This is a genomic window from Limnohabitans sp. Rim47 (assembly GCF_001517545.1).
Classification (GTDB): Bacteria; Pseudomonadota; Gammaproteobacteria; order Burkholderiales; family Burkholderiaceae_C; genus Limnohabitans_A.
Window position 1 is genome coordinate 1 of sequence record NZ_FBYA01000005.1, and the last position, 115,343, is coordinate 115,343.

Below are 115,343 nucleotides of genomic sequence, written 5' to 3' on the forward strand. Positions count from 1 at the left end.
AGGTTCGAATCCCCGCTGATGCTCAAAGCGGTGAGGCCGGTGAACGCACCATCAACATCCGCTGCACCAGTGATGGTCAACGCATTGCCGCCACCGGCCAGCGTGCTTTGCGTGTTCACTGTTGAGGCGGTCAAGGTACGGTCGCCGCCACTCAAAGTCACCGCACCAGCGTAAGTCTGCATACCCGTGGTCGTGACATTCGCGCCAATGTTCGCAGTTCCCGACACGCTCAGGTTGGTGATGCCTGTGAAAGCACCGTCAATGTCGGCCGCACCCGTGATGGTCAACGCATTGCCGCCACCGGCCAGCGAGCTTTGCGTGTTGATGATGGATCCGCTCAATGTGCGGTCGCCACCGCTCAAGGTCACGGCACCGGTGTAGTTTTGCGAGCCACTGGTCGTGACGTTCGCGCCAATGTTGGCAGTGCCCGACACGCTCAAGTTCGTAATACCGCTCAAGGCGCCATCGATGTCGGCCGCACCGGTGATGGTCAACGCATTACCGCCACCGGCCAACGTGCTTTGCGTGTTCACTGTCGAGGCGGTCAAGGTACGGTCGCCACCGCTTAGAGTCACGGCACCTGCGTAAGTCTGCATGCCCGTGGTCGTGACGTTCGCACCGATGTTGGCAGTGCCCGACACACTCAAGTTTGTAATACCGCTGAATGCGCCATCGATGTCGGCCGCACCTGTGATCGTCAGCGCGTTGCTGCCACCGGCCAACGTGCTTTGTGTGTTCACTGTCGAGGCGGTCAAGGTACGGTCGCCGCCGCTGAGCGTCACGGCGCCGGCGTAAGTCTGCGTGCCCGTGGTCGTGACATTTGCAGCAATGTTGGCAGTGCCCGACACGCTCAAGTTTGTAATACCGCTGAATGCGCCATCGATGTCGGCCGCACCTGTGATCGTCAGCGCGTTGCTGCCACCGGCCAAGGTGCTTTGTGTGTTCACTGTCGAGGCGGTCAAAGTCCGGTCGCCACCGCTGAGCGTCACGGCGCCGGCATAAGTCTGCGTACCCGTGGTCGTGACATTCGCGCCAATGTTCGCAGTTCCCGACACACTCAGGTTGGTGATGCCNGCCAAGGTGCTTTGTGTGTTCACTGTCGAGGCGGTCAAAGTCCGGTCGCCACCGCTGAGCGTCACGGCGCCGGCATAAGTCTGCGTACCCGTGGTCGTGACATTCGCGCCAATGTTCGCAGTTCCCGACACACTCAGGTTGGTGATGCCAGTGAATGCGCCGTCGATATCGGCTGCACCCGTGATGGTCAACGCATTGCCGCCACCGGCCAGCGTGCTTTGCGTGTTGATGGTCGAACCGATCAAGGTGGTGTCAGCACCCAGCGTGATGGCATCGCCATAAGTTTGTGTGCTGGTAGTGTCAACACCCCCGCCGTTGATCAGCAGCGTTCCACCTGAATTGGTCGTCAAGCCAGCAGCTTTCACAGCTTGTGCCAACGTCGTGACGCCACTGCTGTTAAGCGTTATCGTGCCCAANATGGCATCGCCATAAGTTTGTGTGCTGGTAGTGTCAACACCCCCGCCGTTGATCAGCAGCGTTCCACCTGAATTGGTCGTCAAGCCAGCAGCTTTCACAGCTTGTGCCAACGTCGTGACGCCACTGCTGTTAAGCGTTATCGTGCCCAAGCGTGTGGTCTGACCCACCGCACCAGTCAATGTGATGGCGCCCGTGCCTGCATTAAGGCTCAATGCCTTGGCGCCATCGACCGCACCCGTCACCACAATGTCGCCCGCTCCAGCGCCGGTATTGACGCTCAGGTTGTCAGCCAAAGTCAGGCTGCCGCCCAAAGTCACGTTGCTGTTRTTGGTGCCCAAGRTTGAAGCCGAGGACACCGTCACTGCACCAGCGTAAGTCTGCGTGCCCGTGGTCGTGACRTTYGCAGCAATGTTGGCAGTGCCCGACACGCTCAAGTTTGTAATACCGCTGAATGCGCCATCGATGTCGGCCGCACCTGTGATCGTCAACGCGTTGCCGCCACCGGCCAGCGTGCTTTGCGTGTTGATGGTCGAACCGATCAAGGTGGTGTCAGCACCCAGCGTTATGGCATCGCCATAAGTTTGTGTGCTGGTAGTGTCAACMCCCCCGCCGTTGATCAGCAGCGTTCCACCTGAATTGGTCGTCAAGCCAGCAGCTTTCACAGCTTGTGCCAACGTCGTGACGCCACTGCTGTTAAGCGTTATCGTGCCCAACGGCGCCGGCATAGGTCTGAGTACCCGTGCTTGTGATGTGCCCGCCAAGATCAGCGGCACCACTCACGCTCAAACTCGCCAAACGGCTCACATCGCCATCCACGTCTGCAGCCCCCGTGATGATCAGCGCGTTACCGCCACCGTCAACTGTACTTTGGGTGTTAACAGTGGATCCCGTCAGCGTGCGTGCACCTCCGCTCAGGGTCACGGCACCCACATAAATCTGCGTACCGCTGGTGGTGACATTGGCACCCAGATTTGATCCGCCTGACACGCTCAGATCAGTGATGCCACTGAATGTACCGTCGATGTCAGCATCGCCTGTGATCGTCAAGGCGTTGTTGCCACCGGCAAGGGTGCTTCGAGTATTCACGCTCGAGCCAGTCAGCGTGCGTGCACCGCCGCTGAGTGTCACCGCGCCTGAGTAGATTTGTGTGCTGCTGGTCGTTACATCTGCACCAAGATTGGAGTCACCCGAAATGCTCAGGCTTCTCAAGCCGGTATAGGCACCATCCACATCCGCATCACCCGAGATGATCAGGGCATTGCCGCCGCCCACCAAGGTGCTCTGGGTGTTGATAGTGGATCCACTCAGCGTGCGGTCACCGCCGCTCAGGGTCACAGCACCTGCATAAGTTTGTGTGCCAGTGGTGGTCACGTTGGCGCCCAACGTGGCAATGCCAGTCACAGATAACGCAGACAAGGCAGTGCTGCCACCCACCGCACCACCCAAGATGACACGGCCCGTGTTGTTCAGCGTCAAGGCGTGTCCACCGTTGACAGTCGACAAGGTCAAATCACCAACGGTCTTGATGGTGGTATCGGCACTCAAGACAACGGCACCCGACAAAATCACCGAATTACTGGCAGTGTTGGCCAATGCCCCCGAGCTGCTAACCCCAGTGCCCGCCAGCGTCCAGGTGTTGGCCGCGTTAAAGCCAGCCACATCGACTGCGCTGCCGCTTGCGACAGCCACAGCCGTCGTTCCAAGACCCCGCACATGACCCAACTGAGCCAGACCTGCAGAAATGGTGCTGCCACCCGAAAATGTGTTGTCGGCTGACAGCACCAAAGTGCCCGCACCTAATTTGGTAATGCCGTAAGCATTGCCGCCGTCAGCAATTACACCTGTGATGGTCAAGGTGTCTCCGCTGCCGACCTCAATGAAACTATGAGCCGCCAAATTAACCGAGCCGCTCCAGCTGCTGGTCGCGTCCTTGAACGTGCCGCCAGCCAGACTCAGCGCTTCCCCGACTACATTGACGCCCACCAAGTCCAAAGCAGCGCCATTCGACACGGTGGTGCCCGCTGCCGCCGAACCCAGGCCCGAGGCGTGGCTAATGGCCAAGGTGCCGCTGCTGATCAAGGTAGCACCCTCATAGGTGTTGGCACCCGACAATGTCAAAATTCCTGAACCCACCTTAGTCAAACCACCGGCCTGAGATATCACACCACTGAAGGTGGTGTTGGCATTGCCGCCACCCATCGTCAAAGTGGCGCTGCCCAACTTGATCTGACCGCTTCCTGAAATCGATGCCACGGTTTCAGCAAAACCTGACAACGACCAAACTGCTCCGGCCTCCACCGTGAGTGCCGAGCTGTCGTGCAGCACCGAGGCCGCGCCACTTGCGAGCGTGCCCCCGCTGACGCGAGTGGCGCCTGTAAATGTGTTCGGACCAGACAGGGTCAGGGTACCGGCACCCGCTTTGGTCAAGCTGCCTGTACCAGAAATCACGCCACTGAAAGTCGAATCTGCATCGCTTCCACCCGCGATCAATGTGGCAGCGCCCAATGCAATACTGCCTCCACCCGCAATGGAGCCAACTGTTTCTGAAAAACCATTCAAATCCAACGTTGCGTTGCCGACCACAGTCACTGCTGTGCTGTCGTGCAAAGTACCGGAGGCGCCGCTCTTCAACGTACCCGAACCAACCGTGGTGGTCCCGGTGTAGCTGTTGACACCAGACAAGGTCAAGGTGCCTGCACCGGCTTTGACCAAGGCCGCGCCGGCCCCGTTGACCACACCGCCAAAACTACTGGTGCCAGATTGCGTGACGGTCAGGGTGCGACCATCGGCCAGTGTCACACCGCCTGTGCCCGTCAGGCCCGTGGTGGTGATGCTGATGTCACCTGTGCTGGCATTGGTGGTGGTCAAGTTATCGCTGAGGGTGACCACAGCACCCAACAAAGAGACCGCCCCCGCAACAGAAGTGGCATTGGCCAAAGTGATGTTGGCCGTGTTGCTGGCTTTGCCAATCGTCAAACCCCCTAAAGTCGATCCAAAGCTCCAACCGCTGGTAGAAAAAGCGCTGGAAAAACTATCCCCCACCGACTGAATGGTCAACCCGCCTGCGGTCTTCATGACCAAGCCGGACCCCGGCGTCATGGCATTGGCGTTCAGGGTAAGGGCCCCGGTTGTATTGCCAGAGGTGCCGTTCCAACCCAAATTGACACCTGCATTGAACTTGATGCCAGTTTCATTGACTGCAGCGATACCCGTCAAACTGATGGCACCCGAAGTGGAATAAATCGAGGCGGTGTTGCCACCGTCCATCAAGATGCCTGAGCGTTCACGTGCGAGCCCGGTTCCAGCACTACCGATCAATGTGATGGCCCCTGAATCGGTGTAAATTTGCGGACCGTTGAACAGATTGACACCCACACCGTGTGAGTCACTGCGGTTGTTTTTACCGCCAATACCGTCAATCAACACCGTGCCAGCGCCTCCCGTCTTGATGACGGTGTTGGTCACCACATCGATACCAATCGCATAGTCAGCTGTTGCAGGACTCACCCAATCTGCACCTTGCCAACCTTTTCCGCGAATGGCCACATTGCCGTTGGCACTCGAACCCGATGCATCTAGAGTGGTTTGGTCAATCCACACACCACGGTAACGCTGCCCAACAGCACCGTCTGCAGACCCCTCGGCATAACCCGACCCATCCAATCCACCACCCAATGTGATGTTGCCGCCATGGGTGCGCACGGTGGCGCCCGTCATCAAAATGCCGCCGCCTGCAGAACCATCGCTGTTGGCGCTCAACGTCATATTGCCACCCTGCGTTGAAAGATCGACACCCGCAGAAGCCACGATGTCTTTGCTGGCAATTAGCCTGAGCTGATCGCTGGTGGTGACAGTCACGTCATTGACGAGTTCGATTTTTCCGCCCAAGACGGTGATAGGTCCCGCCACAGTGATGGCGTTGGCCAATGTGATGTTGGCGCTGTTGCCCACCTTGCCCAGAGTCAAGCCTGTCAAAGTGTTGCCAAAGTTCCAGCCTGCGGTGCTGAATGCGTTGGTGAAATTATTGGCACTCGACTCAATGCGCAGAGCACCCGAACCTGCAAAGGTTTTGCTGATGGGATTAGGTGCATCGTTTTGCAAGACCAATGTGCCAGCATTGATGGTGGTTGTGCCGCTGTAAGTGTTATTGGCGGTCAAGGTCAAGGTGTTAACGCCCAGCTTGGTCAATGCGCCTGTGCCACCGATCGCGTTGGCCACTGTGATGTTGTCAGACCGGTCAAAGGTCAGTAAGGCGTTGTTGATCACAGCACCGGTGCCTAACTTGCCGGCCACTCCGCCTAGGCCCACCTGTAAGGTGCCCGTGCTGATGGTGGTGTTGCCGCTGTAGGTGTTCTCGGCCGCCAAGATCAACTTGCCTGTACCTGTCTGCTGAAGACTTCCTATGCCCGACAACACGCCCGTCAAGGTGATGTCATCGCTGCGGTTGAAGGACAGCGTGCCGCTGTTGCTCAAAGCACCGGTCCCCATCGAGCCTGTAGTGCCACCCGCACCAATTTGCAAAGTGCCAGCGGCAATCGTGGTCGTACCGCTGTAAGTGTTGTTTGCAGATAAAGACAGGATATTGCTGCCGTATTTGACAACCGACCCCGTGCCACTGATCAATCCACTGTAGGTGAGGTTCGCGTTTTGGTTAAATGCCAGCTGCGCTTGGTTGACAATATCGCCCACCATGCGCCCTCCCATATTCAACTCAAGGTAACCCGAAGAAATCGTGGTGCCACCGGAATAGCTGCTTTCGCCCGTCAAATACAAAGCACCTGCACCCGCTTTGTTCAAGCTAGCGCCAATGCCTGTGATGGCACCCGCATATGTGCTGTTGCCCGATTGAGTCAAAGTGAAGGCACGGCCGTTGGCCAACTGGATGCCGCCAGTCCCCGTCAAACCGGTGGTGTCAACAGTGACGTTGCCGGTGCTGGCATGGGTAGACACCAAGTTGCTGTTCAACGCCAAGTCACCCCCCGTGATTGACACCGGGCCATTGGCAGTCACAGAAGCACCGAGGGTGATGTTTCCGGAGCCAGCATTCCAAGTCAATGAGGTCGGTGCGGCTGATGCGCCAATCACACCCGATTGCATGATGGTCTTGTTGTCCGTTAGAACAGCCAGCGCGAAAGCACCATTCACCGCACCGCTGAGCGTCAAGTCACCCGTGTTGCCCTTGATCACAGCATCCGCACCCAAGGTGATCGCTCCGGATAAGGTAGCGGCCGTACTGGTGCTGTTGTACAAAGCGCCTGAAGTGCTGATACCTGTGCCTGAGAGGCTCAGCGTGTTGGCGAGGCTGTACCCACCCAAATCCAACGCGGCGCCACTGGCGACTGTGACCTGGCCCCGACCCACCGCACTCGAAGTGATGGCCCCTGCTGTGCCTGTGGTGCTGGCGTTCACCCATAGCAAACCAGACGACACCGTGGTGCCACCGCTGTAGGTGTTGGCGCCATTCAATTTCAAAGAGCCCGTGCCTTGCTTGGTAATCGAGCCAGTGCCCGACACAACACCAGAAATTTGGCTGGCCGCAGAGTTGTTCAGGGTCAGGCCATTCGCAGCCAAATTCACAGCAGCCAGATTAATGACGGTGCCGTTCAAGGTGGCATTGCTCGTCAAAGTGGCATCACCGGCATAGGTTTGCGCCGCCGTGGTGGTGATGTTGCCGCCAATTTGCGATGTTTTGGTCACCGCAACAGATTGCGCCGAAGCAATTTCTGCTGTGGTTTTGAAGGCGCTGTTGGTCGTAATGTTGCCCACTGCTGCACTCCCACCTGTCACCCCATTCAGCTGCAATTTGCCAATGGTGGAAGTGGTGCTGTTTACACCGACCGTGAAGCCATTCCAATTTTCATTGCTCAGGCTGGTCCAGCTTAAGTTAGTGGTGGAGTTCACAAATCGAATCGTCCCGTGCGGCTCACCACTGGTGCCGAGCAACTTGTATTGCTGGGTGGCGCTGTCATAAGACTTGGAAAGTGTCCCGGTGCCATAAAAGCCGCTGCCAGCGCCATTGAATCCGGCGTAGCTGGCGATGGTGAAGTCCTGGTTAAAACCATACCCGTTGCCATTCAAGCTCACCACACTGAATGCCACGTTTTCAACCGATTCACTGAATGTCAGCGATTGCGTGCCCGCATATTGCAACCGGATGATGTCGGTGCTTGCTGGGCCGTTAGCCACCAAGGCACTCGTGTAAGGCGACGGGCTTCCCGTCCAATAATTGGTGCCGCCAGATGTTTGCACCCCTGCCCAGCCTTGTGGGTTGCTGTACACCACTGTGATGACCGTGCCGTCAATGGTCACCGTACCCGTCACTGTTTTTGCCGCGTCATTGACACTGGTCCAGTCCACCCAATAATAGGTTGAACTTGAGATATTGGCGCTCAGATTTTTGGGCGATGCTGCACTCACCGAGTCCAGCGTCGAATTGAAGGTGATGCTGCCGTTCGAGGTCGTTACCAAGTTGGTGTCTTCAGCCAAGGTCACGGCACCGTTGTAAATTTGGTGTCCGGTGGTGGTGATAGTGTTGGCCAGCACAGAAGCGCCTGTCACCGTGAGGCTAGAAGAGCCTGCGCCATTGATGATGGCAGCCGTTCCCGCCATGCTCAACGAGCCCAAGGTCAACGCGTTACTTTGAATGTCAAGCGTCGTGCCCGTGGCCAAGCTCAAACCACCTGCACCGCCATTCAGTGAGGCGCCTGCGCCCAAACGCAGTGTGCCCCCGGTGACCGAGGTCAGTCCATCATAGGTTTGCGCGGCGCCCAACACCAGCGCGCCGGAGCCCGCTTTGGTCAAGGCATAAGAGGACGCGCCATCGGTGATCACACCCAAATAAGTCAAGGTCTTGCCGCTGGCCACAGCGAGGGCGCTGTCTGCCGCCAAGGTGATGCCACGCAGGTTACTCAAGGTGAACGTTTCACTGGCCATCAAACTGCCGCCGTTGAGCACCAATTTTCCGGTCGTCAAGGCAACGGGGCTCAATCCCAAATTGCCATCACTCGAAATTTGCAAGCCACCACCAGACACCGTGGTCACACCGCCATAGGAGTTGGCACCCGACAGTGTGAGCGTACCTGCACCTTGCTTAGTCAGGCTGCCGGCGCCACTGATCAGCCCAGCCAGCGTCACATCATTTGAGCGGTTCACGACCAAACTGCCGTTGTTCACAATGGCACCCAACACAGTGCCCGCGCTAGCACCTGTGCCCAAATAAAGCGTGCCGCCCGAAATGGTGGTGCTGCCTGTAAAGGTGTTGTTGCCGGTCAGGTACAAATCGGCAGAGCCGGTCTTGGTCAGACTGCCGGTACTGGTGGCCATGACACCGCCCACGGTGAGGTTGCCGTCGGTTTGAAGCGTCAGGCCAAAAGCCCCAGCAAAAGCGTTACCCGTAGAGGGCGTGATGGACAAAGAGTCAGCATCCACTTGCATCTCGGTGACAGCACCCAAGGTGATCCCGCCCGTCAGCGTATTGGCCCCCGACAAACTGCGCACCGCCCCGTTGCCGGAGACCCCAGTGCCCGAAAGCGTCAGGGCATCGGCCAGCGTGATGCCACCCGAAAGTTCCAGTGCGCCGCCGCTGACCGTGGTACCACCGGCAGCTGTACCCAAGCCCCCAGAGTTTGTCACCCGTAACACGCCCCCACTGATGGTGGTGGCCCCCGTGAAGGTGTTGTTGCCCGACAAAATCTGGGTGCCATTGCCCGACTTACTCAGCAACACACCGCCCGAAATAGCGCCTGAATAGTTGTAGCTGCCTGAAGCAGGGTTGAGCGTGATGGCGCCTGCACCCGTGGTGGTGATATTTTCAGAACCAAGCAACCCAGCAGCCGTGAGCGTGACGGAACCTGCTGTGATGCCGCTGATGCTGCCGTAAGAGCCAATCGTCAACGGCCCGGTGTTGGTATAGGTGAGCGAGCCCGTGCCCAAGCTGGCCGTGATGGCTTGAATGGATGACCCTGTGCCCGTGAGCGAATAGCTCTGGTTGGTGCCCAACAAGGCCAAGCCATAGGCCGTCATATTGCCGGTGATGCTGGGCGCTTTGGAGTGGATTTGGATGTAGCCCGTCGATGTGTTGGCCGTGATACTGCCCAGCCAATTGATGCCTTTTGCGGGACCAAACGCCGGGTTATCGGCATCGGCTAGTGCATAAATCGGGTTGATCTGGCCGTTGGTGGTGTTGGTGGCTGCATTGACAAACACCCCGCTGCCTGTAGAGGCAGAAGTGATTTTTGCACCCTGGAAAATCACCGAGCCATTGGCCGCTGACACCGCCGGAGCAGAGGAGTAAATACCGTAGTCTGTCGACGTGGCGCTAGGGGTGTAGCCCGACAAAGTGACATTGCCCCCCGTGGATGTGATGCCGCCTGAGCTGAAATACAAACCATCCGATGTTTTGGCGTAACCAATCAATTGGATGTCAGCAGCCGCCGTGATGTTGCCTTGCCAACCATCTTGACGGATACCGTTCAGGCCACCCGCACCTGTAATGTAAATAGACCCCGCACTGGCCACAATCGGCAGTCGAATGTAAGTGGCACCAAAGCTGCTGTTGTTGATCAACCCATCCATCGTGATGTTGCCGGTGTCAGACCGCACGCCCTGGGTGGTTGAACCTCCATCGGCCACCGTTAAATAGAGGCCAATGCCCTGCATCGACACCCCCTTCAGGGTGATGTCGCCTTTGGCGCGCAAAGTGTCTGTAGAGCTGTAAAGCGTAATGCCACCAGAAATACCGGCGGTGCTGGCGTTGTTGTCGATCCAGCGGTTGGCATAACCTGTCATCGACAAATCACCATTGAAACTTCGAATGATCTGGTTAGAGCCCCACATCAAAATGCCGTGCCCGTTGCCGGCCGAGCCATTCATTCCGGCAGACGCGCCATTGGCATAAATTGTGACGTCGTCATACGCCAAGATGGCGGTGCCGGTCGCGTCCATGCGCAAACCCGCACCATCAGCGTTAGAGCCGGTGGTGGCCGCATTGATGGTAATGGAACCCCCTGCGGTGGGTGCTGTGGTGCTGTTGCCCGCCACAATACCGCCGCCATTAACGTAAAGGCCATAACCACCGTTGGCGGTGATCGAAATGTTGCCGGCAGTTGACTGAATGAAGCGACTGTCGCTCTGGAAATAAGCCCAATTACTCGTGGTGTTGCTGCGGGCATTGATGTTGATGTCGCCATTGGCTTTGAACAAGCCGGCTCCGTAGATGTACGCCCCCTCCAGTCCACCGGTAGATGTGAGGCTGATGCTGCCGTTGGCCACCAAGGAGCCCGCCACCATTTGTGTTCCGTAGCCTGACCCACCCGTGGTGTTGAGCGTGATGTTGCCGCCCGCGGTGGGGTCGGTCAGGTGGTTGCCCGCCACGATAGAGGTGGCGCTGGTGGACACATAAAGACCACCCCACGAACCTCGGGCGTTGATGGTGATGTTGCCTCCGGTGGATTGAATGGACCGACCCGTGTCCACCACCAAGCCCCAAGTGCCCAAGCTGCTGCCAGTGGCATAACCGGCTTGAATGCTGATGTCGCTGTTCGACTTGATAGAGCCTGAGGCGCCCTCCATTCGGAAGGTATGCAGTGTGCTGGTATTGAGGGCTGTGATGTCAATCGCACCATGGGCCACCAAAAACGAGGTGTCCAACTGCAAACCATGCGCACTGGTGCCGGTCGCGTTGATGGTGATAGTGCCACCTGAGGTGGGATTGGCCTCGCTGTTGGCCGCGATCAACTTACCGTATATGTAAGCCCCACCTTGGCCACTGGCGGTGATAGCAATGTTGCCGGCAGTGGACTGAAAAATCTTGTTGGTTTCAACAAACATGCCCCAGTTGTTGCCACTGGTGCTGGTGCTGTTGAGGGTGATGTTGCCTACGGCCAAATTGGTGCCCGTGCCACCAAAATACGAGCCTCGGTTGCCCGTACTCGAGGCATTCACCGTGATCGAACCGAAAGCTGTCAATGAGCTCGATTGCTGTTGCAGGCCGTAATTGGATGAACCTGTTCCATTGATGGTGATGTTGCCCCCCGAGATGGGCGTGCTGGCATTGTTGGCGGCAATCAGTTGGGTCAACGTCAAATAGACGCCACCCGTGCCCGCGCCAGTGACCGAAATATTCCCTGCTGTGCTCTGAATGGTGCCACTGGACTCTAGGGCGACGCCCCAGTTGCGTGCGGCATTTTGACCGTTGAGGGTGATGTCCCCGCCCGCACTGATGGAGGCGGTATTGGTGGTGAACACACCGTAGTGGGCCGTGCCCCCCACACCAGAAATAGTCACCTTGCCCGTCGTACTCACCGCGGTGCTGCCATGCAGACGAACCCCGTCGTATGAACTCGTTGAGTTGCTGTTGCCCGTCAACGTGATGTCACCCGAGCCTGAGCTGAGCGCGGTGTTGTAGATTCGAATGCCATTCCACTCACCCGTCGCAACGCCCGTTAAGGTGATTGCTCCGTTGCCGGTGGTGGTGATGCCACCCGCAGCATCCAAAAGAATACCGTCACCATAGGTGCTGGACGTAGGGTTGCCCAGACCGCGCAAGGTGATGTTGCCACCACCCGCTTGAATGTACTGAGTGGCGCCTGCGAGGTGAATACCAATATTGGAAATACCTTTACTGGCGTAGCCTCCCGTGCATGAAAAAGTGCCTGCGCAACCCACGGTGGCATCGGCAGTGCCGCCGGCCAGCACCACATTGCCGCCCCAGGTTGACATAAAAGCGCCAAACCGAATACCCCCGGCATTGCTGTTGTCGGTGTCGGAATAGGCAGACACATTGAGCGATTTTCCCGAGGCTCCCGAAACACTGTTGGTGAACACAATATCTTTGGAGGCCATCAGGGTCAGACTGCTGCCATCAAGGTTATTGGTGATGGCGCCTGCAATAGTGATGTCTTTGTCTGCCGCCACGGTTTGCAGCGTCGAGGCCCCGCTCAAGCTGCTGGCCGCAACCGACAGAGCCTGATTGGTTTTGAGCGTCAGCGCACTGTTGCTGATGACGATGTTTTGAATGCTGTTGCCGGTGTTGGTGGCCGTGAACCCTGACGCATTGGCAAAGGTGACGGTGTTGGTGCTTGCGCTCACCACTCCGCTGAGCGTCATAGCTCCAGTGCCGCCCAATGTTGAGTTGGCGACCACCGTCACTGTGCCGCTGGCAGTGGCTGCGTTGCTGCTGTCGCCGTTAATCAAGGCACCAGCACTGGAAGTACCAGCACCTAAAAGGTAGAAATTATTGGCGATAGTTTTGCCGTTCAAATCAGCAGTGGAACCCAGACCACTGACTTGATAAATCGGGGCAGTGCCAAAAGCAGCGTTATTGCCAGCAATGACTTTGCCTGCTTGGAGATAAACATTGCCGCTAAAACTATTGGTACCCGACAAAGTTAAATCTGCCGCTGCATTGTTAATGACTACGCCAGACCCACTCAAAACGCCGGCATATGTTTGAGCACTTGAATTTGCAAAAATCAAGTTGCCGTTATTGGTCACTGCGCTGTTGCCTAAGCCGCCAGCCACTTGCATTGTTGGATTCACATAACGCACGCACACCATAGAGGCTGTACCGCATAAGCCAGCAGTTGTAGCGGTGGTAACAGGCGTTAAAGTGGTATTGCCTGTATGCGTTAAATTGCCTGTGAAGGTGACTTTTGCAGATCGGTCTAGTGCTCTGAGACCATATCCTCCAACGCCTGAATTAACTGCATACACCATGTCTCCATTGAAGGCCTGGGCGTTGACTGCTTTTAGCAGTGCAGTTGAGGTATCTTGGAAAAACTCAAAACCACTGCTATCGACTTTAGCCTGCACGTTGGCGCCACTTTGTTGAAGCAGAACCATGACCCGCTTGGTGTATGTGGCGTCTTGGAAAAGAATATAAAAACTGCCCGTATTTGTCGCCGCATTGAAAGTTTTGTTGTTGACGCCAGACTCCACACCAGCCGTTCCTGATGATGTTGATGTGCCATGCAACGCACCACCTGAAATACGATTCAACAGCTCTGCCACAGTCGTGTTGGTCGCAATTGTTTCGTAGGCACTGTTCGATAAACTTGAACTGGATGTGGAATCGTAGAAACGATTGAATCTGGCCACCACTTCAAGTGTGCCTGTGCCAGAAATGTTATTGGCAACAGTCGTGTCAGCAGAAAGATCGAACTTGAGTGTGGCATTGTTTGTTACGTTGCCAGAACCTAAAGATCCTGTGCTAGAACCATTGCCCGCCTGAAGCGTACCGGCTGAAATTACCGTACCGCCGGAGTAGGTATTGGCACCCGTCAGCGAAAGGGCACCAAGACCTAGTTTTGTGAATGTAGATGCCGCGCCTGAAATGACACCGCTATAGGTAGAGCCTCCACTTTGGTTAACTGAAAATTCTCGGCTACTGGCAAGCACCACATTACCTGCGCCTGCTAAGCCAGCAGCTTGAATGGAGACATTGCCGCTGGCGGTATCTGTTGTTGTTATTGAGCCCGTTAACGTGACAGTGCTGGTACTTGTGAGGCTGACAGCCCCACTGGAAGAAATGTTTGACGCGTTCACCGTCAAAGCGGTTGAACTTAAGACGCTTAGCGCGCTGATGTTGCTTGCTTGAATATTGCTGATTTGATTGTTTGAATTGGTCAGGGTTACCGATGGGTTTGTTGTACAGGCGCTGCACTTGCCCAAAATCAGCGTGCCGGCACTGATACTGCCACCTTCGGTGGACGCCTGAGTAATACTCGTTCCGGCCAATAACTCAAGCTTGCCGTTAGGCAAATTAACCACTTTATTTCCGGTTGATGCCTCAAAATTAATGGTGGTCCCAGCTTCAAGTGTTAGCTTATTGCTCGTCGTTGAATTTATGTAGTAATCACTAATTCCTGAATTCTGCCAACCGTATACCGCAATAAGGCCTGAGGCAAGCACCCTGACATTTCCCGAATTCAGCGCACTGACTATCGTTCTGGTTTTTAATGTAGCGACCCCAGGATAAGAGACGCCATCCACCGTTGGGCCATACGTTTTAGTGGTTTCACTGCCTGGATCAATAGCGTTCGCCGATGGGTTGGCTGCTTGGGCGGTAAAGGTGGTGGTGCCAGTTGTCGTGTAGTTAAAACCTGTCCAGTCAGGGGTAACAATCCACAAATGCTCGGGGTCTAATAACCATTCGCCATCAAGCCCATGGTTTGATTTGGTGGACACAAAAATAGCGTCACCCATTTGCAGCCATCTACCGGACGTTTCCACTTGGCCGCCATTGCCGCCATTCACACCGCCCTTGGCCAAGATACTGCCTTCCACGGTGGTCACCGATTTGGCATTGTGAATATCACTCCACAACACCACCGTGCCACCTTGGCCGTTTTCTGTGGCGCTGGCATCAATTACCACGGCTTGGCCCATGGTCACGGTGGTGGCTTGGGGCAAGTCGCCCGTGCCTTGCCAGCCGCCGCCCACATACACCTCGCCTCCACCGCTGGCACCCGTGCTGTCGATGCGTGTGCTGTCCTGTAGAAGCAGCGTGGTACCGGTGATGGATACCAGACCACCACGTCCACGGCGGCTGCTGGTGCTGATCAGGGTATTGCCGTTGATCAACACAGTGGGTACACCAGGCAGTGGCGACGACGGGTCTATCGGCATCGCGGCTGAGCCAGGTGTGGCACGCATTTGCACTTGGCCTCCGCGGATCTCGCCATCGACCACAAGAGTACTGCTCGTGACCGTCACATCGCGGCCTTCTACAACGATGGCACCACCCACGCCCGCGTTGCTGGTGGCAGAAACCGTGGCACTGTCGATCTTGACCGCATGGCTGGACTCGAGACGCACCTCGCCACCGCGGTCGATACCGTCTGCACGCACTTGCGACAACGGTGCCAGCACAATGCTTGCAGGTGCCGTTTGGGGTGCGGCGCTGCTGGTTTGAATCAGCACTTTGCCGCCAGGCCCTTGGGATCCAGAAACGTCAATGACGCCCGCGTTTTCAATGCGTTGCGCCTGAATGTGCACCTCACCACCTTGAATGACCCCTTTGGCATTGAGCACGCTGGTGCTGGTCAATTGCACCTTGCCGCTTTGCAGCAAGATGCGCCCGCCCTGACGGGTCAGGCTGTTGGCATTCAGCTGCCCACTGTTGATGATTTGGCCAGTCAAAGCATCCATGGCCGTGGCGCTGAGGATGATCAATCCATCGGGGGCATGGACTGCCGTTTTGTTTTCGACCAATGTCGCGATCAGACTGGGGCTGACCGTGATACTGGCCAATTTGCTGGAAGGGTCAAAGTTAAGGCTCACAACTTCTGCACCCGCCATGACGACGGTGCCTTGCTGCGCCAAGATCAAGCCTTCGTTGCGCACCTGCGGTGCCAACAAGGCCACATAACCACTGAGTGCGACTCGAATAGCTCCCTCGTTGACCACAGCACCTGTGGCTTCGTTGCGAGAGAAGTCGGCTTTGCCCGCCATGAAATTGGCGTCACTTTGACTCATGGTGGTAGCGGTCACGGCCCCCACATCCAACACAGCGCTCTTGCCAAAGTACACACCGGCGGGGTTGATCAATGTGACCTGGCCGGGCGCGTTGATCTTGCCAAAAATCTGACTGGGGTTAGCGTCGCGCACACGGTTCAAGGTGGCAGCTTGTGCGTTGGGCTGGTTGAAGTTGACTGTGCCGGCCGACCCCACATTGAAGGTGCCCCAATTGATCACGGCCCGTTGTGAACTTTGGTCAATGTTGAGCACCGGCGCAGTGGCTGTACCCGCTCTGCCCATTTGTGCAATGCCCGCAGCCACCTGCCCTTGTGCGGGCAATTCGGTCGGGGCTGGCGGTCCGGCCGCGGCCGACCCCAATTGCGCGGCCATCCCCAACACAACAGCCAGCTTGGCCATTTTTTTAACAAGAGAACTCCGTTTTCCGCACGAACGGGCAGTCTCCGCCACCACCGTCCAGGTGGCGGTGACTTCGTTGAAGACGATGCGGTAAACCTTGTTCACAGTCTTTTTTTATTCAGAAAGGAATGCTGGCTGTCAGCCAGACACGGCTGAGGCGAAGGGTGCCATCGTTGTCTTTGCCCTCTGAAGTGGGCCGTGGATTGGGTGACACGCGACGTGAAACGGTGACCTTGGCCTCCGCACCCGAAACAAAACGGTAAGTGACCGACACACCGCGACCGTGCAGCATGAGTTCATTGCTCTGGTCATTGAGCAGCGTGGTGCCATCTGCACGGAATGGGACCTTGAACTGGGTCACACGACCATAGTCATAAAACAACGTGGATTGCCACTGTGCATTCCAGTCACGCCGCAGTTCCAGCGTGGCAGTGACGCCAGCGCTGCCTCCAGCCTCGCTGCCGGGGAACGCACGAACCCCCGATGCGCCACCCAAATACAACTTTTCTGAAGAGTCCAGGTTTTTGCTGGCCCATTGCTTGGATGCGGCCATGAAGACGGAGTGCTTGCCATCAATGAACTGCAGGCGGGAAACGGTTAAGCGGACTTTTTCAAAATCGCCTTGCGTCCGCGCCTCTGTTGCATCCATGGAAGCTGCGCCAGAGGGCCCCAAATTGACCGAGCCACGCGCATGCACCATGGCCACTACGTTGTTGCCACCGCCCCACAGTCCATCCATGTGACTGAAGTTCATGGCCATCGTGTGGTTATGCACTTGGGTGCGCCGCACTACGCCTAAGGCGCCAGGCACCTCCAAGTCAGATTTATCCACCGCATTGCGGTACTCCAAACCCAAGTCCAAACTCAAAGTGGTGTTGCTGGTTCTTAGCCAGGGGGCGAGCAGATGCAGGCCATACACATCGCTGAAACCTTCAGGTCGCAGGCGCGCGCCATCCGGCTTGTACTTATCCAGGATGCGGTAATTCATGCGACTGACTTCGGCGCTGAAGGAAAGGCCACGCCATTCTTCAATGCCCACGGGGGTGCTAACCGCAGCACGCACATAGATGCTGCCCATATTTTTGCTTGCGGAAAACGAGAATTGCTCCCCCGTGCCAAAGGGGGAATTGACTTGCATCTGCGTATTCAAACGCACGATGCCCGTGGATCGGCTGCCCATGTTGTCGGTACTGACTTGTCCGGCCAGCAACGTTGTGCTCTCGACCTTCACAAGCAAATCTGAAGTGCCGGGCAGAATACCTGCCTGCAAGCTGCCCGTTACGGACACACCGGGCAAATCACCAGTCACCAGCAGCGCCCAGTCCATGTCGTTGAACTGGATGAGGTGTCCAAGCTGCATGTGGTTTTGAATCAACGACTGGACGCGACGGCGAACCACGTCGCCCAATTGCGCTTGGGCCTCTTGCATCTGCACAATCACTCGGCCTAACTTGCCCTCGATCACTGTGATGGTCACATGCCCCTCAGAGACATCTTGGTCTGGCAACACCGCTTGCGCCAACCAACCTTGATCGCGGTACAGCGAAGAGATCTGGGCCACGGCTTGCTGCAGCTGCGCAAGGCTGATGTCTTTGCCCAACCAAGGTGCCAAAAGGGCTTCGATCTGCGACGTGTTCACCAAGGTGTTGCCTGAAACAACAATGGCTTTGAACAGGAAGGTATCTTCTCCTGGTGCGGCCACTGAAGGCAACTCTGGTTGCTCAGCGGTCGGCCCCAATTTAGGCAAAGTGGGCGTAACTCCCGACTTCAAAGTTGGGTCTGTTTGCAGTTGCTGCATCAGCTGACCTGCACGATCGGGCGGGTACTGTAATACTTGCGCGACTCCCGCTTGAGCAGCCCCCAGCAGAATCAAAACCGCAAAATACTTTCGGCAAAAATAGAGGCACAATATTCGCATATTGCGAATATTATGAAATTGTCAATTCAATACCCAAAAAAATCCAAAGATTTTAATTTCAATAACTTTATTGATATTGGCGGCGTTGAATTGTTATAAATGTCAACTTCTGCAATCCAGCAGCTTGCGCCCATGCCATGACTTGGGCAACCCGGCCATAAGGGACCGCCTCGTCAGCTTGCACTTGCAATTGGTAGTGAGGCGTCTTGCCATCGACCACCATGAAGGCCTTGAGTTCGGCCTCCGAAATATGGGCTCCTTTGTAGATCATGGATCCATCCTTTGAAATCACAAGAACCTCATTTTTGGCCTGATCGCGCTGCACCACGGGATCCGTCTGGGGCAATGAAATTTTCATAGCCTGCGGTGTGATCATGGGAGCTGTCACGATGAAAATAATCAACAGCACCAGCATCACGTCCACCAAAGGCGTGACATTGATCTCGGCAATAGCGCCATCTGTATCGCCAGAACTGCGCATGCTCATTTCTGAACCCCTATGGCAGATGACAAATGTTTCATGGCCAACCTGGCAAACGCATCGGCAAAAGACGCCATCTGAGTGACTCGCAGCTTTTGTTTACGCAGTAAAAAATTGTAGAAAAGCACGGCAGGCACGGCCACAGCAATGCCCACAGCTGTGGCAATCAAGGCCTCACCAACCGGGCCGGCCACCACATCTATGCTCGCTTGACCGCTCTCACCAATGTGCTTTAGTGCATTCATGATGCCCCAGACCGTACCGAAGAGGCCCACAAAAGGCGAGATAGAACCAATCGTTGCCAGCTCCGAAAGGCCTCGTTCTTGTGTTCGCAGTTGCTCCTGCATCGAGTGGTCCAAGGCACGCTCAAGGGCAAGTTGAGGATCAACCAACACACTGGGGCCACTGTCCTGCAAGTCCTGAACAGCGTTGACTCCAACCTCGGCAATGCGGGCCAAGGCGCACTGAGACGTTTTGATCAGCCCTGGCAACTCAGACCATGCGCTTACTTTGAAGAAGCTTTGCTCAAAAGTTTTCATCTCGCGCACGTCATGTTTGTCCTGACGCACTTTGACCCACGCCACTGTCCAAGTCACCACCGACAACAGGACCAAAATGCCCAATACGGCATTGACAATGAGTGCATCCAACATATTCGTTCCTCTTGATTGCCTAAGATTATCGGGCGGCTCTCAACTTGAAAGTGATGGGCACCCTCACCACAGTTTTGGTCATCACGCCATCCTTGCGCGCAGACCTGAAACGCCAGCCTTTAATGGTATCCAAAGCCGATTGGTCCAGCCATTCGTTGCCACTGCTTTGCGCAAGACGAACAGCAGACACCGAACCATCCGGATTGACGTCAACCGCGACTTCGACCGTCCCCTCGGCACCGACGCGAAAAGCGGCTTTGGGATAAGGAGGCTTGGGGTTTTCTTTGTAGGCCGCTTGCACGTCAGGCTCTGCGGTTCTGACTGTTTCTTGCAGAACCTGCGCCTGTCCTTTGGGAACAGCCATCGTTGAACTGCCCGGCAATGCCGATGCATTGGGCTCTGCCGATGACGCAATCGGCGCAGACTTTTCAATGGGTTGACTCACCAAGGCCGCATCCGGCGATGTATTGGGCAAAGCAGGGATAGAGGGTTTTGCAACCACCAGGCTTTTGGTTGGGGATTTTTGTACAGGCGTTCGACTTGCCGCCCCGCCTTGCCCGGCCTGTGCTGTGACGGCTTCTTCAAGACCACGCTGAAGTTCGGGAGCGGCCGCTCCTATTTCGATCGTGATGGAATTGAGTTTGCGCGGCAATTGAAAATTGGGTGACGCCAGCAACAGCCAGGCCAACGCCAAATGAACAGCCAACACCATTCCCAAAATTCTCAAATGCTGAGAAACAGGATATGACTGCGGACGCTCAATAGACAACTGCATTGCGAATATAGGTAAACTCAAACGGTTTATACATGAGTTCAACTTGAGGAGAATGCAGCCATGGCAGAGGAAGCAAAAAACACCGAATCGTCTGAGCAAGTCATCAAAGGACGCAGCGTATTTTTGGTGGAAACAACGCCAGCTGGCATCGCAGTTCAAACTGCATTGTTGACGGAAGACGGCAAACTGTTGAACGCTCCAGCTATTTTTCCGGATGTCGAATACGCTTTCACGCAAGTTGACGAACTCAAAAGACTGATATCGACCCACTTTTCTCAAGCGGCGCGCTTAGGCGCTCAAGTTGCAGCACAGCAAGCGCAAGCTAATGGGGCCACAACAGAGACGGAAACAGAAAATAGACCACAAGAAACTGTGGCACCGCCTGCTGTCCAGGCCAACGAAAAAGTGTTCAATTCAGACACTGCCCAAAGCATAAGCAGCAAAGCCCTTGAAAACGTCAAAAGGCTTGTTGACTCTGGCTTGAAGCAAGTTTCCAGAATCACTCGGCACTTGAACTCGGCAATGCACAGGCCCGAGAACTCAACGCATACTGAAACAACACCCGATGTCTCGACCAACAGCGGTCACCGCAAAATGCGGAGCAACGGCAAGAAGGCAAAGTCACACAACGGAACAAGTGCCTATTAGTTGAGTGGGTTGAACCAGCCCCTAGGCATCACACGACTTTGATGCGACAACTCAAGGCATACCCAAATCCCCGAATGGTGCGAATAGCTTCCGCAGGCGCACCGCAAGCATCCATCTTTCTCCGCAGAGTACTGATACGCATCTCCAAATTGGCAGGCGACAGACCCTTGTCCTTGGCATCGACCAATTGCATGGCCTGCCAGCGTTCGAGCTTTTGCCCGACAGCACGGCTCAAGGACATCAACAACAAGCATTCGGGATATGTGAGCGAAACGGTGCCAAGAGGGCCTCGAAAGTTCAACGCTTGCACATCCAAAACCAGTTCAGATTCTTCGTTCGGCTTTGCAGATTTGATGCGTCTGGCCAGGCTTTGTATGCATGCAAGCAATTCAGATTGCTCTACGGGCTTGATCAAATAATTATCGGCACCACAGGTGTATCCCAGCAGCCGGTCCTCTAACTGACCTCTCGCGGTCATGAGCACGACACCAACCGTTGGATGACTTTTTCTAATCCTCTCAGCCAGACTAAACCCACTTTCACCGGGCAAATTCACATCAACCAAATACAAATCTGGCACATCACGTGTCGGTGTGTCATCCACGTCTTCTGCACATGACACGGCTGTTACCTGATGTCCGTGCTGAACCAGAAGCTCATGCGTAGCTTCACGCAAATTGTCATTGTCTTCGACAATCAGGATGTGCAATGAAGGTGAATTTGTCATGAATTCAATTTGGAAAAACCAGCGCCGAAAGACCAAAATAAGCCAAAGCCATCACCCTCAATCTTTGGGTAAAGTCAATACAAAGCAAACGTGTTGCGATGTGGGTTTGTAGGCAATATGGCCTCTCAGTGACAGGACAAGACTACGGACCAAAAAAAGACCCAGGCCAGTACCCGCCTGACCCTGCGCACCTGGGCTTCGATAGTACTTTTCAAACACCCTCGCTTCCTGCGGCCAGCCTGCACGGCCAGGAAGATTGCAAATACTCAATTGAACAACATCACCCAAATCTTGCTGTTCAATGTAAATGGGCGTCTCTTTAGCCGAATATTTACAAGCGTTTTCCACCAAATTACTCAACACAATCGACAGCAACTGTCGATCCGTACTCAGTCGAAGCGCCAGGTTGGGTGGTAGGCCAATGCGCTCTGGTGTCGGGGCACCAGAAACCACATCACAAAGTATCTCAATCAAGTCAACGTTCTCCATCTGGACCTGAAGTTTGTGATCGTGTACTTTGTTGATTTGTACACAACGGTCAATGACATTGTTCATTTCACGTATCGATTTTTTGATGGCGTTTGCGTTCTTTCCCTGCTCATCCAAACGCATATAAATCGTGGCCAACGGTGTCTTGAGCTCGTGTGTCAGCATGGCTAAGAGTTTTTCCTGCTCATCTCGCAGCCTCCGATCCTGCTCTGCCTGTAACTGCGTCCGAGCCAAAAGGCTTTGATTCTCAAACTGTGCTTTGCGCATCAGGTGGGTTCGATACTGAAGCAAAAGTACCACCATCAATGCACTGGCCAACCCATGGGCCTGCACCAAGTAAAGGCCGATTTCGCCACCTCGCGCCAACCCCAGTCCCGGCAAGGCTGCCAACCCCAAAATCACGACAATAAGCGAGTAAAAGCCAACCACCAAAAATCGGGGAAGCTTGATATCTGAGACACCCTGGCCTCTTGGCTCAACACCCCACCCTTTGGCTGTCCATGCTGCGCCAAGCATCACAAAGGGTCCCAGCAACACCGAACCCATGTTGATTTTCAGAGCCAACATGGAATGCCCAGTCCAAAAAATCAGCAAGTTGATGGGCAGTAGAAAAAGCAGACCCCTCAAGACCCAAACAGCCCAACGCCTGAGTTGATAGTCTTGTAAAAATGCATAGTGAAAATAAATGGCTGCACTTGTGGCCAGCATGCTGAACAACGATGCCAAATGGTCAAGCCACCCCGCCGGCCAACTCATAGGCCACCACATTCGCATATAGCCCAAAGAACACAATGCGTAAACCAATGCTGCCGTTTGTTTGACCCCAAAGAGACCTACCATTCTGTCTTTGGTAAAAGCCCAATAGCTGAGTCCCCAAACGGCGAATATAAAGACTGCACCTATATAAAGTGCAAACAGCAAATGTTGCTGGGGCATCTGCTGAAGGAGACTTTTTTCTGAGACAACTTCGGCGTAGATCTGCCGGGTACTGCTGGAAATAACCCGAAAAAATATATCACGCGGCAAAGGACCGTCCGCCAATGGAAGCATGAAATCCAAGCCGCGCATGGCCTGCAACCCAGGATGAAAAATGTCGCCCGTTTGGCCAGTAATGCCCTCAGAAACGGCGGGGTCAAATACCTGGATGCTGTCCAAATAAACAGGGCGCAAACGCAAAAAGAGTTTTGCAGTTTGCTGCTCTTCCGCTGGTGCAGCTATTTTCAGTTTGACCCAAATAACCGAGTGACCAAAGCCTTTGCTCAGTACCCCTTCATAGGGCCGAAAACCAGAGTTTCTGACCTGCTCCAAAGTTTGCTGTCCACCCTCGTCTTCCAGCCACGACCGTTGCGATATAAAGTCTTCAGCGGATGCGCTAAAGGCCACCAACGCCATAAGGCCTGCCACCAAATTTCTACGAATGTTGTCTATCCGCATCAGGGTCTCGCTTGAAATGTGGCCGTGGAAATAAACAGCTATTTTTTCCATTTTGCCAGCATGATCGGCCTCGCTCCATGACGGTCTTGAGCGCAGCTTTAATGCCGCCAATTGGCTCGACGAGAGTCTCTTTTAGCCGAGCTCTAAGCTTTGTAAAAAAGGGCTGTTTCGACACAATGGTCTGTGATGTGCCACTGTCGGCATGCAGGGCAATGTTTTCGCCTAACGCCCAAATAAAAAAAGGGGGCAGACAAAGTCTGCCCCCTTCAGTATGGTGGTGATAGGTGGATTTGAACCACCGACATCAGCATTATGAATGCTGCGCTCTAACCAACTGAGCTATATCACCGGGTAAAAGCTGTTTCAAAAGGCATAGCCTGAAACTGAACGACTTGCGTCGTCAAGTCAAAAATTATACACAAAATTTCCCGCTCCTGAGCGAGCTTGGCGCAACTTTTGCCATCGGCTAGCGCCCCAAGCTGGGCTCAAGCCATGACAAACCCTGGCACATGATTTGCTGTGAATACAGCGAGGCCTTCCGGCCTCGCCCTCAAGTCTTACTGCATGCTGGACAAAAATGGCACCAGCAAACCTGCGCCTGCGTGACGCGATCCACGCCAGCATCCGCTAACCACGGTCGCAAGGCCGGCCAAACCGGATAAAGTGCGCGCATGAACTTGACAGGCGGATGGCATTGGCATTGGCGCGCATGGCGATCGCAAGACCGATGGGCAGCCGCATCTGCACAAATTTCAGAATGGCTGATGGTCCAGACCCTGCCGCGCCAGCAGTTGGTGTTGATCGGTGCCAGTGCGGGCTGGATGCTGCCGACGGCCTGGTTGGCGCAATTTAACGAAATCCACGCCTGGGACATTGACCCTTTAGCGGCACCTTTGTTTCGATGGCGTCATGAACGCGATTTGAAGCGCCAAGGCACTGCATTGCACCTGCACACGGGCGATGGTCTTGCACGCTTGCCAGAGGCAGTGAAAACCATGCCCGACGCCTTTTTTTGGTTTGACAACGTGTTGGGGCAACTGCGCTTCACAGGCGACTCCCTTGATGCCGTTGGCCACCGTTTACAAGCTCTGCAAAACACTTTGAAACCAGTGGCTTGGGGCAGCGTGCACGACCGCATGTCAGGCCGCACAGCACCGGGTTCCGCCTTGCCCCTGGCACACAGGTGTGCAGCCGGATTGGCCATGGAGAGCCCGGAAGGACAAGACTGGCTGCAGAAAATCGGCGCGATCAGCCCTTGGCTGGACCACCTGACCGAACACGTGCTGCCCGAGGGCACGCCCGTGCAATACACCGCATGGCCCTTCAAACCCGGCTATGCGCACTGGCTTGAAATGGGCTGGACTTCAGCCGCAAAACCTTGACTGCGTCACAAACGCTGAACGCTCAGGATTTGTGGGCCAATGCTTCAAGTGAAAAACCGGCAATTTTTTTGTAATCGTCCGAGATTTGGCGCAACTCAGCCTGGCTGATCACGTCATCGATGTGTCGGAAAGGCCGGCCTTGTGTGAGCTCATCGACCTTGATGTTGATGAAGTCGGGCGGTGTGCTGCGGTTGGTCAGTACCACCTTGGACGTCAAGGGCAAGCGCACGGCCTCGTAACGGTACAAGGCATGCGCCAAGTCATCGCCGGACGGGGTAGCGGCCAACTCATCGGCCAAGGTACGGGCATCGACCAGGGCCTGGGCCGAACCATTGGAGCCCCGGGGATACATCGGATGGGCGGCATCGCCCAGCAAGGTCACACGCCCAAAGGTCCATTGCGGAATCGGATCTTTGTCCACCATGGGGTACTCGAGAATCGACTCGGCATTGGCGATCAACTCCGGCACATTCAGCCAGTCAAAAGTCCAGTCCTTGAACAAAGGCAACACGTCTTCCACACGGCCTTGCCGGTTCCAGTCGTTTTGCGTCAGGCCCTCCATGCGGATCTCGGCCATCCAGTTGACCAGTTGCTGACCTTGTCCATCGACCTGGTCGACGATCGGGTAGATGACCATCTTGCCCGTCTCGATCGAGCCAATGCGCATGTAGGTCTTGCCCGTCAGGATCGGGGCAAAACGCGTCACGCCACGCCAGGTATGGATGCCCGTGAACACCATTTTTTCATCCGGGTAAAAAATCCGGCGCACCGCCGAATTAACGCCATCGGCTGCGACCAGCACGCGACTGCGAACCGGCGGCAGCGCTTGCCCTTGGGGGTCATTGAAGGCAATCGTCACGTCCTCTTCGCTGTGTGTCACCCCGGCAAAACGATGCCCGGTGTGGATGCGATCAGCCCCCAATCGCTGCACCGCCGCGTCGAACAAGATCTTGTGTAACTTGCCTCGATGAATGCCGATTTCGGGAACCGTATAGCCCGCATGACGCCCGCGCAACTCGCTGTAGATGAATTGGCCGTGGCGGTTGAAAAATGCACTGTCGTAGTTTTCAATGCCAGCCGCTTCAATGGCGGCTTGTAGCCCGAGCGCAGCCAATTCGCGCATGGCGTGCGGCAACAGTGTGATGCCCACCCCCAGCTCGCGCACCTCGGCCACAGCCTCAAAGACCTCGCAAGCCACACCTCTTTGGTGCAAATGCAAAGCCAAGGCCAGCCCGCCTACGCCGCCACCCACAATGGCAATATCGGCTGTTCGCATGTTCATGCTGTCCTTTCTGTTGGTTCAATCAGTCGGCTGAAATTTGTTTGGTGCGAATCACCGCGCCCCAGCGAGGGTAGTCTTTGGCCACAATGGCCGACAGCTCTGCCGGGCTGGACGGCACAGCGTCCATGCCTGCCTTGCCCAAAATATCCTTCACATCGGTTTGACGCAAGATGGCCGCCATCTCGGTGTTCAAACGCGTGACCACGGCAGCCGGTGTCTTGGCAGGCACAAAGAACGCGTACCAGAGGTCCACATCCACGCGCTTGACGCCCACTTCGTCGAACGTCGGCACATCGGGGGCTACGGGGTGCCGCTTCGGGCTGCCCACTGCCAAGGCATTCAGCCGTCCGTTTTTCACAAAACCTTGCGCGATGTGCACAGGCAAAAAGCCCACATTGAGCTCACCGCCCAACAAGTCCTGGGTGTATCCAGCCGAACCGCGGTACGGCACATGCAGCATGAAGGTGTTTGACTCCAGCTTGAACAGCTCCATGGCCATGTGGTGCGGGGTGCCCACACCCGGCGAACCAAAGCTGATGGCTCCTGGCCGAGACTGCGCCTGCTTGACCAGCTCGGGCAATGACTTGATGCCGGTCTTGGGGTTGGCCACCAGCATCAAGGAGCCATACGCGGCCATCGACACGGGGGCGAAATCCTTGACCGGGTCAAAGGCCACACCTTTGTACATCTGTGACGCCATCAGCATGGTGTTGGCCCCCATCAAGACGGTGTAACCATCGGGCGCAGATTTGGCCACCGCCTCAGCACCGATATTGCCGCTGGCACCCGGCTGGTTTTGCACCACTACAGACTGCCCCAGACGCTCACTCAGGCGCGGCGCCACCACACGGGCGATGGTGTCCATGCCAGTGCCCGGCGTGAAGGGCACAATGATTTTGAGGGTCTGGGTGGGGTAAGTGCCTTGTGCCAAAACACCCGGGCTGGCAAAAGCGAACACAGCCGCAGTGAGTGCCAGCAGTTGTCGGCGATCCATGGTTTTCATTTTTGTCTCCTAGGGGGGTCTAACAGCGATGCTTCAAACGTTCATTTGGCGGGTGCAATTTTGAACAGCCGCTCTGCGTTGTCCTGAAAGAAGGCTTTGCGTACCTGGGGTGCCATGTCCAGGTTTTCCAGCATAGCCACTTCTTCGGGCACATATTGATAGGGGTAGTCCATGGCGTAAAGCACGCGGTCGGGGCCCATGAAGTCTTGTGTGAATTTGAGTGCAGCGCCCCACGCCACGCCACTGTTGGTGATGTGAAAGTTCTCGCGCAGGTAGTCACTGGGTTTGCGCTGCAGTGGCTGCACGCTGGGGTAGCGCTGTGAGCGCACGGTCGCCGCGTGCATGTAATCCAGGCGATACGCCCAAAACGGCAAGGCCTCGCCCATGTGACCCAAAATGACTTGCAACTTGGGGAAGCGGTCAAAAACACCCGAGGTGATCAGACGCAACGCGTGCAAACCCGTCTCGACACCAAAACCATAAATGGCACCATCGAGTCCGGCCTCAATGAAGTGCTGGATCATGCTGGCGGGCATCGCGTTGGGGTGCAAATAGATGGGCGTGTCCATCGCCTCGGCCGCCTCAAAGATGGGCCAGAACTTGGTGTCCGACAGGTACTCTCCCTGCGTGTGGGAATTGATCACCACCGAATGCATGCCCAACTGGTTCACGCCTCGCTGGATTTCTTTGGCTGCAGCGGCCGGGTCTTGCGGCGCGACGGCAATCATGCCCACCAGGCGATCAGGATGGCGTCGCGTGGCTGCGGCCAAAACGTCGTTGGCTTCTGGCGCAAAAGCCACCGCCGTGTCCTTGTCCATGATCTGGACCCCCGGCGAGGTCAGGCCGATCACCTGCACATCGACACCTGCCGCATCCATGTGGGCCAGACGCAGTTCATCCAGATCGACCAAGCAACGCATGATGTGCTGGGCCCTTTCACTGGGGCTGCTCATGTAAAAACCCATCAGGTGCTTGAAACCCATATCCACATCGTCTTTGGCGAGGATGCGCCTGTAGATGTCCAGCATCTCGGGTGGCGAAAACGCCTCTTCGGTGGCAATGCGCCGGTAGGGGCGTTGGGGCAAGGTGTGAGGGATGCTCATGGTTCGGTCTCCTTCGCTCAATTGAGCGGTTGTGGGTCAATGGTGTATGCGGGCCGCAAGGCCAGATCCCAGTTCTGGCCCACCAGATCGTGGCCAAAAGAATGGTGGCTTTCTTCGGCCACCAGCACAAAACCAGCGGACTGGTAGATGTGGCGGGCGGCGACCAGAAGGTCATTGGTCCAAAGGGTCAGTGTCTGGTACCCCTTGGCACGGGCAAAGGCGATGCATTCATTCGTCAGGGCATGGCCCAGCCCCAAGCCGCGTGCCCGGGGTTCGACATACAGCAGACGCAACTTGGCCACTTCGTCAGAGGCCTTAACCAGAAACGCAGAGCCCACGATCTGGCCCTCGATTTCAGCGATCCAGGCGTTCTCGCAGGCGACGTCAAAATTCTTTACAAACTGCGCGGCAATTTCAGCAACCAAGGCCTCGAACGTGCCATCCCATCCGTATTCCTGTGCGTACAAAATGCCTTGGCGATGCGTGACCCAGCCGATGTCACCCACTTGCAGGCTGCGCAGTGTCCATGTGGGTGTCATGCGTGCAGGCCTCCTTCATAGCCTTGTCCCAGCGCCAGCAGTTGCGGTGTTTCTATGACCGCGTTCAGACCGTCAAAATCGAGCATCTGGTCTTGCCATGGGCGTGTGGTCTGGTGCGTGTGCAAGCTGGCGTAATAGCCTTGCAGGGTGTGCAGGACCGCCCGCGCTGTGCCGCCCGGAAAGATCACGATCTTGAACCCGCGCCCGCCCAACTCGGCCGCGCTTTGCACCGGCGTCTTACCGCCTTCGACCATGTTGGCCAGCAGGGGCACGCGCTTGGCGAACTGGGCGCAAGCCCGGCTCATCTGCTCGTCCGAACGCAAGGCCTCAATGAACAGCGCATCCACACCGCATTCCAAATAACGCTCGGCCCGCTCCAACGCGGCGTCCAGCCCCTCGACCGCCACCGCATCGGTGCGCGCCAGGATCAAGGTATTTTTGTCCTGCCGGGCGTCGAGTGCGGCGCGCAGTTTGCCCTGCATCTCCGCCACCGGCACCACGCCTTTGCCATCCAGGTGGCCACAGCGTTTGGGGAAAGTCTGGTCTTCGATCTGGATCATGGCGGCCCCGGCTCGCTCGAAGTCGCGCACCGTGCGTTGCGTGTTGAGCGCGTTGCCAAAGCCGGTGTCAGCGTCCACGATGACAGGAATGCTCACCCGGTCGGTGATGTGGGCCAGGGTCTGCGCCACCTCGGTGGCCGTGGTCAGACCGATGTCTGAGCGGCCCAAGCGCGTGTAGGCAATCGATGCGCCCGACAAGTACACCGCCTCAAAACCGGCCTGCTGCGCCACCAGTGCGGTGAGTGCGTCATACACACCAGGGGCCAGCAAGGCTTCGGTTTGTTGCAGGCGCTGGCCTAAGGTTTGGCTCGCGCGATGGGGCTGGCTCATGGTGCCGAATCCTTTAAAAGTTGTTCTACCGTGTGTGCCGCGATGTGCCCGCCCGCGATGGCGCTGAGCAGGCCGTTGCCCGACAAATAGCCCCACACCGCTTGGCCCGACACTCCTCTTGCTGCACCGCCTGCAGCCAGCAAATTGGGCAAGGGCGTGCCGTCCTCGCGCAGCACGCGGGCTTGCGCATCAATGTCCAGCCCGCCTTGGGTGTGGAACAAAGCGCCTGTCACCTTGATGGCATGGAACGGGGCTTGGAGTGCGCGGTTGAAATGCCGCCCCGTGACCGGATCGGTGCCAGACTGCACCGCATTCAAAGTGGCTTGCAAGGCTTCATGCGGGCAGCCAATGAGCCGTGCCAGTGCCGCCGCATCAGCGGCGTGTAGCACCGCGCCCGCGCCTTGCGCAGCCACAAAATCAGGGAACTCTTGAGCAAAAGCCAAGAGCGTATCGTCAAACACATTCCAGGCCACGCCACCCGGCTGCGCCAGCACATGCACCGCTGCTTCCGAATAGCCTTGGGTTTCGTCGTGAAAGCGTTCGCCTTTGGCGTTGATCTGCACGCCACCTTCCATCATCAGCGCCCACGAAATCAAAGCACCTTGCGGCACCGCCCATGAGCCGTGGCCCTGGTACGCACCCAGATCGGCCAGACGCGCGCCGAGTTGTTGACCCCAAACGATGGCACTGCCATCGTTGCCCACATGGCCGGCATAAGTGGCCTCGGCCATCTCGGGCAGCAGGTTTTTGACCATGGTCGTGGCCCCACCAAATCCGTTGCAGGCCAGCAGCACCGCATCGCAGCGGATGCGCTCAGTTTGCCCGTCTGGGCGCACAAAACCCACACCGTGAAGGCGCTGCGCGTCGTCGGCCCACAGCTCGGTCACCTGCGCCTGCGTGAGCACCAGCACGCCTGCTGCGTCAGCTGCGGCTTGCAGGCGGCTCATCAAGCCAGCCCCGGTTTTTTCGGGCACAGCGTGCATGCGGTGGGCACTGTGGCCGGGGTACAAAAAGTTGTCCAACACCTGCCAGGGCAGACCGTGGTGGACAGCCAAGGCGTCCAAGGCCGGACCGATGCTTTGGGCATAGGCCTGCACCAGATGCGGCGCGGCCTGGCCGTGGGCTTTGGCTTGGATGTCGTCAGCAAACAACGCCACGCTGTCGGTGATGCCCTGCGCCTGTTGCGCCAGCGTGCCCGGCGCGGGCACAAAGCCCGACGACAAAGCCGTGGAGCCTGCCGCAAACGCATCGCGCTCCAACACCACGCACGCCACACCCAGCCGGTGCAAGGCCAGCGCCGCCGTCAGGCCGCAAGCGCCTGCGCCCACGATCACCATCGGTGTGTGATCGTCGGTCTGCAACTCGTTAGCAGAACAAACTTGAGGCCAAGGTGCGCTCATGGCTTCAGCCCAGTTGTTTCAAAAAGGTGGCGCTGTCTATGACCTCGGCCACCGAGGCCATGTCGGCCAGCGCAGCCTGATGCGCGGCTTCGCTGAAGGCCGCGCAGCCGTCCGACAAGACAATGACGTGGTAGTCGCGCACATGGGCATCGCGCACCGTGCTGGCCACACCGCCGTTGGTCACGATGCCGCAGACCACCAGCGTGTCGATGCCCGATTTCTTGAGCACCCAGTCGAGCTGCGTGTTGAAAAAGGCCGAGTACGCCACCTTGAACACCGACACATCGACCACCGGCGCAAGCAAGTCCACATTGGCCTGGCCCCGGCTGCCGGGCGCGAAATCGCCCTTGCGCAAAAACGGGCGGCGCTCTTTGAGGTGCGCCGAAATCATGGGCTCACCATGCGCATCGGGCCAAAGCGTGAACAGGCTGGCGGTGACCAAGCCGCCGCGGGCTTTGATGGCGCGCGCCACCGGGGCCATTCGCTCGGGCAACTTCACGGCTTCGGCACTCAAGGTGTTGCCCCGGGCATAAGCCCCATCGGGGGCCAAAAAATCGTTTTGCAGGTCGACGATAACCATGCCCATGTTCTTGCCCAATTTTGCGTTCTTCAAGTTCATGCAGTGCGCTCCACCAAGAGGTTGCCCAGCTTGTCGACCCGGCCTTCAAAGCCAGGTTCGAGCCACACCGTGGTGTCGGGCTGCTCCAGAATGGCAGGGCCTTGCACCACGGTGCCCACGGGCAAGCTCAGGCGCTCGTAGCGCTGCGCCGTCCACCATTGGCCTTGGTGATAGACCTGCTGCGCGCCCACCGGGGCCGTGCGGCCCTCACCTTGGGGGGCCAGCACCGCCAGATCAAACTTGGGACGCCGTCCGATGCGGGCATAACGCAGGTTCATCACGCGGATCACCGGGCCTTGCAGCACGCGGCCAAAGGCGTGCTGATAAGCCGCTTCAAACGCGGCCAGCAAACCCGCTGCATTCAATTGCTCACGCTTCAAAGGCACTTGCAGCGTGTGCGTCTGGCCCATGTAGAGCATGTCAAAGCTGATGACTTCGTCCACGCGCACAAAGTGAACACCGGCAGAATCCAGGCGCAGCTGGCAGGCTTGCGCCAGGCTGTCGATGCGTTGCAACAAGCCGGACCAAGCCACATCGACCAAAGCCACGTTCAGGGTTTGCACCGCGTCATGGCGCATGTCGGCCATCACGCAACCCAGCGCCGAAGTAACACCCGGGTAACGTGGCACGATGCCAGTGGTCACACCCACCTCACGCATCATGGCGCACACATGCAGACCGCCACCGCCGCCAAACGGCATGTAGGCAAACTGGCGCGGATCGTGTCCGCGCTCGATCGACACCACGCGGATTGCACCGGCCATGTGGGCATTGGCCACCGTCAAAATCGCCTCGGCCGCGGCCAGCGCCGTCAGGCCCAAAGGCTCGGCCACATGCTGGGCAATCGCTTGTTCAGACAAACCCGAATCCAACTTTTGCAACAAGCCGCCACCCAAAGGCCGGTCGGCCGCGATGCGGCCCAGCAGCACATTGGCATCGGTCACGGTCGGGCGGGTGTTGCCGCGCCCATAGCAGGCCGGGCCGGGAATGCTGCCCGCCGACTCAGGGCCGACCTGCAACATGCCACCCGCATCGACCGAAGCAATCGAGCCGCCACCGGCACCGATGGTCTCGATCTGGATCATGGGCGAACGCACAACCAAGCCAAATTCGATGGACGTTTGCGCGGCCAGTGCAGCCTCGCCGCCCGCCACCAGCGACACGTCGAACGAGGTGCCGCCAATGTCGCCGGTGATGACATTCTCAAAACCCGACGCCCGGGCGATTTCGGCGCAGGCCATCACGCCCGCCGCCGGGCCCGACAGCGCTGTGCGCACCGGCACATCGCACGCGGTCTGGCGCGACATCACGCCGCCATTGCTTTGCACAATCAGCAACTCACCGCCAAAGCCCTGGGCCCGCAGATCACCGTCCAGCCGCTGCAAATAGCTGCCCACCACGGGCTGCAAGGCGGCGTTGAGTGTGGCCGTGGAGCAGCGCTCGAACTCGCGAATTTCGGGCAGCACTTCACTGGCCGCCGTCACGTAACTGTTGGGCCAGATCTCGCGCACGGCGGCCACGGCCGCTTGTTCGTTGCTGGGGTTGGCGTAGGCGTGCACAAAGAACACGCACACCGCCTCGCACCCTTCGGCCAGCAGGGCGCGGGCCTGTTCGCGCACTTGGGTTAAGTCGACCGCCGTGTGCAACTGCCCATCGGCCAACACACGCTCGTCCACCTCCAGACGCCAGGCGCGGGTCACCACCGGGGTATAGCTGCCGCGCAGGCCCCAAGTTTGCGGACGGTCGCGCCGACGCATCTCCAACACATCGCGAAAACCACGTGTGGTGATGATGCCAGTGCGGGCGATCTTGCGCTCCAGCAAGGCATTGGTGCCCACCGTGGTGCCGTGCACGATGGTGGCGATGTCTTTGGCTCCATCAGCCCCGGTGTTGCCGGTCACTTTGGCAATCCCGTTCATGAAGCCCCGGGCTTCTTCGCCCCGGGTCGATGGCACCTTGACGATGCGGGCCTGGCCTGTTTTCTCATCCAGCACAAACAGGTCGGTGAAGGTGCCGCCCACGTCCACGCCGACCACCCAGTGGGGCAGGCTCACTGATTGCTCGCTCATGCTTGTTCCTTGTGTTCCTGGAGATAGCCCAGTGCCGCATCGTTCTCACGGTCCTGCACAGAGCGGTCTGCCGGCTTTCCCCAGCCTCCACCGCCCGGCGTTTGCAGGCGCACACGGTCGCCCTTCTTCAATTGGATGCCGAGCATCTTGGACACCATGGATGGCGTCTTCCATTCGCCGTTCTGGCAGTACTCAAACACATTGGGCAGTGCAGGCTGGCCGCCGTGGATGCCCTTGGGGGCCGACTTGCCGCGCTCGCCAAAAATGAAGGCCTCAGCGCTGTCTTCGAGCAACTCGATCTCGTAAATCGCCCCCAGACCGCCCCGGTGCTGGCCATCACCACCCGAGCCGGGGCGCAAGGCCCATTGGGTGAAGCGCACCGGGTAGGCCGCTTCCAGAATCTCCATGGGTGGAATCGTGGCGGTCGAAATCGGGGCGTTGCCGTGCGACAAGCCATCGCCATCGGAATGACCACCATGGCCGCCACCAAAAAAGCTGAACATCACCCAGCGCTGACCCTTGCGCTTGTCGTCGGTGCGGTGGCCCGCGATCGACAAGGCGTTAATGGTGCCGTAGGCATGGGCCACGGCCCGCTGCGGGTCGGCCAGCGCAGTGGCACTGAAGATCACGTCGATCATGCGCAAGATGGTTTCGGTGTAGCCGCCCACGGGGCGTGGGCGCGAGGCGCTGATGACCAAACCATCGGGAATCACAAAATCCACCGCATCGAGCACGCCCGCGTTGGCGGGCACATCGGGAAATACATGCTTCAAAGCCACATAGCATGCGGCTACCGCCGTGGCCCGCGAGATGTTCACGGGCCCTGCGCACTGCGCTGAGGTGCGCGAAAAGTCCAGCGTCAGCCGGTCGCCGGCCACCGTCATGTCCAGCGCAATCGTCAGCAGTTCGTCTTTTACGCCGTCGTTGTCCAACACGTCTTCAAAGCTGTAGCAGCCATCGGGCAGGCTGCCGATGTGTGAGCGCATGAGGCGCACAGCGCGGCTGCGCAGCTCTATCAGGGCCTGAGCCACTTTGGCGTCGCTGTATTCGTCGAGCAAACCGTCCAGCCGCCGTGCGCCCAACTCGAGTGCAGCCAACTGGCCATTCAGGTCGCCCCACAGGCTGTCGGGCAGACGCGTATTGGCCCGCAAGATGGCCAAGACATCCTCGTCCAGTACACCGGCCCGCAAAATGCGCACCGGAGGAATTTGCACCGCTTCTTGCCAGCATTCGGTCGCGGCCGGGTTGTAGTTGCCGGGCACCGCGCCGCCCACGTCGTGCCAGTGCGCGGCAGATGCCAAAAAGCAATACAGCTGCCCGTTGCGAAAGCAGGGTTTCACCAGTTTGAAGTCGTTGGCGTGGGTGCCGCCCTCGTACGGATCATTGAACAGCCACACATCGCCAGGCTGCATGCCGCCACGCTCTGCGGCCACGCGCATGGCCGCTCGCACAGCAAAGGCCATCGCCCCCACAAACACCGGCAAGCCCGACTTGCCCTGAATCAGGGTATCGCCCGTTTGCGCATCGTAAAGGCCGTGGCAGGCATCGTGTGCCTCGGCAATGATGGGGTTGAAGGCGCTGCGGTACAACGTCGCGTCCATCTCGTCGGCGATTTGCTCCAAGCGACCGCGCAATACGGCCAAAGTGACCGGGTCCATGGCGGCCGGGGTTTGTGAAACTGAAGCCATCGGGTTCATCCTTGCTTTCTTTTTTTGAGCAGGGGCAACAAGCCACCCGCGTCGACCATGTCCATCAAAAATCCGGGAATCGGCGCACAGGCGAGACATTGACCGTTGGGTCGCACCACACAGGGCGTGTCGCCTTCAAACTGCAACGCCACTCGCTCTCCCTCTTCGATTTTTAAGGCCTCCGGGCAGGTCAGCAGCATCAAACCGAGGTTGAAGGCGTTGCGAAAATACAGACCGCTGTAAGACGGTGCAATCACCGCTGCCAGGCCCAGATACCGCAGCACACCAGCCGCCTGTTCACGCGATGAGCCGATGCCAAAGTTGGCACCGGCCACGATCACATCACCCTCGTGCACGCCAGAGGCAAAGTCGCTGCGCACCGCTTCCAAACAATGCCAGCCGATCACTTCGAGGCCATGCTTCATGTAGGCGCCGGGGGCCAAGGCATCGGTGTCCACGTCGGCACCCAAGCGCCACACACGGGCGTTTTGAAAGGTTCGTTTGTTCATGCCAGAAAATCCCGTGCATCGCTGATGCGCCCGCGCAAAGCCGAGGCCGCCACCGTGTAAGGCGAGGCCAGGTACACGTTCACGCTGGCCGGGCCCATGCGGCCCTTGAAGTTGCGGGCAGTGGTCGAAATCACCGTGGCCCCTTCGGGGAAAGTCGCGCCATAGCCCGCGCATGCGCCGCAGCTGTTGGGCAGCACCGTAGCTCCCGCATCTTGCAAAATTTGCATCACCCCTTCTTGCGTGGCCTGCGCTTGTTCACGGGCACTGGCAGGGGCCACCATGAGTTGCACCCCCGCAGCAACCCGTTGACCCTTGAGCACCGAAGCGGCAGCCCTCAAGTCTTCGAGCTTGGCCCCGGTGCAGGCACCGATGTAGGCAATGTGGGGGGACACATCGGCAAAGTCGCCCACATCCCGCGTGTTGGCCGGGCTGTGCGGCGCGGCCACCTGGGGGTTGAGGGCGCTGGCATCAAAGTTTTGCTGCTCACACTCGGCGTTCTCGTCGGTAAACCACTGCTCGGCACCGGCCAATTTTTCAGGGGCAACACCGATGCTGCGCAGATGGCTCAAGGTGGTCTCGTCGGCCGCGATCAGGCCCGCTTGCGCGCCCATCTCGGCGCTCATATTGGACAAGGTCATGCGCTCGGCCATGGACAAGGCTTGCACGGCTGTGCCGGCAAACTCAACGGCTTGGTATTGACCCCCATTCATGCCAAAGCGGCCGATCATGTGCAACATCATGTCCTTGGCCGACACGCCGGCCTGCAAGCGACCAGACCAGTGCATGCGCAAGGTGCGCGGCACCTGAACCCAAATCTGGCCCGTAACGCACACGCCCAGCATTTCAGTCGCGCCAATGCCGAACATGTAGCAACCAAAGGCACCGCCCGTGGGTGAATGCGAGTCGCCGCCCACGCAAAACATGCCTGGCTTCAAATGCCCCCGCTCGGGCAGCACCACATGGCAAATGCCCTCACTGTCAATGACGTGCGGCAACTTCCATTGTTTGGCTGTGTCACGCGCAATCTGCACGATTTGCTGCGCGTCGGCGTCTTGTGCCGGCACATAGTGGTCCAGCACCAGAACCACCTTTTGGGTGTCCCAAATCTGCGCACCCAGCTCGTCGAGCATGGGTTTCAAGCGGCGCGGCCCAGACGAATCGTGGAACATGGCCAGGTCGACATTGCAGGTGACCACCTCCCCCACAGCCACATGGCTGCGCCCTGCGGCGCGTGCAATGAGTTTTTGTGCCAGCGTTTGCGGTTGGGACATATTCGTGCTCATTCGGGCTTCGCTCCGGCGTACTGCACCACGGCCCGCCAGCGCACGATCTCGCTGTCTACAAAGCGGGCGAACTCTTCGGGGCTGTTGCCCACGGGCGTTGCGCCTTCATGCTCGATGCGGCGCTTGACCTCTGGCGACATCACCGCAGCACGGGCCGCATCGGCCATGCGCTTGGTCAAATCCGCACTCATGCGGCCGGGACCAAAGAGACCAAACCAGGCGCTGGATTCGTAGCCAGCCAAGCTTTCGCCGATCGAGGGCACATCCGGAAAAGCCGCCAGTCGCTTGGCGCTGGTCACGCCCAAGGCCTTGAGCTTGCCCGCCTTGATGTGCGATTGCACGTTGCCGATGGCTGCAAACATCAACTCCACCTGACCGGCTAGCACGTCTTGCACAGCAGGGGCCGTGCCCCGGTAAGGGATGTTGACGATGTACGCGCCCGATTTCATCTTGAACGCATCACCCGCCATGTGCAGCGAGGAGCCCAAAGCGCCAATGGCAAAGTTCAGCTGTCCGGGCTTGGATTTGGCCAAGGCGATCAATTCCTTGACGTTGTTGGCAGGCACCTTGGGGTGGGCCACCAGCATCGAGGGCGAGGTGGACACCATGGTCAGCGGGGTGAAGTCTTTCACCGGGTCAAACGGCAAGCTGGGGTAGAGCGAAGCGTTGATGGCGTGGCTGGTGAAGCTCATGAGCAGCGTGTTGCCATCGGGCGCAGCCTTGGCCACCGCATCGGCGGCCAGATTACCGCCTGCACCGGGCTTGTTTTCCACCACCACGGTGCGGCCCAGTTGCGTGCCCAACACTTGAGCCAACGTACGGGCCATGGTGTCGGTGGTGCCGCCTGCGGGGGCTCCCACCAGAATTTTGATCGGCGGCTGTGTCTGGGCTTGGACCAGACCGACCACACCCGAACAGGCCAGCGCAGCGCTCCAAACCAGGGCTCTTCGCATGGGCATTTTTGTGTGTGTCATGGAAATTCTCCGTTGCAATTATTCAATCCAGCCCATGCGGGATGGGACAGGCGTGCATTCAGGTCTTGGGCATCACAGGCCGATCACATGCCCAGATAAGCTTGACGCAATGTGTCACTGGCCAACAAGTCGGCCGGCGTGCCGGTGAAACGGATTTGGCCGTTTTCCATCACATAAGCGCGGTCTGCAATGTCCAGTGACTGACCCACGTTTTGCTCCACCAACAAGATCGCCAAACCGCTGCTGCGCAGCTGAGAAATCAAGGCAAAAAGCTCCTCCACCAGCAAGGGCGACAAACCCAGCGAAGGTTCGTCCAGGATCAACAAGCGCGGTTCGGCCATCAGGCCGCGGCCAATGGCCAGCATCTGCTGCTCACCGCCACTCAAGGTGCCCGCCAGCTGGGCCACGCGTTCTTTCAGGCGCGGAAAGGTCTCATACACTTTGTCCAGGTTTTGCGCCCGGCGCTCACGACCCCGTGTAAAGGCCCCCAGCTCCAGGTTTTCGTGCACGCTCAAATTGGGAAAAACCTTGCGGCCTTCGGGTACCTGAATCAGGCCATGTGTGACCACCTTCTGGTAGTGCATGGCCGTGATGTCTTGGCCGTCAAACTGCACCTGCCCTGCGCGTGTCGCCACCAGTCCGCTGAGCGTGAGGTTGAGCGTGGTCTTGCCTGCGCCGTTGCTGCCCAACAATGCCACCAACTCGCCGGGCATGACCTTCAGGTCCACACCGCGCAAGACCTCGACCACGCCATAACCCGACTTGAGGCCTTGCACATTCAAGAGCGCGTTCATGCCTGAACCTTCTGGGCAGCCGCCGTTGCGCGGGCCGCATTTTTCTGCAAACGCTCGGCCGTGCCGTGACCCAGATAGGCCTCAACCACGGCTTTGTTATTGGTCACTTCGGCGGGGCTGCCTTGGGCAATGAGTTGGCCTTGAGCGAGCACCCAGACTTCTTGCGCCAAAGTCATCACGGCCTGCATGACGTGCTCGATCATCAACACCGTCACACCGCTTTGGGCAATGCCCTGCACCACCGGAATCATCTCGGCAATCTCTTGTGGGTTCAACCCGGCCAGCACCTCGTCCAGCAGCAACAGGCGCGGGCGCGTGGCCAAGGCACGGGCCAACTCGAGGCGCTTGCGCCCGGCCACCGTCAGGTCGCTGGCCAATTTATCAAGTTGAGGCGACAGGCCCACCTGCTGCGCCACCGACTCGGCAAACGCCAGCGCTTGAGCGCGGCGCGGCAAATGCAGGTGCGCCCCCACGGCAATGTTTTCGCGCACGGTTTGCGCTGCAAACGGCTGCACGATCTGAAAAGTGCGCGTCAGGCCCATGCGGGCGTTCAGGTGCGGCGCTTGGCCTGTGATGTCCTGCCCCGCAAACACCACCCGGCCTGTGTCTGGCGTCAGGAAGCCGGACATGAGTGCAAACAAAGTTGTCTTGCCTGCGCCATTGGGGCCGATCAAGGCGCTCAAACGGCCTTCGGTCACAGACAGGCTCACGTTTTGCACCGCCTTCAAGCCGCCAAAGGACTTGCCCACGCCCTCGATTTGCAGCAGCGTATTCATGATTTTCCTCCGTCAGAACGCTTGCTGCCACGCAGCCACTGCAGCGGCATGACGGTACCCAAACCGGCGATGCCACGAGGCAAGAACATCACAATGACGATCAGCACAACACCATAAATGACCATGTTGATGCCGGGCAACTGCCCAAACAGATTGCGCGTGAGGTCAGCCAAAATGTGCAGGCTGATGGCCCCCAGCAACGGCCCCCACAATGTGCCCAAGCCGCCCACAATGGCGCCTACCAGTGCCTCGACCGAAGTGTGCGAGCCAAAGGCAATGCCCGGATCGATGTATTGAAACACCTGCACATAAAACGCGCCGCCTGCGCCCATCAGACCACCCGATAAAACCGTCGCGATCAATTTGACACTGAAGGGGTTGACGCCAATGGCGCGGGCCGCGTCTTCGTTGTCGCGCACCGCTTGCAAATAAGCGCCAAAGCGCGAGTGACGCAGCCAAGCGGTGATGCACAGCGCCAGTGTGACCAAGCCCAGCATCAACCAGATGAACCCGACCCGGTTGGCGAACTGCATGTTGGCGGCCGACTCCTTGAGCGGCAGCATCAGGCCCACACCCGCCCCGGTAAACGGCACCGAGGTGGCCAAAATGCGAAACACCTCGGCAAAGGCCAGCGTGACCAGCGCGAAATACGAACCCTTGAGGCCATAGCGGAACGAGGCCGCACCCACAAAAGCCCCCACACCTGCTGCAAAGGTCATGGCCAGCGGCAAGGCCACCCAAGGACTCAGGCCCCACTGCATTTGCGCAATGGCCTGCACATAAGCGCCCGTGCCAAAAAACAGCGCATGGCCAAACGAAAACTGTCCGCCAAAACCGCCCAATACATTCCAGGCTTGCGAGAGCAAACAAGCGTAAAGCGCGGTCATGACGAAGTTGAGCATCACACCCGACTGGGTGAAAAACGGAATGACCCCGATGACCAGCGCAAACAGCGCAATGCGGCGAAAGTCTTTCATGCCTTCGCCCCAAAAAAACCTTGTGGGCGCAGCATCAGCACCACAATGAAGATCACAAAAATACCCACCTGCCCGAGCGACTCACCCAAAATCAAGCCGCCCAGCGACTCGACGACTCCAATCAGCAAGCCCCCCAGCAAGGCCCCCGCAAAACTGCCCATGCCGCCCAACACCACAATGGTGAAGGCCACCAGCACAAAGCCATTGCCCACCTGCGGGTTCACGTAATAGGCAGGCATCAAAAAGCAAGCCGCAGCGCCCAGACTGGCCATGCCCAAACCAAAACACATGGCGTAGACATGGTCCACATCGATGCCCATCAATCGGGCACCCTGCTTTTCTTTGGACACCGCACGAATGGCGCGACCTAGATCGGTTTTTTGCACGATCAGCAGCATGGCGACCGACACCATCAGAGCCCCGGCAAAAGAGACTAACTTGGGCAAGGCAATGAATGCGGGGCCGATCTCGACGGTGGTCAGGGTGTACGCGGTTTCGATGCTGCGTGTGTCGGACTTGAAAAACAAAAGTGCCAGGTTTTCCAGGACGATGGACACGCCCAGCGTGACCAGCAGAATATTTTCATCCTTGCCATGGCTGGCGCGGTTGATGACACCACGTTGCAACGCATAGCCCAGCACAAACATGGTGGGCACCATGATGGGCAAGGCCAGGTAGGGATCGATGCCGAGCTTTTCCTTGAGCATGTAAACGCCGTACAGCGCCACCATCAAGGCCGCGCCATGCGCGAAATTGATGATGTGCAGTACGCCATAAATCAGCGTGAGCCCCAGCGCAATCAGCGCATAAACGGCACCTGTGGTGATGCCGTTCAGCACCGACGGGAACAGGATGTTCAAGTCGAGCATCGGTGTTTTTTCTGCTCAGAGCAGATCAGGCCTTGAGTGGGAAAATTGGCTCAATTTCACGGTAATCGCGTGGCACGATAACCTTGATATCGCCTTTGTGAACCTGGGTCATCAAAGGCTGTGCGCCCATGTTCTGACCATTGACGAACTGTGTCGGACCGTAGGGCATGATGTGATTTTCGAACTTGCTCGAGGCCAGCGCGTCGATGATGGCGGCGCGGTCGGGGGACTTGGCGCGTTCGATCGCATCGGCCAGCAGCATCATGGCGGTGTAGGTCATGAACACTTCGTAGCTGAAGAACTGGCCTTGCGCTTCCACACGCTTTTTGAGTTCAGCCGAGCGCTTGTCCTTGGGGTTGAACCAGTGGTTGCAGTCGATGATGCCGTTGGCCGCTTCCGGGAATTCCTTGACAAACTTGTAGCTCGACGCTGCGCCCCCCAGCACCGAATAAATGGCCTTGGGTGTGATCTTTTGCTGCTGCAAGGTGCGCACCAGCAAGGCATATTCGTTGTAATAGTTGGCCGGGATCAGGATATCGGGGTTGACCTGCTTGATGCGCAGCGCGATGTTGTTGAAGTCACGCGTGGGGTTGGCGTGCTTGATGATCTCTTTGACCTCGTAGCCGTAACCGGGCAGCTCTTTGGCCAGCAAGTTGGCTGTGCCTGTACCAAACAGCGATTCTTCATGCACGATCATCACGGTGCGAGCGGGCTTGCCTGCGGCCGTGTTCAGGGCGTGCAGGCTGGCCACGGCCACTTCGGCGCACTTTTTGTAGCCCGGGCCAAAGCGAAAGGTGTTTTTCAGGCCGCGTTCGACGATCTGGTCAGCCACACCGACATCGACCACATGGGGCAGGTTGTATTTGGCTGCGGCTTGCGTGGTGGCCAGACAAATGGCCGAAGCAAATGCGCCGACGACGGCGCTCACACCGGCTTCGTTCATCTTCTCGATTTCGGCTGTACCTGCTTGTGGGCTGGACTGGGCATCGCCCAACATGGCCTCAATCTTGGTGCCCCCCAAGGACTTGATGCCCCCCGCCTTGTTGATGTCTTCGATGGCCATTAAGGCACCCATGCGGCACTGTTGGCCCGAGTAAGCCAAAGCACCTGTGACGGGGTGCAAGACGCCAACTTTGATGGGCTTGGGCTGCGCCCCGCCGACCAAAGGAAACGCGAGTGCCGAGGCCGCAACAGCGGACTGGCCCATGAAATGGCGACGTGTGGTCATGAGAACATCCTTTAAGAAAATCAATGAAAGTTGGCGGACAGCTCTTGGCTTACCCACACCTTGGCATCAATGCTGCCAACGCGGGATAACTGCATCTGGTATTCATACCGGTCCGGGCGGTACAAGCCATGCAGCCATTGGACGGGACGCTCGTCCTCGTCGTAAATCAAACGCCGCACCGCCAACAAAGCCGATCCGACGGAAACATCCAGGTGTCGAGCCATGCCCACATCGGCCAGACGGGCCGAAATGGTTTGCTCGGCCCGCCCCACTTTGACGCCCGATTCTTCGAGCAACACCAATATGGGTTTTTGCGACAACTCACGTTTGCCAAAGCCAGCCGAAATCGCATCCGGCACCCAAGTGGTGATGTGCGACAAGGGGCCTTCGGGTGTGCTGCGCACGCGTTCTGCTTTTTGCACCCAAGCAGTGCCGGGCAAATTCAGGGCAGCGGCGACATCCACCGGGGCACGCATGCGCTCCACCGACAACACATTGACCTGGGTACGCAGGCCCATGGTGACCAGGTTTTCGAGCAAACCCGTCAAACGGGCCTGCTGTCCCGTGGCCATGGTCGAAGCCTGCGACTGTGCCTCTTGTGCGCGCGCCGTCACGGGCCGCGTGCCACGTCCGGGTTCACGCCGAATCAACCCTTCCTCGGCCAGCTGCGACAAAGCACGACGCACCGTGACCCGTGCCACGCCAAACTGCCCCATCAAAGCCAGCTCACCGGGCAGCCCGGCGTCAAACCGACCTTCGCGCAACTGCTCACGCAGCACCAGATAAATCTGATGGTATTTGGGCAAGGGCAAATGGGCATCCATGAGCACCATCGTGAAACAGTCCTATTGTCCTGTCAATAGGACATTCAAGTCTTATGCATGGGACATTTAGTCGGGGGTTTCCCTGATCGCTGAGACAAAACCATGGCGCCCAGATCAAGCCGGGCATGCCGGGTCAAGTCGGGGAGGGTTACAAGGTTTCATGCGTAACGCAACCGCAAATTCCGTTTGAGCAGTTTGCCGCTGGGGTTTTTGGGAAGTGTGTCAGTGAAGACCACGCGCTTGGGCGTCTTGAAACTGGCCATGTGCTGGGCGCAATGCGCGATCACGGCGGCCTCGTCCAGCACCTGCCCGACTTTGAGCACCACCACCGCCGTCACCGCCTCCACCCAGTGGGGGTCGGGCAGGCCAATGACCGCCACTTCGCTGACTTGGGGCAGGCGGTAGATCATTTCCTCCACCTCGCGGCTGGCCACGTTTTCACCACCAGACTTGATCATGTCTTTCTTGCGGTCCACCACGCTGATGTAGCCCTCTTCGTCGATGGTGCCCAAGTCGCCACTGTGAAACCAGCCGCCCTCAAACGCGGCTTGGGTGCGCTCATCGTCGTGAAAATAAGCCAGCATCAGGTGCGGCGAGCGGTGCACGATCTCACCGACCTCCCCCACGGCCACGTCCTGCATGTCGTCATTGACCACACGCGTTTCGACGTTGCGCACGGCTTTGCCGCACGACCCCGGTTTGCGCAACTGGTCATCCGGGCCAAGCAGGGTGGCCAGTGGGGCGATTTCGGTCTGGCCGTAGAGGTTCCACAGCCGCACTTGGGGCAGGCGCGAGGCCAGCTCTTTGAGCACCTCGACCGGCATGATGGACGCGCCGTAGTAACCCTTGGCCAGTTTGGCGAGCTTGTCCGCATCAAACAGTGGTGAGCGAAGCAACGCAATCCACACCGTGGGGGGTGCAAAGAAGCTGGTGATGCCGAATTTTTCGAGCATGGGCAGCAGCTTGTCGGGCGTAGGTTTGGACGTGATGACGTTGGTGCTGCCCATGTAAATGGCCGGGCCAAAAAACACGTCGAGCTGGGCGCAGTGGTACAGCGGCAGCGCATGCAGGGCCACATCGGCCTCGGCGATTTCGGCGTCAATCACGCAGCTGACGTACTGCCACATGACAGCGTCGTGCGTGAGCTGCGCGCCTTTGGGTGATGACTCGGTGCCGCTGGTGTAGACAATCTGCGCCACATCGCCGCTGGCCAGCTGCACATCGGGCAGCGCATCTGTGCAGGCGGCCAGCGTGTCAAAGCTGTGCATGCTCGCCACGGGCTGGCTCGGGTCTTCGGAGGGCAGCCAAATGAACTGTTCGACTTTCGTGTCGAGCTTGGCAGCAGCCTGCGCCAGCTCGGCCAGACCACTGTCGGTGGCCAGCGTTTTGGCGCCCGCATGGCGCAAGATGAACGCCACCTCTTCGGCCTTGAGCATGAAGTTGATCGGCACCATCACCGCGCCACGGCGGGCCAGCGCAAAGCGCAGTGCCGCAAAACCATGCGAATTGCGCGCCAGCACCGCCACCTTGTCGCCCTCGGCCACGCCGATGCTGGCCAAGCCTGCGGCCAAGCGGGTCACCAGCGCATCGAACTCGGCATACGTCCAGGTGGTGGCCCCGCAAACGATGCCAGTCTTGGCTGGCAAGCGGATGGCCGTGCGGCGCAAGGCATCGGCGATGGTCTGACGGCGAGCGGCGGGGTGGAGGGTGGATTTAGAAAAGAGGGACATGTTCTGGGTTCTTGCGTGGCTATGATTGAAAGATTCAACATCAGACCCGCGAGATTTCCATTGGCACTTCCACCACCCTCCCCCCGAAAACTGTCACATACGCGAACTGTGGTGTACCAAGGCTTTGACCGCGAAGACGGCCTGTGGGACATCGAAGCAGCGCTGACAGACATCAAGACCTACGACTTCCAAGTGGCCAACGAGCGTCCGTTCCCGGCCCAGGACCCCATTCACGGCCTGAAAATCCGCGTCACTCTGAACGACCACATGGTCATTCAGGACGTTGCCACGTCAATGGACGACATTCCGCACCCCGAATGTGCAGGTGCGCCGCACGGCATGCACAAACTCATCGGCTGCACCATGGGCCCGGGCTGGCGCAAAGTCATCAACGAACACGTGGGCGGCACCCAAGGCTGCACCCACCTGCGCGAAATGCTGTTCAACATGGCCACCGCCGCTTACCAGACCCTGCCGTCCGGCCAATGGCAGCGCCTCGAACTGGCGGGTATGCCCCAGCCCACCGTGACCAAACCGCCTTTTCATTTGGGCCAATGCCACAGCTGGGCCTATGACAGCCCGACGGTGCAAAGGGCGTATCCGATGTTTTACAAACCGAAGGCCGCTGAGGACACAGGGAACTGACGGCTGCTCGCCTGCGATAATCTGCAGCATCCAAAGCGCATTTGCGCTTTTTTGTTTTAACAGCCTCTGGATCTACACCATGAACCGCTGCACTTTGGCCCTTCGCGGGCGTGCTTTGCTTTGCCTTGACTTCATCACCTCCCTTGAATCCGTGGGGGCCGCATGAGCAAGAAGGTCTTCATCAAAACGTTTGGCTGCCAGATGAACGAGTACGACTCGGACAAGATGGCCGATGTGCTGGGCGCGGCCCAGGGCTACGAGCCCACGCAAGACGTGGACGAGGCCGATCTGATTTTGTTCAACACCTGCTCGGTGCGCGAGAAGGCGCAAGAAAAAGTGTTCAGCGATCTTGGCCGGGTGCAACACCTGAAGGCCAAGGGCGTGCTGATTGGCGTTGGCGGCTGCGTGGCCAGCCAGGAAGGCGCCGAGATCATCAAGCGTGCGCCTTATGTGGATGTGGTGTTTGGCCCGCAGACCCTGCACCGCCTGCCCGAGCTGCTGGCCGAGCGTGAGCGCAAGCAGCGTCCACAGGTGGACATCAGCTTCCCCGAGATTGAAAAGTTCGACCACCTGCCACCCGCCAAGGTGGACGGTGCCACCGCCTTTGTGTCGATCATGGAAGGTTGCAGCAAGTACTGCAGCTACTGCGTGGTGCCCTACACGCGGGGCGAAGAGGTGTCACGGCCTTTTGACGATGTGCTGGTCGAGGTGGCTGGTCTCGCGGCTCAGGGCGTGAAAGAGATCACGCTGCTAGGCCAGAACGTGAACGCTTACCGGGGCAAGATGGGCAACACGGCAGAGATTGCCGACTTTGCGCTGCTGCTGGAATACGTGGCCGATATGCCGGGCATCGAGCGCATCCGCTACGTGACCAGCCACCCGAATGAATTCACCCAGCGCCTGATCGACGCTTACGAAAAAATCCCCAAACTGGTGAGCCACCTGCACTTGCCCGTGCAGCACGGTTCGGACCGCATCTTGATGGCGATGAAGCGCGGCTACACCGCCATGGAATACAAGAGCACGATCCGCAAACTGCGGGCGATCCGACCCGACATGTCGCTCAGCAGCGATTTCATCGTGGGTTTCCCCGGCGAGACCGAGGACGATTTCAACAAGATGATGAAGCTGATCACCGATGTGGGGTTTGACACGAGTTTCAGCTTCATCTTCAGCCCCCGCCCCGGCACGCCTGCGGCCAACCTGCACGACGACACGCCGCACGAGGTCAAGCTGCGCCGCCTGCACCACCTGCAAGCGACCGTCGAAGAAAACGTGCAGCGCATTGGCGAGAGCCGCGTGGGCACGGTGCAGCGCATTTTGGTGGAGCGGCCTTCACGCAAGGACGCCACCGAGCTGGCCGGCCGCACCGAGTGCAACCGGGTGGTCAACTTCCCCGGCGGCCCGAACATGGACCGCCTGATCGGTCAGATGGCGGATGTGCGCATCACGCAAGGCCTGTCGCACTCGCTGCGCGGCGAGTTGGTGATCAAGGACTGAAGTGGGTGGGAGGCTGCCCCTGCGGCCGAATGTGCGTCGGGCCTCTAAAGGCATTCGCGAACAAGGGCTCGCGCTCCTACACCGCCCCCCTGAAACTCAGGACTCGCGGCCGACTTCGCGGATGTAGCGGCGATAGTCCCCGTGCGCGATGGGCGTGCAGCCGTCTACCGGGCGGTTGTACACATAGGTCTGCACGGGCTGGCCTTGTAGCGAACCGCTGAGCACGGTGACGGCTTCGCGCCAGTATTGCGAGGCCTCGCGGTCGCCACGCACCATGCCCTCCACCCCGTCCAATCGAGCCAGGTGCGCGTCATCCACTTCATAGACTTCGCCCGCGACGGCCCCTGCACCCGCCAGCAAGCCCGGAAAACGCCCCACATCCACCAAGCGACCAGGCACTTGGGCTGTGTCTACAAAACGCGCACCCTGCATTTCCGCTTGCAATCGGAGTCCGGGCATCAAGGTGCCGTAAATGAAGAGAAGCGTCATGGGCTGGTGCTCGGTGAGGATCAACGTGGCATGCCGGGAAAGCCCCCGCCGCCGCCCATCATGCCTTTCATGGCCCCCATGCGTTTCATCATCTTCATCATGCCGCCGCCGGACATTTTTTTCATCATGTCCTGCATTTGCTCAAATTCCTTGAGCATGCGGTTGACGTCTTGAACCTGAACACCGGCACCTGCGGCAATGCGGCGCTTGCGGGTGGCTTTGATCAGCTCGGGCTTGCTGCGCTCTTTGGGCGTCATGCTGTGGATGATGCCTTGCTTGCGGCCAATGTCTTTTTCAACCTTGTCCATGTCCATGGCCCCGGCCTTGGCGGTCATGTGCGATGGCAATTTGTCCATCAGACTCGACAGGCCACCCATTTGCTTCATCTGCTGGATTTGCGCCAAAAAGTCGTTGAGGTCAAAACCGCCACCACTCTTGACTTTGGCCGCCAGCTTTTGCGCGGCTTCCATGTCCACGCCTGCGGTGACCTGCTCGACCAGCGCCACGATGTCGCCCATGCCCAAAATGCGGCCAGCATGTCGCTCGGCATCAAACACTTCCAGCCCGTCAATCTTCTCGCTGGTGCCGGCAAACTTGATCGGTACGCCCGTGATCTGGCGCACCGACAGCGCAGCACCACCGCGTGAATCGCCATCGAGTTTGGTCAGCACAATGCCGGTCAAAGGCAGTGCGTCGCTGAAAGCCCGAGCCGTGTTGGCCGCGTCCTGGCCTTGCATGGCGTCCACGACGAACAAGGTTTCGACGGGCTTCAATTCGGCGTGCAAGGACTTGATTTCCGCCATCAAGGCTTCGTCAATGGCCAGACGGCCCGCCGTGTCCACCAACAACACATCAAAGAAATGTTTGCGGGCGTAGTCAACGGCGGCGCGCGCGATGTCGATCGGCTTTTGCTCGGACGTGCTGGGGAACCACTCGGCCCCCGCTTGCGCGGTCACGGTCTTGAGCTGTTCAATGGCGGCTGGGCGGTACACGTCGCCCGACACCGTGAGCACTTTTTTCTTGCGCTTTTCAATCAGGTGCTTGGCCAGCTTGGCGGTGGTGGTGGTTTTACCCGCACCTTGCAAACCCGCCATCAAAATCACGGCGGGCGGTTGGGCGGCCAGGTTGATGTCTGAAACACCCTCACCCATGGTGGCGGCCAACTCGCGGTTGACCACGCCCACCAAGGCTTGGCCGGGTTTGAGCGAGCCCATCACCTCTTGTCCAAGGGCTTTGTCTTTCACGCGGGCAATGAAGTCGCGCACCACGGGCAGGGCCACGTCGGCCTCCAGCAAGGCCATGCGCACTTCGCGCAACATGTCGGCCACATTGGATTCGGTGATGCGCGCCTGCCCACTGAGGGTCTTGACGAGGCGCGAGAGTTTGTCGGTCAGGGCGGAGGCCATGGGAGGGAATCCAGAAATAACCGGTTCAGCATGATGGCAAAGCCCCTGTGGCTGCACCTGAAAGGCTAAACTCGGACCCATGATTTTAGCGAGTCCCCCATTTTGGATGCTGCCCGCCACCGCACTGGCCGCCGTGGCCTATGGGTTTCCTGCATTGGCCTCTGGGCGGCTCAATGACGCGCATGCTCGCCGCCTGCTTTGGCTGGCCTGGGTCGCCCATGCGGTGGCTTTGCTGAGTCTGCTGTCTGGCCCGGTTCACTTTGGGTTTGCGCCTGCGATTTCAGTGACCGCTTGGCTGGTCGTGACCGCCTACATGGTGGAGAGCCAGTTCTTCCCCAAGTTCAAAGCCCGTTGGGCCATGGGCGGCTTGGGCAGCATGGCGGTTGTGCTCGCCTGGTTTTTCCCGGGCACGCCGCTGTCGGCCTCAGCATCGGCATGGCTGCCGCTTCACTGGGCCTTGGGCCTATCGGCTTACGGCATGTTTGCCGTCGCCGTGGTGCATGCTTGGATGATGACACGCGCCGAGCACAGCATCCGCATGGCGCACGATGCCGACAGTGGTTTGCCCCTGCTGACGCTCGAGCGCCTGACTTTTCGTTTTGTCTCTGCGGGTTTTGCACTGCTAAGCGCCACTTTGGTGGCCGGTGTTTTGTTTGGTGACGCGCTTTACGGCCAAGGACAAGGCCACTGGCGCTGGGATCACAAAACCATTTTTGCCCTGCTGTCATGGTTGACCTTTGCCGTGCTGTTGCTCGGGCGCAGCCAATGGGGCTGGCGTGGTCGCCGGGCGGTGCGGGTGCTCTACATCGGGGCGGGCTTGCTGCTGCTGTCTTATGCGGGCTCTCGGTTTGTGATGGAAATTTTGCTGGGACGCATGGGATGAAGTACCTGTTTTTATTGTTGGTCGTGTTGGTGGTGATCTGGGCGCTCAAGCGTGGTCGGATCGCCAAACAGTCCGCACCCGACCCAACAGCACAAGCGCCCAAGCCCTCCGAAATGGTGACCTGCGCCCACTGCGGCATCCATTTGCCCCACGATGAAGCGGTCACGGGGCAAAAAGGCCTTTACTGCAGCACCGAGCATCGCGCGGCTGCGCAAGACCGCAACCCGGGCTGACACCCAGAGGCCATGCACCTGCCTGCTTGCGACAACAGCGCCGCCTCAGCGTGGAAGCAAGGTTGGCACCCCCAAGCTCAGCGGCTGGCGTCCCCCAACTTCGGTCCACGCCCGAGCCCTGCCTGCATTGATCTGCTGGTGATCCACTCGATCAGTTTGCCGCCCGGGCAATACGGTGGCGATGCAGTGCAGCGCCTGTTCATCAACCGGCTCGATTGGGATGAGCACCCTTACTTTCAGTCCATCCGGGGGCTGCAGGTCTCTTCACACTTTTATATTCGGCGCGACGGCACCCTTTTGCAATTCGTCAGCTGCAACGATCGGGCTTGGCATGCGGGACAGTCGGCCTACCGTGGACGGACCAACTGCAACGACGACTCAATCGGCATCGAACTCGAGGGCCTGGAAGGTGACACTTTTGAAGAGGCCCAATACCGGTGTTTGGCCCAGCTGTGCCAAGACCTGCGCTGCAACTACCCCATCGCGCACATTGCCGGGCACGAACACATTGCCCCCGGTCGCAAACAAGACCCTGGCCCAGGCTTCGACTGGGCGCACCTGAAGCGACTGTTGGATTTTTCGCCTCAGGTTTTTCCCTGATTTCGGCCTGGCAACCACAGAAAAAAATATTTTCATGGTCTCGCCACGCACCAAAAATGGGCGGCGCGTTTCATGCTGAGCGTCAACCCGCACTCAAGTACGCCCTCAAATCAAGGCTTTCAAAGCGAAAAGTGCTCGGCAAGCCGCATAGCGCCTGAATTGGCCGCTTGAAAGCCTTAAAACGCAGGCTCTTGCGGGCTTCTTTTCAGAGCATGAAAGACGCAGCCCCAAACAGCTGCCCAGACATTTATTTGCCCATTTCGAGCAACCGGGCAAAAGCGCCCAGTACACTACCTGTAGTGGCTTGTGCAGATGTCAGACACCAGATATAGTGTCCATTACAAATTTTCACACCCTAAAGAAATGTCCGCTCAAGCGCCTTGTCCCGGACTCAAAGACCACCAAAATTCAAAGAAATGACCATGCAAACAGACCAAAACATCGCCACCCCATCACCAGCCCTGATGCGCCAGCCTGAAGCAGGACAAAACAGCGCTCCCGGCCTGCAGGCACTTGCGCATTACCAGATCATTCGCCGCAACGGCGCTGTGGTGCCTTTCGAGCCGAACAAAATCGCCGTGGCACTGATGAAGGCGTTTTTGGCTGTACACGGCACGCAAGGTGCCGCATCGGCCAGCGTTCGTGAAGTGGTCGAAGAGTTGACCCAAAACGTGGTCCGTGCTCTGGTTCGTTCACGTCCAGGTGGCGGCACATTCCACATTGAAGACGTGCAAGACCAAGTTGAATTGGGCTTGATGCGCAGCAGCAACCACGAAGTCGCACGCGCTTACGTGCTGTACCGCGAGCGTCGCACGCAAGAGCGCGCCCAGCATCAACAAGAAACGGCCCCCGTCACCGCCGAGCCACGTCTGCACGTCATGGATGGCGGCCAGCGTGTCGCTTTGGATCTGGATTACCTCAAATCCCTGATGGTCAACGCTTGTGCCGGTTTGGGCAAAGACGTCAGCCCAGAGCCCATCGTGGCCGAAACCATGCGCAACCTGTACGACGGTGTGCCCATGGAAGAGGTTTACAAAGCGTCCATCTTGGCTTCGCGGACGCTGATCGAAAAAGACCCGGACTACACCTACGTCACCGCGCGCCTTTTGATGCATACCATTGCCAAGGAAATTTTGGGCAAGGAAGTGACTCAGGACCAAATGGCCGAGGAGTACGTCAACTACTTTCCGAAATTCATCCAAAAAGGCGTCGATAACGATCTGCTTGATGAAAAACTGCTGCAATTTGACCTGGCCAAACTGGCCACGGCCCTCAAGCCAGAGCGCGACCTGCAATTTGACTACCTGGGCCTGCAAACCCTGTATGACCGCTACTTTTTGCACGTTCGCAAGAACCGCATTGAGATGCCGCAAGCGTTTTTCATGCGCGTCGCCATGGGCCTGTCGCTCAACGAAATCAACCGTGAAGCCCGTGCCATCGAGTTCTACGAGATCCTGTCTTCGTTTGACTTCATGTCCTCCACGCCCACGCTGTTCAACAGCGGCACCTTGCGCTCACAACTGTCGAGCTGCTACCTGACCACCGTGCCAGACGACTTGGATGGCATTTACGAGTCCATCAAAGAAAACGCCTTGCTGTCCAAGTTTGCGGGCGGCCTGGGCAACGACTGGACCCGTGTGCGCGCCATGGGCTCGCACATCAAGGGCACCAACGGCGAATCACAAGGCGTGGTGCCTTTCCTGAAGGTCGTGAACGATACGGCTGTGGCCGTCAACCAAGGTGGCAAACGCAAAGGTGCGGTCTGCACTTATCTGGAAACCTGGCACTTGGACATCGAAGAATTCCTGGAACTGCGCAAAAACACGGGCGACGACCGCCGCCGCACGCACGACATGAACACGGCCAACTGGATTCCCGACCTGTTCATGCGCCGCGTCATGGAAAAAGGCAGCTGGACCTTGTTCTCTCCATCCGATGTGCCTGACCTGCATGACCTTTTCGGTATGGCCTTCGAAAAAGCCTATGTCGCCTACGAACAAAAAGCCGAGCGCGGCGAAATTAAACCCAGCAAGACCGTGCCGGCGACAGACCTGTGGCGCAAGATGCTGTCGATGCTGTTTGAGACCGGCCACCCATGGGTCACATTCAAAGACCCCTGCAACGTGCGCTCACCCCAGCAACACGTCGGCGTGGTGCACTCGTCCAACCTTTGCACCGAGATCACGCTCAACACCAGCGACACCGAAACCGCTGTGTGCAATTTGGGCTCGGTTAACTTGTCGCGCCACCTCAAAGACAGCGCCACCGGCAAAGTCATTGACCACGACAAACTGAAAAAGACCATCACGATCGCCATGCGCATGCTGGACAACGTGATCGACATCAACTACTACGCCGTCAAAAAGGCCCGCGATTCCAATATGCGCCACCGCCCTGTTGGCCTCGGATTGATGGGCTTCCAGGATTCGCTGTACGAAATGCGCATCCCTTACGCCTCGCAAGCGGCTGTGGAGTTCGCCGACCAGTCGATGGAAGCGATTTGCTACTACGCTTATTGGGCATCGACCGAACTGGCCAAAGAGCGTGGTCAATACGCCACCTACAAAGGCTCTCTGTGGGACCAAGGCATTTTGCCGCTGGACACATTGGACCTGCTGGAGCGTGAGCGCGGTGGTTATGTCGAAGTCGACCGCTCTTCGACACTGGACTGGGACACACTGCGCAAGAAAATTGCAGCGGACGGCATGCGCAACTCCAACTGTGTGGCCATCGCGCCCACCGCCACCATCTCTAACATCATTGGTGTTGATGCCTCGATCGAGCCTTGCTTTGGCAACCTGTCAGTCAAGTCCAATTTGTCTGGTGAATTCACTGTGATCAACGGCTACTTGGTGCGCGACTTGAAGCGCTTGGGCCTGTGGGATGACGTGATGGTCATGGATCTGAAGCACTTTGATGGTTCACTGCGCCCCATCGATCGCGTCCCTCAAGAAGTAAAAGCGCTTTACGCCACTGCGTTCGAAGTTGAAACCACGTGGCTGGTCGAAGCGGCTGCACGCCGTCAGAAGTGGATTGACCAAGCGCAATCTTTGAACATCTACATGGCAGGTGCGTCGGGCAAAAAGCTGGATGACACCTACAAACTGGCCTGGTTGCGCGGTCTCAAAACCACTTACTACCTGCGCACATCCAGCGCTACGCAAGTAGAAAAATCAACCGTTCAAGCCGGCTCACACAACGCAGTCTCTTCATCGGGTGCGCCATCTTCAAGCATGAACGCAGTTGACGCCGCAGCGGCTTCAGCACAACTGCAAATGAACGCGACACCAGCCACCGATGTCAAGTTTTGCGCGATCGATGATCCAGGATGTGAAGCTTGCCAGTGATTTAAAAAGCATTGCACTTTGCTGTGACAAGCCAAGTGCGATGCAATTGAACAACACTTCAGAGTTGTACGTGTCAAAAAAGCGCATCGCTTCTTTGCATTTCGTGCGCTTGCTTTCATAATTTGAGAACTGGAATTTTTTATGTTGTCTTGGGACGAACAAATCAAACCCGCGTCGCAACCTGCGATGCCCTCTTTTTCTGGCGCTGATGAAACCGCAGCGTCAGCTGCTGCATCTTCAACAGCCAGCCCACGCCGAATGAATGCGGCAGACAAGCGCATCATCAACGGTCGGACTGACGTGAACCAGCTGGTTCCGTTCAAATACAAATGGGCTTGGGAGAAATACTTGGCCACCTGCGCCAACCACTGGATGCCGCAGGAAGTGAACATGAACCGCGACATCGCCTTGTGGAAAGACCCCAACGGTCTGACCGAAGACGAACGCCGCATCGTCAAGCGCAACTTGGGCTTCTTTGTCACAGCCGACTCGCTGGCTGCCAACAACATCGTGCTGGGCACCTACCGCCACATCACAGCGCCCGAGTGCCGTCAATTCCTGCTTCGTCAGGCCTTCGAAGAAGCCATTCACACCCACGCTTACCAATACATTGTGGAATCGCTGGGACTGGATGAAAGTGAAATCTTCAACGCCTACAACGAAGTCCAGTCCATTCGTGACAAGGACGAGTTCCTGATCCCGTTCATCAACGTGATCATGGACCCGAACTTCAAGACCGGCACTCTGGAAACCGACCAGACCTTGCTCAAGTCTTTGATCGTGTTTGCCTGCTTGATGGAGGGCCTGTTCTTCTACGTGGGCTTCACGCAAATTTTGGCCTTGGGTCGCCAAAACAAGATGACGGGCGCGGCCGAGCAGTACCAGTACATCCTGCGCGATGAGTCGATGCATTGCAATTTCGGCATTGACCTGATCAACACCGTCAAACTCGAAAATCCTCAACTGTGGACAGCCGAGTTCAAGGCCGAAATCAAGGAACTGTTCATCAAAGCGGTCGAGCTCGAATATCGCTATGCCGAAGACACCATGCCGCGTGGCGTGCTGGGCATGAACGCATCCATGTTCAAGGGCTACTTGCGCTACATTGCCAACCGACGTGCCACACAAATTGGCTTAGAGGCGCTTTTCCCGAACGAAGAGAATCCGTTCCCTTGGATGAGCGAAATGATTGACCTGAAAAAAGAACGCAACTTTTTTGAAACCCGGGTCATCGAATATCAATCTGGCGGGGCGTTGTCCTGGGACTGATCTTCTGAACACCCCTCGAATGAAACCCTTCTTCAAGCCACACGCCACAATGCATTCACGCATTGAGCCGTGTGGCTTTCCCGCGTTCATGGTGTTGGGGGATTCCTCAGCACCATGGATCGCTTTGTGCAAACCAACAAGCACCAAGCGTTCCCTTTTCGTTGAGTTCTCAACTTGATCAAGGAGAAAATCATGGCAACTGCAAAAAAAGTAGCGGCAAAAAAAGCTGCTCCCGCAAAGAAGGCCGTTGTGGCCAAAAAACCTGCTGCTAAAAAAGTAGCCGCAGCCAAGAAGCCCGCAGCCAAAAAAGCTGCTCCAGCTAAAAAAGCTGTAGCCGCCAAAAAGCCAGCAGCTAAAAAAGCAGCTCCAGCMAAAAAAGCCGTTGCAGCCAAAAAGCCCGCCGCTAAAAAAGCAGCTCCAGCTAAAAAAGCTGTAGCCGCCAAAAAGCCAGCAGCTAAAAAAGCAGCTCCAGCTAAAAAAGCCGTTGCAGCCAAGAAGCCCGCAGCCAAAAAAGCTGCTGCTGCCAAAAAGCCAGCTGCTAAAAAAGCTGCCCCAGCCAAAAAAGCTGCTGCTAAAAAAACCGCCGCTAAAAAGCCAGCCGCCAAAAAGCCAGCTGTGAAAAAAGCTGCTAAAAAACCTGCTGCAAAGAAGGCATCTAAAGCACCCGCTGCCCCCGCTGCACAGACAACACTGAATCCACAAGCTGCATGGCCGTTTCCTTCGGCCGCCAAGCCCTGATTCAACCGTTAGACGCAAGTAGCGCTAGAGCCCAATACTGGAAACGGTGTTGGGCTTTTTTGTGGACGGCCTTCAGGGACCGCGCAAGATACGGGCATTCAAGCCGCAGGGCTCAGGGGTAGAAGCTGAAAAGCCGGTAACCCACTGGCGCTAAGCCAGCTTCGGGCGATAAATGGATGAGGCCATCCCAAACTTGAGCAGGCGCCAAAACACTTGGTGCACCCTGCTGTGACACCAGCAACACACGCCGCACCAGGACTTTGTCTTGAGCATCCAGCAGCGTCAACGTCAGTGCTGGCATCTGCAAGGTATGCGATGTGGCGTTGCGGACAGTCCAGCCGAGCAGAAAACCAACATCGGTCGGCGTCAAACTGGAGTTCTCTATTACCACACCATCGCGAACTTGCACTGGCAAGATCTCGCAACCTAGAGAACGACAGGCCGCATGCAAAACGCGCGCAACACTCGGCTGCGTGGCAGCCAGCATGTGCCGTTCAATCCAGAGCCACTGGAGCGCAAGCGCCAACAGCAGTGCAAACACAAACGAGATAGGCCACCAAGATCGCGGCGGGTGTGATGCAGCCAAGTGTGTGGCGGACCGAACCGATTCCCCCGAAAGCGCAGAGAAGGCTTCGGGCGGTAAAACCGAGGGAAGCGGCGGGCTGAAAGTCGACAGCGCCTCTTCAAAGGAGGCCACAACCGCTGTTGGCGATGAGGTCGGAGGCGGCGAACGGTCTTCTTGCTTCAACAATTCATCGATCACCAAGCGCTCAGCGACTTCTTGCGCAGGCATTACACCAAGGGCACTTGAGCTGAGGTCAGGCCATGCCACCACCAGCCCAGTGCTGTCGAAAACATGTTGGCATTGTCCGCAGCGCAGCCAGCCTTGCGCGATCTTGATCTGATCGGACACCACTTGGTAGCTTGTGGCGCAAGCTGGGCAGCGGACAACCCAGCTCATGACATATTTTGGATCATGGGCCACGTCTGCACTGTGGTGTTCAAGCCGAAGCGGCAGGCGATGTCGCAGTCATCAGTATCCAGCCGTCTTCGCTGTCAGCAACCACGAGTTCAATCCACGGTGCATAAGCGGCCTTGAGTTCATCGGCCTGTCGCTCCAAGATGCCCGCGAGCACCAAGGAACCGCCCGAGGCCACATAAGAACACAACAGCGGAGCCAACACTTTGAGTGGTGTGGCCAAAATATTGGCAAGCACCGTTTGGTACTGCCCTTTTGCTTTGTCAGGCAAGCCAGCAAGCAGAACAACGCCATTGGCTTCGGCGTTCAAAACCGTGGACGTCACGGCCGCCTCATCAATGTCCACTGCATCGATGTTCAAGGCACCGTATTTTGCAGCGCCGATGGCCAAAATACCGGATCCGCAACCGTAGTCCAAAACACGTTGACCTTGCACGCCATGCTGTGCAATCCAACGCAAACACATGCGTGTTGTGGGATGCGTGCCCGTGCCAAAAGCCAGACCAGGGTCCAAACGAATGATCTGCCGCGCCTGTGCTGGCGGCTCGTGCCAGGTGGGCACAATCCAAAAATCGGGGGTGATTTCAACCGGCGCGAACTGCGACTGGGTCAAACGCACCCAATCCTGATCGGCAACGGCTTGAACACCCACGACACGACAGCCTTCAAAAAAGTCTTGTGCTAACAACAGTTGAACCGCTTCTTGGGCTTGGGACTCTTGTGCAAACAAGGCCACTATGCGCGAACGCTGCCAACCGTCTTTGGGGGGTGGCATGCCGGGCTCACCAAACAAGGCCTGCTCCGCAGGGGTTTGGGCATCGGCATCTTCGACGGACACGCTCAAGGCATCAAGGGCATCCAACGCGTCGCTCAAGACGTCAACCCGGTCTTCCGGGCACAGCAAGCTCAGTTCAAACATACCGTCTCAGCGTTTGTGCTGGCTCAGCCAGTGTTCAAGGTAGTGGATGTTGGTGCCACCTTGCATGAATTTGGCATCCACCATCAGCTCGCGGTGCAGCGGGATGTTGGTGTTGATGCCTTCGATCACCGTCTCATTCAAGGCGGTCTGCATGCGCGCCAAGGCCTGCTCGCGGGTGTCGCCATGAACGATCAACTTGCCGATCATCGAGTCGTAGTTCGGGGGCACGAAGTAGTTGTTGTAAACGTGTGAATCCACCCGCACACCCGGCCCGCCAGGCATGTGCCAAGACGTCACACGACCAGGCGATGGCGTGAACTTGAAGGGGTCTTCAGCGTTGATGCGGCATTCAATGGCATGGCCACGGATTTCGATTTGTTTCTGCGTGAAGGGCAGTTTTTCTCCCGCTGCCACCATGATCTGTGTCTTCACAATGTCAACGCCTGTGACCCATTCGGTGACCGGATGCTCGACCTGCACACGGGTGTTCATCTCAATGAAATAGAACTCGCCGTTTTCGTACAAAAACTCAAAAGTACCGGCACCGCGGTAATTGATCTTCTTGCAAGCAGCCACGCAGCGTTCACCAATTTTCTCGATCAGCTTGCGAGGAATGCCCGGCGCAGGCGCTTCTTCGATCACTTTTTGGTGACGCCGCTGCATGGAGCAGTCACGCTCGCCCAAGTAAACCGCATTCTTGTGCTTGTCAGCCAGGATCTGGATTTCGACGTGCCTTGGGTTCTGCAGAAATTTTTCCATGTAGACCGCAGGGTTGCCAAAAGCAGCACCGGCTTCGGCCTTGGTCATCTGAACCGCATTGATCAGGGCCGCTTCGGTGTGTACCACGCGCATGCCACGACCACCGCCGCCACCGGCCGCCTTGATGATGACGGGGTAGCCCACTGATTTGGCAATGCGGCGAATTTGAACCGGATCGTCGGGCAATTCACCCTCAGAGCCAGGCACGCAAGGCACGCCCGCACGAATCATGGCCTGCTTGGCAGACACCTTGTCACCCATGATGCGAATCGACTCGGGTGTAGGGCCGATGAACTGAAAGCCGCTTTTTTCGACGCGCTCGGCGAAGTCGGCGTTCTCGCTCAGAAACCCGTAGCCCGGATGAATCGCCTCGGCATCGGTCACTTCGGCCGCCGAAATGATGGCGGGCATATTGAGATAGCTCAAAGCAGAAGCCGCAGGGCCAATACACACCGCTTCTTCGGCCAACTTCACGTATTTAGCGTCTTTGTCAGCCTCGGAATACACCATAACCGCTTTGACGCCCAACTCTCGGCATGCGCGCTGGATGCGTAAAGCGATCTCACCACGGTTGGCCACCAGGATTTTCTTGAACATGAAATCCCCGTTTGCTTATTCGACGATGAACAAAGGCTGACCGTATTCAACCGCCTGGCCGTTTTCGCACAGGATTTGCGTCACAGTACCGGCCTTGTCGGATTCGATCTCATTGAGAATTTTCATGGCTTCGATGATGCACAAAGTGTCACCCTCCTTGACCACTGAGCCGATTTGGATGAAGGGCGCAGCACCAGGGCTGGAAGAGCGATAGAACGTGCCGACCATGGGTGATTTGACGGGGTGCCCGGTAGGCGCTGCAGGTACCTCTGCTGGCGCAGCTGCGGCGACGACAGGTGCCGCCACCGTGGCCACGGGTGCCGCTTGTTGCATCACCATGGGCGCCGCAACACCCATGCTTTTGACAATTCGAACCTTGCCTTCGGCTTCGGTGATTTCGAGCTCCGAGACGTTGGAATCCGATACCAAGTCAATCAATGTTTTCAGTTTGCGCAAATCCATAGATCCTCCATTGCTGTAAGCACATGTAATGGGTCGAATTTACACCAATTTTCATCAAAACAACTCAAAACTGCACCCATTCAGCGCCGCTGAAGCTTTAATTCACGCAGATTTGCTCGAATTCTTTGTCGAAACAGCGGCCAAACAAGCCGTTGCCGAGGTCAAGCGGCAGCAGCGCGCCATTGGACCAAGTCATCTTGCGACAGCTGCCCCATCTTTTGTCGCCAAATAGTGCCATCTGCCTTGAAAAACACCGTAAAGGGCAGACCACCCGCAGCATTGCCCAATGATTTAGACAGATCGGTCCCCGCCAAACCTGCCATGGCGATGGGAAAACCCAACGGTTGTCGCACCAAAAAACGGCGCACAGCACTGGGCTGGTCGATGGCCACTGCGACCACTTGATGACCGTTGACAGCATGTTCACGCCAAAAAGCGTCAATCATGGGCAACTCATCGATGCAAGGGGGGCACCAAGTGGCCCAAAAGTTCAGTAACAGCGGCTTCCCCTTGAACTCGGCCATTCCCAACATCTCTCCTGCTGGGGTTTCAAATTGTTGCGCCCAAAACGGGTGGCTAGCAACTTCGTTAACCGCTTGGGGCTGGTAACGCCACAAGGCGAGCCCAGCGCCGGCCACGGCAGCCGCTGCACCAGCACCTAAAACCAGGTTGCGCCTCGAAGCACCAAAGGTTTGATTGTTCATGTCCAAATTGTGATTCATGCGGCCAACAGTCGCTTCAATGCGTCCAAATCCCCTCTGGGCGAGCGGCCTTGGGCATCAGGCAACAGAGCACCGCGCAGATCGTCCAGGTCGTAAATGCGCAGGTGCACCCCCACATCTTCGTTCAAAGCTTCACAAAAACTGTGCACGCTCAGCACATCTACATCGTCCCCATGCAGGCCACGCACCGTCTGGACTTCATAGCGCTCGTTACGGTTAATCAACGCAATTTCGGCCGACTTAGGGTCATCACAAAACAAGGCCAAATCGATGTCGCACAAACGTGTGGCCCAGCCTTGCCACACCGCACCGCCCAAATGCGGGCGAAACTCGGCCAGCCGCCGCATCCAGACCTGCGCCAATTCCCGCAAAGCCTGCAACTCCCTAGGCTGTGTGTCGGCGCAAAACAAGGCGATGTAGTCCCGCACCTCGGCCTCAACCACATCATTCGTCGGCAAGGCGGTGCGGCCGGGCAAGCCCAGCGCTTTGAGTGCGCGGTGCTTGGCCGGGCCAAAGGCCAAGCCTTCTTCGACCACCATACGAGCAGCGGTGGCAGCGATTTCAAGAGCGACATCGTTCATGGGCAACGATTGTGCCCGGGTGGATGCGTGGCTCGGTTGCTGCCCCCTAAAATCTCCCTATGCATATTCATATTCTGGGCATTTGTGGCACCTTCATGGGTGGTTTGGCAGCACTGGCACGCGAAGCCGGTCATCGGGTCACGGGCTGTGACGCAGGCGTTTACCCGCCCATGAGCGACCAACTTCGGGCCTTGGGAATCGACCTGATCGAAGGCTTTGGCGTTGACCAGATGAACCTCAAGCCCGACATGTACGTGATTGGCAACGTCGTCAGCCGTGCTCGATTGAGCGATGGCAACCCCAAATTTCCTCTGATGGAAGCCATTCTGGAGACTGGCGCCCCCTACACCAGCGGCCCGCAATGGCTGGCCGAGCACGTGCTGCAAGGCAAGCATGTGCTGGCAGTGGCGGGAACCCACGGTAAAACCACCACCACCTCGATGCTGGCATGGGTGTTAGAGCAAGCCGGACTGCAACCGGGCTTTCTGGTGGGTGGCGTGCCACTCAATTTCGGCGTCTCAGCACGGCTCGGTGGTGGACAGTATTTCGTCATCGAAGCAGACGAATACGACACGGCGTTTTTCGACAAGCGCAGCAAATTCGTGCACTACCGCCCACGCACCGCGATCCTGAACAACCTGGAGTTCGACCACGCCGACATCTTTGATGACCTGGCCGCCATCGAGCGTCAGTTTCACCACCTGGTACGCACCGTGCCCGGCTCGGGCCGCGTGGTGGTCAACGGGCTGGAAGAGAGCCTCACCCGCGTGCTGGCGCAAGGCTGCTGGAGCGAGGTTCGCACTTTTGGTGCGGCCGTGAGCGACTTTGTTGCCGAAGGAGAACCGTCGGATTTCAATGTGCAGCAAGCCGGAAAAACGGTGGCCAATGTGCAATGGACCATCGGCGGTGTGCACAACCAACTCAACGCACTGGCCACCATCGCCGCAGCTGAGCATGTGGGCGTGAGTCCCGCCACAGCGGCGCAAGCACTGGCCACTTTTGAAAATGTCAAACGCCGCATGGAAGTGCGCGGCACCGTCCCATTTAAAGGCGGGGGCATCACCGTTTATGACGACTTTGCCCACCACCCCACCGCCATTCGCACCACCGTCAATGGCCTGCGCCGCCAGGTGGGCAAGGCCAGAATCTTGGCGATTTTCGAACCACGCAGCAACACAATGAAGCTTGGCACCATGAAAGCCCAACTGCCCTGGAGTCTGGAAGAAGCCGACCTGGCCTTTTGCCATTCGGGCGGCCTGGACTGGGATGCCCAAGCCACCCTCGCGTCCATGGGCTCGCGAGCGCAAGTGGGCGCCAACATTGACGAGGTGATTGCGCAGGTGCTGGCGCAAGTACAGCCCGGCGACCATTTGCTGTGCATGAGCAATGGCGGCTTTGGCGGCATTCATGCCAAATTGCTGCAAGCACTGCAAACCCACTGAACCACCGGGTCTTCCGCGGGAGCAAGCCCCCCGCTCGCGAAGGTCAGCGGGCGCGCCGAACCTTCACCGCATCCGACAACACTTGCAGCACGCCTTCGCTGTCGTCCCAGCCGATGCAAGCGTCAGTGATGCTTTGGCCGTAGTTCAGTTTCGACACATCGTCCTTGCCGGGGGTGAACTTCTGGGCGCCGTCCACCAAGTGGCTCTCGACCATGACGCCAAAGACTTGGCGTGAGCCGCCACTGATCTGCACCGCGATGTCTTTGGCCACGTCGATCTGACGCTCGTGCTTTTTGCTGCTGTTGGCATGGCTGCAGTCCACCATCAAGGTGGCCGGCAGCTTGGCCGCTTCGAGCTCCTTGCACGCAGCTGCCACGCTTTCGGCATCGTAGTTGGGGGCCTTGCCGCCCCGCAAAATCACATGGCAATCCTGGTTGCCCTGCGTCTGCACGATGGCGACCTGGCCGTTTTTGTGGACCGACAAAAAGTGGTGCCCACGCGCTGCGGCCTGGATCGCGTCGGTCGCGATTTTGATGTTGCCGTCCGTTCCGTTTTTGAAGCCGATGGGGGCCGACAAGCCCGAAGCCAGCTCGCGGTGCACCTGACTTTCCGTCGTGCGCGCACCGATGGCACCCCAACTGATGAGGTCGCCGATGTACTGGGGCGAGATCACGTCCAGAAACTCACTGCCTGCAGGCAGGCCCTGGCGATTGATCTCGATCAGCAACTGGCGTGCGATGCGCAGGCCTTCGTCGATGCGGTAGCTCTCGTCGAGGTAGGGGTCGTTGATCAGGCCCTTCCAGCCCACGGTGGTGCGGGGTTTTTCGAAGTACACGCGCATCACGACTTCGAGCGTGTCGGCGTATTTCTCACGCAAGGGCTTCAGGCGGCGGGCGTAGTCAAGTGCCGCAGCCGGATCGTGGATGGAGCAAGGGCCGATGATGACCAGCAAGCGATCGTCCTTGCCGTGCACGATATTGGCGATCGATTGGCGGGTTTTGGAAATCAGGGTTTCCGTGGCGGTGCCGGCAATCGGGAAAAACCGAATCAAATGTTCGGGCGGTGGGAGCACGGTGATGTCCTTGATGCGTTCGTCGTCGGTCTGGCCGGTGCGGTCAACAGCATTCGGATACCCAGCGTCTGGGGCTGTGGTTTTGGCGTTCATTGTGGACTCCTCAGATTGAAAAAACAGGTGAAAAAAAACCGCCGGGCTTTGAGGCTCCGGCGGTATGTATCGAGATGTTCGGGTGCTTATGCGCTCGCCTCTCGTCCGCCAGGGACTGAGAACCAAAAATAAAAAAAGTAAAAGGTGATGCGCGAAGACATGGGTTCAATGTAGCACAGCCAGATGACGGTTCCTGACAAGCGGGCACAGGGACAAACCCCGAGACCCGCCAAGCGACATCAGCTCAGGCCCATGCTCAGGCCGTGCCACCGACAGTCAAGCCGTCGATGCGCAAAGTCGGCTGCCCCACGCCCACCGGCACGCTCTGTCCCTCTTTGCCACAGGTGCCCACACCCGAGTCGAGCTTCATGTCGTTGCCGATCATGCTGATCTTCTTGAGCGATTCGGGGCCGCTGCCGATCAAGGTGGCGCCTTTGACGGGGTATTGGATCTTGCCGTTTTCTACCCAGTAGGCCTGGCTGGCCGAAAACACAAACTTGCCGCTGGTGATATCCACCTGACCGCCCGCAAAGTTGGTGGCATACAGGCCTTTTTTGATGCTGGCCACGATTTCTTCGGGGGTTTTGTCGCCGCCCAACATGTAGGTGTTGGTCATGCGTGGCATGGGCACATGGGCGTAGCTTTCGCGGCGGCCGTTGCCCGTGGGCTTGACGCCCATCAGTCGGGCGTTCATCGAATCCTGGATGTAGCCGCGCAGGATGCCATCTTCGATCAGCACGTTCTTTTGGCTGGCATGGCCCTCGTCGTCCACATTCAGCGAGCCACGACGGTCGGCCATGGTGCCGTCGTCCAGCACCGTCACGCCCTTGGCCGCCACACGCTGGCCGATGCGGCCGCTGAAGGCGCTAGAGCCTTTGCGGTTGAAGTCGCCTTCCAGACCGTGGCCCACAGCTTCGTGCAGCAGCACGCCAGGCCAACCATTGCCCAGCACCACCGTCATCTCGCCGGCAGGCGCAGGGCGGGCCTCAAGGTTGATGAGCGCGGCCGACACGGCTTCTTGAACGTAGCTCTCGACCATAACATCGTCAAAATAAGCCAGGCCAAAGCGACCGCCACCACCAGCACTGCCCACTTCACGGCGGCCGTTTTGCTCGGCGATGACCGTGACCGACAGGCGAATCAGGGGACGCACATCGGCGGCCAGTGTGCCGTCGGCGCGAGCGACCATGACCACGTCGTACTCGGTGGCCAAGCCCGCCATGACCTGCACCACACGAGGATCTTTGGCGCGGGCCATTTTTTCGACGCGACCAAGCAAATTGACCTTGGCCGTGCTGTCCAGCGTGGACATCGGGTCCAGCGAAGGGTAGAGCGAACGGCTGGCAGAGATTTTGCGGGCTGGCACCTTGATGCGCTTGTTTTGCGTGGCCTGCGCGATGGTGCGTACGGTCAGCGCAGCGTCCATCAATGAGGCTTCAGAAATGTCGTCCGAGTAGGCAAACGCGGTTTTTTCACCTGACACAGCCCGCACACCCACGCCTTGGTCGATGCTGAAGCTGCCGGTCTTGACGATGCCCTCTTCCAGGCTCCAGCCTTCGGAGCGGGTGTACTGAAAATACAAGTCAGCGTCATCGACCTGGTGCGCCTTGATGGCGGCCAGCGCCCGGCTCAGGTGGGTTTCATCCAAGCCAAAGGGTTCGAGCAAAAGGGCCCTGGCAGTGGCCAGGCGTTCGATGGTGGGTTCGCGTGAAATCATGGGAAGCATTGTAGGCACTGAGCAAACCCCTTGCCTGCGTGCTCTTTAGTGACTTGCGCTTGGGCCGCTACTCGGTGACTCTAAAAAAGCCGACCGCCCCATCCATCATGGCACCCAGACAGGCCGTCAGCATTGGGGGTCCACCTCGACCGCTTCCATACCGAACGGCTGGGAGCGCCCCGTGGTCCGTCAAAAGCAAGGCCAAAAATCTTCATGTGGATCATGGGCCAGTGATCTCCGCCCCATGGGGTTGTGCGGGTCTCCTGCGCGGTGTGGTTCAGGTCTGCACCAACTGTTTAGAGCGCGCAATCGACATCAAGATGCCTAAGGCCAAACCCAAGGTGACCATGGCCGTGCCGCCATAGCTGATGAAGGGCAATGGCACACCCACCACCGGCAAGATGCCGCTGACCATGCCCATGTTCACAAAGGCATAGGTGAAGAAAATCATGGCCATGCTGCCCGCCAGCAAACGGCTGAACAGCGTGGGCGCTTCGGCCGCAATAACCAACGCCCGATAGACCAAAAAGAAGAACCAGAAAATCAGGAACAAGCCGCCGACGAACCCAAACTCTTCGCCGTACGCTGCAAAAATGAAGTCGGTGGTGCGCTCGGGGATGAACTCCAGGTGCGTCTGCGTGCCCTGCATGAAGCCCTTGCCCCAAAATCCGCCTGAGCCGATGGCGATCATGCCCTGAATGATGTGAAAACCCTTGCCCAAGGGGTCACGCGTGGGGTCAAGCAAGGTGCAAATGCGCTGCCGCTGGTACTCGTGCAACACCTGCCAGTCCACACCATCGGCGCACAAGGTGGGCTCCATGACCACCAGCACCACCACCCCAACCAAGCCCAAGACCACAGGCGGCAAGATCCAGCGCCATTGCAGTCCGGCAAAAAAAATCACAGCCAACCCCGCCGCCAACACCAACAAAGAGGTGCCCAAATCAGGTTGTTTCATGATCAAGCCGACTGGAACCCCCAAGATGAGCAAGGCCACAGCGAAATCCGAGGGCCGAAGTTGCCCTTCGCGTTTTTGAAACCAGGTGGCCAGCATCAAGGGCAAGGCGATTTTCAGAATTTCGCTAGGCTGGATGACCACCCCCAGATTGACCCATCGCCGAGCCCCTTTTTTGGTGATGCCAAAAATAGCCACCGCCACCAGCAAAACCACCCCGGCAGTGTAAATGGGCACGGCCCAGGCCATGAGTTTTTGCGGCGGCATTTGGGCCACCACAAACATGATGCCCCCCGCCAGCAGCATGTTGCGGCCATGGTCCACAAAACGGGTGCCATGGTCGAAACCCGACGAGTACATGATCAACAAGCCGGCGCATGCGAGCATGAACACGGCGAACGCCAAAGGGCCGTCGAAGCCCTTGAGCAGATAGCGCACACGCTGAAACAGCGTCGGTTTGTGAATGACGGAACCCATGGCGCGGATTATCTCAGGCTGAATTTAAAAATAGACTAGGCCATCAGGTCAGTGGCTTCGCCCGCTGCGGAACATGCCATGGGTTTTGCGATTGAGGACGCCTTGGGCGGCCAGTTTGTTCATGGACGGGCTGGCGTGCGCATGCGTGATCGCCATGCCCAAAGCATCGGCGGCATCCTGACGCGGCACCACTGGCAACTGCAGCAAGCGCTTGACCATTTCCTGAACCTGCGATTTGGCGGCACGCCCATGACCTGTCACCGACTGCTTCATTTGCAAGGCCGTGTATTCGGCAACCGGCAGGTCGCAAGACACCAAAGCCGTGACACAACACCCCCGTGCCTGACCCAGCAGCAAGGTCGCTTGCGGGTTGATGTTGACAAACACGATCTCGACCGACGCCACATCGGGCTGGTAACGGGCATGAATTTCGCGGATGCCGTCGTAAATCACCTTCAGGCGAGCGGGCAGGTTGCCCATTTCCTCGCGAGTGGTCTCGATCACGCCGCTGGCCACGTACTGCAAGCGCGAGCCTGTCATGTCCAGCACCCCGAAACCGGTGGTCTGCAAGCCAGGGTCGATGCCCAAAATACGCAGGGTTTGCGGGGCAGGTGTGGTCAAAGTGCTCATGGCAACACCACGTCACCCATGCGGGCCATGATGGTTTCGGCCCGACTGGCCAGGTAGGCCGATTGCGCACGCTGCTCAAAATAACGCGGGCGAGGCAACATGACCGCCAAACGGGCGGCCTCCCAGTCGCTCAGACGGGCAGCGCTTTTTCTGAAGTAGTGCTGCGCGGCCGCTTCGGCCCCAAAAACGCCCTCCCCCCACTCCACGCTGTTGAGGTAAATCTCCAGAATGCGTTGCTTGGACAGGAAGGTCTCCAAGGTCAGGGTGATCAGCATCTCTTGGCCCTTACGCACCAAGGTGCGCTCGCCAGACAAAAAAAGGTTTTTGGCCAATTGCTGGGTGATGGTCGAGCCGCCCACAATTTTGACGTGAGGTGTCTTGGCATCGGGTCGGCGCTGGGCACGCTGCTCGGCCACGGCTTTGGCCTTGGCGTTTTTCTCCCAGGCTTTTTCCAAAGACTCCCACCAAACACCGCCGTGTTGCGAGAAAACGCTGTCTTCCGAGGCGATCACCGCCCGCTGCAAGCTGGGGGATATGCTTTTTCGGTCGACCCATTCCTGCCGCCAGGGCAGCCGGCTTTGCCGAGTCACAATTTGCCAGACCTGCGAGCGTTCAAAGCTGGTGGATTGCGGCGACAACAACGCCATGCTGGCAATGCGCAACGCAAAAAACACCTGCAAAGCCAAACAAGCCAGCAAAACCAGCACACACCAACGACCGAAAGCGCGCATCAATGTCCTTTGTCTGAATGGTCTAAAAAAGGGGGCAAACGGGTCATGGCTGCCGGGGTTGTGCGGCCAACATGCGCGTTTCCAGGCTGCCATCTTTGGAGAACTGGAAACGTGTGACCACCACAATCTGATCGGCCTGCCGCCGCATGTTAGCGCTGAACGCATCAAATGGCGCGGCACTGCGCACAATCGCTACGGCCCGCTGGTCAAGCAAAGGCTGACCAGAGGTCTTGACCACCTCGGTCTGGACCAGTCGCCCTCGGACATCGACCGTGATCACCATGCTCAATTGCCCATAGAGTTTTTGCCCGCCCACCTGCGGAAAATTGAGGGTGCCACGCGTTTCGATGGTGCGCCGTAATTTGTCGTAATAAAGGGCGTAAACCGCTTCTTGGGTGGCTGGGCTGATGTACCGCTTGCGGGGGCCGCCTTGGGTTTTTTCGACCCGAGGTTCGATTTGGGCCAATTGCCGGTTCAATTGCTGCCGGCGCTCTTGTCTGGCCTGACGCTCAGGTGCCTGGGCATTCTCGCCCGTATTTTCCTGAGTCAAGGCCGACAACTCTTGCTGAAGCTGAGTCAACAAGCGCATTTGCTGCAACTTGAGCGCTTCAATTTGGCGCTGCATGGCCCCGATGTCGGTGCCCGATTCGTTGACGACCGAAGGTGGCACAGGGGTGCTGGCCCGTTGCAAGCCGGGCGCTTGACCGCCACCCGACAGCCGCACTTGGGCAATGGCCTGCGCCCGCTCGGGGAGACTGTCGCTGCGGGCGTTCACCAAAACCACCTCCAATGACGAGTCTTCAAACACGCGATTGAAACTGGCCGGATCGGCAAAGCGCCAAGCCATCAGCACCGCATGAAGCAACACCGAAAACCCGATGGCCCACCACAAGGTGTGGCGTGTAAACGCCCGTTTCAGACGCGAGACAAGCCCCGTTTCAAAAGGCTGAATCTCTTCAAGCGCCATCGCTTTGCGTGCTGTCGTTCAGATCGACTGCGATAGTGAGTGGGCCTGCGGCCATGGCTTCGTCTTCTTCTGCCTCGTCGCTTTCCTGGTCTGCTGACACCACAGGCGCATCCAGGTGCGCGGTCACCGTGCCATTGACATCCAGCGCCATCAAGTCGACCTGCCCCAATTTGACGCGCACACGCGCACCGCGCATCAAACCCTGGGCGCCCATCACACTGAACATCAGCGGCAAACTGTCAGCCCGAACCAACCAGATGCCGCCCCCCATCTCCTTGACCAAGCTGGCTTCCAGCTCTTCAATGCCCTGCTGCTCGACATGGCGCAACGTCCAGTAACGCTCCATGCTCGACTGCACGCTGTTGTAGGCGCTGTAGGCCGCGTCAAAGCCACTGATGATGGAGAACAACTCGGCATCTTTAGGCTTGAAGGGCGCGGCCAAGGCAGCGGTCGCACCATGCTTGGCGCACGCGATGATTTGCCACTGGTTAACCAAGTCGGTGTAACGGCGCAGGGGGGATGTGCTCCAGGCATAACTGGGCACGCCAATGCCGGCGTGCGGCAAGGCCTTGGTGCCCATGCGCACCTTCACGCCGGGCGCCATGCTGGCCTGGCTGCGGTAAATACCGGGCACGCCCAAACTGGCCATCCACTGGCCCCAAGTGCTGTTGGCCAAAATCATGGCCTCAGCCACCATCAGATCGAGCGGCGCACCGCGCTGGCGCACCCCGATCAACACCGTCTCTTCGCCCGTGGGTGGCAAGTCGTTGCTGGGGCGATCGAGCTTGAAACTGTAGTCAGGGCGGTTGAAGCTTTCGGGCTTGCCGCGCACCACCTCGCGCCGCGCTTTGAGGGTTTGCGCCAAGCGCCAGAAAAAACCGAGCGTGGCACGGCTCACCGGCACATCGGCGTGGTCGCTTTGGTCTTCACCTTCGAGCCATTCGCGGGTGATGCGGTCGTCCAGTTGGTCATGCCGCAGGTTGACCAAGATAGGCACACGCTCCAGCTTGGTTTCAGTGCTTTGCACTTCCAGGGTGTCTTCGCTGAAAGTCACATACAAAGACACCGCCGGGCAGTCCCGCCCCTCAATCAAGGTGTAGGCCTGCACCACGTCGTCGGGCAGCATGGTGATCTTGTAGCCCGGCATGTACACCGTGGACAAACGCTGACGACCCAACTGGTCGATGGCGCTGCCCGGCGTCAAGGCCAGGCCGGGCGCGGCAATGTGGATGCCCACCGTGACGGTTCCGGTGCCCAAGCCCTGCAAGGACAAAGCATCGTCGATTTCGGTGGTGTGTGAATCGTCGATCGAAAAAGCCTGCACCGGGGCCAGCGGCAATTCATCCTGAATGGCCGGGGCTTGCAAAGCCGGAAAGCCGGTGCCCTTCGGAAACAGGTCAAACAAGAACCGCTGCCAATGAAAATCCCAGGCCGAAGCGATGGCCCCAGCGTTTTGCAACAAGTCCAAAGGCGCTGACTGGCTGGCTTTGCTGGCCTCGACCACGGCTTTGTATTCGGGCGTGTTTTTGTCGGGACGGAACAGGATTTTGTACAGCTGTTCGCGGATCGGAGCTGGGCACACGCCCGCCACCAACTCGGCTGACCAAGCCTCGATCTGGGCTTGAAGCTGCTTCTTTTTCTCGATCGCGAGCAAGGCCTGTTGCACGATTTCGGCAGGCGCTTTGCGGTAACGGCCTTTACCACCACGGCGAAAATAATGCGGCGCTTCATGCAGGCGCAGCAAAGCGGCCACTTGGTGCACCGTGCTGGCACCCTCGCTGAAGTAGTCTTTGGCCAGATCGGCAAAACCGAATTCCTCGTCCGAGGCAAATTCGTAGGCCAGCTCCAGCTCAATGCTTTGGCTCAGGGCGGCGGCTTCGCTCAGCAACGTCGCGGGGCTTGGTTTTTCAAACTTGAGCAGCATTTGCGCTGCCTTGACTTTGACCCGTTTGCCCGAATCGAGCTCCACCTGAGCGGAGGCCTCGGCTTCGGACAGGATGCGTCCGGCCATGAATTTGCCGGCTTCTTCAAATAATGCGTACATGGACCGATTTTCCCATGCGCTGTTGCCTTGACAGGCGTCGGGCCTCAGGCCAAGTGAAGAAATTCCAAGATTTCTGGCAAGACATCGTCAAAATCACTCAGCGCGTGATCACTGCCCTCCAACAGGCGCACTTGGCCCAATGCGTGCCGGGTCAGCATTTCGCGCCAATCCAGCACCTCATCCCCCTTGGCGATCACCGCCAAGCTTGAGGGTGGATGGCTCGAGTCGACCGGGGTCAGCGCCTCCAGATCGACCAATTCCTGTACGTGGGTCGCCTCAAAAAATATTTTTTGCGAGGGATCGTGCCATGCAGGGTGTTCGCCAATGTGGCGCGCCAAATCACGCGACGGGTACACAGCCGGATTGAGCAACACAGCCGGACAGCCCAATTGCCGGGCCAGCACAGCCGCATAAAAACCGCCGAGTGAGGAGCCAATGATCGCCATGTGCTGACGCGGCCACGCCGACACGCCCGACCACACCATGGCCATGGCCTGCTTGGGAGAAGCGGGCAATGACGGGCACCACCAAGTCACGTCAGGGTGCTGGTTTTGCACGATCTCCGCCATTTTTCGGGCCTTCATCGACTGGGGCGATGAGCGAAAACCGTGCAGGTAAAGCAGGTGCGTGGTGCGGGTCATCGCCAAACCAGTCAAAACGCCATGATCAAGGTCAATTTGGCGCGTGCGTCAAGGCGGCTCACCAGGCAGGCTGCAGCGCAGCAAAGCCTCGTGGCGCTTCGCTGGGCCGATCAAAGCTCACGATGTCATAAGCATCAGGCTGGGCCAGCAAGGCCCGCAAGAGCTGGTTGTTCATGGCATGGCCGGAGCGAAACGCGCTGTATGCGGCCAACAACGGTTTGCCCAAAATGTACAAATCGCCCATCGCGTCGAGGATCTTGTGTTTGACGAACTCGTCGTCGTAGCGCAAACCGTCCGAATTGAGCACCCGGTAATCGTCCATCACGATGGCGTTGTCCAAGCCGCCCCCCAAAGCCAGCCCGTTGGCACGCAACATTTCCACATCTTTGGTGAAGCCAAAAGTACGGGCGCGGGCAATGTCACGGGCGTACACACCTTCGGACATGTCAAACACCACCTGCTGTCCGGTCGAGTCCACGGCAGGGTGTCGGAAATCGATCTCGAAGCTCAGCTTGTAGCCGTGGTAGGGCGTCAAACGCGCCCACTTGATGTTTTGGCCCTCGCCCTCAGACACCTCCACAGGCTTGAGCACGCGCACAAAGCGCTTGGGTGCCTGTTGCTCGACCACGCCTGCGCTTTGCAACAAGAAGACAAACGAAGAAGCCGAACCATCCAGGATGGGCACCTCTTCGGCCGTGATGTCGACATACAAGTTGTCAATCCCCAAACCGGCACAGGCCGACATCAGGTGCTCGACCGTCAAGACCTTGGCCTGCCCTGCCGAAATGGTGGAGGCCAGGCGGGTGTCGGTCACCGCCTCAGCGTTGACGGGGATATCGACCGGCTCAGGCAGGTCGATCCGGCGAAACACAATGCCGGTGTCGGGGGCTGCGGGGCGCAGGGTCAGCTCGACACGCTGACCGCTGTGCAAACCCACGCCGACGGCTTTGGTCAAGGTTTTGAGGGTGCGTTGAGCGAGCATGGGATTATTTTAATTGCCATGGGGTTGTGTGGTGCTGACAAGGCATTGAACTTGGCGCTTAGGCCGACTTTGCCAACACACCAGTCCCGGTGTGCTCCCCGGGGCTGGCGGGCGATATTGAGGCGCGAAGCGACGACGAGCCCGACGGCCCCGGGGAACATACCGGGACGGACCCTACCCAAAGCCATTTCCAAAGTTCTACCCCCCACTCGTTTGAACTCAAGCAAAAAGGGGCCCGACAGGCAAACGCCCGTCAGGCCCCAAAGCACCAGAAATAACCGTCAGATCCGCAGATCAGTCTGCTTGCTTGCGCAAGAAAGCGGGGATCTCGATGTCGTCCATGCCCGCGTTGGCCATGCCGTCGACTCGGGCCGCGGCGTGCGTGCGGTTGCTGCGCCAGTAGGCGGGCACGTTCACCCCATTGGCTGCCGAAGGAGAGGCTGCGTTCAGTGTCGGCGCCACGGCGTCTTGCCCGCTCATGGTGAAGGACACGTTGTCGGTACCGGTGCGCAACACTTGCAGCGGAGGCGCTGTGCGGCGTGCACCGGCTTTGGACAGGCCCGTGGCCACGACGGTCACACGAATCTCGTCGCCCAGGCTTTCGTCGTAGGCTGTGCCGTAAATCACATGGGCGTTTTCCGAAGCGTAAGCGCGGATGGTGTTCATTGCCTGCTTGGACTCGGACAACTTCAAAGAACCCTTGGCGGCACTGATCAACACCAGCACGCCCTTGGCACCCGACAAGTCCACACCTTCCAACAGCGGGCAAGCCACGGCTTGCTCGGCCGCAATGCGAGCGCGATCTGGGCCGCTGGCTGCAGCAGTGCCCATCATGGCTTTGCCTGGCTCGCCCATCACGGTGCGCACGTCTTCAAAGTCGACGTTCACATGGCCGGGCACATTGATGATCTCGGCAATGCCGCCAACAGCGTTTTTCAGCACATCATTGGCGTGAGCAAAAGCCTCGTCTTGTGTCATGTCTTCGCCGCCGGGCAATTCCAGCAGTTTTTCGTTCAACACCACGATCAGCGAATCGACATTGGCTTCAAGTTCCTGCATGCCGATATCGGCATTGGACATGCGACGACCGCCTTCAAATTCAAACGGCTTGGTCACCACACCCACCGTCAAAATGCCCATCTCTTTGGCAATGCGAGCGATCACAGGCGCTGCGCCCGTGCCCGTACCGCCACCCATGCCTGCGGTGATGAACAACATGTGCGCGCCTTCGATGGCGGCACGGATGTCGGCTTCGGCACTCTCAGCGGCTTCGCGGCCTTTTTCGGGCTTGCTTCCAGCGCCCAAACCGGTTTGACCCAACTGGATAAAGCGGTGTGCCGCGCTGCGTGCAAGCGCTTGCGCATCGGTGTTGGCGCAGACGAATTCAACGCCTTGGACTTGGCGCTCGATCATGTGCTCGACAGCGTTACCGCCGCCACCGCCGACACCGATCACTTTGATTTGGGTGCCTTGGTTGAATTCTTCGGTTTGGATCATTTCGATGGTCATGGTGCTACTCCTGAGATTGTTTGCAGTTGCTTGGATTTTCTAGATACGTTTTTTATTATGAAAAGGGGTGTCAACATCGACACGGTCGGCATGTCGGTGGGCTGCCTCTGGCCAGAAAGCGTTTTTTCCAGTTCATCAGAAGTTCCCCACGATGAAGTCTTTGAAGCGGCCAAAAGCGTTGTTCACCGAACTTTTCTTTTGTGTGACTTTGTAGCCGCGCAGACGGGCCAAGCGAGCTTCTTCGAGCAAGCCCATCACCGTGGCTGCGCGGGGCTGGCTGACCATGTCGGCCAAGCCACCTGCATATTTAGGCAGGCCACGGCGCACGGGTTTGAGGAAAATATCTTCGCCCAGCTCGACCATGCCAGGCATGACGGCGCTGCCGCCCGTGAGCACGATGCCCGAAGACAACACTTCTTCGTAACCCGACTCGCGGATGACCTGGTGCACCAGAGAGAAAATCTCCTCAATGCGCGGCTCAATCACGCCGGCCAGCGCCTGGCGACTCAGCATGCGCGGACCCCGGTCACCCAGACCAGGCACTTCGACCTGTGCATCTGGATCGGCCAGCAACTGCTTGGCAAAACCACTTTCAACTTTGATGTCTTCGGCATCTTTGGTGGGGGTTCGCAAAGCCATGGCGATGTCGCTGGTGATCAGGTCTCCGGCAATCGGGATCACCGCGGTGTGGCGGATCGAGCCGTTGGCAAAGATCGCCACGTCGGTGGTGCCTGCGCCAATGTCCACGCACACCACACCCAATTCACGCTCGTCTTCTGACAGCACAGCCAAGCTCGACGATTGCGGGTTGAGCAGCAACTGGTCGACCTCAAGGCCACAGCGGCGTACACATTTGATGATATTTTCCGCCGCGCTTTGTGCGCCCGTCACGATGTGCACCTTGGCTTCCAAGCGCATGCCGCTCATGCCAATGGGCTCTTTGACTTCCTGACCGTCGATCACGAACTCTTGAGGGGCCACCAACAACAAGCGCTGGTCGGTCGAGATGTTGATGGCACGGGCCGTTTCCATCACACGGGCCACATCGGCCTGGGTGACCTCCTTGTCCTTGATGGCCACCATGCCACTGGAATTGATCCCGCGAATGTGACTGCCCGTGATGCCCACGTTCACGCGGGTGATCTTGCAGTCGGCCATCAGCTCGGCTTCTTTGAGCGCCTGCTGGATGCTTTGCACCGTGGCGTCGATATTGACCACCACGCCGCGCTTGAGGCCATTTCCCGGCGCGATCCCCAAACCGGCGATTTTGAGTCCGCCATCGGGCATCACCTCGGCCACCACCGCCATCACTTTGGAGGTGCCAATGTCCAAGCCCACGACCAAATCTTTGTATTCTTTTGCCATTTGAATCACCGTTTCCGTTTCATTCTTTTGTCTTGATCAATCAAGGCTTTTTGGGGCTCACTGCTTCCAGCGTGGTCACACCACGCAAGCGCAAGGCATAACCGTCTTTGTGCCGCAAATCTGCCCCCGCCAAGGAAGTCGGCGTGCGGCCATAACGGGCCGTCACCTGCGAGAGCGTTTTGAAAAACAATTTCAATTGAGCTGTTATTTCCGGCTCGGTTCCCCGCCCCAACTCCAGCAGTGCGCCACCATCGGTCAGCACCCGCCAGCTGCCTCGTGGCGTCAGCTCAAACTGTTCAATGCCCATGTCCATGGCCTCAAAAATCGGCAGCAAATCACGGTACATCTGCACCACCATCTGCGACTGCGCGTCCGGCCCTTTCAGGCGCGGCAAATGCTCCACATCCACGTCTTCCACATTTGCTTCAAACACGCGGCTCTGCTGGTTCACCATCTTGTTGGTGCCCTCATCGCCCCAAAGCGCCATAGGCTGGTGCTCGACCAGAACCGTTCTCAATCTGTTTGGAAAATCCCGATGCACGACAGCACCCCGAACCCAAGGCACGGCCTCAAAGGCTTCGCGTGTTCGTTTCAGATCAATGGTAAAAAAGTTGCCGCTCAATTGCGGCATCACATTGGCCCGCAAGGTCACCGCGTTGTTGCGCGTGACCTCGCCCTGCACGGTGATCGCCTGGATCGCAAACACCGGGTGTCGCAACAACCACCAAGCCCCGCCCCCGAGAATCAGCAAGACGAACGCCATCACCAGCAAGACTGCTGTCATGTTCATCAGCCGGATATCCAGCGGCAATGGCAGTGTGGATTTCACCCGCGAGCCTCCTGCACATGGTCCAACGAAGCCGCAGCCAGCAACTGGCAGCACAAGGCTTCGTAGCTGAGGCCCGCCGCCTTGGCGGACATGGGCACCAAAGAATGACCAGTCATGCCTGGCGAAGTGTTGATCTCCAGCAGGTAGGGCTGGCGCGTTGCCGCGTCAATCATCACGTCGATGCGGCCCCAACCCCGGCAAGCCAAGACCTGGTAAGCCTTGACAACCAAGGCCTCGATCGCAGCCTCTTCTGAAGCGGGCAAGCCCGAGGGCACCAGGTACTGGGTGTCGTCGGTGAAGTATTTGTTCTGGTAGTCGTAATTGCCCGCCGGGGCCACGATGCGAATCACCGGCAAAGCGTGGCTGCTGTCGCCTTCACCCAAGACCGGGCAAGTGACTTCGTCGCCCACAATGCACTGCTCGCACAGGATGTCAGCATCGCATTGCGCTGCCGCCGCCAATGCCGCAGGCAAGTCTTGGATTTGCTCGACCTTGGTCACCCCAATCGACGAGCCTTCGCGTGCAGGCTTTACGATCATGGGCAATCCCAAAGCCTGGATGAGGCCATCCATCGACACGCTGCCCAGCTGCTCACGGCGTACCAGAACATAGTTGGGGGTGGGCAAGCCTTCGGCCAGCCAAACGCGCTTGGTCATGGTCTTGTCCATGGCAATGCTGGATGCCATCACGCCAGAACCTGTGTAGGGAATGCCCAGCAGCTCAAGCGCACCTTGCACCGTGCCGTCTTCGCCATAGCGACCATGCAAAGCAATAAAACAACGGTCAAAGCCTTCGCGCTTGAGCTCGCTCAGGTCTCGCTCTGCGGGATCAAACGCATGGGCATTCACACCCGAAGCCCGCAAAGCCTGCAACACGCCCTGGCCCGACATGAGGGACACTTCGCGCTCGGCAGAGCGGCCTCCCATCAGAACAGCGACCTTGCCTAAATTCAAAATGCTCATGCGACACCTCCCAACTCAAGCACCTTGGCAGGCACCGCACCGATTGAGCCGGCACCCATGCAAATCAACACATCGCCATCGCGTGCGTTGCTGAGAACCGCTTGAGGCATGTCGGCAATTGCATCGACGAATACGGGCTCCACCTTGCCCGCCACGCGCAGGGCTCGGGCCAGGGATCGCCCGTCAGCGGCCACGATCGGGGCTTCGCCTGCAGCGTAAACCTCAGACAACAACACGCTGTCGCAACCCTGGCCAATGACTTTCACGAAATCTTCAAAGCAATCGCGGGTGCGGCTGTAACGGTGTGGCTGAAATGCCAACACCAAGCGACGACCCGGGAACGCGCCACGGGCTGCTGACAGCGTCGCGGCCATCTCGACTGGGTGATGACCGTAGTCATCGATGACGGTGAAATGCCCTGCACCACCGGGCACAGCCACATCGCCATAACGCTGAAAACGACGACCCACACCTTTGAAGCCCGCCAGTGCACGCTGCACGGCCGCGTCATCGACACCCAACTCCACCGCCACGGCCACAGCGGCCAGTGCGTTGAGCACGTTGTGGTTGCCCGGCAAGTTCAGCACCAGAGGCAGGTCGGGCAGGATCACGCCGTTGCGCCTTTGCACCGTGAAGTGCATCTGGCCATGCTCGGCACGCACATCCACAGCACGCACTTGGGCACCTTCGTTCAAACCATAGGTCGTCACGGGCCTGGCGATGTCGGCCACGATAGACTGCACGCCAGGATCGTCAGAGCACACAATCGCGGTGCCATAAAAAGGCATGCGGTGCAAAAATTCGACAAACGCCGCTTTGAGTCTGGCCAGATCATGGCCATAAGTCTCCATGTGATCGGCATCGATGTTGGTCACCACCGCCATCACGGGCAACAAATTCAGAAACGACGCATCGGACTCATCGGCTTCAACCACGATGTAGTCACCCGTGCCCAACTTGGCATTGGCGCCCGCGCTGTTCAAACGGCCACCGATCACAAAGGTCGGGTCCAGGCCCGCTTCGGCCAGCACGCTGGCCACCAGGCTGGTGGTGGTGGTTTTGCCGTGCGTGCCCGCAATGGCCACGCCTTGCTTCATGCGCATCAGCTCAGCCAACATCACAGCGCGGGGCACGATAGGAATGTGGCGCTCACGGGCTGCCAGCACTTCAGGGTTATCGGCTTTCACGGCAGTGGAAGTGACCACGGCGTCGGCATCCTTGACGTTGTCGGCCGTGTGACCCACATGCGTTTCGATGCCCAAATCGGCCAAGCGGCGCAGCGTGGCGCTGTCCGACAAATCCGAACCCGAGATTTGGTAGCCGAGGTTCAACAGCACTTCGGCGATGCCGCTCATGCCGGAGCCGCCCACACCGATGAAATGGATTTTTCGAATGGCGTGTTTCATGCTGCCAACTCCTCACAAGCCATCACAACCTCCCGAGTGGCATTCGTTTTTTTCTGTTCATAAGCCTGTTCAGCACAGGCCAGCAAGCTTTCGCGGCTCAGACCTGCCAATCGGTCGGCCAGCGCCTGCGCTGTCAACTCAGCCTGCGGCACCAGCCAGCCGCCACCCTGTGCGACCAAAAACTGCGCATTGGTGGTTTGGTGGTCGTCCACCGCAAACGGGAACGGCACAAACAATGCCGCAGCACCCACGGCCGCTATTTCAGTCACCGTGCTGGCACCTGCCCGGCAGATCACCAGATCGGCTTGGGAAAACGCCGTGGCCGTGTCGTCGATGAACGGCGTCAAGTCGGCTTGCACCCCCGCTGCCGCGTAGTTGGCCCGCAGTGCCTCGATTTGTTTGGCCCCGCTTTGGTGGGTCACCACAGGGCGCGTTGCGGCAGGCAACAAAGCCAAGGCTTGCGGCACGATGTCGTTCAAGGCCTTGGCCCCCAAGCTGCCGCCCACCACCAGAACCCGCAAAGGGCCGGTACGCCCGACAAAACGTTGGGTTGGGCTGGCTTGCTCGGTGAACGCCCGGCGCAGTGGATTGCCCACCCATTGACCCATTTTGAAAACACCAGGGAAAGCGGTGAACACGCGATCGGCCACCTGCGCCAACACCTTGTTGGCCAGGCCTGCCACTGAATTTTGTTCGTGCAGCACAACAGGCTTACCCCAGAGGCTGGCCATCAGGCCGCCCGGAAAGGTGATGTAGCCGCCCAGGCCCAGCACCACATCGGGCTGCACACGGCGCACCACCTGCAGGCTTTGCCAGAACGCACGCAACAATTTGAAAGGCAGCACGGCCAGTGTCTTGAGGCCTTTGCCACGCACGCCGCCAAAGTCAACGGCCTCAAACGCAAACCCACGCGGTGGCACCAACTGGCTTTCCATGCTGTGAGGTGCGCCCAACCAGTGCACGCGCCAGCCGGCATCTCGCAAAGCCTCGGCGACTGCCAAGCCCGGAAAGATGTGCCCGCCCGTGCCGCCGGCCATGACCAATGCGCATTTGGTGCTCATGAGCGCCCTCCACGCATCATTTGTTTGTTCTCTGCGTCGATGCGCAACACCACCGCCACGGCGATCAGATTCATCATGATGGCCGAGCCACCGTAACTCATCAGGGGCAAGGTCAAACCCTTGGTGGGCAACGCGCCCAGGTTCACGCCCATGTTGATAAAGGCCTGAAAGCCGATCCAGATGCCCACACCTTGCGCCACCAGGCCAGAGAAAACCTTGTCCAAGGCGATGGCCTGACGACCAATGACCATGATGCGGCGGCTGAGCCACAAAAACAGAACAATCACCAAAGACACGCCCACCAAACCAAATTCTTCACCGATCACGGCCAACAAGAAATCGGTGTGCGCCTCGGGCAACCAGTGCAGTTTCTCCACACTCCCGCCCAAGCCAACGCCCCACACTTCGCCGCGTCCGATGGCGATCAAGGAGTGCGACAACTGGTAGCCCTTGCCCAAAGCGTGCTCGGCACTGAAGGGGTCCAGGTAGGCAAAAATACGTTCTCTGCGCCAAGGCGATGCGGCGATCATCACCATAAAGGCGCCCACAAGAACCGCAAAGATCAGGAAGAACATGCGGGCATTGACGCCGCCCAAAAACAAAATGCCCATGGCAATGATCGCAATCACCATGAAGGCCCCCATGTCCGGTTCGGCCAGCAAAAACACCCCGGCCAGTGCGACGGCAGCGCCCATGGGCAACACAGCGCGGAAGAACCGTTCTTTCACATCCATCTTGCGCACCATGTAATCGGCTGCATAAATGATGGTGGCGAACTTTGCCAATTCCGAAGGCTGGAAGTTCATGAAGCCAAAAGAAATCCAGCGCCGCGCACCGTTAACACCTTTGCCAATGAATGGGATCAACACCATGGCCAACAACACAAGAGCGATCACAAACAAAGGCCTAGCCACTTTTTCCCAGGTTTCTGTGGGCACCTGAAAAGCCAACAAAGCCATGACTCCACCCACCACCATGGAGATCACATGCCGGGTCAAGAAATGGGTCTGCGCGTAGCGCGCAAAACGGGGGTTGTCCGGCATCGCAATTGACGCCGAATACACCATCACCATGCCCCACATGAGCAAGGCGACGACCACCCATACCAATGCCTGGTCCACGCTTTGCAAGCGGGTCGAAGACCCAGAGGCCGTACGAGCAAAGTCGTAACTGCCGAGGTTCACCGGCAAACTCTGAGATCCGGCACCTTGCTCGCTCAAACGCCCCGTGAAGAGGCTGGCCATGCGTGCCATAACGGCTTGTGTGCGCTGACTGAATGACAAGACTTCGCTCACAGTCCGCCCTCCATCGTCACGCCAGCCGCTTCGGCCAAGCGGGCCACAGCCTGACAAAAGACCTCGGCCCGGTGGCCATAGTGGTCAAACATGTCAAAACTTGCACAAGCAGGAGACATCAACACCGCATCACCGCTTTGTGCCATCGCCGCCGCTTGCGCTACGGCATCGGCCATGTCTGCGGCATCGTGCAAAGGCACGCCAATGTCTTGCAGTGCTTCGCGAATGCGCGGGGCATCACGCCCGATCAGCACCACGCCACGGGCAAAGCGCGTGACAGGATCAGCCAAGGGCCCAAAGTCTTGGCCTTTGCCATCGCCCCCCAGAATCACCACCACGCGGCGGTCAGCGCCCAGGCCTTGCAGGGCGGCCACGGTGGCCCCCACGTTAGTGCCTTTGCTGTCGTCAAAATATTCCACCTCGCCCACGATGGCCACAGGCTCCACGCGGTGCGGCTCACCCCGGTATTCGCGAAGGCCGTACAGCATGGGGCCCAAAGCACAGCCCGCGCTGCCAGCCAAGGCCAAGGCAGCGAGTGCATTGACGGCGTTGTGCCGTCCGCGAATGCGCAAAGCATCTGCGGGCATGAGCCGTTGAATGTGCAGCTCTTCGGCTTCGTCTTTGCGACGGCGACGCGTTTCGTCAGCTTCCAGCGCACGCACCAACCAGGTCATGCCGTTCATCACTTCAATGCCAAAGTCACCGGGACGCTGGGGCATGTCACCACCAAAGGTCACACAAGCACGCTCTACTGGCTTTTGCAGTTTCACGCGCACAGGGGCGGGCCGCATGGCCATGACTTGCGTGTCTTCGCGGTTGAGCACCATCAAGGCTTGCGCCCCAAAAATACGGGCCTTGGCGGCGGCATACGCCGCCATGGAGCCATGCCAGTCGAGGTGATCCTGCGAGAGGTTCAGCACCGTCGCCGCAGTCGGCTCGAAGCCTTCGCTGCTGTCGAGCTGGAAGCTGGACAACTCCAGCACCCAGACTTGCGGCAAGGCCTGCGCCATAGGGTGTTCAACGACGGGGGCAACGGGGGCCATCGGCAACAGCGGAGCTTCTTCTTCGTCGTCATCCGCAAAGGATGTGTCTTGCGGCTCGTCCTGGACCTCTTCGATCACCTCTTGGCTGACTGGCTCGGAGGCATGCAATGGGGATTGGGCGTCGGACTGGGATGTCAGCTCGGCCAGCCGTTCTGCCTCGTGTGCATTGGCTTGCTCATCGACCAACAACTGGGCTTGCGCCATGGCTTCGGTCAAGGTGTCGAGCAGTGTTGGGCCAATATTGCCCGCCACTTTCACCGTCTTGCCCGCACGCGCCACCAACTGCCCGGTCAGCGATGTGACCGTGGTCTTACCGTTGGTTCCGGTAATTGCCAGCACCTGTGGGGCATAGCCAAAGCGGTCTTTCAAATCCTGCAAACCTGCGGCAAACAAACTCAGCTCGCCGCCTTGCCACAGGCCCATGGCTTGCGCTGCGTCGACCACCGGGGCCACCACATCAGGGGCCAAACCCGGGCTTCGAAACACGGCACGAACCGAAGTGCCTTCAACCAAACCACCCACAAATGGCCCGGCCACGAATCGAACAGCTGGCCACTCGGCCTGCAAGGCGGCCAGCTGAGGCGGCGTCTCGCGGGTGTCGGCCACGGTCACGTCTGCCCCGGCGTGGGCGCACCAACGGGCCATCGCCAGGCCCGAAGCACCCAAACCGAGAATCAGAACGTGTTGACCTTGGAGCTGCATGGCTTACCTCAGCTTCAGGGTCGACAAGCCGACCAGACACAGCAGCATGGTGATGATCCAGAAACGCACGACCACTTGCGTTTCTTTCCAGCCGCTCTTTTCAAAATGGTGGTGCAAGGGGGCCATCTTCAGGATGCGCCGACCTTCGCCATATTTCTTCTTGGTGTATTTGAAATAGGCCACCTGGGCCATCACCGACAAAGCTTCGACCACAAAGATGCCGCCCATGATGGCCAGCACGATTTCCTGGCGCACGATGACCGCGATGGTGCCCAAAGCCGCACCCAATGCCAGAGCCCCCACATCGCCCATGAAAACCTGGGCCGGATGGGTGTTGAACCACAAAAATGCCAAACCTGCGCCCGCCATAGCGGCGCAGAAAATCATCAATTCGCCCGAGCCCGGAATGTGCGGGAAGAACAGGTATTTGGAGTAAACCGAGCTGCCCGTCACATAAGCAAACACGCCCAAGGCCGAGCCGACCATGACGACCGGCATGATGGCCAGACCATCGAGACCATCGGTCAAGTTGACGGCGTTGCTGGCCCCCACAATGACCAGATAGGTCATGAGCACAAAACCCAAAACACCCAATGGGTAATTGATCTCTTTGAAAAACGGCACCTGCAAACCGGCCTTAGGAGGCAGGTTGACATCAAAACCAGACATGACCCATTTGCCAAACAGGTCCAGCACGCGCAGGTTGGACACTTCAGAAATACTGAACACCAAATACAGCGCGGCCAACAAGCCGATCACCGACTGCCAGAAATATTTTTCGCGCGAGCGCATGCCTTCTGGGTCTTTGTTGACCACCTTGCGCCAGTCGTCCACCCAGCCGATGGCACCGAAAGCCAGTGTCACCACCAGCACGATCCAGACAAAGCGGTTTGACAGGTCAAACCACAACAAGGTGGAGATGGCGATGGACAACAAAATGAGCACGCCGCCCATGGTGGGCGTGCCGCTTTTGGCCAAGTGCGACTCCATGCCGTAGCCACGGATCGGCTGACCGATTTTGAGCGATGTCAGGCGGCGGATCACAAAGGGGCCAGCAGCCAGACCGATCAAGAGCGCCGTCATCGCGGCCATCACCGCACGGAACGTGATGTATTGGAAAACACGCAAAAAGCCCCACTCCGGAGACAAACTTTGCAACCATTGGGCCAGGCTAAGCAGCATGGGCCTCCCCTTTGTTGTTGTATTGAGTGTGGTGCGCCTCACCGAGTGACAGCAAGGCTTCGACCACACGCTCCATCTTCATGAAACGCGAGCCTTTGACCACCACACTTTGAAACTCCCCGACTTGAGCGGTAACGGCCGCCAACAGGCTGGCCATGTCAGGGAAATGCCGAGCCGCAGCAAATACCTGTGCACTGTGCACGCACAAATCACCCAAGGTGAAGAGCGCCTCAATGCCGCGCTCGGCCGCATAGGCGCCAACCTCGGCATGAAACTCGGGGCCCTGGTTGCCCACCTCGCCCATATCACCCAACACCAGCAAACGCGGCGCGGGCAACTCGGCCAACACGTCGATGGCGGCGCGGACCGAGTCAGGGTTGGCGTTGTAGGTGTCGTCGATCAAGGTGATGTCGGCACCACCGCTGTGCAGTACCAGCGCACGCGAACGGCCCTTGACCGGCTCAAAGGCCAACAGGCCCTGCGCTACAACAGCCAACGGCACACCCGCTGCGAGTGCGCAGGCACTGGCCGCCAATGCATTCTTCACGTTGTGGCGACCAGCAATGTGCAAGCGCACGGGTGCGGTGCCTTCTGGTGTTTTGAGGGTGAACTGCCAGGCTCCGGACTGCCAGACCACCACGGTGGCCCGCACGTCGGCCTCATTGGCAGAGGCCATGGCAAAGCAGCGCTGCAATCGCTGACCAGACAACGCTTGCCAGATGGGTGTGTAAACGTCATCAGACGGAAACACGGCAACACCCTCAGGGGGCAATGCCTGCAGCACAGCCCCGTTTTCATGGGCCACAGCTTCGACCGTTCCCATGAACTCTTGGTGTTCACGCTGCGCGTTGTTGACCAAGGCCACGGTGGGCTTGGCCAGCTTGGACAGATAGGCGATTTCGCCGGGGTGGTTCATACCCAACTCGACCACGGCAATGCGGTGATGGGCCCGCAGGTTGAACAAGGTCAGCGGCACGCCAATGTCGTTGTTCAGATTGCCCTGCGTAGACAAGGCGTCTTTGCCCGCATGCGCACGCAAGATGGACGCGATCATTTGCGTCACGGTGGTCTTGCCGTTGCTGCCCGTCACGGCAATCACCGGCAAATCGAACTGCGCACGCCAGCCTGCGGCCAATTCGCCCAAAGCGATGCGTGCGTCAGACACCACCAACGCCGGCAAATCGTGCGCCATCGCTTGCATCTCACCCGAGGCTTCGCACACCACGGCCACCGCGCCTTGCGCTTTGGCCTGCGCAATGAACTCATTACCGTCAAAACGCTCGCCGCGCAAAGCCACAAACAAGTCGCCCGCCTGCAAGCTGCGGCTGTCGGTGTGCACGCGATCAGCCGTCACAGACTGAATATTCACGCCGCGTGCCTGGCTCAGCCAACTCAATGCCAGGTCGAGCTTCAGGTTCATTTTGGAATTCAGGGTGTTCATGCAGTCGCCCCCTGGTGCAGCGCCGCACGTTCCTGCAAAGCGATTTGTGCCTGCACCACATCCGAAAACGGGTGGCGCACGCCCATGATCTCTTGCTCAGTCTCGTGGCCTTTGCCGGCCACCAACACGACATCTTGTGCAGCGGCTTGTGCCACCACTTGGGCTATGGCCAGCGCACGGTCTGGCTGGATAAGCGACTGCGCAGGGCGGCTCAAGCCTGACACCATCGCAGCCAGAATGGCCTCCGGCGATTCAGAGCGGGGGTTGTCGCTGGTGAGCATCAACTGGTCAGCTGCTGCCTCGGCGGCCGCCGCCATCATGGGGCGCTTCAGGGCATCGCGGTCTCCGCCGCAACCCAGCACACACCACAGGCGGCCGCCACGCGCCGCAGCTTGCGAACGCAAAGCGGTCAATGCATGCGTTACGGCATCGGGTGTGTGCGCGTAATCCACCACCACCAACGGCAGGTCTTTCCCGACCCTCTGCATGCGGCCCGGCACCGCTGTCAAATGCGCACAGGCTTGCACCGCTTGCGCCAACTTAAAGCCCAGGGCACGCAAGCTGCCGATCACGCCCAACAGGTTGTCGATGTTGTAGTCACCCATGAGGCCTGTGCGCAAAGTCTGCACATCGGCACCTTCGACGACTTCAAACGCCAGACCCTCGGCACCGGGAAGGCTACGGGCTTGCAAACGGGCTGAGCCCTTGCGCGAGCAAGTCCAGACATCGAGCGAGCCGCCTTGCAACTGCCCAGCCAACAAGCGCCCTTGGGAGTCATCGATGTTGACCACGGCGGCCTGCAAACCGGACCAACTGAACAAAGCGGCTTTGGCCAACCAATAGCGGGCCATATCACCGTGGTAGTCGAGATGGTCTTGCGTGAAATTGGTGAAAACAGCCACGCGAATTTGGGTGCCGTCCAAGCGGTGCTCGGCCAGCCCGATCGAAGACGCTTCGATGGCGCAATGCGTCACACCGCCATCGGCAAACTCACGGAACTGCCGTTGCATCAGCACCGGGTCGGGGGTGGTCATGCCGGTGCTCACCAGATGGGGCAATTGGCCCACACCCAAGGTGCCGATCAAGCCGCAGACCTGGTTCAACACCGGCGAAGCCAAGGCCTGGGCCAGCCACCAGGCCGTAGACGTTTTGCCATTGGTGCCGGTCACGGCCAGCACTTGCAAGTCCTGACTGGGTTGTTCGTAATACGCATCGGCGACCAGGCCGGTCTGGGCCTTGAGGCCCTTCATGACAGCCAGGCAATCGGCATTGGACGACGCATCGGGCAAGGCCTTCAGCCAAGGGGCGTGCCCTTCTTCTTCGAGCAAACAGGCCGTGGCACCTTGTGCCAAGGCTTGCACCAAATACTGACGCCCATCGGTCGCTGCACCAGGCCAAGCGATGAACGCGTCACCCGGCTGCACCCTGCGGCTGTCTGTGCGCAACTCTCCAGTCACGCGGCTGCGCAACCAGTGGGCCGCGTCGAGGGCGCTGTGCAGCGTATGCATCAGAACGACTCCTCGACCGAATTAGCCACGATCTGCGGTTTGACCGCCATGTCAGGCTGCACACCCATCAAACGCAGGGTTTGTTGCACGGTCTGACTGAACACAGGCGCGGCGACATCGCCACCAAAATAACGGCCATTGCTGGGCTCGTCGATCATGACGGCCACGACGATCCGCGGGGCCTCGATGGGTGCCATGCCCACGAAAAAGCCCCGGTATTTTTTGCCCGCGTAACCCTTGCCTTCTTGTTTGTGTGCCGTGCCGGTTTTGCCGCCCACGGAATAACCCATGGTCTGCGCTTTGGGCGCCGTCCCGCCAGGGCCTGCAGCCATCTGCAGCATCTTGCGCATGGCTTTGGCATTTTCTGCACTGATGACGCGCACACCCTGCACCTGGTGATCGGCTTTCATCAGCGTCGCTGGCACCACCTCGCCATCTCGGGCAAAGACCGTGTAAGCCCTCGCCACCTGGAACAAACTGCCTGAAATACCATAGCCATAACTCATGGTGGCCTGCTCAATAGGGCGCCATGTTTTGTAAGGACGCAAACGCCCGCTGACCACGCCCGGAAACGGCAACTGCGGCTTTTGCCCAAAGCCGACCTGGGCATACATTTCCCACATTTCGCGGGGCTGCATCTGCATGGCCATCTTGACCGTGCCCACGTTGCTGGACTTCTGAATCACCTCGTTCACCGTGAGCACGCCGTGCGGATGCGCGTCGGTGATGGTTGAGCCCGTGATGGTGATGCGGCCAGGTGCCGTCTGGATCGGCGTTTCGGGCTTGACCAGGCCTTTTTCCAGGGCAAGCGCCACGGCAAAAGGCTTCATGGTCGAGCCCGGCTCGAACGTGTCCGTCAAAGCCCGGTTGCGCAGTTGTTCACCGCTCAGGTTGACCCGCTTGTCCGGCGAATAGCTGGGGTAATTGGCCAACGCCAAAATTTCCCCCGACTGGGCATCCAGCACCACCACGCTGCCTGCTTTGGCTTTGTTCTCCAGCACCGCCTCGCGCAACTTCTGGTAGGCAAAGAACTGCACTTTGCTGTCGATGCTCAACTGCAGGTCTTCGCCATCAACGGGCGGCACCGCCTCGCCCACGTCTTCAACCACACGACCCAATCGGTCTTTGATGACGCGACGCGAACCCGGCTTGCCAGACAGTTGCTTCTGAAAAATCAGCTCAACGCCCTCTTGGCCTTGGTCTTCCACATTGGTAAAGCCCACAATGTGGGCCGCCGCTTCGCCCTCGGGATACAAGCGCTTGTATTCCTTGATGTCGTAAACACCCTTGATGCCCAACGCCAGAATTTGTTTGACCACCGACTCATCCAGTTGTCGGCGCAACCAGACAAAGGTTTTTTCATCGTCCTTGAGTTTTTTGGTCAACTCGGCAGGCGTCAACTCAAGCAGGCGGGCCAGCTCGAGCAACTTGGCCGGGTCGCGCTCCATGTCTTCAGGATTGGCCCAGATGCTGGGCGCAGGCACGCTTGACGCCAACAACATGCCATTGCGATCCAGCACACGGCCCCGGTTGGCCGGCAATGTGAGTGTTCGCGTAAAACGGACTTCACCCTGTCGAATGAAGAAATCGTTTGCAAAAACCTGGACATAAGCCGCACGTGCCACCAAGCCCATGAAGCCCAAAGCAATGGCAGCCACAATGAATTTGCTGCGCCAAACCGGTGTTTTGCTGGCCAGCAAAGGGCTGGATGAAAGTTGGACGCTGCGGCTCATGGGCGAGCCTCTTTTGCGGAAGACGCAGCATCCTGGCTGGACACGTACTGGGTGATGGCAGGCGAGGCCGCACGCATTTGCAACTGCTGACGTGCGATTTGCTCCACACGCAACGGCGTGGCTTGAGCGCGACGCTCGACCTGCAGGCGATCCTGGTCCACGGCCAGGCGCTTGGCTTCTTTGTTGGCTGACTCCAGCGCCATGAACAAGCGCCTCGTCTCGTACTGGCTGTGCACCAATACCAGCGCGCTGGCGATCACCGCCAGCAACAGAAAAATACTCAAGCGGGTCACGCTGGCACCTCGGTACGCTCAGCCATGCGCATGATAGCGCTGCGCGAACGCGGGTTGCCTCGCACCTCGGCCTCGCTTGGGCGAGTGCGACCACAGGCTTTTAAGCGCATCTTCACGGGTTCCGCAAAGGGCACACGCCGATCCACCACTTCTTTGGAATGCTTGGCGATGAACTGCTTCACGATGCGGTCTTCCAGCGAATGGAAGCTGATCACCACCAAACGGCCGCCAGGGGCCAGCACATGCAGGCTGGCCTCTAGCGCTTGTTCGAGCTCCGCAAGCTCTGCGTTGATGAAAATCCGAAAAGCCTGAAATGTCCGCGTTGCTGGGTTCTGGCCCGGCTCGCGAGTTTTGACCGTGTCAGCCACGAGCTGGGCCAAATCGGAGGTGGTTGAAATTGGGCCCCGCTCTTGTCGGCGAGCCACAAGCGCCTTTGCAATCTGAAAAGCAAACCGTTCTTCGCCATAGTCACGTATCACCTCCGTGATTTGATCCACCGTGGCTGTTGCCAGCCAATCGGCCACACTTTCGCCGCGCGTGGTGTCCATGCGCATGTCCAGCGGGCCCTCAAAACGAAAAGAAAAACCCCTCTCGGGGCTGTCGATTTGGGGAGAGCTGATGCCCAAGTCCATCAGCACACCATCGACGCTGGCGGGTGGCAACTCCCCCAGGTTAGAAAAGCCTTCGTGCCGGATCGAAAAGCGGGCATCGTCAATGCGCCCAGCTTCGGCAATAGCTTCAAGGTCTTTGTCAAAAGCCAGCAAACGACCTTGTGCAGACAAGCGCGACAAAATCAAACGGGAGTGACCACCACGACCAAAAGTGGCATCGACATAAGCGCCATCGGCGCCTGCTGAAGCCTGGAGCAATTCATCCACCGCCTCGTTCAAAAGCACAGTGGTATGGGTCAGTACAGGGTCGGTCATGGCGTTCAGAACGAGAAATCCTTGAACACATCGGGCATCTCGCCCTGCATGGCCTCAGCCTCTTGCGCGTCGTAGGTGGTTTTGTCCCACAACTCAAAGTGGTTGCCCATACCAAGCAACACGGTGTCTTTGGAAATGCCGGAGGCCTGACGCAACTCGGGCGAAATCAGCACGCGTCCAGTGCCATCCATCTCGACATCCATCGCGTTGCCCAAAAAAATGCGCTTCCACCACTGGGCAGACATGGGCAACTGGGCAATGCGCTCGCGGAACTTTTCCCACTCGGTGCGGGGAAACACCATCAAACAGCCATGGGGATGCTTGGTGATCGTCAGTTGGCCTTGCGCTGTGGCACTCAAGACGTCACGGTGCCGGGTCGGTACAGACAACCGCCCTTTGGCATCCAGACTCAGCGATGAAGCCCCTTGAAACACGACAGCGACCTTTTTTCAGTTGAAAAATGCAAGCAGGGACACTTTTCCCCACTTAATTGCACTTTTTTGCACTGTATCAGGAATTCGAGGCAACTCAACCGGTATAGATCGATTTTTTTCAATGAAATCAATAGCTTAGCGCTGAAATCGAACGTGCCAACAGGGGAAATTTTCATTTAAATTAGGCACTTACAAGCGGCAATGAAAGTAACCTATTAAGGATGTTAAAACTAAAAATAGTGAGTGCATGAAATGCACAAAGTCACCTTATGGCGCAGCAAAACTTCAGTCATGCACAAACAAAGAACGACCACAAGAATAAAAAGCCCCCAAGGCCTTTCGACCTTGGGGGCTTTTTCATGCCACTTCAATGCGGCTGTCGTGATCTGGCTGTGATCACCTTGCGGCGATCACAGCACCTTCGCTCAGAGCAGCTTGAACTGGCTGTCCGTCACCATCTGCTGCACCAAGTTGGCCAGCGTCAGGTTGCCCGATGTGGTCGCCACCGTGGCGCCGTTGGCCAGTACCTCGTTGTTGCCGTTCACCGTCAGGTTGTCCAGCGTCATGAACCAGGTCTTCTCAAACGCACTGCCATTGGCCTTGCCATCAAAGTCCACCTGGATCTGCACCTTGCCTCCCACAGCCACCGCCTGCACATAGTCAGACAAGGTGCTGCTGCCGTTGTAGCCCTTGAGCAATGCAGACAAGTCCAGCACGTCGGCTTCGGCTGTGCCCTGGCCTGTGCCCGTGCCGCCCTTGAGGCCAAAGTCGGTGATCTTGTCGCTGGCATCCGAGTTCATCAGCTGTTGGCTCAACCACTTGAAGGTGTCCTTGCCGCCGCCACCGGTCAAGGTGTCGCCAAACGTCAAGGCCGTGTTCAAGCTGGCCAAGTTGCTCGCCGTGGGCACGCCGTTGTAACCAATGATGGTTTCATCGGCCACCGTGCCGGTCAGTGTCTCCACCGACTCAGTACCTGTGACGTAATTGACGCCACCCAAAGTCGCGTTGTCGGCCAACGGCGTGATGTGCAAGCCGCTGTACACATCCAGTGTGTCACCCAGTGCATCGGTCAGCGTGAACGTGATCGCGCGGTCCAGCGCTGTCGGCGCTTCGCTCGCCGATGTCAGCTTGAGCGACTGCATCACGGCCTGCACTGCCTGGGCCTGCTGCGCCTCTGTGGCGTAGTTGGCTCCTGCCGCTGCAAAGTCAAACGCAATGGCCAATTTGCCCAATGCGCCCACCCCGTTGTCCGTCGCACTGACCGTGCCCACATGGGTGCCGCCAATGCTCACCGCCCGTGTGCCGCTGTCGTAGCCCACGCTGTTGACGCTGGTGTCAAAGCCCAATGTGTCTGCCGCTGTCGCACCCGACAGGCTGACCACCAGCTTGCCGCCCGTAAAGCCTGCCGCCCACTGTCCGCCTTCTGCGGCCACCACTGCCGCCGCTGCCAGCTTCACGCCCGTTTGCGAGGCCGCTTCTGTCACCGTTTGGTCGGCCACAACGCCGCTGACTTGCACCCCGCCCAGGTGCACAAAGCCGCCTGAGACCAGTTGCGCCAAGCTCTTGCCGCTCACGCCGTTGAGCGTCACCAGGTCCACAAAGCCCGAGGCTGCGCCTGCCGTGCCCGCGTGCGCGTCCACTTGCACCGTGGTCTTGCCGCCCACATCCACCAGCTTGACCCAGTCGGCCACGCCTGCCGCTGTGCGGGCTCCGGTGTAGCCCACCGCCGTGAGCAGTGCGCCCATGTCGATGCTGTCGGCCTCGGCCCCTGCCGTCGCTGTGAAGTCGGTGATGGTCGCGCCCGTGTTGAGCGTGGCTTTGACATCGAACACGAAGCGGTCGTTGCCGCCGCCACCGGTCAGGGTGTCACCCACTTCACCTGCGCGTGCGCCGTTGGGCTTGAACACGTCATTGCCTTTGTCGCCCACCATCTGGTCGGCCAGGTTGGCGCCTTGCCAGTAGCCGCCCGTGGTGCTGGTGCTGCGGTTTTCTTTGGCCACCCAGATCACGTCTTTGCCGCCTGCGCTCACGCCCGTCAGGCTGCTGTCCACGATCTGGTTGAGCGCTGTGCTGTTGATGCCCGACACGCCCAAGCCGGCTTTGCCGGTGACCACGGTCACTTGCTTGTCGCTGCCGGGGTAGACCACGGCCACGTCATAGGTCTTGGCCGGGTCCAGACCAAAGAAGTCTGCGCCGTAGCTGCCGAAGTTGGCGTTGCGTGCAGCGCTGGCCGTGCTGGCACTGCGCATGGCCACCAAGGCCCCGGTGGCGCTGTCGTACAAGCGCACCACCGCACCGTAGGCGTCTTGACCGCCATGGTCGTTGGCCACCACCACGCGCAAGAAGGTGTTCTCTGCCACGACGGTGGTGTTGAGCTTGACCGAAGATTGACCGACCGGGAACTCGCCTATGGGGGCCACTGGGGCACCCAAGGCCACAAAGTCCAGGCTGCGATCACCGTTGACATCAAGCAGTTGCAGCCCCAAAGTGACTTCATTCAAGTTCAAGCCAAGTGCGCCCCAGCCAATCCCAGCCGCACCGTTGGTGTAAGTGCCGTCGGTATTCTGCAAGGCCACCACCAAGTTGTTCAACGCGTCTGAGTAAACCATGTCCAGACGTCCATCACCATTGACATCGCCCGCCATGGTCTGCCATGGAGCGCCCCCGCCGTTTGCTGTTGCGCCACTCACGATCAAGGTGGCTGCCGTTAATTGACCATTAGCACTTCCATAGGCCACTTTGCCGCCAACCCCCACCAGATCGAGAAAGCCATCACCATTCAGATCGACCGCTTGGTTGAGCGCAGCCGAACGGCCAGTGCTCAAAGGATTCAAAGCTGTCAAGGTGGACGATAAGGTATATCCTCCGCCCTGCGCATTGGCCAACCACGACAAGGTGTCCCCCGAAGTGGCCTTGACCGTCACGCGGTCCAACAGACCGTCTCCATTGAGGTCTACCGACATGGCCGAGGGCAGGTCGCCCGTGGGTGCTGGCGTGCCGTCAAAGCTGAAAACCTGACGCCACAACCCCGCACCGGTAGACAACATGTAGCTGACGTTGCCTTTACCCATGGCCGAGTCGTAATACCCGACCGAGAAGTCCAAGAAGCCATCGCCGTTGATATCGCCCATCAGGTTCATCGCAGTGAACCCCACGTAATCTGTGAGATTGTTGCGGGTATAAGCATCGGCGGCATGGGCTACATTGATCAAACGATCGGCGCCGCCCCTATTTACAAAATAAGACTGCGACAAGCCCGCAAACGCAGTGTCGTTCCCAAGAATTGGCAGGCTGATCACATCCGTACGCCCATCCCCGTTGAAGTCAACCAACCCAGTTGCTGCTGTGTTAAATGTCACATTCAGTTTAGGCATGTTGTGCGCAAGCGCCGAGAAAACACCTGTCCCATCGCTCTTGAGCAAGGCGACGAAATTGCTTCGGACCGCGACACCAATATCCAGCGCACCGTCACCATTGATGTCGCTGCTACTGATCGAAAAAACATAGTTGGCAGGGACAAAGGTGTTGGTCGGCGCTGCAGTAACGGGTAAAACGGTAACCGTATAGACAGCCGATGCAGGACTGATGTTGCCAGCCGGATCGGTTTGCACTGCGTACACATTGCTGTGCCTGCCCGTACCCAAATCCAAACTGCTGGTCACACTCCAAACGCCCAAACTATTGGCTACCGCCGTGCCCAGTAAGAGGCCACTGTCGTACACGTTGACCGATGCGCCAGCTTGTGCCGTACCCGTGAAGGTCGGCTTGGCCAACTGGGTGGCGCCGATCTGGCTGGGCGAAACTTGGCTGGCAGCGGCCAGGGACAGGGTTGGCGCGGCAGGAGTGCTTGTTGACGTCGCGCCAATACCCCCGCCACCACCCCCGCCAGAGGCCAACGCCAGGCCCACACCACCAACAGCCAAAGCAGCAGGTGCACTCAAGCCACCCAAAAAAGACATCGCATTAGAAGCCTCGGACACGCTCGAGCCCATAACTTCAGTAGCGGCCTTGCCCTCAACGTTCTGAGCAGTGATGCCGTCTGGCAGCGCGCTGTAATCCCAGCTCAGACTTCCAACAGACGAATTGGGGTTTGCATAAAAATCAGCCACTTCCACCAGCACCTCGCCCTCACCCTCAACCAACAACTTGTTGCCCGCTTGCTGGAGCTTCAATTCTGGCTTTGCATCGGCCTTGAGGGTTTTGCCTTGGGCTGGGGCTTGCCCTTGCACCTGCAAATCCAGCTTGGTACCCGCAGGCACATTCAGTTGAATGGGCTGACCCGCGAACTTGACCATGGTTTGACGAGACACAACACCTTCTGGCGATGTCAAAGTAGCGATGATTTTTTGCATATGGCGTCGTTTTGTGAAATTGGCTGAGTTGACAAAATGTACATTTGACAGTTTTAATTATATTATATTAACTGTTTTGCAATTATTAAATTCCACTTAACATATTTGTCAATAATTAAAACCAATACTCGCAGCCCATCTCCCGTCAACCGGAATCGTTGGCATGCGCCAATGCGCGCTCTTGGTTTACTGCGCCGCCTTGTGTAGACCCGTTTGTCTTGTTTTCACGCAACGCCCGACCCGTGCAACAGCTGATCAGATGGCTTTGGGTGCTTGACGACTTACACGTTGCTGCACCAGGCACTTGAATCGGCCTCTTCAAAAAGTCTTTTTGGTCGGGTCGAACTTGATGAGGACGAAAAAAAACCCCTGGGCAGGGGTTTTTTTCGATGCAAAGACAGCGCGGTCGCGGCTCAGTCGCCGAACATCTTTTGCTTCAGCTCACGGCGTTGCTGAGCTTCCAAAGACAAGGTCGCGGTCGGACGGGCCAGCAAACGGCCCACGCCAATGGGCTCGCCGGTTTCATCGCAGTAACCGTATTCTCCCGAATCAATCAAACCAATGGATTGCTGAATTTTCTTGAGCAGCTTGCGTTCGCGATCGCGTGTACGCAGCTCAAGCGCGTGTTCTTCTTCGATGGTGGCTCGGTCTGCCGGGTCGGGCACCACCACGGTGTCTTCACGCAAGTGCTCGGTAGTGGCACCTGCGCTGTTCAGGATTTCTTGCTTCAAGATGGACAACTTGCGGCGGAAATACGCCATTTGCACGTTGTTCATGTATTCCGTGTCGGGCATGGCCAGAAGTTCGGCATCGACCAATTCTTCTACCGGTTTCGACTTCCAGTTGTTGGCCAGCTTGGGGTCCTTTTTGATCGGCGCAAAAGGGGCTGAAACCGTTGCCACAGGCGCACTCGGCATGAAGCTGGCCTTTGCGGCGGTAGAGGCCACCGCCTGAGGCAAGGAAGGAACGGTGATTTGAGCCAAACGTGCGGATGGACGGGTTGCACGAATCAATTGGTCAGGCGCAGCAGGTGTCGCCACCGCCGTCACGGCAGGTTGGGCGACCGGGGGAGTCGGTGTCGCCACTTTTTTAACAGTCATAGGTTTCGCTTCAGGTACAGAGGCCGTCTTTTTAGGGGACGGCGCGGGTGCGGCCTTTGCCTTGGGGGCAGAGGTCGGCTTAGGGGTTGCCGCAACGGCTTTTGCAGGGGCCGATGCAACAAGTTTGGTTTTCACGGGCGCGGCCTTGGAGGCAGGCGTCACGGTTGAAGGGGACTTGCTTGACTTGGAAGCTGGTGCCGCCGTTTTGGTTTTCGATGCGGTCGAAGAACTTGGCTTCGCGGGTGGCTTGGCCACCGCTTTGGCAGGTGCCGCGGGCTTGGCGACCCCTTTTTTAACCGGTACAGCCTTGGATTTCGCCTTGGCTGCAGTTACTTTGGTCGATGTTTTTTGAGTCGAGGTCTTCACGTCTTGTCTCCTAGCCGTGTGAAAAGGCAGGCCTAAACCTCTTGCCACACTGCAGCAACCGATTGAAAAACCTGTTCATTTGTACTTCAAACCCTTGTTATAGACCTTATGGGGTTCGCCAGCCTGTCCTAAAAGGGGGACTTCAGGCGGGCGATTGTAACGATAAGAACGATCAAAAAACGACGACTCGTCGATTAAAGACAAGTTCACGCCAATTGGGGCGAGACGGCCTTGCACGCCAATAACCAAGCTCAAGTCAAACCAGGCACTGCTCCAGGCCCTGCAACAGAATGTCTTTGGGCAAGTCGATGCCAATGAAGACCATCTTGCTCGTTTTGACTTCGCCATCGGCCCACATGGGCCCCAAATCGCTGCCCATCAATTGGTGAACGCCCTGGAAGATCACCTTGCGTTCGGTGCCGCGCATATTAAGAACCCCCTTGTAGCGCAGCATTCGGGGGCCATAGATGTTGACGATCGCACCCAAGAAGTCTTCCAGCTTGGCCGGATCAAAGGCACGCTCGGACCGGAAGACGAAGCTTTTCACGTCGTCGTCATGGTGGTGGTGATGGCCTTGGCCTTGACCATGGGCATGCTCATGAGCATCGCCCTGCTGGTGCGAGGGGTGATCACAGTGCTCGCCGTGGTCATGGTCATGGTCATGGTCATGGTCATGGTCATGCTGGTGCGACGGGTGATCACAGTGCTCCCCATGCGCGTGGTCGTGGTCGTCTTCTTTTAGGAAGTCCGGGTCAATGTCCAGTTTGGCGTTCAGGTTAAAGCCCTTGAGGTCAAACACCTCGGAGAGCGCCACTTCGCCAAAATGCACCACTTTTTGCGGGGCACGCGGGTTCATGTGTTTCAGTCGGTGCTGCAAAGCATCGAGCTCAGGGGCAGACACCAGGTCAGCCTTGCTGATGAAGATCTGATCGGCAAAGCCCACTTGGCGACGCGCCTCTTGGCGGTCGTTCAATTGTTGGGCCGCATGCTTGGCATCCACCAAGGTCAAGATGGAGTCGAGCAAAAAGGTCTCGGCGATCTCGTCGTCCATGAAAAAGGTCTGCGCCACTGGGCCTGGGTCGGCCAAGCCCGTGGTCTCGATCACGATGCGGTCAAAGTTGAGCAAGCCCTTGCGGCGCTTGGCGGCCAACAACTGCAAAGTCACGCGCAGGTCTTCGCGGATGGTGCAGCAAATGCAGCCATTGCTCATCTGAATGATTTGCTCGTTGGTGTCCGAGACGAGGATGTCGTTGTCGATGTTTTCTTCACCAAACTCGTTCTCGATCACGGCGATCTTCTGGCCATGGGCCTCGGTCAAGACGCGCTTGAGCAGCGTGGTTTTGCCCGCGCCCAAAAAGCCGGTGAGGATGGTGGTGGGGATCAGAGACATGGCGAGGTTCCACTTCAAGACAAGAAAACAAGAGTTGGGGAGTTTAGCGACGAATTCAAGCGGCCAGCCTGTGCGCCGTGGCATGCCCTGATGAGGCCAGGGCCGCGCCCGGTCAGGCGGGCACGATCAAGACTTCATTTGCGTTTGGCTCGGGGGTGGGCCGCGTCGTAGGTTTTGGCCAAGTGCTGAAAATCCAACCGTGTGTAGACCTGTGTGGTGCTGATGTTGGCGTGGCCCAGCAGCTCTTGCACCGCCCTCAGATCGCCGCTGGACTGCAACACATGGCTGGCAAAGGAGTGGCGCAGCATGTGCGGGTGCACCGGGGTGGCCAGGCCCGCCAACAGGCTGCGGCGCTTCAGGCGCTGCGCCACACCCCGCGCCGTCAAGCGGGTGCCATGACGACCGGGAAACAGCGCCAGTGCCAAACTGGACGCCCCCTTGGTGGGCTGCGTCAGCATGCCGGGCAACTGGGGCCGCACGGCCAACCAATGCGTCAGCGCCTCGATGCTGGCGCGGCCCAAGGGCACCGTGCGCCGCTTGCTGCCCTTGCCTTGCACCTGCACCTCGGCGTTTTGCAGGTCGATCCAGCCGCGCCCCGCCCGGCTGGCTTCGGTGCTGGCTACCACGTCCAAGCCGGTCAACTCGGCAATGCGCAGGCCGCAGCCGTACAGCAGCTCGACCATGGCGGCGTCGCGGGCTTCGAGCCAGGGGTCGTCGTTGTCTTCTTCGTGTTCAGCCAGTTGCACCGCCTCGTCAACGCCCAAGGCTTTGGGCAAAGGCTTGGCCACACGCGGGGCCCGCACATCGGCCACCGGGTTTTGTGCCATCAGGCCTTCGCGCCCCAGCCAGGTGTAAAACCCCCGCCAGCCCGACAAAATAAGGGCGATACCGCGACCGCTGCGCCCGGCGCTGTGCATTTGCGCCACCCAGCGGCGGATGTGCCCGGTTTGCACCTGCAGCAAGAGCACATGGGATGCCGCGGCCATGTCGGCCAGGCGAATCAAGTCCAGTTGGTACAAGGTGCAGGTGCGCTCGGCCAGGCGCTTTTCAAAGCGCACATGGTCCAGATAGCGGGACACCAGCGGGTCGGTGGCCTGCACCTGCGACATGGGCTCAGGCCTGTGGTTTTTGCAGCACCGACAAGGCCGCGCCCGCCAGCTCGGCCAAGCGTTCGAGCAAGTCAGTACCCATTTGGCTGTTGAAGCGTTGGGCATCCGGTGAGGCCAACACCAGCAGGCCAAAAGCGGGCTGGCCGGGGGCGGCACGCAAAGCCAGCAGCGCCAAAGAGGCCGCTTGTGCCGGCGCGTCCAGCCACTGCACAGCTTCGTAACCCGCGTTCGGCCCGACATAAGGCCGGTCCAGTGATGTGGCCAGCACCTGCGCCGCCTCGGTCACGCCTTGGGCATAAGTCGCTTGGGCGTGTTCGCCCTGCAAAGACCACAAACGCAAAGCCACTTGAGGCACCTGAAACAGCTCGCGGATGTTGTCCACCGCCAACTCAGCCAAATGATCGGGGGGCGTGACCAGCAGCTCGCAAGCCCAGCGGTGCAGCTTGTCGGTGAGGATCATGTTTTCGTTGCCGTGCCGGATCATGTCCATGATGCGGTGCTCCAGCCCCTTGATCTTGTCACGCAGCATTTGTGCCTGGCGCTCTTGCAAGCCCACCGTGCGGTGGCTTTGCGGGTGCGTCAGTTGCACCGTGGCCAACAAAGAGGCGTGGCGTTCAAAAAAATCAGGCGTGTTCACCAAATAGTCGGCGATGTCGTCTTCGGTGATCGGGCTCATGGGTTCGGGCGTGGTCATGTTGTGGCTCCAAAAATTCAAAATGCGTCAGGGATGTCGATCGCGCCGTCAAACACGGAAGTGGCAGGGCCGGTCATCAGCACAGGGCTGTCTGCCTGACCTGCCCACTCGATGGTCAATACGCCACCGTGGGTCTGTACGTCCACGCGGCTGTCCAGCCAGCCTTGGCGAATGCCCGCCACCACGGCCGCGCACGCGCCAGTGCCACAAGCCAGGGTCTCGCCCGTGCCGCGTTCAAACACCCGCAATTTGATCTGGCTGCGCGAGACCACCTGCATGAAGCCCGCATTCACACGCTTGGGAAAAGCCGGGTGATTTTCAACCAACGGGCCTTGCGCCAGCACCGCAAAAGTGTCCACATCGTCCACGCGCTGCACCGCATGCGGGTTGCCCATAGAAACCACGCCCACACGGGCCATGCCTTGATCGCCCAACGCCAAGTCAAACACCGGCCAGCCGTTGACCTGGTCGCTGATCAGGCCGATCGGGTTGAACGGCACCCGCTCCCAGTCAAACACCGGCGCGCCCATATTGACTGTGACGCGGCCATCGGGGTTCATGCGCAGCTCGATCTCGCCTTGCTGCACCTTCACACGCACCGTGGTTTTGTCGGTCAGGCCCTTGTCGCGCACATAGCGCACAAAGCACCGTGCCCCGTTGCCGCAGTGCTCCACCTCGCCGCCATCGGCGTTGTGGATCACGTATTCAAAGTCCAGTCCGGGCGCAGGCGAGGGCCGCACCGTGAGGATTTGGTCGGCCCCAACACCAAAGTGGCGATCGGCCAAAAATCGGTATTGGGCCGCGTTCAGACCCAGGCGGCCACGCGTCTCGTCGAGCACGACAAAATCATTGCCGGCCCCTTGCATCTTGGTAAAGCGAATGTGCATGGCCACGATTATCGCCTTTGCCCTTGCCCAGAACCGGGCAAGCCCTGGCGCATCCCGGCCCGATAATGGGGCATGGCACGCACATCCCAACTCCTGCACCCCCAACGCGAACCCGCCCCGCTGCGCCCAGCCGCCACCGTGCTGCTGCTGCGCGATGGCCCGCAAGGTATCGAGGTGCTGATGACACGCCGCTCAATGACGGCCAGTTTTGCGCCCGGCGCCTATGTGTTTCCAGGCGGGGGAGTGGACGCCGCCGATGCCCAAGCCCATGCCCTGTCCACTCGCCGCATCAAGCAAAGCGACTTGCACTTGACGCAAGCCATCGCCGCGATCCGCGAAAGCTTTGAAGAGCTGGGGGTTTTGTTGGCCCGCCACACCGATCAGCGCTGGGCCAACCACACCGACATCGCCAAGTTCGACCGCAAAGCCCCTTTCGCCGCCCAGTGCCAAGCCCAGGGCCTGACGCTGGCGGCCGACCAGGTGTTTGTGCTGGCCCACTGGATCACCGACCGCGACTTGCCGCGCCGCTTTGATGTGCCCTTTTTGGTAGCCCGCATGCCCGAAGGCCAAACGCCGGTGGCCGATGAATCCGAACAGTTTGAACCCGTCTGGGTGCGCCCGGTCGACGCACTGACCCGTCACAAAGCAGGCGATTTCTACATCATCTTTCCGACCATCCGCACGCTCGAACGCCTGCAGGCCTTTGCCAACGTGGACGCGGTGCTGCAAGCCTGCGCCGTGAACGACGAACCGCTTTGGACCAGCTGCCCCCGTGCCGGTTGGCTGGCGGGCAACGAAGCGCGTTACATGGAGCACGAGCCGCCCTTTGGCGAGCTGGCCCTGGTCACGCCCGATGGCCAGATCCACCACCACCTGGACTGGCAGACCGATCAAAGTGTGCCGCTGCTCAAAAACGTGCAGCGCCTCACCGCCCCCAACCCCGGCGTGATGACCGGCCCTGGCACCAACAGCTATTTGGTAGGCGACCCCAACACCGGCTTCATCGCCATCGACCCGGGACCTGCCGACGACGAGCACCTGCAAAGGCTGTGGCGGGCGGCGGGCGGGCAAATCAAAGCCATTGTGTGCACCCACTCACACCCGGACCACTCACCCGGCGCGGCCCCCTTGCAAGCGCTGTGCACGAACAAGCCGCCTATTTTGGGCTTGGCCTCACGCCCCACGGCCCGCGCCAACAGCCGCTTCGCCCCCGATCGCGAATTGGCCGACGGCGAAAAATTGGTGCTGCAAGGCACAGGCGTAGAAGGCGAGATCACGCACACCCTGCGCGTGGTGCACACGCCTGGCCACGCGGCCAACCACCTGTGCCTGGTGCTCGAAGAAGACGGCCTGCTGTTTTCAGGCGACCACGTGCTCAACGGCAGCACCACCGTGATCGACCCACCCGACGGCCACATGGGCGACTATTTGGATTCGCTCGACAAACTGGCCACGGCCTGCGAGGCGGGCCACATTGAATTCATCTTGCCCGCGCACGGCCATGTGCTGGGCTTTGCCCACCAAGCCATCACGCAGCTCAAGGCCCACCGCCTCAAACGCGAAGCCAAAATCGCCGCCGCGATGCAGGCCCTGCCCCAGGGCAGCCTGCAAGAATGGGTAGAAAAAGCCTACGACGACGTCCCTTCCCGCCTGTGGCCCGTGGCCGCACGCTCACTGCAAGCGCATGTAGACCACATCCGCGAGCAAGCCCTGTCTTGAAGCCACTTAAGATTTTTTGAAAGATTTGATGATTTCCTCTGAAGAAGGCATTCGCCTGGCCAAACGCGTGGCCGCCGACCAAAACTGCTCACGCCGCGAAGCCGAAGCCCTGATCGTGGCTGGCGGCGTGCAGGTCGCAGGCAAAGTCGTCACCGACCCGGCTCGGCGCGTGCAAGAAGAACAAACCGTCTCCGTCAACCGCCTGGTCTCCATGGCCGCCCTAGCCCCCATGACCTTGGTGCTGTTCAAGCCTGCCGACCGGGTGGCCAATCTGGCCTGGCTGCAAGACACGGTTGGCCTTAAAGCCGCCCAACCCGGCATTTGGGGACACGAACGCCTGGCCAAAATGCAAATGCCCTTGCCCTTGGCAAAACCCGCCAGCGGTTTGTGCATTTTTTCGGACGATGTGGGCGTGCTGCGCCACCTTGAAGACCGCCGCAGCCCGATGGAACAAGAATGGATGGCCACGTTGGATGGCCCTGTGAACGAGGCCACGCTGAAAGCCCTCAACGGTCCCGGCATTCGCGCCAGCATCAACCGTCAAACCGACACCCTGACCGTGCTGCGCATCGCAGGCAAAGACATCGACGGGCAGGAACTGGGCCGTTGGCTAGACCAGCAATGTCCGCTGCAAGACCTGCGCCGTCAGCGGGTGGGCCGCCTCAGCTTGGCCCCACTGGAGCCCGGACAGTGGCGTCAGCTCGAAGGCTACGAGCGCTTCTAATCAATTTCCGACAAAAATACACAGGATTTACCCTTGAATTGAAACGGGCAATCCCCAATTAACGAGTCAGTCTGAGAAAATAACTGATCAGTCACAACGGCGAACCCTCAGCCTGTGACCCCGCAAAGCCCCAAAAGGCTTTGCACAACGCAGAAAGGAGCACACCATGCGTTTGAGCACCAAAAGTCGATTTGCTGTCACCGCCATGATTGACGTTGCGCTGCGCGAAGACCGCGGCCCCGTGTCATTGGCCGCCATCAGCGTGCGTCACCAAATTTCGCTGTCCTACCTGGAGCAGCTGTTCAGCAAACTGCGCCAGCAAGGCCTGGTCGAAAGCACCCGCGGCCCCGGCGGCGGTTATTCGCTGTCGCGCAGTGCCGAAAAAATCACCATGGCCGACATCGTGGGCGCTGTCGATGCGCCTTCGGACGAAGAAGCGGCAGCCGATGGCGGCTGGATGAACAGCGATCTGTGGGCCAGCCTGAACGAGAAAATGCTGACCCATTTGCAATCCATCAGCCTGCGCCAACTGGTGGCCGAGCAGCGGACAAAGGGCGTCACCGTCGAGCCAGCGCCCCAGGCGGCCATCAAACGCGGCGTGTTCGCCAAGCCCAAAAGCACCTTGAAGATCACCGCGCCCAATTCGGTGTTTGCGTTGGCGGGCAGCTTGATGCCTTCACGCGGCTGAAGTTGGCGCTGCCAAAACACAAAAACCCGCTTCGGCGGGTTTTTTGTTGTCGGCAAACCAAACAGAGGCGCCAAGAGCTTAGGCATGGGCTTTGGCTTTGGCTTTGGCCATCGAAAAAGTGTGAAGCTCGCCGATAAGCCGGATTCTGTGCACAACGGTTGCCCGCTGCGTGACCGCCATTACTCTGGGCCGGGGGTCGCCCACCCGGCTCGATGCTACCTACCCGCCAACTCACCCCGCGGAACCACAGGGAAAAGCGATGCGGCGAACCGCCTCACTTCAGGAAGGCCTACTTGGTATTGCTGCGCGTAGAGATTGCCCGTTTCACCCGAACTCAATCGGCTCGTCTCTGTTGCTCTGATCCTCACCTCACGGTGGAGAGGTATTACCTCCTACGCTGTCCTGTGCAGTCCGGACGTTCCTCCAGTGCACCCTTTCGGGTCTTGCACCAGCGACGGTCTGGCGAGCTTCACGGAGTGATTATCGCCTGCGGGCATAAGCTCATACCGCCCAGTGTCTGAACTTTCACGCACAATGATTTTTTTAATTGACCGTTTCAGCCAGGAAAACCCCCATGAAAGCCCACACCATCCTTGACACCATCGGCCACACACCGCATGTGCGTATCAACCGCCTGTTTGGTGAGCACGCCAATGTCTGGATCAAGTCCGAGCGCTGCAACCCCGGCGGCTCGATCAAGGACCGCATTGCGCTGGCCATGGTCGAAGACGCCGAAAAGTCAGGTGCCTTAAAGCCCGGCGGCACCATCATCGAGCCGACCTCGGGCAACACCGGCATTGGTCTGGCCATGGTGGCCGCCGTCAAGGGCTACAAGTTGGTGCTGGTCATGCCCGACAGCATGAGCATCGAACGCCGCCGCCTGATGCTGGCCTATGGCGCCACGTTTGACTTGACGCCGCGCGAAAAGGGCATGAAAGGCGCCATCGCCCGCGCCGAAGCGCTGGTGGCCAACACCCCCGGCGCGTGGATGCCCCAGCAGTTTGAAAACCCAGCCAACACCGAGGTGCATGTGCGCACCACGGCACAAGAAATCCTGGCCGACTTTCCCGACGGCATTGACGCGCTCATCACCGGCGTGGGCACAGGCGGCCACCTGTCGGGCACGGCCCGTGTGCTCAAGGCCCACTTTCCAAACCTCAAGGTGTTCGCGGTCGAGCCAGCGGCCTCGCCCGTGATCTCGGGCGGGGCACCGGCACCGCACCCGATTCAGGGCATTGGCGCGGGCTTCATTCCGAAAAACTTGGACACCTCTTTGTTGGACGGTGTGATCCAGGTCGACGCCGAAGCCGCACGCGAATACGCCCGCCGATCGGCCCGCGAAGAAGGCCTGTTGGTGGGCATCTCGTCCGGCGCGACGCTGGCGGCCATCGCGCAAAAACTGGCCGAACTCCCCGCAGGGTCCACCGTGCTGGGCTTCAACTACGACACAGGCGAGCGCTATTTGTCGATCGAAGGCTTCTTGCCGGCTTGAGTCCTCTGACGTCGACATGTCATTCCAGACTTGACCCTGTTGTCATCCCAGACTAGACCCTGTTGTCCTCCCAGACTAGACCCCCTTGTCATCCCGGACTTGATCCGGGATCCATGGCTGCGGCGGAGGTGGACCCCGGGTCTTCGCCCGGGGTGACCGCATTGCGTCAGGAATGACATGCACCCCAAGCATGCGGCTGCAGCACCGCAGATAAAATAAGCCTCTTGCTTGATAACCACAAGCCACAGAGGCCGCCATGATCCGAATTTCCGAACTCAAACTCCCCCTCTCGGCCCTGCCCGTTGAAGTGCGCCGCGCCGCCGATGCGCCGAGCGAAACCGACGAAGACCGCCTGCCCACCCCCCATCCCGAGGCCGCCTTGCGCCAATTGGCGGCGCAAGCGCTGGGCATCGCCCCCGCAGACATCGCCACGCTGACCGTGTTCAAGCGCAGCTTTGACGCACGTAAGGCTGATTTGTTGGCGGTGTACATCGTGGACATCGCTCTGAACAACGCACAGGCCGAAGCCCATTTGCTGCAGCAGTTCGAGCAAAACCCACACATCCAGCCCACGCCCGACATGGCTTGGCATGCGCCCTGCCAAGCGCCGCAAGGCTTTGGCGCACAAGAAGGCGAGCGCCCGGTGGTGGTGGGTTTTGGCCCTTGCGGCATGTTTGCGGCACTGGCTTTGGCGCAGATGGGTTTCAGGCCCATCGTGCTCGAACGCGGCAAACCGGTGCGCGAACGCACCAAAGACACCTGGGGCTTGTGGCGCAAAAAAGTGCTCAACCCCGAAAGCAATGTGCAGTTTGGCGAAGGCGGCGCAGGCACGTTTTCAGACGGCAAGCTGTACAGCCAGATCAAGGACCCGCGCCACCTGGGCCGCAAGGTGATGGACGAATTCGTCCAAGCAGGCGCCCCAGCCGACATCCTGTTTGCCGCACACCCGCACATTGGCACCTTCAAGCTGGTCAAGGTGGTGGAGAACATCCGCGAGCAAATCATCGCGCTGGGCGGCGAGATCCGGTTTGAGCAGCGCGTGAGCGACGTGTTGCTGTCAATCACCGCCGAAGGCCAGCAATTGACTGGCTTGCAAGTGCAAGACCTGCGCACAGGCCAAAGCCAAACCCTGCACACGCGCCATGCGGTGCTGGCCTTGGGCCACAGCTCGCGCGACACCTTTGTCATGCTGCACCGCCGTGGCGTGGCCATGCAGGCCAAAGCATTTTCCATTGGCGTGCGCATCGAACACCCGCAAAGCGTGATCGACCAAGCGCGTTGGGGCCGCCATGCGGGCCACCCCTTGCTGGGCGCTGCCGACTACAAGCTGGTGCACCACGCGCAAAACGGCCGTGCGGTTTACAGTTTTTGCATGTGTCCTGGTGGCACCGTGGTGGCCGCCACCAGCGAGGCCGGTCGCGTGGTCACCAACGGCATGAGCCAATATTCACGCAACGAGCGCAATGCCAATGCGGGCATGGTGGTGGCGATTGACCCACCTGACTACCCACTGGACACCGCCGCCTGGCAAGCCGCCTTTGGCCATGACGACGGCACACAGCTGGCACAAGAAGCGCATGCACTTGCAAACCAGCAACCGCCCGCCAGCCACCCGCTGTCGGGCATCGTGTTGCAGCGTCAGCTGGAAAGCCGCGCCTTTGAAGTGGGCGGCAGCAACTACGAAGCCCCCGGTCAATTGGTTGGCGACTTTCTGGCACAACGCGCATCAACAGCCTGGGGCAGCGTGCAAGCTTCTTACAAGCCCGGCGTGAAATTGGTTGACCTGGCCGAGGTGCTGCCCGACTACGTCGTGACCGCCATGCGCGAGGCGTTGCCGGTGTTCGGTCGCAAGATTCGTGGCTATGACATGGCCGATGCGGTCATGACCGGCGTCGAGACACGCACCTCGTCACCGCTGCGCATGCCGCGTGGCGACGACCACCAGAGCACCAACACCCAAGGCCTGTACCCGGCTGGCGAAGGGGCCAGTTACGCAGGCGGCATTTTGTCAGCGGGGGTGGATGGCATCAAAGTGGCCGAGTCTTTGGCACGGCACATCACCTCGCAGCACTCACCACAAACAAGACCCTAAGCTGGCGCCACGTGGCTCGGCATTTGCGCGTGGCAGGTGCAGGCCAGCGCGGCCAGCGCAGCTGCTGACGGCACGTGCAAACGCCCATCCCGCACATCAAAAACCGAAGCTTCAGGTGCTTGCCTTGAACCCGTTTGAAACGTGTCGGCCCATTGCCTTATGGACTGCGGCAGCGCATTCAGGCTCAAGGTCAGGCCAGCATGGGGATGTTGCGCCAAACACTGCAAAAGCCAACTGCTCAGACTCTGCGTGGGCGTGTGATGCTGCACACAAAACGACCATTGGGCCATTTGACTGACCCGTCTTTGCATGGCCGCTGTTTGGTGCCACAACCAGGATGCGTAACGCGCCGGATCGTCTCGCACAGGCGCCCAGTCCACGCGATAGGCTTGCCCCGCCACCACGACATGGGCTTGCATGAGTGCCGCGCCTTTGTGCAGTGGCCCCACACAGCCATGCTGGCCAACAAGCGCAGTGGCACGCCGCACCGAAGGTGTCGAAGGTGTCACATGGGCAGGCCCCAGCGTGATCAAAGCATCGACGGGAAAATAAACCGAAAAATCAGATTCTGATGTCAGAGAACCGGCTTGCAATGCAACGCATTCCACCTTCAATGCTGGCACCGCACCGCTGTCTGCAAGCATCCGAGCCAACAATGTGTTTTTCATTTTTTCAGTAGGCCTGTGCATGACTTCTGGCACCTGTTTTGACTGGTATTCGAACCCTTTGGGTTAGATGATTTGGGTCATTTTTATTCTATGTTCTTTATAGAACCAAGCGATGGATGCGGTATATGGTCAACTTGCAAGATTGTCGGCATGCATTGGTTGGGCTTTTTAAGCGCAGACCCTGAGATGCCAAACCTCCAGCAACCCACCTAAAAAAACCTGCCAATCGGGTCTATTTCAGTGACGCTTTTGACCAACGGAATCATCTTTCAACTTTCAAAGGAAGATCAAAACCGGGTGCAGAACATCTGCAAACCGGTTCAACTGTTTGCAGGTCAAGTCTTGTGCAAACCAGTGCACCATGAAACACCCAAGATTTATTTTTTAACGGGCGCATGCGTGGCACTGCTCGTCAAAAACAAAGCGCGCAATACATTGGCTGTGGGCTTGGTCGGATCTGAAGGGGGCATCGGCTTGGGCTCGGTGCTGGACAGCCACTCGGAGAACCTGCACTTTCTAGTGCAAACCAGCGGAACCGCCTGGATGGCTGAGAGTGCCGACTTCGCTCTTCTGCTGCACCAACGGCCCGGCATGTTGTGGGGCATTTCACAGTATCTGTGGCAATTGACCGAACACATTGCCGCCATATCTGCGTCTGTTCAGTTCGAAGATGTCACCACCCGTTTGGCCCGGTGGCTGGCGTTGTCTGCAGAACGCGCACAGATTCAACAGTTGCGCCTGACACACGAACACCTGGCAAAGATGCTGGGCGTGCGACGCGTCAGCATCACATTGGCAGCAGGTGAGCTGAAAGAGCGGGGTCTGATCGCTTACCAAAGAGGTGTGCTCAACATTCTCGATTCGGCCGGATTGCAACAAACTGTGAGCTCAGAACCTGAAAAGCACGCCAGGTTCATTTAATCCAACAAATTAAATCTTTCTCCTTTGCAAGGAGATGGAGATTTGTTCGCCACAGAACATACGACTTATCAATTTTGATATATTTAACGAAGTAAATAAATCAAAATTATGATTCATGGTCAAAAATCCCGATTTAAATCAAATTATTTCATTTTTACCAGAAGTGATTCATGAAGAATGGGCTCCGCATTTTGAGCCAATTGACCTGGAAGTAGGTCAAATCCTTTACGAGCCTGGCCGCGCACTGAAACACCTCTACTTTCCACTGACCACGATCGTGTCCTGGGTTCATGTTCTGGAAAACGGATCTTCCAGCGACGTGGCCATCATCGGCAGAGAGGGCGTGATCGGCATCTATTTGCTGATGGGTGCCAGCCAAACTTACAACAGCGCTGCCGTTCTGAAAGCAGGGTCTGCCATCCGAATCAATTTGAGCGTGGTGTTGAACAGCTTCAACCAAGGCAATGCCGTGCAAAAGGTGTTTTTGAGGTTCACTCAAAACTTGATGACTCAAATGTCACAAGGCGCTGTATGCCACAGACACCACTCACTTGAGCAGCAACTCTGTCGAATGCTTTTAATGATATTGGACAGACAGGATGGCAACGACATCACCATGACGCATGAAAGCATGGCCAAATTTTTGGGCGTCAGGCGCGAAGGGGTCACGCAGGCAGCACGTCGGCTGATGGAAGAAAACACCATCAGCTACACGCGTGGCCATGTTGTTGTGCTTGACCGCAAGTCTCTCGAAAAAAGATCATGCGAGTGCTACAACATCATCAAGAATGACCACGACAATTGCCTCCAGTTAAACCACTGAAGTCGATGCGCTGAGAGCACTAGACAGAGACCATCTGGTTGCGAATGGCGTAGCGTGTCAAATCGGCCACTTTGTGCAAACCGATCTTGCGCATGATGTTGCGGCGATGCACTTCTACGGTGCTGGGGGCAATCTGCAAATTACGGGCTATTTCTTTGGACGAATACCCGTCAGCGATCAAGCGCAAGACCTGACCTTCCCGGCCGCCAAGCTGCCCGGTCGAAGTGACATCACCCGACCTGGCCTTGCGAACACTCTCCATCATTTCAGCGGCAGCGGTCTGACACAAATACACTCGGCCGGCCGCTACAGCGCGAACCGCTGACAACAACTCATCAATGCTGCTGGTCGTCGAGACGTAGCCTTTCGCACCTGCATCCAAAATTTCGATGATGGCATTTCGATCCGAGTTGCCAGAAAAAGCCACCATGTTTTTGACCGGTTGATGGTGCGCAATCTGATGCATCAACTCAATGTCTTTGGCGTCGTTGGCTTGCATGCCAATCAACACGACATCGGGATCGACCTGATCACACAGTGCATTGGTCGTCGCGCCGTTATCGGAAATGCCCACCAGATCCATGTCATGGTGCGTACGCAAGACCGCTGCGATGCCCTCAGAAACCACTTTGTGCTTGGAAGAAAGCAATACTCGAATTGACATGCTAGTTGCTCCTAATATGAACCGAAAAATATGAGCATTGAAAAGTCAAAAGGTTTTTTGCGCCTCACAACCATGGAAAAAAATTTCAACTTTCAATTGCAGAAGGCGTTGAAAAAAGTGTATCTAATCGATTCAGCTTTGACTGTGCGACTTAACACATAGAAAGAAAAGTAATTTCTGCGCATCACTGAACCAAGCCTCCCCCTGTGGCATCTGTCTTTGCAGAGACCGGCCATTCCAAGTCGCTCATTTTTTCACTGATGTTCAATGCCTCTTTCAAATGTTCATGGGCGTTGAAGGAGTGGTGTTTGGATAATTTCGCGTGGTGCAGGGCGGCCTTAAAAGCACCCGCTTCATGGTGCCGGGCTGCCTCTTTGTTGCGTTGATAGGCCTGCAGCAAATCATCCGATGCGCGCCGGTAGTGGTCACCAATATTTTCAGCGTAGGCTTTTTCGAGCATTTGATTTTCGAGGGTCATGTTCATTCCTTTCGATGCGGTGTTGTGTGAACGAAAAAGTCAAGCCAAGCCATTCGATTGCATGTAACGCTGCAAAGACATGCGACCGGGGCAGTTGAGTTTTTGGTAAATATGATGCAAGTGAAGCTTGGCCGTGCCTTCACTGATGAACAACTTGTTGGCAATTTTCTTGTTCGGCCACCCCTCGGTGACCATGCGTGCCACAGTCAATTCACGGGGAGTCAAAAGATGCGATGCGTGTTCATTTTTCTTTTTTTGCTCAAGCAACAAAGACATCGTTTTGACAGTCAAATCCCGATCCAGCCATTGACCACCTTGATGCACGGACTTGATGCAACGTATCAGCACTTGTTTTGATTTTTCTTTGGACACCAAGCCAGGAACATCCAGGTCAAGCGCTCGAATCACTTCGCCAATCGGCGCACCCGTGAACACGACAGGGTGCGTCTTCAAATTTTTTGCCTTGATTTCTTCCAGCACAGCCAAGCCGCTTCTTTGAGACAAAGACAAGTCCATCACCAAAATATGGGGCTCGTGCTCTACCAAGGCTTGCACGGCTGCGTCGCCATTCGTCACGCTGGCTTTGACCGCAAAATCAGGCGTGTTTTCAAAAACGTGGGTCAAGCCTTCCAACATCACCGGATACGGATCAGCCAGCACAAGATTAATGCACATGAATATCGTCCTTATCAAAGTTTTTACTGACCAATAAATTCTCTTGCGCTAGCAAGGGATCACCTGATCGTTGAGCTCAGAATAAGACGGCCTGTCTATTTTTTGAATCTTCTGAATCAATGATTCAAGCTACTTCAAAACCAGTAAGACCCACAAAACAGGTGGTTTTTTTGTCCGTCACATTCAATCGGTACAGCCCAAATTGGCGACGAAATCTTCAGCGATCAAACCCGCGCCTAAGATGCCGCGTGTGGTTTGGGTTAAGGACTGGTTTGTGACTCAAGTGTTCGCAAGCATGGCGAAAGCGTTGCAAGGTTTTTTGTGCACGCCCCAACACGCTGTCCGCTTCGTACCCACCAAGCCCCAACACGCCAAAACGCAGGCCGGTTAAAAGGGCCATGCCCTCGCTGGCCGTATCGGCCACATGGATGTGGAACCGCCCAGCGGTCACTGCCTGCACCACACGTTCATCCAGCATCAAATGGCGCAGATTTCGGCGCGGCATCAAAACCCCTTGATGGCCACTCAAGCCAAGGCTTTCGCAACTCCGAAAGTAGCCTTCGATTTTTTCGTTGATGCCGCCAACGGGCAACAACTCGCCATGCTGATTGACTGCGCCTGTGACCGCGATGCCTTGCTGCATGGGCGACCCCGACAAGCTAGACAAGAGGGTATAAAACTCGGCGCATGAGGCCGAGTCGCCCTCGACCCCGCTGTATTCCTGCTCAAAGACCACGGCGGCATTCATGGCCAACGGCGCAATGTGGGCAAACAAAGATGACAAATAGCTGTGCAAAATCAGCACCCCTTTGTCGTGGATGGGACCGGACATCTCGACCTCCCGCTCGATGTTGAGCAAGCCCTCTTCTCCTGCATAGGTACTGGCCGTCACCCGCACGGGAAAGCCAAACCGGTAATCACCCAAATCCACGACCGTGAGGCCGTTGATTTGCGCCACCCGTTCACCGGACACCACCAACAAACGCTCACCATCGACAATCGTTTCCTGCAGGCGTTGCTCTGGGTAGTTGTGGCGGTGAATCCGGGCTTGCCTGGCGTTCTTCACGTCGATTGCCCCCACCTGTGGCATGTCGCGCTGCCTGGCCAATGCAGCGCTCTCAATCACCAAGGCCTCGGCCAAAGCGAAGATCGCGCTTTGTCGATCCTGGTCTTCCGCTTCGCGGTGCGTTTCTTCAATCAAGGCCGCCACCGCCGCAGCCGAAAAATGCGGCAACTTCATCCGCTGGCAAATCTGCCCCACAAAAATCGCCGTGGCATGAACCGATTCGGCTGTGACCGGAATGCTCTCGGCAAAATCAACCTTGCAGCGAAAGCGCCGGGCAAACTCCGGGTCGGCTTCTTGCACCGCGTAGTACTCATCCACCGAAGCCACCAGCACCAACTTCACATCGACGTCCACCGCCTCGGGCTCCAGTGAGACCGCAGCCATGGGCGCATACATCATGCCGGGCTCTTCAATCTGCACGCGCCCACTGCGCATAAAACGGCGCAATTTTTCCCACACATGCGAATCGGCCAACAAGTCACGCAAGTGCAGCATCAGAAATCCGCCATGGGCTTTCAGCAAGCTGCCCGCACGGATGCGAGAAAAATCGGTCACCAATTCACCACTGTCCGACTCGTATTCAATGCTGCCAAACAACATCCTGAACAAGGGGTTGTCTTCACGAATGACCGGTGCCCCCTGCAACGCATGGTTGTCCACCACCACGTTGACACGAAACAGCGACAACACGGCCGCCAGCGCCTCCAAGCGCACATCTTCGTCGTCCCCCGGCTCAAATAGCGCCACGTTTTCCAGCACGCAGTTCTGGATCTGCTCTAAAAATGCACCCAACTTGACACTGTCCAGCACAGGTTGATTCAGTGCATTGCGGATCACCTGCATTTCGTGGTCGAGCATGGGCTTGAGGGTTTGCCTGCGCAACGCAGACAAGCCCTCGTTCATCACGCGTTCCATGGCTCTCGTTTTTTCCAGGTAGCGGCTGATCTCTTCTCTGAGCGAGGCTTCGGCAACATCTATTTCAGCGCGTTTTTCTTGGCTCAAGGCCAAAGCCTTGCCCGCTGTGACCGGCTCACCCTGTGCGTCTTTCAAGGTGAACACCATGTGGCCCTGATCGCGCATCAAGGCAAAGTGATGGGCTTCGGCATAAGCACTGAGGGCCAGGTAACCACGGTCCTCTTCGGTTTTGTAAGACGCCTCAATCCGCTGGCTTTCAGCCTTGAAATCATCTTGCCCCAAGCGCTTGGGCACCTCGGTCTGCAAGCGTTTGGCCAACTGCAACAGCAACTGGCGCAGCACACGCCCCTGCCCGGCCTGAAGACGCAGAGCCCGAGGGCGTTCGGGTTCGTCAAAGTTGTGCAAATAACAAAGGTCAGGGGGCACCGGGCGCTGCTCGGCCTGCGCGTGCATCATCTGGCTGAGCAGCGTGGTGCGGCCGCTGCCCACCTCACCCAATACAAACAGGTTGTAATCCGGCTCGGTCATGCCCATGCCAAATTGGGCCGCTTGCTTGGCCCGCTCTTGTCCAATCCAAGGCATACCTTGGTCCAGCAACTCGGATGTGTCAGAAAAACCCAAGGCATCGGGCTCGACCGTTTTGCGCAACTGGTCTGCTGACAGCTCAAAGCCTTGGCCTGTGGTCGCTGTCGCTCGCGCGGTCGGGTCCATGTTCATACGCTCCATCGGTTTCAAGCCAGCCAAATTGCTTGTTGTGCTGATGGCAATTTAAGACAAGGTTGCGGGCCTTTCTGTGTGATGCATCACGCGGTCCAAATCAAGGGACAATGACGGCATGCAAGCTCCATTACCTGACCTCAAGCAAGCGCGAAACCCGCTGCATGGCTTAACACTGGAAACCATCGTCACCCAACTGGCAGACCATTACGGCTGGGCCGACCTGGGTGTGCGCATTCCGATCCGCTGTTTCACACACGACCCCAGCGTGGGCTCCAGCCTGAAATTTTTGCGTAAAACGCCTTGGGCTCGCGACAAGGTGGAAAGTCTGTACCTGTTTATGCTGCGTGATCAAAAGCGCCAACAAAGGTCTGAAGACTGAGCTTGGGTGCGTCAGCCAACAGACGCTGCTGTCTGTCGCTTTTAAGGTGGAGCCCTGTTTTTAATCCACCGACAAAGCGAGTTCATATGACAGACCCTCAAAATCCTCAAGAAAAAATGGCTGCTGCAGGTGCCGGCACAGCGGGCAGCATGCACGCCGCCGGGCACGAATCCAAAGCGGCTTTTGAACGCTTGGTCGATCGGCTGTCTGACAGCATCAGCGAAATGGCCCATCACAGCCGTGACGCGGCCGTCGAGGCCGAGAAACTGCTGGAGCAAAAGACACACAAGATCGCCGCCACGGCCGAGCATCAAATTCACTGCGCCCCCTTCAAATCAATCTTGATTGCGGCAGGCGCAGGTGCCGCAGTGGCCACATTGGTGAGCTGGCTGGTCCGTTCACGCCCCCATTGATGAACAAGCG

At 58.4% G+C, this 115,343-nt stretch carries 91 protein-coding genes, 1 tRNA gene and 1 other RNA gene (1 of these 93 running past the window's edge); 22 read left to right on the plus strand and 71 right to left on the minus strand.

Annotated elements, in window-relative coordinates; all coding sequences use genetic code 11:
- Positions 1-2,184: 2,184 nt before the first annotated feature.
- From BN3544_RS14290 to BN3544_RS11850, 5 genes are all read right to left on the minus strand, one after another.
- A complete protein-coding gene (locus tag BN3544_RS14290) occupies positions 2,185-16,470 on the minus strand; it encodes an autotransporter-associated beta strand repeat-containing protein (protein WP_156417353.1) in 14,286 nt (4,761 codons plus the stop codon).
- 13 nt (positions 16,471-16,483) lie between these two features.
- The gene (locus BN3544_RS11835; RefSeq protein ID WP_026036708.1) at positions 16,484-18,163 is read right to left on the minus strand and encodes a ShlB/FhaC/HecB family hemolysin secretion/activation protein; all 1,680 of its coding nucleotides are present in this window, start codon (positions 18,161-18,163) and stop codon (positions 16,484-16,486) included.
- Positions 18,164-18,350: 187 nt separating this feature from the next.
- Complete coding sequence (locus BN3544_RS11840) at positions 18,351-18,770, minus strand: ExbD/TolR family protein (RefSeq protein ID WP_019430278.1); 420 nt, start codon at positions 18,768-18,770, stop codon at positions 18,351-18,353.
- Positions 18,767-19,417: a MotA/TolQ/ExbB proton channel family protein gene (locus BN3544_RS11845; protein ID WP_019430277.1), complete on the minus strand. Its 651-nt coding sequence runs from the start codon at positions 19,415-19,417 to the stop codon at positions 18,767-18,769. Before BN3544_RS11845 ends, BN3544_RS11840 begins: the two co-directional genes overlap by 4 nt.
- Positions 19,418-19,442: 25 nt before the next feature.
- On the minus strand, positions 19,443-20,234 hold the full coding sequence (locus BN3544_RS11850; protein WP_197409913.1) for an energy transducer TonB: 792 nt from the start codon (positions 20,232-20,234) through the stop codon (positions 19,443-19,445).
- An 18-nt stretch (positions 20,235-20,252) separates the two neighbouring features.
- On the opposite strand from BN3544_RS11850, the gene BN3544_RS11855 reads away from it, so the two are divergent.
- The gene (locus BN3544_RS11855) at positions 20,253-20,840 is read left to right on the plus strand and encodes a hypothetical protein (protein WP_019430275.1); all 588 of its coding nucleotides are present in this window, start codon (positions 20,253-20,255) and stop codon (positions 20,838-20,840) included.
- A 28-nt stretch (positions 20,841-20,868) separates the two neighbouring features.
- Here BN3544_RS11855 and BN3544_RS14200 read toward each other — a convergent pair whose 3' ends face one another.
- The 3 genes from BN3544_RS14200 to BN3544_RS11870 form a co-directional block, all read right to left on the minus strand.
- A complete protein-coding gene (locus BN3544_RS14200) occupies positions 20,869-21,567 on the minus strand; it encodes a response regulator transcription factor (RefSeq protein WP_082688199.1) in 699 nt (232 codons plus the stop codon).
- Between the two features lie 57 nt (positions 21,568-21,624).
- The gene (locus tag BN3544_RS11865; RefSeq protein WP_081499380.1) at positions 21,625-23,541 is read right to left on the minus strand and encodes a sensor histidine kinase; all 1,917 of its coding nucleotides are present in this window, start codon (positions 23,539-23,541) and stop codon (positions 21,625-21,627) included.
- A gap of 221 nt (positions 23,542-23,762) precedes the next feature.
- Positions 23,763-23,839, minus strand: a tRNA-Met gene (locus BN3544_RS11870).
- A 322-nt stretch (positions 23,840-24,161) separates the two neighbouring features.
- Between BN3544_RS11870 and BN3544_RS11875 the strand changes: the two genes are divergently transcribed.
- Positions 24,162-24,872, plus strand: coding sequence for a hypothetical protein (locus BN3544_RS11875; protein WP_036075180.1), 711 nt, complete (start codon positions 24,162-24,164; stop codon positions 24,870-24,872).
- A gap of 22 nt (positions 24,873-24,894) precedes the next feature.
- Here the strand turns inward: BN3544_RS11875 and BN3544_RS11880 are convergent, their stop codons facing one another.
- The 19 genes from BN3544_RS11880 to BN3544_RS11970 all read right to left on the minus strand — a co-directional run bounded on the left by BN3544_RS11880 (position 24,895) and on the right by BN3544_RS11970 (position 45,429).
- Positions 24,895-26,154: a flavin-dependent oxidoreductase gene (locus tag BN3544_RS11880; RefSeq protein ID WP_019430271.1), complete on the minus strand. Its 1,260-nt coding sequence runs from the start codon at positions 26,152-26,154 to the stop codon at positions 24,895-24,897.
- A 22-nt stretch (positions 26,155-26,176) separates the two neighbouring features.
- Positions 26,177-27,157 (minus strand): Bug family tripartite tricarboxylate transporter substrate binding protein, encoded by a 981-nt coding sequence (locus BN3544_RS11885; protein WP_019430270.1) that lies wholly within the window; start codon positions 27,155-27,157, stop codon positions 26,177-26,179.
- A 41-nt stretch (positions 27,158-27,198) separates the two neighbouring features.
- Positions 27,199-28,260, minus strand: coding sequence for an amidohydrolase family protein (locus BN3544_RS11890; protein WP_019430269.1), 1,062 nt, complete (start codon positions 28,258-28,260; stop codon positions 27,199-27,201).
- A 17-nt stretch (positions 28,261-28,277) separates the two neighbouring features.
- Positions 28,278-28,799 carry a GNAT family N-acetyltransferase gene (locus BN3544_RS11895; RefSeq protein ID WP_019430268.1) on the minus strand — a complete coding sequence of 174 codons (522 nt, stop codon included), beginning with the start codon at positions 28,797-28,799 and terminating at the stop codon, positions 28,278-28,280.
- A complete protein-coding gene (locus tag BN3544_RS11900; RefSeq protein WP_019430267.1) occupies positions 28,796-29,689 on the minus strand; it encodes an isocitrate lyase/PEP mutase family protein in 894 nt (297 codons plus the stop codon). The genes BN3544_RS11895 and BN3544_RS11900 overlap by 4 nt, the downstream gene beginning before the upstream one ends.
- Positions 29,686-31,089 (minus strand): FAD-dependent oxidoreductase, encoded by a 1,404-nt coding sequence (locus BN3544_RS11905; RefSeq protein WP_019430266.1) that lies wholly within the window; start codon positions 31,087-31,089, stop codon positions 29,686-29,688. The genes BN3544_RS11900 and BN3544_RS11905 overlap by 4 nt, the downstream gene beginning before the upstream one ends.
- Positions 31,090-31,093: 4 nt before the next feature.
- Complete coding sequence (locus tag BN3544_RS11910) at positions 31,094-31,708, minus strand: cysteine hydrolase family protein (protein ID WP_019430265.1); 615 nt, start codon at positions 31,706-31,708, stop codon at positions 31,094-31,096.
- Positions 31,705-33,777, minus strand: coding sequence for a hydantoinase/oxoprolinase family protein (locus tag BN3544_RS11915; RefSeq protein ID WP_019430264.1), 2,073 nt, complete (start codon positions 33,775-33,777; stop codon positions 31,705-31,707). Before BN3544_RS11915 ends, BN3544_RS11910 begins: the two co-directional genes overlap by 4 nt.
- Positions 33,774-35,465: a hydantoinase B/oxoprolinase family protein gene (locus BN3544_RS11920; RefSeq protein WP_026036703.1), complete on the minus strand. Its 1,692-nt coding sequence runs from the start codon at positions 35,463-35,465 to the stop codon at positions 33,774-33,776. The genes BN3544_RS11915 and BN3544_RS11920 overlap by 4 nt, the downstream gene beginning before the upstream one ends.
- 5 nt (positions 35,466-35,470) lie before the next feature.
- The gene (locus tag BN3544_RS11925; protein WP_019430262.1) at positions 35,471-35,974 is read right to left on the minus strand and encodes a LeuD/DmdB family oxidoreductase small subunit; all 504 of its coding nucleotides are present in this window, start codon (positions 35,972-35,974) and stop codon (positions 35,471-35,473) included.
- The gene (locus BN3544_RS11930; RefSeq protein WP_019430261.1) at positions 35,971-37,245 is read right to left on the minus strand and encodes a 3-isopropylmalate dehydratase large subunit; all 1,275 of its coding nucleotides are present in this window, start codon (positions 37,243-37,245) and stop codon (positions 35,971-35,973) included. The genes BN3544_RS11925 and BN3544_RS11930 overlap by 4 nt, the downstream gene beginning before the upstream one ends.
- 8 nt (positions 37,246-37,253) lie before the next feature.
- Complete coding sequence (locus tag BN3544_RS11935; RefSeq protein WP_019430260.1) at positions 37,254-38,231, minus strand: Bug family tripartite tricarboxylate transporter substrate binding protein; 978 nt, start codon at positions 38,229-38,231, stop codon at positions 37,254-37,256.
- An 83-nt stretch (positions 38,232-38,314) separates the two neighbouring features.
- Positions 38,315-39,025 (minus strand): ABC transporter ATP-binding protein, encoded by a 711-nt coding sequence (locus BN3544_RS11940; protein ID WP_019430259.1) that lies wholly within the window; start codon positions 39,023-39,025, stop codon positions 38,315-38,317.
- On the minus strand, positions 39,022-39,801 hold the full coding sequence (locus BN3544_RS11945) for an ABC transporter ATP-binding protein (RefSeq protein ID WP_019430258.1): 780 nt from the start codon (positions 39,799-39,801) through the stop codon (positions 39,022-39,024). Before BN3544_RS11945 ends, BN3544_RS11940 begins: the two co-directional genes overlap by 4 nt.
- Positions 39,798-40,778 (minus strand): branched-chain amino acid ABC transporter permease, encoded by a 981-nt coding sequence (locus BN3544_RS11950; RefSeq protein WP_019430257.1) that lies wholly within the window; start codon positions 40,776-40,778, stop codon positions 39,798-39,800. The genes BN3544_RS11945 and BN3544_RS11950 overlap by 4 nt, the downstream gene beginning before the upstream one ends.
- Positions 40,775-41,647, minus strand: a complete 873-nt coding sequence (locus BN3544_RS11955) for a branched-chain amino acid ABC transporter permease (protein WP_019430256.1) — start codon at positions 41,645-41,647, stop codon at positions 40,775-40,777. Before BN3544_RS11955 ends, BN3544_RS11950 begins: the two co-directional genes overlap by 4 nt.
- 25 nt (positions 41,648-41,672) lie before the next feature.
- Positions 41,673-42,875, minus strand: coding sequence for an ABC transporter substrate-binding protein (locus BN3544_RS11960; protein WP_019430255.1), 1,203 nt, complete (start codon positions 42,873-42,875; stop codon positions 41,673-41,675).
- Between the two features lie 20 nt (positions 42,876-42,895).
- Positions 42,896-43,699: a GntR family transcriptional regulator gene (locus tag BN3544_RS11965; protein ID WP_026036700.1), complete on the minus strand. Its 804-nt coding sequence runs from the start codon at positions 43,697-43,699 to the stop codon at positions 42,896-42,898.
- Positions 43,700-43,857: 158 nt separating this feature from the next.
- Positions 43,858-45,429 carry an acyl-CoA synthetase gene (locus BN3544_RS11970; RefSeq protein ID WP_019430253.1) on the minus strand — a complete coding sequence of 524 codons (1,572 nt, stop codon included), beginning with the start codon at positions 45,427-45,429 and terminating at the stop codon, positions 43,858-43,860.
- Positions 45,430-45,450: 21 nt separating this feature from the next.
- Between BN3544_RS11970 and BN3544_RS11975 the strand changes: the two genes are divergently transcribed.
- Positions 45,451-46,074, plus strand: a complete 624-nt coding sequence (locus BN3544_RS11975; RefSeq protein ID WP_255348582.1) for a DUF2889 domain-containing protein — start codon at positions 45,451-45,453, stop codon at positions 46,072-46,074.
- A 162-nt stretch (positions 46,075-46,236) separates the two neighbouring features.
- Positions 46,237-47,574: a tRNA (N6-isopentenyl adenosine(37)-C2)-methylthiotransferase MiaB gene (gene miaB, locus BN3544_RS11980; RefSeq protein ID WP_019430251.1), complete on the plus strand. Its 1,338-nt coding sequence runs from the start codon at positions 46,237-46,239 to the stop codon at positions 47,572-47,574.
- A 96-nt stretch (positions 47,575-47,670) separates the two neighbouring features.
- Here miaB and BN3544_RS11985 read toward each other — a convergent pair whose 3' ends face one another.
- Positions 47,671-48,063 (minus strand): gamma-glutamylcyclotransferase family protein, encoded by a 393-nt coding sequence (locus tag BN3544_RS11985; RefSeq protein WP_036075201.1) that lies wholly within the window; start codon positions 48,061-48,063, stop codon positions 47,671-47,673.
- A gap of 20 nt (positions 48,064-48,083) precedes the next feature.
- Positions 48,084-49,469, minus strand: coding sequence for a signal recognition particle protein (gene ffh, locus BN3544_RS11990; protein ID WP_019430249.1), 1,386 nt, complete (start codon positions 49,467-49,469; stop codon positions 48,084-48,086).
- A gap of 106 nt (positions 49,470-49,575) precedes the next feature.
- Between ffh and BN3544_RS11995 the strand changes: the two genes are divergently transcribed.
- The 6 genes from BN3544_RS11995 (at position 49,576) to BN3544_RS12020 (ending at position 56,539) form a co-directional block, all read left to right on the plus strand.
- Positions 49,576-50,352 carry a cytochrome C assembly family protein gene (locus BN3544_RS11995; protein WP_019430248.1) on the plus strand — a complete coding sequence of 259 codons (777 nt, stop codon included), beginning with the start codon at positions 49,576-49,578 and terminating at the stop codon, positions 50,350-50,352.
- Positions 50,349-50,585: a PP0621 family protein gene (locus BN3544_RS12000; RefSeq protein WP_019430247.1), complete on the plus strand. Its 237-nt coding sequence runs from the start codon at positions 50,349-50,351 to the stop codon at positions 50,583-50,585. Before BN3544_RS11995 ends, BN3544_RS12000 begins: the two co-directional genes overlap by 4 nt.
- A gap of 12 nt (positions 50,586-50,597) precedes the next feature.
- Positions 50,598-51,185 (plus strand): 1,6-anhydro-N-acetylmuramyl-L-alanine amidase AmpD, encoded by a 588-nt coding sequence (ampD, locus tag BN3544_RS12005; protein WP_019430246.1) that lies wholly within the window; start codon positions 50,598-50,600, stop codon positions 51,183-51,185.
- A gap of 422 nt (positions 51,186-51,607) precedes the next feature.
- Complete coding sequence (locus BN3544_RS12010) at positions 51,608-54,532, plus strand: ribonucleoside-diphosphate reductase subunit alpha (protein WP_026036696.1); 2,925 nt, start codon at positions 51,608-51,610, stop codon at positions 54,530-54,532.
- 141 nt (positions 54,533-54,673) lie between these two features.
- Positions 54,674-55,801, plus strand: a complete 1,128-nt coding sequence (locus BN3544_RS12015; RefSeq protein ID WP_019430244.1) for a ribonucleotide-diphosphate reductase subunit beta — start codon at positions 54,674-54,676, stop codon at positions 55,799-55,801.
- A 192-nt stretch (positions 55,802-55,993) separates the two neighbouring features.
- Positions 55,994-56,539, plus strand: a complete 546-nt coding sequence (locus BN3544_RS12020; protein WP_026036695.1) for a histone H1-like repetitive region-containing protein — start codon at positions 55,994-55,996, stop codon at positions 56,537-56,539.
- A gap of 112 nt (positions 56,540-56,651) precedes the next feature.
- On the opposite strand, the gene BN3544_RS14480 is transcribed toward BN3544_RS12020, so the two are convergent.
- The 6 genes from BN3544_RS14480 to BN3544_RS12050 all read right to left on the minus strand — a co-directional run bounded on the left by BN3544_RS14480 (position 56,652) and on the right by BN3544_RS12050 (position 61,558).
- Complete coding sequence (locus tag BN3544_RS14480; protein WP_231733971.1) at positions 56,652-57,452, minus strand: zinc-ribbon and DUF3426 domain-containing protein; 801 nt, start codon at positions 57,450-57,452, stop codon at positions 56,652-56,654.
- An 88-nt stretch (positions 57,453-57,540) separates the two neighbouring features.
- Entirely contained in the window at positions 57,541-58,437 is an 897-nt protein-coding gene (gene prmA, locus BN3544_RS12030; RefSeq protein WP_019430241.1) for a 50S ribosomal protein L11 methyltransferase, read from the minus strand.
- Between the two features lie 6 nt (positions 58,438-58,443).
- Positions 58,444-59,793, minus strand: a complete 1,350-nt coding sequence (gene accC / locus BN3544_RS12035) for an acetyl-CoA carboxylase biotin carboxylase subunit (protein WP_019430240.1) — start codon at positions 59,791-59,793, stop codon at positions 58,444-58,446.
- 15 nt (positions 59,794-59,808) lie between these two features.
- A complete protein-coding gene (accB, locus tag BN3544_RS12040; protein ID WP_019430239.1) occupies positions 59,809-60,255 on the minus strand; it encodes an acetyl-CoA carboxylase biotin carboxyl carrier protein in 447 nt (148 codons plus the stop codon).
- A gap of 161 nt (positions 60,256-60,416) precedes the next feature.
- On the minus strand, positions 60,417-60,977 hold the full coding sequence (locus tag BN3544_RS12045) for a TlpA family protein disulfide reductase (protein ID WP_019430238.1): 561 nt from the start codon (positions 60,975-60,977) through the stop codon (positions 60,417-60,419).
- Positions 60,974-61,558, minus strand: coding sequence for a hypothetical protein (locus BN3544_RS12050; RefSeq protein WP_026036693.1), 585 nt, complete (start codon positions 61,556-61,558; stop codon positions 60,974-60,976). The genes BN3544_RS12045 and BN3544_RS12050 overlap by 4 nt, the downstream gene beginning before the upstream one ends.
- A gap of 59 nt (positions 61,559-61,617) precedes the next feature.
- Here BN3544_RS12050 and mpl point away from each other — a divergent pair, with 59 nt between their 5' ends.
- Positions 61,618-63,000, plus strand: a complete 1,383-nt coding sequence (gene mpl, locus BN3544_RS12055) for a UDP-N-acetylmuramate:L-alanyl-gamma-D-glutamyl-meso-diaminopimelate ligase (RefSeq protein ID WP_026036692.1) — start codon at positions 61,618-61,620, stop codon at positions 62,998-63,000.
- A gap of 43 nt (positions 63,001-63,043) precedes the next feature.
- On the opposite strand, the gene BN3544_RS12060 is transcribed toward mpl, so the two are convergent.
- The 26 genes from BN3544_RS12060 to dksA all read right to left on the minus strand — a co-directional run bounded on the left by BN3544_RS12060 (position 63,044) and on the right by dksA (position 96,450).
- A complete protein-coding gene (locus BN3544_RS12060; protein ID WP_019430235.1) occupies positions 63,044-64,165 on the minus strand; it encodes a 3-deoxy-7-phosphoheptulonate synthase in 1,122 nt (373 codons plus the stop codon).
- A 256-nt stretch (positions 64,166-64,421) separates the two neighbouring features.
- A complete protein-coding gene (gene tldD, locus BN3544_RS12065) occupies positions 64,422-65,882 on the minus strand; it encodes a metalloprotease TldD (protein ID WP_019430234.1) in 1,461 nt (486 codons plus the stop codon).
- Positions 65,883-66,159: 277 nt separating this feature from the next.
- Complete coding sequence (gene rodA, locus BN3544_RS12070; RefSeq protein ID WP_019430233.1) at positions 66,160-67,314, minus strand: rod shape-determining protein RodA; 1,155 nt, start codon at positions 67,312-67,314, stop codon at positions 66,160-66,162.
- A 48-nt stretch (positions 67,315-67,362) separates the two neighbouring features.
- Positions 67,363-67,911 carry a crossover junction endodeoxyribonuclease RuvC gene (ruvC, locus tag BN3544_RS12075; protein ID WP_026036691.1) on the minus strand — a complete coding sequence of 183 codons (549 nt, stop codon included), beginning with the start codon at positions 67,909-67,911 and terminating at the stop codon, positions 67,363-67,365.
- Between the two features lie 29 nt (positions 67,912-67,940).
- Positions 67,941-68,675 carry a monofunctional biosynthetic peptidoglycan transglycosylase gene (mtgA, locus tag BN3544_RS12080; protein WP_019430231.1) on the minus strand — a complete coding sequence of 245 codons (735 nt, stop codon included), beginning with the start codon at positions 68,673-68,675 and terminating at the stop codon, positions 67,941-67,943.
- A 43-nt stretch (positions 68,676-68,718) separates the two neighbouring features.
- Entirely contained in the window at positions 68,719-69,642 is a 924-nt protein-coding gene (locus BN3544_RS12085; protein WP_019430230.1) for an energy transducer TonB, read from the minus strand.
- On the minus strand, positions 69,632-71,686 hold the full coding sequence (locus BN3544_RS12090; RefSeq protein ID WP_019430229.1) for a ribonuclease catalytic domain-containing protein: 2,055 nt from the start codon (positions 71,684-71,686) through the stop codon (positions 69,632-69,634). The genes BN3544_RS12085 and BN3544_RS12090 overlap by 11 nt, the downstream gene beginning before the upstream one ends.
- A 44-nt stretch (positions 71,687-71,730) precedes the next feature.
- The gene (locus BN3544_RS12095; RefSeq protein ID WP_019430228.1) at positions 71,731-72,327 is read right to left on the minus strand and encodes a YqiA/YcfP family alpha/beta fold hydrolase; all 597 of its coding nucleotides are present in this window, start codon (positions 72,325-72,327) and stop codon (positions 71,731-71,733) included.
- A 58-nt stretch (positions 72,328-72,385) separates the two neighbouring features.
- The gene (gene lpxC, locus BN3544_RS12100) at positions 72,386-73,309 is read right to left on the minus strand and encodes a UDP-3-O-acyl-N-acetylglucosamine deacetylase (RefSeq protein WP_019430227.1); all 924 of its coding nucleotides are present in this window, start codon (positions 73,307-73,309) and stop codon (positions 72,386-72,388) included.
- A gap of 294 nt (positions 73,310-73,603) precedes the next feature.
- The gene (ftsZ, locus tag BN3544_RS12105; RefSeq protein WP_019430226.1) at positions 73,604-74,818 is read right to left on the minus strand and encodes a cell division protein FtsZ; all 1,215 of its coding nucleotides are present in this window, start codon (positions 74,816-74,818) and stop codon (positions 73,604-73,606) included.
- A 135-nt stretch (positions 74,819-74,953) separates the two neighbouring features.
- Positions 74,954-76,183 (minus strand): cell division protein FtsA, encoded by a 1,230-nt coding sequence (gene ftsA / locus BN3544_RS12110; RefSeq protein ID WP_019430225.1) that lies wholly within the window; start codon positions 76,181-76,183, stop codon positions 74,954-74,956.
- Positions 76,184-76,223: 40 nt separating this feature from the next.
- Entirely contained in the window at positions 76,224-76,973 is a 750-nt protein-coding gene (locus BN3544_RS12115; RefSeq protein ID WP_019430224.1) for a cell division protein FtsQ/DivIB, read from the minus strand.
- Positions 76,974-77,008: 35 nt separating this feature from the next.
- On the minus strand, positions 77,009-77,974 hold the full coding sequence (locus tag BN3544_RS12120; RefSeq protein ID WP_019430223.1) for a D-alanine--D-alanine ligase: 966 nt from the start codon (positions 77,972-77,974) through the stop codon (positions 77,009-77,011).
- Complete coding sequence (gene murC, locus BN3544_RS12125; RefSeq protein WP_019430222.1) at positions 77,971-79,380, minus strand: UDP-N-acetylmuramate--L-alanine ligase; 1,410 nt, start codon at positions 79,378-79,380, stop codon at positions 77,971-77,973. Before murC ends, BN3544_RS12120 begins: the two co-directional genes overlap by 4 nt.
- Positions 79,377-80,441: an undecaprenyldiphospho-muramoylpentapeptide beta-N-acetylglucosaminyltransferase gene (gene murG / locus BN3544_RS12130; RefSeq protein ID WP_019430221.1), complete on the minus strand. Its 1,065-nt coding sequence runs from the start codon at positions 80,439-80,441 to the stop codon at positions 79,377-79,379. The genes murC and murG overlap by 4 nt, the downstream gene beginning before the upstream one ends.
- Positions 80,438-81,694 carry a putative lipid II flippase FtsW gene (ftsW, locus tag BN3544_RS12135; RefSeq protein ID WP_019430220.1) on the minus strand — a complete coding sequence of 419 codons (1,257 nt, stop codon included), beginning with the start codon at positions 81,692-81,694 and terminating at the stop codon, positions 80,438-80,440. Before ftsW ends, murG begins: the two co-directional genes overlap by 4 nt.
- 38 nt (positions 81,695-81,732) lie before the next feature.
- The gene (murD, locus tag BN3544_RS12140) at positions 81,733-83,481 is read right to left on the minus strand and encodes a UDP-N-acetylmuramoyl-L-alanine--D-glutamate ligase (RefSeq protein ID WP_019430219.1); all 1,749 of its coding nucleotides are present in this window, start codon (positions 83,479-83,481) and stop codon (positions 81,733-81,735) included.
- 3 nt (positions 83,482-83,484) lie between these two features.
- Positions 83,485-84,663, minus strand: coding sequence for a phospho-N-acetylmuramoyl-pentapeptide-transferase (gene mraY / locus BN3544_RS12145; RefSeq protein ID WP_019430218.1), 1,179 nt, complete (start codon positions 84,661-84,663; stop codon positions 83,485-83,487).
- Complete coding sequence (murF, locus tag BN3544_RS12150; RefSeq protein WP_019430217.1) at positions 84,653-86,104, minus strand: UDP-N-acetylmuramoyl-tripeptide--D-alanyl-D-alanine ligase; 1,452 nt, start codon at positions 86,102-86,104, stop codon at positions 84,653-84,655. The genes mraY and murF overlap by 11 nt, the downstream gene beginning before the upstream one ends.
- Positions 86,101-87,612, minus strand: a complete 1,512-nt coding sequence (locus tag BN3544_RS12155; protein WP_019430216.1) for a UDP-N-acetylmuramoyl-L-alanyl-D-glutamate--2,6-diaminopimelate ligase — start codon at positions 87,610-87,612, stop codon at positions 86,101-86,103. Before BN3544_RS12155 ends, murF begins: the two co-directional genes overlap by 4 nt.
- Complete coding sequence (locus tag BN3544_RS12160) at positions 87,612-89,345, minus strand: peptidoglycan D,D-transpeptidase FtsI family protein (protein ID WP_019430215.1); 1,734 nt, start codon at positions 89,343-89,345, stop codon at positions 87,612-87,614. The genes BN3544_RS12155 and BN3544_RS12160 overlap by 1 nt, the downstream gene beginning before the upstream one ends.
- Positions 89,342-89,638, minus strand: coding sequence for a cell division protein FtsL (gene ftsL, locus BN3544_RS12165; protein ID WP_019430214.1), 297 nt, complete (start codon positions 89,636-89,638; stop codon positions 89,342-89,344). The genes BN3544_RS12160 and ftsL overlap by 4 nt, the downstream gene beginning before the upstream one ends.
- Entirely contained in the window at positions 89,635-90,564 is a 930-nt protein-coding gene (rsmH, locus tag BN3544_RS12170; RefSeq protein ID WP_019430213.1) for a 16S rRNA (cytosine(1402)-N(4))-methyltransferase RsmH, read from the minus strand. The genes ftsL and rsmH overlap by 4 nt, the downstream gene beginning before the upstream one ends.
- A gap of 5 nt (positions 90,565-90,569) precedes the next feature.
- Positions 90,570-90,998, minus strand: a complete 429-nt coding sequence (gene mraZ / locus BN3544_RS12175; protein ID WP_019430212.1) for a division/cell wall cluster transcriptional repressor MraZ — start codon at positions 90,996-90,998, stop codon at positions 90,570-90,572.
- A 425-nt stretch (positions 90,999-91,423) separates the two neighbouring features.
- Positions 91,424-95,350 (minus strand): beta strand repeat-containing protein, encoded by a 3,927-nt coding sequence (locus BN3544_RS12180; protein WP_019430211.1) that lies wholly within the window; start codon positions 95,348-95,350, stop codon positions 91,424-91,426.
- A 413-nt stretch (positions 95,351-95,763) separates the two neighbouring features.
- Positions 95,764-96,450, minus strand: a complete 687-nt coding sequence (gene dksA / locus BN3544_RS12185) for an RNA polymerase-binding protein DksA (protein WP_050999105.1) — start codon at positions 96,448-96,450, stop codon at positions 95,764-95,766.
- 175 nt (positions 96,451-96,625) lie between these two features.
- Between dksA and BN3544_RS14300 the strand changes: the two genes are divergently transcribed.
- Positions 96,626-96,802 (plus strand): hypothetical protein, encoded by a 177-nt coding sequence (locus BN3544_RS14300; RefSeq protein WP_155820504.1) that lies wholly within the window; start codon positions 96,626-96,628, stop codon positions 96,800-96,802.
- 270 nt (positions 96,803-97,072) lie between these two features.
- On the opposite strand, the gene BN3544_RS12195 is transcribed toward BN3544_RS14300, so the two are convergent.
- The 4 genes from BN3544_RS12195 to dapF all read right to left on the minus strand — a co-directional run bounded on the left by BN3544_RS12195 (position 97,073) and on the right by dapF (position 100,896).
- Positions 97,073-98,206, minus strand: coding sequence for a CobW family GTP-binding protein (locus tag BN3544_RS12195; protein ID WP_019430208.1), 1,134 nt, complete (start codon positions 98,204-98,206; stop codon positions 97,073-97,075).
- A 134-nt stretch (positions 98,207-98,340) separates the two neighbouring features.
- On the minus strand, positions 98,341-99,315 hold the full coding sequence (gene xerC, locus BN3544_RS12200) for a tyrosine recombinase XerC (RefSeq protein WP_019430207.1): 975 nt from the start codon (positions 99,313-99,315) through the stop codon (positions 98,341-98,343).
- A gap of 4 nt (positions 99,316-99,319) precedes the next feature.
- Complete coding sequence (locus tag BN3544_RS12205; RefSeq protein ID WP_026036686.1) at positions 99,320-100,009, minus strand: DUF484 family protein; 690 nt, start codon at positions 100,007-100,009, stop codon at positions 99,320-99,322.
- A 17-nt stretch (positions 100,010-100,026) separates the two neighbouring features.
- Complete coding sequence (dapF, locus tag BN3544_RS12210) at positions 100,027-100,896, minus strand: diaminopimelate epimerase (RefSeq protein ID WP_019430205.1); 870 nt, start codon at positions 100,894-100,896, stop codon at positions 100,027-100,029.
- Between the two features lie 72 nt (positions 100,897-100,968).
- Between dapF and BN3544_RS12215 the strand changes: the two genes are divergently transcribed.
- The 3 genes from BN3544_RS12215 to BN3544_RS12225 all read left to right on the plus strand — a co-directional run bounded on the left by BN3544_RS12215 (position 100,969) and on the right by BN3544_RS12225 (position 104,027).
- Entirely contained in the window at positions 100,969-102,615 is a 1,647-nt protein-coding gene (locus tag BN3544_RS12215; protein ID WP_019430204.1) for an MBL fold metallo-hydrolase, read from the plus strand.
- Positions 102,616-102,643: 28 nt separating this feature from the next.
- Positions 102,644-103,339 (plus strand): S4 domain-containing protein, encoded by a 696-nt coding sequence (locus BN3544_RS12220; protein WP_036075190.1) that lies wholly within the window; start codon positions 102,644-102,646, stop codon positions 103,337-103,339.
- A gap of 166 nt (positions 103,340-103,505) precedes the next feature.
- A complete protein-coding gene (locus BN3544_RS12225) occupies positions 103,506-104,027 on the plus strand; it encodes an Rrf2 family transcriptional regulator (RefSeq protein ID WP_019430202.1) in 522 nt (173 codons plus the stop codon).
- 118 nt (positions 104,028-104,145) lie between these two features.
- On the opposite strand, the gene rnpB is transcribed toward BN3544_RS12225, so the two are convergent.
- Positions 104,146-104,498: RNase P RNA component class A (rnpB, locus tag BN3544_RS12230), an RNA gene on the minus strand.
- 103 nt (positions 104,499-104,601) lie between these two features.
- Here rnpB and cysK point away from each other — a divergent pair.
- Both cysK and BN3544_RS12240 read left to right on the plus strand, forming a co-directional pair.
- On the plus strand, positions 104,602-105,519 hold the full coding sequence (cysK, locus tag BN3544_RS12235; protein WP_019430201.1) for a cysteine synthase A: 918 nt from the start codon (positions 104,602-104,604) through the stop codon (positions 105,517-105,519).
- Between the two features lie 256 nt (positions 105,520-105,775).
- Entirely contained in the window at positions 105,776-107,611 is a 1,836-nt protein-coding gene (locus BN3544_RS12240) for an NAD(P)/FAD-dependent oxidoreductase (RefSeq protein ID WP_019430200.1), read from the plus strand.
- Here the strand turns inward: BN3544_RS12240 and BN3544_RS12245 are convergent.
- Entirely contained in the window at positions 107,608-108,279 is a 672-nt protein-coding gene (locus BN3544_RS12245; RefSeq protein ID WP_019430199.1) for a cyclic nucleotide-binding domain-containing protein, read from the minus strand. The genes BN3544_RS12240 and BN3544_RS12245 overlap by 4 nt on opposite strands.
- Before the next feature lie 399 nt (positions 108,280-108,678).
- Between BN3544_RS12245 and BN3544_RS12250 the strand changes: the two genes are divergently transcribed.
- Both BN3544_RS12250 and BN3544_RS12255 read left to right on the plus strand, forming a co-directional pair.
- Positions 108,679-109,200 carry a Crp/Fnr family transcriptional regulator gene (locus BN3544_RS12250; RefSeq protein WP_155820502.1) on the plus strand — a complete coding sequence of 174 codons (522 nt, stop codon included), beginning with the start codon at positions 108,679-108,681 and terminating at the stop codon, positions 109,198-109,200.
- 115 nt (positions 109,201-109,315) lie between these two features.
- Positions 109,316-110,023, plus strand: coding sequence for a Crp/Fnr family transcriptional regulator (locus BN3544_RS12255; protein ID WP_019430197.1), 708 nt, complete (start codon positions 109,316-109,318; stop codon positions 110,021-110,023).
- Positions 110,024-110,042: 19 nt separating this feature from the next.
- Here BN3544_RS12255 and BN3544_RS12260 read toward each other — a convergent pair whose 3' ends face one another.
- From BN3544_RS12260 to BN3544_RS12275, 4 genes are all read right to left on the minus strand, one after another.
- Entirely contained in the window at positions 110,043-110,687 is a 645-nt protein-coding gene (locus BN3544_RS12260; RefSeq protein WP_036075170.1) for a LuxR C-terminal-related transcriptional regulator, read from the minus strand.
- 184 nt (positions 110,688-110,871) lie between these two features.
- Positions 110,872-111,165, minus strand: a complete 294-nt coding sequence (locus BN3544_RS12265; protein WP_193364662.1) for a hypothetical protein — start codon at positions 111,163-111,165, stop codon at positions 110,872-110,874.
- A gap of 39 nt (positions 111,166-111,204) precedes the next feature.
- Entirely contained in the window at positions 111,205-111,840 is a 636-nt protein-coding gene (locus tag BN3544_RS12270) for a response regulator transcription factor (protein ID WP_036075168.1), read from the minus strand.
- A gap of 217 nt (positions 111,841-112,057) precedes the next feature.
- Positions 112,058-114,547, minus strand: coding sequence for a Lon protease family protein (locus BN3544_RS12275; protein ID WP_306459980.1), 2,490 nt, complete (start codon positions 114,545-114,547; stop codon positions 112,058-112,060).
- Between the two features lie 109 nt (positions 114,548-114,656).
- Here BN3544_RS12275 and BN3544_RS12280 point away from each other — a divergent pair, with 109 nt between their 5' ends.
- The 3 genes from BN3544_RS12280 to BN3544_RS12290 form a co-directional block, all read left to right on the plus strand.
- Positions 114,657-114,920, plus strand: coding sequence for a VF530 family protein (locus BN3544_RS12280; RefSeq protein WP_019430191.1), 264 nt, complete (start codon positions 114,657-114,659; stop codon positions 114,918-114,920).
- An 86-nt stretch (positions 114,921-115,006) separates the two neighbouring features.
- Entirely contained in the window at positions 115,007-115,333 is a 327-nt protein-coding gene (locus tag BN3544_RS12285; RefSeq protein ID WP_019430190.1) for a hypothetical protein, read from the plus strand.
- Positions 115,333-115,343: the start of a hypothetical protein gene (locus BN3544_RS12290; protein WP_019430189.1), read on the plus strand. The gene runs 373 nt beyond the window's last position; only the first 11 of its 384 coding nucleotides appear in the window; its start codon is at positions 115,333-115,335; its stop codon lies beyond the right edge, outside the window. Before BN3544_RS12285 ends, BN3544_RS12290 begins: the two co-directional genes overlap by 1 nt.

Bases quoted from the DNA above. Each gene is read 5' to 3' on its own strand.
- BN3544_RS12275 (WP_306459980.1), bottom strand. From the start codon at position 114,547: ATGGAGCGTATGAACATGGACCCGACCGCGCGAGCGACAGCGACCACA.
- lpxC (WP_019430227.1), bottom strand. From the start codon at position 73,309: ATGCTCGCTCAACGCACCCTCAAAACCTTGACCAAAGCCGTCGGCGTG.
- BN3544_RS12260 (WP_036075170.1), bottom strand. From the start codon at position 110,687: ATGTCAATTCGAGTATTGCTTTCTTCCAAGCACAAAGTGGTTTCTGAG.
- BN3544_RS11905 (WP_019430266.1), bottom strand. From the start codon at position 31,089: ATGAGCGCACCTTGGCCTCAAGTTTGTTCTGCTAACGAGTTGCAGACC.
- BN3544_RS12060 (WP_019430235.1), bottom strand. From the start codon at position 64,165: ATGAACGCCAAAACCACAGCCCCAGACGCTGGGTATCCGAATGCTGTT.
- mpl (WP_026036692.1), top strand. From the start codon at position 61,618: ATGCATATTCATATTCTGGGCATTTGTGGCACCTTCATGGGTGGTTTG.
- BN3544_RS12115 (WP_019430224.1), bottom strand. From the start codon at position 76,973: ATGAACATGACAGCAGTCTTGCTGGTGATGGCGTTCGTCTTGCTGATT.
- ffh (WP_019430249.1), bottom strand. From the start codon at position 49,469: ATGGCCTCCGCCCTGACCGACAAACTCTCGCGCCTCGTCAAGACCCTC.
- ftsZ (WP_019430226.1), bottom strand. From the start codon at position 74,818: ATGACCATCGAAATGATCCAAACCGAAGAATTCAACCAAGGCACCCAA.
- BN3544_RS11875 (WP_036075180.1), top strand. From the start codon at position 24,162: ATGAACTTGACAGGCGGATGGCATTGGCATTGGCGCGCATGGCGATCG.
- accC (WP_019430240.1), bottom strand. From the start codon at position 59,793: ATGTTCAAGAAAATCCTGGTGGCCAACCGTGGTGAGATCGCTTTACGC.
- BN3544_RS12255 (WP_019430197.1), top strand. From the start codon at position 109,316: ATGGTCAAAAATCCCGATTTAAATCAAATTATTTCATTTTTACCAGAA.
- BN3544_RS11985 (WP_036075201.1), bottom strand. From the start codon at position 48,063: ATGACGCTTCTCTTCATTTACGGCACCTTGATGCCCGGACTCCGATTG.
- dksA (WP_050999105.1), bottom strand. From the start codon at position 96,450: ATGACTGTTAAAAAAGTGGCGACACCGACTCCCCCGGTCGCCCAACCT.
- BN3544_RS11925 (WP_019430262.1), bottom strand. From the start codon at position 35,974: ATGAACAAACGAACCTTTCAAAACGCCCGTGTGTGGCGCTTGGGTGCC.
- mtgA (WP_019430231.1), bottom strand. From the start codon at position 68,675: ATGCGCGCTTTCGGTCGTTGGTGTGTGCTGGTTTTGCTGGCTTGTTTG.
- tldD (WP_019430234.1), bottom strand. From the start codon at position 65,882: ATGATTTCACGCGAACCCACCATCGAACGCCTGGCCACTGCCAGGGCC.
- BN3544_RS12265 (WP_193364662.1), bottom strand. From the start codon at position 111,165: ATGACCCTCGAAAATCAAATGCTCGAAAAAGCCTACGCTGAAAATATT.
- BN3544_RS11895 (WP_019430268.1), bottom strand. From the start codon at position 28,799: ATGACACCCACATGGACACTGCGCAGCCTGCAAGTGGGTGACATCGGC.
- BN3544_RS12215 (WP_019430204.1), top strand. From the start codon at position 100,969: ATGGCACGCACATCCCAACTCCTGCACCCCCAACGCGAACCCGCCCCG.
- BN3544_RS11975 (WP_255348582.1), top strand. From the start codon at position 45,451: ATGATTGAAAGATTCAACATCAGACCCGCGAGATTTCCATTGGCACTT.
- BN3544_RS12245 (WP_019430199.1), bottom strand. From the start codon at position 108,279: ATGAAAAACACATTGTTGGCTCGGATGCTTGCAGACAGCGGTGCGGTG.
- murG (WP_019430221.1), bottom strand. From the start codon at position 80,441: ATGAGCACCAAATGCGCATTGGTCATGGCCGGCGGCACGGGCGGGCAC.
- BN3544_RS11995 (WP_019430248.1), top strand. From the start codon at position 49,576: ATGCTGCCCGCCACCGCACTGGCCGCCGTGGCCTATGGGTTTCCTGCA.
- ftsW (WP_019430220.1), bottom strand. From the start codon at position 81,694: ATGGCACGCATGGCCAGCCTCTTCACGGGGCGTTTGAGCGAGCAAGGT.
- BN3544_RS11915 (WP_019430264.1), bottom strand. From the start codon at position 33,777: ATGAGCGAGCAATCAGTGAGCCTGCCCCACTGGGTGGTCGGCGTGGAC.
- BN3544_RS11940 (WP_019430259.1), bottom strand. From the start codon at position 39,025: ATGAACGCGCTCTTGAATGTGCAAGGCCTCAAGTCGGGTTATGGCGTG.
- BN3544_RS11935 (WP_019430260.1), bottom strand. From the start codon at position 38,231: ATGACACACACAAAAATGCCCATGCGAAGAGCCCTGGTTTGGAGCGCT.
- prmA (WP_019430241.1), bottom strand. From the start codon at position 58,437: ATGTTTGAACTGAGCTTGCTGTGCCCGGAAGACCGGGTTGACGTCTTG.
- rsmH (WP_019430213.1), bottom strand. From the start codon at position 90,564: ATGACCGACCCTGTACTGACCCATACCACTGTGCTTTTGAACGAGGCG.
- BN3544_RS12000 (WP_019430247.1), top strand. From the start codon at position 50,349: ATGAAGTACCTGTTTTTATTGTTGGTCGTGTTGGTGGTGATCTGGGCG.
- rodA (WP_019430233.1), bottom strand. From the start codon at position 67,314: ATGGGTTCCGTCATTCACAAACCGACGCTGTTTCAGCGTGTGCGCTAT.
- dapF (WP_019430205.1), bottom strand. From the start codon at position 100,896: ATGCACATTCGCTTTACCAAGATGCAAGGGGCCGGCAATGATTTTGTC.
- BN3544_RS11855 (WP_019430275.1), top strand. From the start codon at position 20,253: ATGGCAGAGGAAGCAAAAAACACCGAATCGTCTGAGCAAGTCATCAAA.
- BN3544_RS12180 (WP_019430211.1), bottom strand. From the start codon at position 95,350: ATGCAAAAAATCATCGCTACTTTGACATCGCCAGAAGGTGTTGTGTCT.
- murC (WP_019430222.1), bottom strand. From the start codon at position 79,380: ATGAAACACGCCATTCGAAAAATCCATTTCATCGGTGTGGGCGGCTCC.
- BN3544_RS12085 (WP_019430230.1), bottom strand. From the start codon at position 69,642: ATGGCGCTTGAAGAGATTCAGCCTTTTGAAACGGGGCTTGTCTCGCGT.
- BN3544_RS12155 (WP_019430216.1), bottom strand. From the start codon at position 87,612: ATGCATACGCTGCACAGCGCCCTCGACGCGGCCCACTGGTTGCGCAGC.
- murF (WP_019430217.1), bottom strand. From the start codon at position 86,104: ATGAACACCCTGAATTCCAAAATGAACCTGAAGCTCGACCTGGCATTG.
- ampD (WP_019430246.1), top strand. From the start codon at position 50,598: ATGCACCTGCCTGCTTGCGACAACAGCGCCGCCTCAGCGTGGAAGCAA.
- BN3544_RS11865 (WP_081499380.1), bottom strand. From the start codon at position 23,541: ATGGAAAAAATAGCTGTTTATTTCCACGGCCACATTTCAAGCGAGACC.
- BN3544_RS11970 (WP_019430253.1), bottom strand. From the start codon at position 45,429: ATGTCCCTCTTTTCTAAATCCACCCTCCACCCCGCCGCTCGCCGTCAG.
- BN3544_RS12225 (WP_019430202.1), top strand. From the start codon at position 103,506: ATGCGTTTGAGCACCAAAAGTCGATTTGCTGTCACCGCCATGATTGAC.
- murD (WP_019430219.1), bottom strand. From the start codon at position 83,481: ATGCAGCTCCAAGGTCAACACGTTCTGATTCTCGGTTTGGGTGCTTCG.
- xerC (WP_019430207.1), bottom strand. From the start codon at position 99,315: ATGTCGCAGGTGCAGGCCACCGACCCGCTGGTGTCCCGCTATCTGGAC.
- BN3544_RS11835 (WP_026036708.1), bottom strand. From the start codon at position 18,163: ATGCAGCAACTGCAAACAGACCCAACTTTGAAGTCGGGAGTTACGCCC.
- BN3544_RS12220 (WP_036075190.1), top strand. From the start codon at position 102,644: ATGATTTCCTCTGAAGAAGGCATTCGCCTGGCCAAACGCGTGGCCGCC.
- BN3544_RS11890 (WP_019430269.1), bottom strand. From the start codon at position 28,260: ATGAGCATCCCTCACACCTTGCCCCAACGCCCCTACCGGCGCATTGCC.
- ftsA (WP_019430225.1), bottom strand. From the start codon at position 76,183: ATGGCAAAAGAATACAAAGATTTGGTCGTGGGCTTGGACATTGGCACC.
- mraY (WP_019430218.1), bottom strand. From the start codon at position 84,663: ATGCTGCTTAGCCTGGCCCAATGGTTGCAAAGTTTGTCTCCGGAGTGG.
- BN3544_RS11930 (WP_019430261.1), bottom strand. From the start codon at position 37,245: ATGTCCCAACCGCAAACGCTGGCACAAAAACTCATTGCACGCGCCGCA.
- BN3544_RS12015 (WP_019430244.1), top strand. From the start codon at position 54,674: ATGTTGTCTTGGGACGAACAAATCAAACCCGCGTCGCAACCTGCGATG.
- accB (WP_019430239.1), bottom strand. From the start codon at position 60,255: ATGGATTTGCGCAAACTGAAAACATTGATTGACTTGGTATCGGATTCC.
- BN3544_RS12010 (WP_026036696.1), top strand. From the start codon at position 51,608: ATGCAAACAGACCAAAACATCGCCACCCCATCACCAGCCCTGATGCGC.
- BN3544_RS12090 (WP_019430229.1), bottom strand. From the start codon at position 71,686: ATGTACGCATTATTTGAAGAAGCCGGCAAATTCATGGCCGGACGCATC.
- BN3544_RS12270 (WP_036075168.1), bottom strand. From the start codon at position 111,840: ATGTGCATTAATCTTGTGCTGGCTGATCCGTATCCGGTGATGTTGGAA.
- BN3544_RS12285 (WP_019430190.1), top strand. From the start codon at position 115,007: ATGACAGACCCTCAAAATCCTCAAGAAAAAATGGCTGCTGCAGGTGCC.
- BN3544_RS11840 (WP_019430278.1), bottom strand. From the start codon at position 18,770: ATGAGCATGCGCAGTTCTGGCGATACAGATGGCGCTATTGCCGAGATC.
- BN3544_RS12195 (WP_019430208.1), bottom strand. From the start codon at position 98,206: ATGTCTCTGATCCCCACCACCATCCTCACCGGCTTTTTGGGCGCGGGC.
- BN3544_RS11945 (WP_019430258.1), bottom strand. From the start codon at position 39,801: ATGAATACGCTGCTGCAAATCGAGGGCGTGGGCAAGTCCTTTGGCGGC.
- BN3544_RS11910 (WP_019430265.1), bottom strand. From the start codon at position 31,708: ATGAACTTGAAGAACGCAAAATTGGGCAAGAACATGGGCATGGTTATC.
- miaB (WP_019430251.1), top strand. From the start codon at position 46,237: ATGAGCAAGAAGGTCTTCATCAAAACGTTTGGCTGCCAGATGAACGAG.
- BN3544_RS11955 (WP_019430256.1), bottom strand. From the start codon at position 41,647: ATGCTCGACTTGAACATCCTGTTCCCGTCGGTGCTGAACGGCATCACC.
- BN3544_RS12160 (WP_019430215.1), bottom strand. From the start codon at position 89,345: ATGAGCCGCAGCGTCCAACTTTCATCCAGCCCTTTGCTGGCCAGCAAA.
- BN3544_RS11885 (WP_019430270.1), bottom strand. From the start codon at position 27,157: ATGAAAACCATGGATCGCCGACAACTGCTGGCACTCACTGCGGCTGTG.
- BN3544_RS12045 (WP_019430238.1), bottom strand. From the start codon at position 60,977: ATGAATCACAATTTGGACATGAACAATCAAACCTTTGGTGCTTCGAGG.
- BN3544_RS11960 (WP_019430255.1), bottom strand. From the start codon at position 42,875: ATGACCACACGTCGCCATTTCATGGGCCAGTCCGCTGTTGCGGCCTCG.
- BN3544_RS11950 (WP_019430257.1), bottom strand. From the start codon at position 40,778: ATGAAAGACTTTCGCCGCATTGCGCTGTTTGCGCTGGTCATCGGGGTC.
- BN3544_RS12280 (WP_019430191.1), top strand. From the start codon at position 114,657: ATGCAAGCTCCATTACCTGACCTCAAGCAAGCGCGAAACCCGCTGCAT.
- BN3544_RS11900 (WP_019430267.1), bottom strand. From the start codon at position 29,689: ATGAGCCAGCCCCATCGCGCGAGCCAAACCTTAGGCCAGCGCCTGCAA.
- BN3544_RS12050 (WP_026036693.1), bottom strand. From the start codon at position 61,558: ATGAACGATGTCGCTCTTGAAATCGCTGCCACCGCTGCTCGTATGGTG.
- BN3544_RS14200 (WP_082688199.1), bottom strand. From the start codon at position 21,567: ATGACAAATTCACCTTCATTGCACATCCTGATTGTCGAAGACAATGAC.
- BN3544_RS11880 (WP_019430271.1), bottom strand. From the start codon at position 26,154: ATGAACATGCGAACAGCCGATATTGCCATTGTGGGTGGCGGCGTAGGC.
- cysK (WP_019430201.1), top strand. From the start codon at position 104,602: ATGAAAGCCCACACCATCCTTGACACCATCGGCCACACACCGCATGTG.
- BN3544_RS12205 (WP_026036686.1), bottom strand. From the start codon at position 100,009: ATGACCACGCCCGAACCCATGAGCCCGATCACCGAAGACGACATCGCC.
- BN3544_RS12240 (WP_019430200.1), top strand. From the start codon at position 105,776: ATGATCCGAATTTCCGAACTCAAACTCCCCCTCTCGGCCCTGCCCGTT.
- BN3544_RS11845 (WP_019430277.1), bottom strand. From the start codon at position 19,417: ATGTTGGATGCACTCATTGTCAATGCCGTATTGGGCATTTTGGTCCTG.
- BN3544_RS12095 (WP_019430228.1), bottom strand. From the start codon at position 72,327: ATGACCCGCACCACGCACCTGCTTTACCTGCACGGTTTTCGCTCATCG.
- BN3544_RS11965 (WP_026036700.1), bottom strand. From the start codon at position 43,699: ATGGATGCCCATTTGCCCTTGCCCAAATACCATCAGATTTATCTGGTG.
- BN3544_RS11920 (WP_026036703.1), bottom strand. From the start codon at position 35,465: ATGGCTTCAGTTTCACAAACCCCGGCCGCCATGGACCCGGTCACTTTG.
- BN3544_RS12120 (WP_019430223.1), bottom strand. From the start codon at position 77,974: ATGAGCATTTTGAATTTAGGCAAGGTCGCTGTTCTGATGGGAGGCCGC.